Raw genomic sequence first — 115,343 nt, forward strand, 5'->3', positions numbered from 1 at the left:
CTTGGCCTGATTCGCCATGAACGGGCTTGGCACGAGCAGTGGCCAGGCATTGCCCAGGTTGAGCAGTGCCTTCAGCGCACGACCGGTTGCCGGTGTTCCGTGCTCCAGCGGATGCAGCGCCTTCTCTACCGCTTTGATGTCGCTCAGGAACGCGTTACGGAAGCGCTTTTCCAGTCCGTTTTGAGGGTTCGAGATGGCCCCGCGTAGATCCGCGATGGCTGCGCTCAAACGCGCCAGGCTATGCGGTGCGGCCTGCTCTTGATCGAGATGACGCACCATTTGCAAAAAGGCGGGGTCGCTCGCGTGTACTTGCAGCATGGTGCGCAGATCCGATTTCGACCAGAGAGTGGACGCCCCGTTCGAGACCGCAGCGTAGGCCTGCTGAAGGCCGCTTGCCAATGCAGCATTTGCGCGCGCGGCAAGTGTCGCGCCAGTGGACGGGCCGGAGGCGTGTGCGGGCGAATGCGCCTGCATGTCAGGGTCGTGCAAGGCCATCGGCGAAGCGCCTTGCTCGAAGTCGGCGCTGGATGCGCGCGACCGGCTGCGCGGAGTGAGCGCCGACAAGCTGGGGTGGAGTGGCGTTTGCCTCGGCGGTGCGGCGTCGGCGACGGGGGCGTTGTCCGCGTTGACGTCTTGCAGTGGCGCGCGAGAAGAAGAGCTTGCGGCTTGTGTTTTGTTGATCTCCATGGAGAGTTTCCTTGGTGAGGGGAATGGCCAGCTCGCACTGGCTGGCGTACATGAATCATTCGTACAAACGTGCCCGGCCGATGTAGCGCGGTGCGAAGTGCTGCACTGCAGGAAGAATCGACGAAATAACACAATGGCAACTTGTGATCGCGTAACGCCTCGCCACCTGTGCCGTGCTGCAGTGGCTGCAGCGCGTCTTCCACGGCCTTGATGTCGCCGAGCAATTGCTGACGCAAGCGTGCTTCCAGATCGGGTGCCGCTTCGCTGGCATCGCGCAGCTGCGTGATCTGCTGGCGGCACGCGGCCAGACTGTGCGGCACGTGCTGTTCCGGGTCGGTGTGACGCGCCATCTGCAGAATGCAGGATCGTCCGCATGGATCTGCAGCATGGTGCGCAGGTCTGCCAGCGACCAGAGCTTGGAAGCGGCGTTTCTGAGCGTGCCGGAGAGTTGCAGCTCCCCCTCGGTCAAGCCGGCGGTTGCTTTGCGAAACACGGAACTGTGTGCATCCACCGTAGGCGGCCTAGGCTGCAGCATGGTGTGCTGGGGCGGTGCCGCATCTGTGCCAACGCTGGCGGTGTCTGCTTCGATGATCTCGGTGTCGGAGCTTCCGGCCGGCGACGAGGGCCTGCGTGTGCGCTGGCTGAGCCCGCTCAATTTCGGATCGCGTTGGGGTTGGGGGGGCCGCACCCTCAGGTGTCGGCTGCGATGCCGCCGGTGCGGCTTCCTGGGGGAATTGCGTGTGCGGCTGGATGGCTGCCTCCGCTTGATTCGGTTGCTTGATGTGCATGGGATATTCCTTGGCGTGATGTGAGACGGCAGGATTCGGGCACTAGCAAAGTCATCGGAACGGCGCATTCATTGCGCAGCGGTTGAGTCCTGTGGCGGCCGAGGTGGATGTCATGGCATCGCGGGCCGTGGACGTCACTGGACTCGCTGCGAATGCACCGTTGGCGCGGCGGCGCTTAATCTGAGCGCGGCCTGTCAGCGCCCCCCGGCGCACGTTCGGGCGCAGCGGCTTGGTTGTCATCGATCTCGGTAAGGGTGACGCTGCTGCTGGGGCGGGCTTGCGCCGCTTCGCCGGCTTCCTGGATGGCTTGCAGGATCGAATCTCCCACGTTCTCCGCGTACTCCTCTAGCTGTTCATCTCTCAGGCTCAGCAGATACCCCAACGTGCGGTGCGATGTTTGCTGCAGTTCTTCGGCAGAGGAGGGAACACGGGTTTCCAGCGGTGTGCCATCCGGTCCGGTGAACCTGCGGCCAAGCTGGCGTTCGCCCCAGTTCATCGCCAACTCCGCACCGCGTGCGATCGGGCCTGGCATCGTCACCGCCATCAGCGACATGATGACCCCGGCATAAAACTGAGCGTTCGGTGAGGATTCGATCAAGCTTTTGTCGGTGAGCACCTTGGACAACTTCTCTGCGCCCAGCGCAAGGGCGATGACCATGCTGCCGCCACACATGGCCTTGAAGCGTTCCATTGCGTCTTGCCGCGTGGCCTGCTTATTCCATGTCGACTGCGCCATCACCGCTGTGACGATGCAGGTGTCGCTGATCAGGTTGATCGTGCCCAACCGATCAGGTTGGATAAGGTAGACGGTCGAGCCGGTCACCGCAGTTGCCAGTATCATCAATGCCACCTTGGAGGACACATCGTGGTTGGGCATTTGGCGCCCAAGACTTGGCGTCTGTTCGCTATCTAGATGCAATACGCTTGCGAGCCGTTTGCTACACCTGTCTAGCGTTTCCAACAGATGCGTGCATTGCGCATTTACCGTCCTGGTGAGTTCGCGCCCTCCATCCTGATTGATAAAGTCGCGGCGCGCCTGCTGAAACGCCTCGCAGGAGGCGTCCAGCTGTTCGCGGATTAGCTGCAGCTGCGCGCGGACCTCTTCGTTAATGCGTTCAGGCGGCAGGCGGGCGCGCAGTTGCTGCGCCTGGTTGTTCAGACCCGTTGCCTGCGCTGCGGCGGCGCCCAGGCGTGTCGTTGTATCCAGCAGTCTGTTGCCGAGCTTACTGAGGCTGTTCCAAAGGAACGGGGTCAGCATCATGGCCGTGAAGCTCACCGAAACGCCCGCGGCGTAGCCGATGTTTTTGCTGACGTCCTCGGCGTTTCTGCGCGTATCCGGATCGCCGAATTTCTTTGGAAGTTCGGTAGTGAGGAACAACGTGTTGATCAGCAGGTTGTAGAGATGCATTTCGTTCGCTTCGCGGCCTAGCTGACCACCCCCGATGATCGGAAAGGGAAAGCCGTCAGCAGTGGGGCGTAACGCCGAGGCCGACAGACTAAGTACCCCCTTGGTGGCGGTGGACATAGTGAAGGCGAAGGTTTTGGCCTGATTGCCCATCAGCGGGCTGGGAATCAAGATCGGCCAGAAATTGATGAGGTTGCCAATCGATTTCAGTACGCGTGAGTCGCCCGGTTCGGTGTGATCGAGCGACTGCAGGGCGTCCAGTACCTGCTTAACGTCGCCCAGCAGCTGCTTGCGTTGATGCGTTCCGAGTCCGCATGGTCCCTCGATGATCCCGGCTAGCTCCTTTATCTGCTCGCGGCAGGAGGCCAACGTATGCGGCGTCACGTGTTCCGGATCGGCGCCCCGTAGGATTGCCAGAAACGCAGGATCGTCCGCATGGATCTGCAGCATGGTGCGCAGATCCGCGAGCGACCAGAGATTGGACGCACCCTTCGATACTGCAGCGCGAGCCTGCTGAAAGCCGCTTGCCAACGCAGCATTTGCGCGCGCGGCAAGTGTCCCGCCAGTGGACGGACCGGAGGCGTGTGCGGGCGAATGCGCCTGCATGTCAGGATCGTGCAAGGCCATCGGCGAAGCGCCGTGCTCGGAGTCGGCGCTGGCAGCGCGCGACCGGCTGCGCGGAGTGAGCGCCGACAAGCTGGGGTGGAGCGACGGTTGCCTCGGCGGTGCGGCGTCGGCGACGGGGGCGTTGTCCGCAAGGGCGTCGTGCGGTGGCGCGAGAGAAGAAGAGCTTGCGGTTTGTGTTTTGATCTCCATAGAGAGTTTCCTTGGTGAGGGGAATGGCCAGCTCGCACTGGCTGGCTCATGAATCATTCGTACAAACGTGCCCGGCCGATGTAGCGCGGTGCGAAGTGCTGCACTGCAAGAAGAATCGACGAAACAACACGGTGGCAACTTGTGAGCGCGTGACGCCCCGCCACCTGTGCTGGTCGAGTGCGCTCGGAGCACGTGGGCCGTACTGAAGACGGCGCCAGCCCGCCGCAGTGCCAATCGCCGGCACACTCTGCAATCACGTGTTGACACCGATGTCATTGCAGCCTTAGCGTCACATGGCAGGCGCTTGCGCCGAGCGGTCGGGGGGCCATCGGACAAGGGGGCAGCGGTGCATGCATCGCTGGCAGGCGTCGTTGCAGCGCATTGCACGCCGGCCACGGCCGGCCTCTCCCGGGGATCTTATGAACTGCCGCAGTCATCGCCTTGCCTTGTCGATTTCCGTCTCCCTCGCCGTGACTGTCGGGTGCGCGCCGCCGCTCATGGCCCAGCAAACCGAACCCGATGCCACGCGCGCCACCTCCACGCTGGACGCGGTCAGCGTCACCGGCTCGCGCATCAAACGCGCGCAGGTCGAAGGCGCGCAGCCGGTGGTCACCATCAGCGCGCAGCAGATACAGCAGGAAGGCTTTGCCACCGTCTACGACGTGCTCAACAGCATGAATCAGCAGGGCTCGGTGGAAGCCGATACGCAGTGGGGCTCGCATACGCCCAACGCCTCGCCGATCAATCTGCGCGACCTGGGGCCGGGCCGCACGCTGCTGCTGGTCAACGGCCATCGCGTGGCCGATTACCCGCTGCCCTACGGCGGCGAGAGCAACTTCTCCAACTACAGCAATATTCCGTCTGCTGCGGTGGAGCGCATCGACATCCTCACCGGCGGCGCGTCGGCGATTTACGGCTCCGATGCAGTGGCCGGCGTGATCAACGTGATCCTCAAGCGCAACTACCAGGGCGACCAGATACGGTTGCGCGGTGGCACTGCCACCGAAGGTGGACGCGATAGTTTCGACGTGTCGTGGGCCGGCGGGCGCACCGGCGAGAACTGGAGCCTGACCTACGCGCTGCAAACCACCAAGCGCGACCCGCTGAGTGGACGCAATCGCCCCAAAATGGACGATTCGGACGACATGTCCTATTCCAACTGGACCGGGCAGAACCGCCTGTACGGCTTCAACCCGTTCACTGGCTTGAGCCTGATCGATGCCAACACCAACGAGCGCCTGGCGCCGCCTGCCGGCACCTGCGCGCGCTTCGGCGGTGAGTTCATCGACGGGCAGCGGCTGAGCTACAACCAGAACACCGGCGCACTCACCAATGCCGGCGATTACTGCGGCGTTGCGCGCGATTACGGCGACTGGGGCCTGGTTACCGGCAGCGAGGATTATTCGGCGTATCTCTACGGCACCTGGAAGTTCGGCGAACACACCGAGGCCTGGGCCACGGTGTCGGCCAACCGCAGCATCGGCCGCTGGACCTACGACCCACCGTACGCGTATCTGGGCCCGTTCCAGGACGCAGCCACCGGCCGTTCGTTGAATTTGATCCGCCAGCTCACCCGGCGCGAAGCCGGCGGTTGGGACCGGCTTGCCAACGACAACAAGGAACAATCCTGGGATCTGAGCGCTGGCTTGCGCGGCGTGTGGGCCGACCGTTTCGATTGGGAGTTGAGCGTGGGCCGCTCGCGCTACACCGTCGACGAATACATCCGCACCGTGGACACCGCGCGCGCCACCGACTACTTCCTCGGCAGCTCCCTCGGCACAGCCGCCGATGGCACGTCGATCTATGCGATCAACCAAGCGCGCTTGTATACGCCACTGTCGATGGACCAATACGACGCGCTGGTCGCCAAATCGCACAACGCGGCGTATTCGTGGGTCAATCAAGCAAGTTTCAGCGTGAGCGGCGATGTGGTGCAGAGCTGGGCCGGGCCGATCCGTTTCGCCACCGTGGCCGAAGTGGCAAAGCAGGGCTATCAGCTCTCCCCCGACCTGTGCGCCAACGCGTGCTACCCGGTGGATGTGGTGGACAGCGGCGGCGGCGAACGCCTGCGCAATTCGGCCGGTCTGGAATTCCAGATTCCGTTGCTCTCCACATTAAGCGCGAATGTGGCAGGCCGCTACGACCGCTACGGCAACTACCGTTCTTCGGCCGCCATCCCCACCGATGTGGGCACGCAGAGCGACACCACCTGGAGCGCCGGCCTGGAATGGCGGCCGGTGGAGAGCCTGCTGGTGCGCAGCACGGTGGCCACCAGCTTCCGCGCGCCGGACATGCATTACGTGCTGGGCGAACCCAGTTCCACCAATCAGACGGTGATCGATCAATACCGCTGCATTTCCTCGGGCGCGTACCTGACCGGCGGCTGCAACGACGAGAACAACAACATTTTCTACACCGTGGATGTCAATCGTCGCGGCACCCCGGATCTACGCTCGGAAACCGGCCGCTCGTTCACCGGTGGCATCGTGTGGGACATCGCACAAGGCTTGTCGTTGAGCGTGGATTACTACCGCATCCAGCTGGAGGAAATGATCAAGGATCTGGACCGTGACGACATCCTGTCGGCCGAAGCCGGCTGCCGCACCGGCACCACCATCAGCGGCGGCACCTGGAATAATCCGGGCGGCGCGGGCTATTGCGACACCATCACCTCACGCGTGATGCGCAATGCCGACGGCACTATCGCCAGCATCGAGCGCGGCCCGATCAACCTGGCGCAGATGGAAACCTCCGGTATCGATGCCGCGCTGACGTATCGCCTGGCCACCGCAGGCTGGGGCAACTTCCAGTTGTCGCTGGACTACAACAACCTGATCGCCTACCGCGAGCAGATCTACCGTACCGATAGCGACGAAAACCGTCGCCACGAACGCGTGCGCAGCCGCGTCCGTGGCAGCGTGCATTGGGACAACGGCGGCGCCTGGGACTGGACCGTGTACTTCCGCCGTATCGGCTCGATGCGCGCCGTCAACTGGGGCACCTGCGAACGCTTTGATGACGGCTTTCAACCCAGCGCCTCCGATGCGTGTCTGGTGACCGATACCGCCAACGTGCACCTGGGCGAAACCAGCAAGCGTTACTTCGGCCGCGTAGGGCCGGCGATCTACTGGAACCTGAGCACCGGTTACAAGATCACCGACCACGCCAAGGTCAATTTCTACGTCAACAACGTGTTCAACGAAGTGGGCTATGACCACAAGGAGCGCTTCTACGGTTACGGCTTCTACAACACCACACTGTTCAACCCGATTGGCCGCGAAGTGGCGGCGGAGTATGTGTTTACGTTCTGAGTGATTGCGGCACCTCTGCACGTCACGGTTGGTGCCGTGGCGTGCGAGTGTCTGATGTCTGTGTTGCGATGGCGCGGATGAAGCTGCCATCGCGACGGCGATCGTATCTATCAGCGAAGTCAGCACAGGGCGTTCGACCACCTTTGCGTTGGCGACGTACGACGCCGCGGTCGGCACTGGGAGGTGGCGTGTTGGTGATGTGGTCGCAACGCACTCGATAGATCGCTGGGGCCATGCCGAACATGCGCAGCCGTTGAGTTGGCGATGCTTGGGGCGGACTGCGAGATTTATTGAGGCGACCCGTTAGATCACTGTTTCATTGATTGTTCGCATCGAGCCGATTGGCTGCAGCGATGTCGCCAATCGCCAGGTTGGCCATCGGCCCCGCAAGCTGTGCCGAAATCACTGCTTCAGGAGTCACTGCGCTCCTGTGGGCGTGTCTTTCAGCGGCGGCAAAGGCCGTTTGCCTCAACCCGCGCCCGGTTCCGTTGCCGATGAAACAGTAGCAACGGGCAAATGTGCGTGGTATCAATGCAATCCATGAACGCATCCCGCAGCCAGTTTTATTTTTGGTACTACGGTTTTCCAATGCCGCTGGCGGAGGAAGGATTGCGCTCACCCTGAAGGAAACTTCAGCAGCATTCCCGAAAAGCCGCCAGCGCACACTGGCGGCTTTTTTGTTGCCGCCTCGCCTGGCTCCCCGATGCAACACCGCCCACCGAGACACTGTTATGCCGCCTGTGACCGATGACCTGCGTATCCGCAAGATCGAAGCCCTCGCACCGCCTTCGCAGCTGCTGTCGCTGCTGCCCTGCGATGAGCGCTCCTCCGAAACCGTGACCAACTCGCGCGTCGCGCTACACGAAATCCTGCATGGGCGCGACGACCGCCTGGCGGTGGTGATCGGGCCCTGCTCGATCCATGACCCGGTCGCGGCGATGGAGTACGCGCGGCGCCTGCGTCCGTTGCGCGACCAGTTTGGCGACGCGCTGGAAATCGTGATGCGGGTGTACTTCGAAAAACCGCGCACCACCATCGGCTGGAAAGGCTTGATCAACGACCCGGATCTGGACGGCAGCTTCCAGATCAATAAAGGCCTGCGCGTAGCGCGCGGCTTGCTACGCGATATCAACAATCTCGGCTTGCCGGCCGGCGTGGAGTTTCTCGACATCATCTCGCCGCAATACATCGCCGACCTGGTGGCGTGGGGTGCGATTGGCGCACGCACCACCGAGAGCCAGGTGCATCGCGAATTGGCGTCCGGCCTGTCATGCCCGGTGGGCTTCAAGAACGGCACCGGCGGCGACGTCAAGATTGCGGTGGACGCAGTGGGCGCGGCCTCGCATCCGCATCATTTCCTGGCCGTCACCAAGGACGGCCATACCGCCGTGGCAGCAACCGCGGGCAACCCGGATTGCCATGTGATCCTGCGCGGCGGCAAGCAGCCCAACTACGATGCGGCCAATGTGGAAGCGGCCAGCCAGGTGCTCAACAAATCTGGCTTGCCGGCGCGCCTGATGATCGATGCCAGCCATGCCAACAGCAGCAAAAACCCCGAGAATCAGCCGAAGGTCATCGACGACATCAGCAATCAGCTGGAAGCAGGCGAAACACGCATCGTCGGCGTGATGGTGGAAAGCCACCTGGTCGGCGGGCGCCAGGAATTGCTGCCGGGCCGCGCGCTGACCTACGGCCAGAGCATCACCGACGGTTGTATCGGTTGGGATGCCTCGGTGCAGGTGTTGGAACGTCTTGCGACAGCGGTGCGCGCGCGGCGTGCGCGACGGGTTGCCGAGGCTGCGTGAGCTGCGGGACCGCATTATTAGCGGCGGCAATCGCGCCTGCAATGATGCTTATGCGCCGAATGCTCAAGCCCTCTCCCCCGGGAGAGGGGGTGAGGGTACGGCGCAAGACAGCCATCCCAAACCACCTGCTTGCAAATGGCCTGGCGCAGCCTAACGGAAAACAGCAGCTTTGAAGGTCAGCAAATTCCACTAGCAGCACATCACGCGCAACGCTAGGAACTTTCACAGTCCAGCATCCGAAGCACGATATGCGATGTGCAAATATCCACGTGCAGCACCTCCAACGCAGCACACACTTCTGCCATCAGTGACTCACGATAAAAAGTATCGATCAGCATGGCAGCGAGCGCATCAGCGTCAATGGCCGCCACAGACGAAGAACGTCGGGCCGGCGCAGCGAGCCGGCCCGACGGATTGGACATCACCAAGTGACGGCCCGTTTTGCTCAGTGGAAGGAGGGGGAGAGAGCCTTCCTGTCACTTCACGCTAGCGGGCAGTCACGTTATCCGCCCGGTACGTGACCCTGCGATGTCGCTGCATGTCGCAGGCAGCAATGAAGTTTTAGAAGCGTTAAACCCAGGGAGTGTTGATGCCAAACGTTCAGCGCGACACCAGTGTATACGCTGCCAGGGATACGATCTTGCTGCAGTGATCACGGCCGCTTGCCAATCTGTAAGCTCCACCGCGCATCCCCAATCCCTCATCTCCATAGCGGCAACGGCCGCATTCACGCCTCGCGGTCAGCACAACCGCGATAGTGGCGGCAGACTCTTTCCTGCCTGTGCCCATGCCCTCACTTCGCGACCGCTTTCAGCGCTGGCCACGGCCGTGGCGTCGTGCGGTGGTCGTGGTGTTGGCGCTGTACGCGCTGTACCTGCTGGCGGGCAACATTTATCTCAATACCCCGCTGTTCGACGCCAGCACCAACCGGCAGCCGCATAAGTTCACCATGCAGACCGGCCCGGCGCTGACGCTGTTCCCGGGCGAGGTCCTCGCCTGGAACGTGCGCATGCGCGGGCAGGCCAACCGCACCGTGTACGTCTTCCATGCCGACCGCGCACACGCACGCGTGGCGCTGCTGCCGTTGTTCCGGCGCCAGGTGCGTCTGCCGTGGCTGCACGCCACCGGCCTGAGCGCGGAAGTGGAAACCTCCGACACGCCGATCCCACCGCCGCCGCGTGGCGACCAGGGCTGGACGTTGCGCTTCGATGCGATCACCAGCAACAGCATCCGCAGTGCGCGTCTGGGCAAGTTGCTGATTGCCGGTAACGGGCACGGCAGGGTCGGTTTCCTGAAGCAACTCAAGGGCGGGCCGTCGGAGCTGTTTCCGTCCGAAGCGGGCTTTACCGATGCGGTGGTCAGCTACGACGGGGTGCGAGTGTTCAACGGCGCGCAGCTCGACACGCAATTCCAGTTTCCGCGCCATTACCGCGATGAAGCGCCTGGCTTGCGCAAACTCGGCATCACCCGCGCGCGGCTGCAGTTGAAGGCCAATACCGCGGCGCTGAAGATCGATACCGGCGCGCCGCATGTGGACGTCAGCAGCGGACCATCGGCGGCGCGTGTGGAGGCCGATATCCGCCTGGACGGCGGCGCGCTACAGCCGGGCAGCCGTGCGGTATGGCGACTGCCGTTGCTGGCCGGTGTGGGTGCCACCGACCGCGGCATGCTGGCGCTGCAGCTGGACGTGGCGCAGGACATCCGTGTGCAGGCACGGCTGCCGCGTGATGAGAAGACCGGCAGCGAACTGCACGCCGATCTGCGTGTCGCCGGCCGCAGCATTCCGTTTGAACAACCGGCGCAGGTGCTGCCGCGCTTGTCGGGCCAGGTGCGCGGGCGCTGGAAGTTTGAATCCTTGAACTGGATCGCCGAACTATTTGTGCGCAAGCCCTGGTTTCAGCTGCAAGGCGGCGGCCTGGTCGAGGCGGATCTGCGTCTTGCTCAGGGCCGGCTCACCAGCGGCAGCACCCTGGATATTCCACGGGTCGAGGCGGTGGCGCAGGTGTTCGACACGCGGCTGGCCGGTATCGCCAAGGCGCACGGGCGCATCGACGATGCCGCCACGCCGCAGGCGCATCTGGATGTGAGCATTCCCACCTTCAAGGCGGCGCCGCGCGATGCACCCAAAGAACTCTTGCTGGATGGCCGTGATCTGCACCTGGCCATGCATGGCGATGCCGAGCTGGCCCGCTTGAGCGACACGCTCAAGGCGCAGCTGCGTTTCAGCGATGCGCGTGTGCCCGATCTCACCGTCTATAACCGCTATTTGCCGGGCAATAACGTGCGCCTGCTCGGTGGCAGCGGCAGCCTGACCGGCGATGTGGCGCTCAATGCGTCCGGCGATGTCGGCAGCGGGCATGCGAATCTGCGCGGGCAGGGCGCGCATCTGGCATTGGCCGGCGTGCAGATGCGCGGCGATGCCGAGTTGCAGGCAAGGCTGCAACGCGCAGACTTCAAGAACAAGTTCTTCGACCTCAGTGGCACCCGCATCCGCCTGCGCAATATGCGCGTGGGCGATGAAGGCAAAGGCGCCAACTGGTGGGGCGAGCTGCAGGTGGGTGCCGGCACCATCCAGGCCGATGCACCGTTCCAGGTGGATGCCGATGCGGCCATTCGCATGCGCGATATCGCACCGCTGCTCTCGGTGTTCGCGCAACGCGCCGACTATCCGCGCTGGGTGCTGGGCTTGCTGGATTCGGGCGAACTGGATGCCACCGGCCGGGTCCGCTGGCGCAAGCAGCAGTTGGTCGTCGATGACCTGCATGCGGAAAACGCGCTTTTGTCGCTGCGCGCGCGGCTGGCCTTGAACGATGCGCAGCGGCGCGGCGATCTGTATCTGCGCTGGGGCGTGCTTGGTGCCGGCATCGAGCTCGATGGCAAGCAGCAACAATGGCATCTGGCTGGCGCACGTGAGTGGTATGACGCACAGCCCGGACTGTTGCCGGCGGTCTCCAAAACCAAGTGATGCGGTTGCCGTCGCGATAGCGCCGCGCCCTGCTCACGGCAGACTTGGCACACTGCGCATGCCGCGTGCGCGGTTTTCAGGAGCCTACCGTCATGACGATGCCTGTGCGCGCCCGCTGGCGTGCCTTGCCGCGCGCACTGCGCTGGCCGCTGCTGGCGCTGATCGCGCTGTACGCAAGCTATGTGCTGCTGGGCAATCTGTTGCTCAATACGCCACTCGGCCCGGCAGCGCTGAACCGCTCGCCCGATAAGTTCACCATGCAATGGGGCCCGGGACTGACCTGGTGGCCCGGACGTGTGGTGCTATGGGACGTCGATCTGCAAGGCCATTCGACGCGCACGAACTGGAACGCGAATGCGCAGCGGATGAGCGGGCAGATTCGGCTGCTGCCATTGCTGCACCGGCAACTGCTGGTGCCGGAGTTGCACGCGCACGGCGTGCGTGGCGGCATGCAGGCTGCTGTCGTAGCGCCGGGGGCGTCAGCGGCGCAATCGTCTGCGGCAACGCAAGCGACGCGTGCTGCTGTTGCTCCGGTGAAGGGGGGCGCCGATACGCCGGCCGCTCCAGCACACGAGGGGATGCCCACAGCAACGCCCAATGTCGAAAACACGGCGGCGACGCAGCCGCCCGCGCAGAATCTAGGCGTAACGACTGCAACCACCACAACCAACGCAACGCCCACAACCGGTGTGACGCAATCAGCCCAGCGCGTTGACGCTCAAGCCAGCACACCAACATCACCAACCGCCTGGACCCTGCAATTGGACCGCATCGTTGCCGATCACGTGCAGGACTTGGCGCTGCGTCAGCTCCACATCGAAGGCGACGGCCAACTGCAACTGGGTCTGTTCAAGCAACTGCGTGGCGGGCCGATGGAAATCTTTCCTTCGCGTGCAGTGTTCGAATCAGCGCGTGTGCGCTGGGGCGAACACGAAGTGCTGCGCAATGGACAGCTGCGTATCGAAGCCAGCATCGCGCGGCATTCACCGGATCAGGCAAGTGGACGAGCAGTGCTGCAGCTCACTGATGCGCTGATCGCCTTGCATGGCGACACCGCAGCGTTGGATGTCACCCGCAATGCGCAGGGCCGGCACACGGTCGCAACGCGTGCCGGCAAGGGGCGTGCGGATGGTGAACTGCGCTGGATACGCGGTGCGTTGCAGTCTGGTAGCCAACTGCGCTGGCGCGCACCGCTGCACGACAGCACGCGCGCACCGGCTGCTTTGCTGGGCGAACTGACCGCGCAGTTGCAGGTCGATCAAAATATGCGGGTGCAGGTACGCATGCCCGAGCCGGCCGATGCCGGGCTGACGCTGGATGCCGACCTGCGCGTGCAAGGCCGGCAGTTGCCGTTGCAATCCATGCGCAGCCTGTTGCCGCGCACTTCCGGGCATGCGCGGCTGCATTGGCAACTGTCGTCGCTGCGCTGGATTCCCGCGCTGTTTCCGGATGTGGACTGGCTCACGCTGGAAGGCGACGGTCTGGTTGATGCCGACCTGCAGATCGATCGCGGCCAGCTTGCTGCCGGCAGCCGCCTGCAGGTGCCGCATGTGCAAGCGCAGGTGGGCGTGATGGGGCACGCGATTACAGGGCAGGCCAGTGCCGATCTGCGCGTTGATGCCGATGCCAACGGACAATTGCTGCCTGTGCTTGCATTGAAAATGCAGCAGTTTTCAATCGCACATAGCGACGCAACAACGCGCCCGTTCGTGCAAGGCAGTGATTTGCGCCTGGATCTGCAAACACGCGCCGATGCACGCAACCTGAGCAGCCTGCGCGATGCCACGCGCGCGCACTTGGTGTTTACCAATGCGCGCGTGCCGGATCTACGTGCCTACAACCGCTATCTGCCGCAGCAGCAACTGCGTTTTGACGGCGGCAACGGCGTGCTCAGTGGCGATCTGCAGATCGAGCCGGGTGGGCGCATCGGCAAAGGCGGTTTGCGCATCGGTGCGCGTGCAGCGCGGCTGCAGTTTGCCGGCTTGGCACTGCGCGGCGATGTGGATGCGGACCTGCGTCTGCAGCGCGGCGACCTGCGCGCCGAAAATTTCAGTCTGGACGCCAGCAGCATCCAGCTGCGCAATGTTGGGTTCACCGGCCCGGATGGACAGCGTCGTGATGGCTGGTGGGCGCGCATCGTGCTGGACGATACGCGCATGCAATGGCGTCAGCCGGTTGGTGTCGATGGAGGTGTGCGTATCCAGGTGCGCGACCTGGCGTTTTTGGTGGCGTTGTATACACGCGACCGCTCGATTCCGAACTGGATGCTGCAATTGGTGGACGCCGGCCAGGCGCAGCTGACCGCGCGCGTGCACTGGCAAGGCGAAACGGTCATCGTCGACCGGTTGCAGGCACGCAACGAGCGCTTTCAGGTCGATGCGCGTCTGCGGTTGCGGGGCAACCAACGCAGCGGCAGCCTGCTGGCACGTTGGGGACTGCTCAGTGCGGCCGTGGGCCTGCGCGGCGATATGCCCGAGTGGCATCTGCTGCGTGCACAGCAGTGGTATCGCGCACAGCCGGACCTGCTGCGCTGAGGGCTGCAGCGCGTGCACCGGTGTGAGGGAAAGCGCCAGTTCTGTACTACTTAGTATTGTTTTGCAGTGCAGCGTGCAAGTCGGATTCGGGGGGCGCACTATGATCCTGCATCCCGACGTGGGGGAGGGAGCAAAGCCCGCTGGCAGTTCGCTGCAAGCGGGCTTTTTTAATGCCTGAACGTTACCGGGTCAAGCGCCAGCCGGTGCCAGCGGCCAAACCTTGCACGCCCGCGGCACGCCACAGCAAATGCTGTCCTGACGCGCCGTGGCGCCCCGGCTCGCGGGGCTTATTGCTCCAGCTCCAGCAGCCACAACGTGCTGCCGCCGGTGATGAATAACCGCCGTTGCGCCAGATCGAATGTGCAATTGGAGGCCGTGTGCGGTGTCGGCACCAGGCCGAGCAATTGGCCGTCGCTGTCGAAGATGCACACGCCTGCGCCGGAGCTGCTCCACAGCCAGCCCTGGCGGTCCACGCAGAAGCCGTCTGCCAGGCCGTCCGGCACCACCGCGAAGCGGCGCTGGTTGTGCAGTGCGCCATCGTGCCAGTCGAAGGCGGTGATCTCCGGCTCGCCGGGGCCGCCTTCGGGCGTCTGCGACACGTACAGCACGTCTTCGTCGGGCGAGAACGCCAGCCCGTTGGGATGATCCAGGCTGACCATGCACTGCAGGGCGCAGCCGTCGGGCGGTAGCCGGTAGACGCCGTGATGGTCCAGTTCCCGCGGGCCCGGGCAGCCCTGGCTGGGCTTGAGCAGCCCGAAGGGCGGGTCGGTGAACCAGATCGCGCCATCGCGCGCGACGATCAGATCGTTCGGCGAATTGAGCCGTCTGCCCTCGAACCGCCCGACCAGCAGATGTGCCCGGCCATCGACATCGCTGCGGGTGATCGCGCGGCGCCCGTGTTCGCAGTGCACCAGCCGCTGCTGCGCATCCACCGCATTGCCGTTGGTGAAGGCGGTGGCGTCCAACAACACATCCACTGCGCCGTCTTCGCGCCGGCCAAGCACGCGGCGGCCCACCACATCGCTCCATACCAGCGTGCGCTGCGCTTCCCACCAGGCCGGGCCCTCGCTCCAGGTGGCCTGGTCGTAGAGGGTCTGCAGGCGCGCGTTGCCCAGGCGCGCGGCCAGCGCCGCGTGTTGCGTGGTGGGTGGCGGGCAATCGGCCGGCTGGGCAGCGCCGGGTGCGCGAACGCGGCAGTGGCTGTCCATCAACGCGGCGTCGGATGGCCGAACGGATGCGCGGTGGCAGCCGCTGGCGATTGTGCAAACTGCACCATCATTTGCAAGCAGGGCTGGTCGCCCAGCTGGCCGGAACGGTGGCCGCGCTGATCGGTGGTGCCCTGATCCTGGCCGAAGTGGATGTCGCCAGGGCCCATTTCCACGCGTGTGCCGTCGCCGGTTTCGATGAACCAGCGGCCGCGCAACGGAATCACCCACTGCGGGTGCGGGCTCTCATGCCAGTCGCCGACCCAACCCACCGGTAGCACCGCGAACTGGATGCCGCGCACCTCGCCAGGAAACGGCCGCAACCACTGCGGTGCGGCGCCGCCGCCCACGCTCTTGCTGCCGAAGCCGGGCAGCTGCGAGGCGTTGAGGCAGCTCTTGCCATCCGGGCCCGTCCACAGATGCAGGAAGGGCAGGCTGGGCGGCAGCGCGGGATCGTTGCCGTCCGTATCGAGCGGAATCAGCGAGGGCAGCAACGCTGCAGGCAAGGTGGTGGACGACATGGCGAAGCCTCGTGCGAAAGCCGCAGTGCAGCATGGGTTTTGTCAGGGCTGCGTCAGCGAGATGTTCAAAGTGGCGAAATGCTGCACGCCGTGTTGCAGTCGCTGTGCGGGATGTCGCGCATGTGTGCACTCCCTGCGTGGCAGGGATGCCAAAATCCGGTCATGCCGATGCCTACCCCTTCCATGTCTCCTGCACTCACCGCCCTTATCGAGCGGGCCGTGGCGCGTGTCCGTCAATCAGTGCCTGTCGAACAGGCCTGGCCAGGCGGCGCGTTCGATCGGCAGCTTGCGCAGGTGGCACTGGCCAGCGAGTTCGCGCTCGATACGCTGGCGCGACAACCGGCATTGCTGCAGCACCTGGCACAACCCGATCCGCCGCCGCTGCCATTGCCGCAGCTCGATCCGGCCCAGCCACAGCTGTGGCCTGCGCAATTGCGACGCTATCGCAGCGCCGAGTCCACGCGCCTGGTGTGGCGCGATGTGCTCGGTCTGGACAGCGTCGAGGCCACCCTGGCCGGCGCAACCCAGCTGGCAGAGCACTGCTTGCAATGCGGCCTGCACGCGCTGGAGCAGCAATTCGCTACCCGCCATGGAAACGTCATTGCCGAAGACGGCAGCGTGCAACGCCTGGTGGTGTTCGGGCTGGGCAAGTTGGGCGGTGGCGAGCTGAATTTTTCCTCGGACGTGGATCTGGTGTACGCCTATCCGCAGCGCGGTCAATCCGATGGTGCGCGCCCATTGGCAGCAGAAGAGTATTTCGCGCGGTTAGGCCAGCAACTGGCCAGGTTGTTGGACGAAACCACGGCCGAGGGCTTCAGCCATCGCGTGGATCTGCGCCTGCGTCCGTTCGGCACCGCCGGCCGGGTGGCGCTGTCGTTCGCCGGCATGGATCAGTATTTCCAGCGCGAAGGCCGCGACTGGGAGCGCTATGCCTGGCTCAAGGCGCGCGCGGTGGCTGGCGATGTTGACGCCGGCGAAGCCTGGCTGGAAACGCTGCGGCCATTCGTCTACCGGCGGTATCTGGACTTCACCGCGCTGGATGGCTTGCGTGAGATGAAGGCGGCCATCACGGCCGAAGTGGCGCGGCACGATCGTCTGGACGACATCAAGCGTGGGCCCGGCGGGATTCGCGAAATCGAGTTTCTGGCGCAATCGCTGCAATTGATTCGCGGTGGGCGCGAGCCGCGTCTGCGCGAACGCCGGCTGCTGCCTGCGCTGCAGGCGCTGGTGACCGCAGGCCAGATCGACCAGGAGAACGGCCAGGCGCTGACCACCGCGTATCGTTTTCTACGCCGGCTGGAAAATCGCCTGCAGATGTTGTGCGATGCGCAGACCCACGCATTGCCGCAGGCGCCGCTGGATCGTGAGCGGATCGCGCTGGGCCTGGGCTACGCGGAGTGGGCGGCCCTGCTGGATGCGCTGGCGCCGCAGCGTGCACGCGTTGCGGCCGAATTTGCCGAGCTACTGGCCCCGCGCGTGCGCGCGACCGCACCGGACATGCTGGCCGATTACTGGCGCGCGCTGCCGGAGGGCGATGCAGCGCCGTTGGCGGGGATTGGCTTGAACGATCCCGCCGGCGCACATCAGGTATTGGCTGATTTTGCGCAGTCGTCCGGCGTGCGTGCACTGTCCGATAGCGCGCGTGCGCGGCTGGATCGGGTGATGCCGGCGCTGCTGCACGCGGCCACCCGTGCCAGTCAGCCGGATGCGGCGGTGCGCCGCATGCTGGGCCTGCTGCAGGCCACCTTGCGCCGCACCAGCTATCTCGCTCTGCTGGACGAACAGCCCAGCGCGCTGGCACGCCTGGTCGATGTGCTCTCGCGCAGTGCGCTGCTGGCCGAGCGCCTGGCGGCGTATCCGTTGCTGCTGGACGAATTGCTCGACACCCGCATCAGCGGGCCGCTGCCGGATCGCGCAGCGCTGCACGCGGCCTGCGCCGACACCTTGCATATCGACGACACCGAAGCGGCGTTGCGTGAACTCAACGAGCGCCGGCTTGCATTGAGCTTCCGGATTGCACTGGCAACGCTGGATGGCCGCCAGCAGGCGGTGGAGAGCACCCGGCAACTGGCCTGGCTTGCCGAAGCGGTGGTGCAGACCGTGCTGCAGCTGGCGCGCAGCGAAATGGTGGCAGCGCACGGGCACGTGCCCGGTGGCAGCTTCGCCATCATCGGTTACGGCAGTTTGGGCGGGCTGGAACTGGGATTCGGATCGGATCTGGATCTGGTGTTTCTCTACGATCATCCGCCCGAGGTGGACGCCTCCGACGGCAAGCGTCCGCTGGAAGCCGGGCGCTGGTTTGCGCGGCTTGCGCAGAAGGTGATGGCATTGCTGGCTGCCGAGACCGGCGCCGGCCGCCTGTACGACATCGATGTGCGACTGCGCCCGGATGGCGGCAAGGGTGCGCTGGTGTCGTCGCTGGCCAGCTACCGCGAATACCAGCGCGAGCGCGCCTGGACCTGGGAGCATCAGGCCCTGGTGCGTGCACGCGCGGTGGCCGGCGATGCTGCCCTGTGCGATGCGTTCGCACAGGTGCGGCGCTATACGCTGATGCGCGTGCGCGACACTGCGCAGTTACATGAGGACGTGCGCAAGATGCGCGCGCGCATGCGCGCCGAACTGGATCGCAGCGATGCCGGCCGGCTGGACCTCAAACAAGGCGCTGGCGGCCTGGTGGATCTGGAATTCGTGCTGCAGGCCGGTGTGCTCGGCCTGGCAGCACAGCAGCCGCAGCTCCTCGATGTTTGCGATACGCCGGCGTTGATCGACGCGCTGGTGCAGGTGCACTGGCTGCCGGATGACAGCGCCGCACCGCTGCATCAGGCGCATGCAGCACTGGTGGATGCCGGCCTGAGCTGCACGCTGGACCGCCGCCCGCGCCTGATCGCACCGACGCCGGCCATCCAGCAGGCGCGCGGCATTATCTTCAATGCCGCGCGGGTGCAGGGCCTGACGTTTCCGCTGGGCAAGGACGAAACAGCGCTGTGAGTGCGGTGCATGCGATGCGTGCGTAGCAACCGACAACAACGATGCGTTGCCGTCCTCGCGGTAGCAAGGCATGCGCTAGCGTTATGCGTTCTGCCGACGCGGCGCGCTAGGCCACAGCAACGCGCGAAATGGGCCGAGTAGAAATATGCCGATGCCCAGTTTCACTGCCAGATCGCCGGCCGCCCAGCTGATCCACGGCAGGCCCACGCCCGCAAACGCAATGCTCCAGAAGATGGTGGTATCCAGGGTGGCGCTGCAGGTGGTGGCCACGATGGGCGCGCGCCACCAGCTGCCGTTGCGCAGGCGGTCGAACACGCTGATGTCCAGCAATTGCGCCGCGATAAAGGCGCTGCAGGAGGCCACCGTAATGCGTGGCGTCGCCAGCCAGAACGAGAGCAGCACCGCCAACGCAAACCCGCACCAGGCCAGCGTGCGTGCCGCACGCGGCCCGAAGCGGCGGTGGATCAGGTTGCTGACCTGGGTCAGGGCGTGAAGCTTAGGTCGAGCTCCGCCTGGGCGAAATACGCACTGACCTTGCGCAGAATCTCGCTGGCTTGCCCCAGCGCGCGCACTTCGCGTTCCAGCGCTTTTATCCGCGTCCGCTCGTCCGTCGTCGGCCTCCTGACGCTGCCGGCATCACGCTCGGCCTGACGCACCCAGTTGCACAGCGTCTGCGACCAACAGCCAATTTTCGCGGGAATTGATTTGATTGCCCATCGCGGGCTGACTTTCTTTGGTGCTCCCGCACTAGCCGAACCGCTCTTACGCTTCCAAGGAATACTTCGTCTTACTCATGGCCCCATCTTCTCAGGAGTTTGAGCCTCCCAACTTCCCGGAGCGATTCACCCCGCAATGCTTCGCCGTCCCAACCATGACTTCGGGCAAAAAACGACATTCAGAAAGCTCTGCGTCAAACTTTATTCACCACTCACTGCAGGAGATCAACATGGGAATATGTAGCTCAAAGCCGTGCCTGCAGGCTCACCTGGACATTATGTGACCCCTGTCACAGGGAAGATTGATCAGAACATCCTGAGAAATAAATTCTCAAATTGATTTCGAGGTTTCACCAATACCAAATGCGGCTAATACAACGTAGCCAGCGATCGTCAGATGGGTGCGGGCGGCGCGCAGAACCGGATTTTACGCGTGGTACATGCCGATTCCGATCACCAGACCCGCTTGCCTAACGGCCGTGCACAGTTTTGTTAGCCACTCTAAAGGTCCTGGCTTTTCAACTAATTTATGAAGAAGGATAGAAAGACATGAAGGCAGAGCACGCACGATCACATTCCATGCCGTCACTTGATCACATGCGCGGCCCCGAATTTGGTATGGGCAACGACAGTGATCTAGAAGCTGGTGCACAGCCCAGCCATAGCGGCTTCTGTCAGTCCGAAGATAGCAGATTGCTCACCACCAGGCCCCCCCGGCGCGGCACAAGCAGCGGGTCGACTAGCCCCAGGTCCACTGGGCAAAGCTCCGGTCACACTGATAACAGTGGATTAGAAACTTTGCTACCGGCCTCGTTAACAGGTGTCCAAAAGCCCAGGCATATGGGATTGGTGCGCAGGGAAGCGGGCCGACTTGTTTCTGCCGACCCGGTGGTGCACGCGTTGCTATCTTTCGCGCAGGTTGACCAGCCAGTTCCATCGCAGGTCGCGAGCACTGACGGGGTCCGACTAGAGTTGGTGTCGCGTCGAGACCCGGAGAAAGCGCTTGAAGAGTTCAAGGACGCATTCACGGTTAAGAAGGCGCAATTGATGCCTGCCGCCAACTCGTTAGAGCGGAAAGCTGAGCAAATCAATGCTGACATTCACCTCCCCTTATTGCTTAAAGCGATTGAACGGGGCTCCGCAGCATTTGGCCCAAGCGCTTTGATCAAGATGGCAGATGGCAGCGAGATCAGCGCGAAAGCCTTCCTCGCCTCGTGTGCCCCAGATGTCACGTCCAATGACGATGGCCTGTCGCACTTCATCAGCCAGAAACTCAAAGGGGACGAAGACCTCCAGGTCCGTCTGGGTGCACAGGAATTGCTATGTGTGGCGACCAAGAAAGAGTTCCAGCTCGGTGGCTTGGCTGGTAGTATTGGCGCCAGCAGCATACTCGGCTCCGCATGGGAGCTCGGCGCTTCGGAACTGTTGAAAAAAGCCATCTTCGGCAAAAATTTCTCGCCCAGTCAGTATGCTCTGCAATTGGCCGGAATCGATTCAGTGCCGCCTTTGCTAATCGAGACCATGGACACCATGTGTGTGCTTGCAATCATCAAGGGTATGAAGGGGGAGGAATGGTCCATGCGCAACCTGTTCCCCAAGGCAATGAAAGCCGGCGCCATCTCTTCAATTGCGTCATTCCCCAATAACGTATTGGAGTACACAGGCTTTAAATCAAGATTAGGTAATCTTGCGGCCAATATGACGACAACCGAAGCGGCCATCTTTGGCGCCGCCTCTGGCATTCCACCCGAAGTCAAGGAAGGCGAAGATTTGATGCGTGCTGGATTGTTCCAGAGTATTAAGAACGGTGTCATGGCGCGCCCCAGCGAGAACATGGGCCCGGAAGAGGCGATTGAGCAGATGGCGCGTCATGCGCTCGATGTTGCCCCCGGCGAGAGCACCGCCGTCAAGTCTATGGGGCTGGCATCCATTGTCGGGATGATCCCGCTGATCGCCGGCAACAAAGCCACAGGATTACTCTCGGAAAGAGTGCTGCGTATCTTCCGGAGCACCGTCTTTAATCCGATCGAATCCATCGCTCTGAATGCACTGGCGCTTGGAGGGCGCATTCATGTTCCTGGGCTATTTGACTCAGACAACGCTAAGCACGCGCGGGTTGTGCAAACCATTCTGGCGCGAGCAAGCGAGCAAATGGAAAGCGGGGCACGGGAAATTACTGCAGAAGAATTGCATCAGATTTTGGCTCCCAAAAGCGAGTTCCTTCGTCATGTAGGTACCGCAATTGTCAAAGGCATGAATGCAAGCTTCGAGGCCCTTCCCGCGCTGGCCCGTAAACTTGGATATGGCGAAACTCCCTTGAACCAACGTATTCCATATCAGGACCTGGCTGTGTCTAATACTTCGCACCAACCCGCACCGGAGCCGTAACCGACGTAATAGCCCGGGTAGCGATCAGTGGTCGGGGACACAGGATACATTTCTCCTGTCGACTCCCCACGATTCGATGCCAGCTGGAATTTGGGGTCTGCGGTCGATATGAGGGTCGGCAGGGATTCGTATTAATACCCTCTCTGACAGAGAGCTAGCTCGCTTTTGGCTGTTTTTCAGACGAATCCCTGCCGACCCTCAGGAACGCCAGGGGGTTAATAGAACACGCCCCAGGTCAGCCAGTCGTTGATCGGGTATTGCACCAGGCTGTTGGACAGCAGGACCGCCGCGCCCATTGCCAGCACCGCCCAGAGCAATGCACGGGCGGTGAGCGGGGCGAATACAGGTTGCGAGGCAAGACGCATGGCGACACGGCGTTGTCTGGGCGCGCAATGATCGCTTCGACGGCAGGGCTGGACCCGCGCAGCGATGCGCTCGCCGGACACAGCGCCGGTAGGCAACGCCGCCCCTTTAGTGCGCAGGCGCCTGCCGCCGGACCGTGCCCGTCGCGCCGGCGGCGACCGACTGGGCGCGTGCGCATATCGCGGCCGCAATCCAAGAGGTGCGTTCGCTGGCGCTCGTGGCCACGCTGACGCTCGGCGGCAGTGTCGGCATGCGATGTGAGGGGGCAAGCCTGCGCCACGACATCGGGTCGTCATCGGTGACGTGTGCACGAGACGCCTGACCGACGGCATCAGCAGCACATGGTGATTGCAAAGCGGGCGGCAGGCCTCGACCGGGGAAAGGGGCGGCGTGAGCGGGCGCATGGGCGCGCATGGTCGCTTGCAGGTGCTCGCCACAACGGCGCGCACTTTGCGACATCCACGCGCGGCGGACTGGCATGCAGCGGCACCTACAGCCGCAGGCACGCGCGCCTCGCTGTTGGGGACACAATCTCGCCCGCTGGCATTTCGGCCGCGGACATCGCACGTATCGTCCAGGCTCATGACCCCCGTCGTCTGATTCTCGTGCACGCCCCGCGATGCCATTCGGCCTCGCTCACTGCTCTGCCCCCCGGAGAGATGCATGCTTACTCGCACCCGCTGTCTGCCGCTGCTGGCTGCCGTGTTGTTCGCTCTCAGTAGCGCCAACGCTGCCACGACCGTCCCCGATGCCCAGATTGACGCGATGACCGCAAGCTTGCGCGCAGCGCCAGTGTCATTCGACGTGCATCTGCCATCACGCGACCAGGCGGCCCTGGACGCGCTGCTGGCAGACATCCAGGATCCGCTGTCGCCGCAGTAGCACAAGTGGCTGTCGGCGGCCGAATTCCAGCGGCGTTTTGGTCCAGCGCCTGCGCAGCTCGCGCAGGTGCGCGCCGCCCTGCAGGCCGCACACATGACCGTGGTGCAGCAGGGGCCAACCCTGCATGTCAGCGCGACTGCAGACAGTGTGGAGCGGCTGTTCGCCGCGCCATTGGTCGCTGATCTGAAGGCCGGCCAGCAGGTACGCCTGGCGGCTGCCGCTCCGCTGCAGCTGCCGGCCGCGCTACGTGCCAACGGTGTCACCGTCACCGGCCTGAGCCGGGGCCTGCCGGCGGCGCACATGAACTCGCGCGTGCTGGCTGGCGACCCCAGCAACCGCTATGGCGAGGGCAGCACGAGTTATTGGTACAACGATCTCAAACAGGCCTACGGCTATCCGTCCTACCAGACGATGATTGGCGCGCCAGGCAAGCAGCAGCGGCTTGACGGTAGCGGCAGCACCATCGCCATCTTGATCGGCAGCGACGTGTTGGATACGGACATCGCCGCGATGTTCGACCATGAGCACTTCAGTCGGTATGCCGGCAACCATGCCAATCCGACGCTTTACGCGCGCCGCTATGTGGCCGGTGCCAAGCCCGGCGTGCAGGATGGCAATCTCGCTGCCGAGCGCGAGGCGACGCTCGATGTGGACATGGCGCTCGGCGGCGCGCCGGGCGCACATGTGCTGCTGTACGTGCTGCCCGATCTCACCATCGATTCCCTGCTGGCCGGCTACCGACAGATCGTGCAGGACAATCAGGCAGACGTGGTCAGCTCCTCGTTTGGGCTCTGCGAGCAGTACTTCACCCCAGCCTATAACAGCGGCAGAGATGCTACCTTCATTGCTGGCCTGTTCGATGCCGTCTTCAAGCAAGGCAACGCGCAAGGCATCAGCTTCGTCACCTCCAGCGGCGACAACGCCGGCCTGGAATGCCCGGACACGCAGTACCTGGTAGATGGCAAGAACGGCCGTTACATCCCCAGCGTAGAGTGGCCTGCCGCCGATGCTCACGTGACCGCGGTTGGTGGTGGCAACCTGTTCACCGCCTACAAGAAGGGCAGCCTGGGTTCGGGCTACGTCAGCGAAAGCGCCTATGCCGACCCATTGCAGGCGGATGACCCCTATGGCGTGGGCGCGCTTCTCACTGGCGGTTACTGGGGTGCCGGTGGCGGCGTCAGCACGCTGTTCCAACGCCCGGGGTATCAGTTGCGCGCGCTGGGCGGCACGCGCACTTCCATGCGCGCTTTGCCCGATGTCGGCATGCTGGTCGGTGGTTGCCCGTCGATCGCCGTGCAGCCCTGTCAGCAGGAGGGCAGCGCGGTGTCCATCTACGTTGCCGGTGCCATCACCAAGGTGATCGGCACCAGCGTGGCGGCGCCGGAGTTCGCCAGCGTGGCCGCGCTGCTGGTGCAGAAGCAGGGCCGGCAGGGCAATCTCAACGACTACCTGTATCGCCTGGCTGCCAATGGACCGGAGGCCTACCACCGCGGCATCCCCGGCAATAACGGGGTGGTCAGTAACGATGTGCCGATCGCGGGCAAGTACAACTACACCACCGGCCTGGGAACCCCGATCGTGCGGTTGATGATCGGTGCGCTGGACGCAGCGCCGGCCGGCATTCCGCGGTCTCCCAGCAATCCGTAAACGCGGCGCGCCTGGCGGCATTGGCGTCGTGGCAACGACGCCAATGCCACGACACTTACGCTGTGGTCGATCTGATGTGTCCTCCGCCTGCAGCGCAGGGCGTGCGTGTCACCACGTTTGGTTGCTGCTGTACGCGGCAGCGGCTTCGGTCGGTACGAACGCCAATGCGTTCCCTTGTTCGGCTTGCACGGTCCAGCCACTGCCAGCGGCCGGGTTGGAACGTCACTATTTCGCCGACATGGAAGCCTGCGGCGGGGTCGTCCTGGCGCACCTGCCATTGCAGCACTGCGGTGTTCTCGGCCTGTTGCGGGTCCTGCAGGCGCACCTGGCGTGCGCCGGCGGGCAGGGTGTCGACTGCCTCCACGCGCGTTGGCGGCAGCTTGCCCGCGCGTGCCTCACGGCGTGACTCGGCCACTGCATTAGATGCAGCGAGTGGTCCGCCAACGACGGAGGCGACCACGCCGGACGCGATCAGCACTGGTGTGGCTAGAGACAGCGCCGAATAGAACTCGGATTTTTCGCCGGGTGTGGTCGCTTGACCGGCGTGCGCGCAGGGCAAGGTCAATGCGGCGAACAGGCATGCGCTGGCAGCGAGAAAAGAACCGGCGTTGGGCTATGGCAGCAGGCGCGCGCGTACCTGCGTGGCGATGCGCTCGGTTTCGCGCACAGGAACGATATTGACAGCGCCGGCGAGAACTTCATTGACGGGGTGCAAGCGCTGACGTTGCCGCAACGCCTGCAAGTAGGTGCCAACGCGCCCGCTTGCCTGCTCGGCAAACGCGGCAGCCACCGCTACACGGGTGGCGCAGGCTTCGGAGAGCAGGTTGACCGAGTCGGCAGTGGCCACGATGGCATCGGCCCAGCCGAGCAGGCCGGCGTAGGGGTTGGGCCCATCGCGCTCGTCGCACCACAGCAGGTGCGGCAGGCCGGTGCAGGCCACGCGCAGCGCAGCGATCGCATCGCCCGGTGTGCGGCGGGAGGTGGTGATCAGCAGGCTGCCGCCCAGCGTGCGCAGGTGGGCACTCATGCGTGCGCACAGCGCCGCCAGCACCTCGGATGTCCACGGGACCTGGTCGGTGGGTCCGCCGATCAGCAGGGCTAGCCGCGGGCCCGGCAAGCCGCCCATGGCAGGGAAGGCCGCCCGCCCGGCCGCCAGCCACGCATCGTCCACCGGGTGCAGGCTGCCGAGCAGGGTGAGCACGTTGCTGCCGCGTAGTGCGTCATGTTCGGGCACCACCAGCAGGTCCCAGTGCCGCGGGTCCAGCCGCGGGTCCAGGATCTGTACGCTGCGGCTGCCACGGGCACGCAGCAGCCGGGTGGCCAGCGCCGCCTGCCGGCCGCAGCCGATGGCCAGCGCCGCGGGCTGCTGCAGGTGCCGGGCAAATGCCGCGCCAAACGCCTGTTGGGCGCCGGGTAGCCGCAGCGGCGCCGCCCAGCGCCATGGCGCCTTTGGCTGCAGGTGGATGGGCTGAAAGGTATCGGGTTGCAGGGCACGCGCCAGCGCCTCGGCCTGACGCGCATTGCCGGCGCGGCCGTCGCTCAGCGCCCAGGTCAGCCCCATCGTTTCAGATCCGACATAGATTTGTTTCAGATTGAACGCGTGTGGCGGCAATCGCGTCACTCTACACTGCGGGTCTTAACACCGGCGCCGACGCCGCAGCCTACCGTCGCACCACCCTTCTTCTGGAGTGCTCATGTCCGACTCGCTCAACGCCGCCGCACTGGATCAGCTGTTCCGCACCGCCCGCACGCAAAACGCGTTTGCCGACAAGCCGGTCAGCCAGGAGGTGCTGCGCGAGCTGTATGAGTTGGTGAAGTGGGGCCCCACCGCGGCCAATAGCTGTCCGGCGCGCTTCGTGTTCGTGACCAGCGCCGAAGGCAAGGCCAAGCTCAAGCCGGCGCTGTCCGAGGGCAATGCCGCCAAGACCCTGGCCGCGCCAGTGACGGTGATCGTGGCGCACGATGAAGACTTCCACGAAAAGCTGCCGTACCTGTTCCCGCATATTGACGCCAAGAGCTGGTTCGACGGCCCGCGCGAAGGGCGCACCGAATCGGCGTTCCGCAATGGCTCGCTGCAGGGCGCCTACCTGATCCTGGCTGCGCGTGCGCTGGGACTGGATGCCGGCCCGATGTCCGGCTTCGATAACGCCAAGGTGGATGCGGCGTTTTTCGCCGGCACGCCGATCAAGTCCAATTTCCTGATCAATCTCGGCTACGGCGACCAAGCCGGGCTGTTCCCGCGTTCGCCACGCCTGAGCTTCGACGAAGCCGCGCGCTTCGAGTAAGGCGATGCCTGCATGCGTGCGGGGTGCGCCCCGGCACACCGCGCATGCGTGCCGCTTTCAAGCGACGCAGTTGGCCGTTCGCCGGCAGACCGCTTGATCTCGCTTACCGTCTCGACGTACATGGTCTTTCGGTTTCCTGCAGTCCTCGTCCGTCTGCACCTGTCCCACCTGCGTTGATCCAACGCGTCTCTCATCAGATGGAGTTTCAATGAAGACCACCCACAAGCTGTTGCTGCCGCTCGCCCTGACCCTGGCCATTGCCGCCTGCTCCAAGCCGGCCGACAACACCGCCGCCCCGGCCGCCGAAACCACGCCTGCTGCCACCGCCCCGGCGGACGCTGCTGCTGCGCCGGCACCGGCACCGGCACCGGCGCCTGCCGCCTCGACCGCCCCGGCCGTTGAAGTGGCTTCGGGCACCTACACCCTGGACCCGGCGCACACCGACGTGCTGGCGCAATGGAGCCACTTCGGCTTCTCCAACCCTAGCGCGCACTTCGGCAATGTCGATGGCACCCTGGTGTACGACGCCGCCGACGTGACCAAGTCCACCGTGCAGGTCACCCTGCCGCTGTCCGGCTTAAACAGCTTCACCGCCAAGCTCGACGAACACCTGAAGAGCGGTGATTTCTTCGACGCGGCCAAGTTCCCGACCGCCACCTTCAAGAGCACCAAGGTGGAAGCTGCCGGCACCAACAAGCTGACCGTCACTGGCGATCTGACCATCAAGGGCCAGACCAAGCCGGTCGTGCTGGACGTCACCGTCAACGGTGCCGGCGAGCACCCGATGAAGAAGGTGCCGGCGGCTGGTTTCGATGCCACCACCACCATCAAGCGCAGCGATTTCGGCGTGAGCCAGTACGCCCCGAACGTCAGCGACGAAGTGAAGATCCGCATCACCACCGAAGCCCTGCAGGCCAAGGCCGGCGACGCGGCTGCGAAGGATGCCGCGGCCAAGTAATCGGTCTGGCTGCTGTCCAGGCAAAGGCCCGCTTCGGCGGGCCTTTGTCGGTGTAGGCGGCAGCCAGGTGCTACCCAGGCGGGTGTGACCGCGTTGCGGTGTGCATCGATGGTGCAGCCGGCACCGCATCGTCTGGGCAACCATGCAGGGTTGCGCTGTTCTCTCCCGGCTTCGCCAATCCCCATCCCAAGCGCATCGCGTTCGCCAATGTGCAGCTGGACGCCTACGTTTTTAGGGATCTGCCGCAGCGTCGATGTCTTAATCGTTGGACCGCCCGCACAAACGCCGTCGCCGGCAACGGCGCACGAAGTGCAACGCGCCCGACCGCTGTCATCTAGGTGTCATGCAGTTCACGCAGCCTGAGCGGCGTCTTTCTGGTCGGTTGTCTTTCGTCTTGCGCTCCGATGCATCGCCGCTGTTGTCTCGGCTGTTCCTGCAGTGGCGGCCCTCGCTCAACCGCTATTTCCTGCGTCGTCGTGCGCCTGCCTGGGATGCCGAAGATCTGGTGCAGGAGGTCTATCTGCGTCTGCAACGCCGTCAGGTGCAGGCCGGCGAAATCGCCAACCCTGAAGTCTATTTGTTTACCATCGCGGCCAATCTGCTCAAGGAGCAGGGGATGCGTCAGCAGCGTCACGGGAGCGCTGACGCCACGCTCGACGCCTGCGTGGACGAGGCCTTGTCGGTGCCGTTCCAGGCCGACAGCGAACTGCATGCCGAGCAGCGTCGCGCGCGCTTGGCGCTGTTGATGCAGCGGCTGCCGCCGCGCTGCCGGGCGGCGATGGTGCTGCGCTACCGCGAAGGGCTGGACCACCGGCAGATCGCCGACCGGCTGCAGATCTCCGTGCCGATGGTGAAGAAACACATCGCGCGCGGCGTGGTGCTGTGTCGGGAGGGAATGGCGGGCTATGGCTGAGCCACGTCCATCCAGCCCGCGTGCCACCACGCAAGCCGCCACCGACTGGTATCTGCTGCTACACGAGGGCCAGCCCAGTGCGTCCCAACAGACTGCGTTCCTGGCCTGGCTGCGTGCCTCGCCGACGCATGTGGCCGAGTATCTGGCGGTGGTGCGGCTGTTTGCCGATTTACCCTTGGCAGCGCAGCAGCAAGCCATCGAGGTTGACGACTTGTGCCGGCGCGCGCTGCACGACGAAGGGGTAGTGGTGCCGCTGCGGCGCACGGCGGCGTTCGACCCGGTGCCGCGGCAGGGCAATGCACGTGCCGCGCGCAAACGCAACGTTCCTGCGCGCCGGTGGGCGCTGGCGGCCAGCGTGGTGATTGCCATGCTCAGTGCCGGCTGGTTGCTGACGCCGCCGGCCGTACCGGATGGCGTGGTCTACCGTGCCTCGGCAGCAGGACGCATCGTCGACCTGCCTGATGGCAGCCGCGTGCAACTGGACCGCGATAGCGCCATTGCGGTGCGCTATACGCCCGAGCGACGCCGCATCGACCTGCTGCAAGGCGCGGCACTGTTCGATGTCGGGCGCGATCCGCACCGACCACTGCAGGTGTGGACCGGCGGCGTGCTGCTGCGCGATATCGGGACGGTGTTCGGCGTGCAGCACGAAGGCGCGGCGGCCCGCGTCACCGTGCTCAGCGGGCAAGTGCAGGTGCAGGCACCGCCGGCGCGGTGGCTGGCACGCTGGCGCGACACCGGTGCGGTGCTGGCCGATCTGCGTGCCGGCCAGCAGGCGCAGCTGGATGCGGGCGGGCAGGTGCTGGCGCTGGAGCCGCACGCCGATCTGGCCGCCGCCACGGCCTGGTTGCCCGACCGCGTCAGCCTGCATGACCAACCGTTGGCCGAGGTCGCGCGCCGCTTCAATGCCTTCGCCTCGGTGCCGCTGGAGATCGATGACCGGTTGCTGGCCCAGCGCCGCGTCAGCGGCGTCTTCCATCTGCGCGACAACGCCGCCTTCCTTGCCTATCTGGCTGCCATGCAGGGCATGCGCGTCGAGTGCGGGCAGGCGCGCGTGATGGTTCGCGCTGTGCGCTGACCTGCTGGCGGCTGCGACGGCGCAACGCTTTCGCGCTGCGGCATCGCCCCAGCCTTGTAGTGCCAAGCCAACTCGCCACGTCTGCGTGCTGCGGTCATTGCTGACTGCGTTGTTCCGGCCAGATGCGCCCCACCGGCGCCTGTCAAAAAAATTCACGAAAGCCGAGGTGTCCGCCGCGCCCGCAGGGCCACTCATGTACGAGGTCGGTCGCGCTACCTGCGTGATCTCTCTCCCACTCCCGTTGGAATGACGTCCCCATGCGCCACCCGCTCGCCCTTCAGATTGCCTTGCTGCTCACCGCCCTGCCGCCGACCCTGACCGCCGTCGCCGCCACACCGTCGGCGCAGGCGGCGACGGCCATCGCTCCGGCCAGCCTGGACACGGCACTGGATCAATTCGCCCAGGCCAGCGGGTTGCAACTGATCTACGACCCGGCGCTGACGGCGCACCTGCGCAGCCCCGGTGCGCCGGCCGGGCTGGCACCGCTAGTGCAACTGCAACGCCTGCTCGGCGGCACCGGCTTGGCCGCGCGCCAGCTCACTGCGACCTCGCTCAGCATTGCCCCGGCCGCGCCGGCCCGCGCGCCCGCTCCGCCATCGGCTGCCAAGGCGGCACCGGCGGACGTCAGCGCCGACCGCAGCACCGCACGCGATCTGGCACCGGTCACCGTGGTGGCGAACCAGGTCGATACGCTGGCGCCCAGCGCGCCGCCGCTGGACGCGATCCAGCCCACCTCGGTCATCGACGAGCGTTTCATCCGCGATGGCCTGCGCTTCAATGCCAATTACGACGACATCATCAAGTACGCACCCAGCGTCAGCGTCACCTCGCCGGAAGGGCCAGGCATGGGCAAGAACGAAGGCATTTCGATTCGCGGCTTCCAGGACGGCCAGTTCAACATCACCTTCGACGGCATTCCCTTCGGCGATGCCAGCGATCTGCACCACACCACCTCGGCCTACTTCAACAACCACATCCTCGGCCAGGCGGAAATCGATCGTGGCCCGGGCGGCGGCGCAACCATCGGCAATGCCACCTTTGGCGGCACCGTCGGTCTGCGCTCGCGTGATCCCGGCGCGGTCGATGGCATCACCGCCTACGGCACGGTCGGCAGCTGGGACACGGTCGCCGGCGGGGTCAGCGTGGAGCAGCATCTCGGCAGCGGCACGCGCCTGCTGGTGGATCTGTCCAAAGAACACAGCGACACCTATCTCGACGGCACCGACGACCGCCGCGAACACGCTTTCATCAAGACCATCAGCGACGTGGGCGAGGCCAGCACGCTGGCCTTCGTCACCAGCTACAACCAGGAACACCAGAACACCGTGCAGGGCGCCACCAAGGCGCAGATCGGCGCCAACGGCTGGCGCACCGGCCTAGGTGAGGATCCTGCCTTGCAGAGTTACACCGGCTACAACGACGCGGCGTATTACTCCAGTTTCAGTTACCTGGCCTTGCTCACCCAGTGGGGCGGCTGGGACGTGGATAACCGCGTTTACGCCAACACCTTCGACCACCGCGCCGACAAGACCACCGAGCCGACCAGCGACAGCCTCAAGGACAATGGCGTCACCTTCTACAACGCCGCCGGCAAGAAGATCGGCAAGGCCGCCATCGATGTGCCGGGCAAGCTGGCCGACAACGACAATCTCGCCTTCGGCGATGTATTGCGGCTAGCACGCGACGTCGGCCCGGGTGAGCTGAAAACCGGCGTGTGGCTGGAACGTGCGCTGGATCATCGCTATCAAACGCCGTTGGACATGAGCACCGGCATGCCGACCGATACCAAGTACGGCAACGCGGATAACTACCGGCTCAAGGACCGCACCGATACTGCGCAGCCTTATGCCGAATATGCGTGGCGGCTGAGCGATGCGCTCACGCTGTCGCCCGGTGTGCGCTATGCCGATGTAGCGCGCCGACTCAGCGCGGAGGTCAACAAGTCCACGCCGCCGCTGCCTTCATACACGCGCGCCAGCTATGACGCCTGGTTGCCCTCGTTAAGCCTGCACGATGCCATCAACGACCACTGGAGCGCGTATGCGCAGGTTGCGCGTGGTTTCCTGGCGCCGCCGATCGATGTGATCGAACTCAATGGCGCGCGCGGACTGGATCCGGAACTGACCACCAACGTGCAGTTGGGCACCAGCTACGCCGATCGGGGATTGACCTTCGGTATGGACGTCTACCACATCGACTTCAGCAACTTCATCAGCCAGACCCGCGTGGCGACCGCCAGCGGCACCGAGCAGGCCTTCGTCAATGGTGGTGGCGCGGTGTATCGCGGCATCGAGAGCGAAGCTACTGTCGCGCTGAGTCCGACCGTCAGCGTGTACGGCAACGTCAGCTACAACGAGGCCACCTACAAGGGCAGCAGCGTGCAGGTGGCGGCCGCGCCGCACGTCACTGGAACACTGGGCATGCTCTACAACAGCGGCAGCGGTTGGTACGGCTCGTTGATGGACAAGTTTATCGGCGCTCGCTACGGCGTGGATAACCGCACCGATGCCACTGGCGCGACGGTGTTCGGCAACGACGAGCGGCTGTCGTCCTACACCAGTCTGGATGCAGCCGGCGGTTATCGCAGCACGCATGGTCCCTGGAATCTCAAGGGCTATTCGCTCAGCCTGGCGGTCAACAACCTGCTCGATACGCACCGGCTGATCGGTTACGCCGGCACGCGTTCTACCGACAATGCGCCGCTGTACTTCGGCTTGGCTGGCCGCGGTGTATTCCTCGATCTGTCGGCGACGTTCTGATGCAGACCATGCGCACGCATCGTATTTCCCGCGCGTTGCGGCGAGCACTGCTCGCTCTGGCGCTGTGTCTGCCGGCAGCGGCAGCCGTGGCCGCGAAAGAGTCCGTTGCAGCAACCACGCAGGTGCGCCTGACCATCGTGCTGGTGCGGCATGGTATTCGTGCACCGACGCAATCCAGCAGCGAGTTGGATCGCTACAGTGCGCAGCCATGGCCGCGGTGGCCGGTGGCACCGGGCCGACTCACTCCGCACGGACGGGCAGTCATGCAAGCGCTGGGCGCACGTTATCGCGCGCTGCTGGCCCCGCCGCTCGGGTTGCCCGCCAGTGGCTGCGATGGCACTGAGCAGATCGTCACCATCGCCGACAGCACTGCCCGCAACCACGCCAGTGCGCAGGCGCTGCTGCATGGCATGGCGCCGGACTGCGCAGCGCATTACCAGGCCTTGCCCGAGGGCAAACACAACGCCTTGTTCGATGGCGGCAAGGCGCCGGCACCGCCGGTGCGGCTGGAGGCCGACACGCGCGTGCGAATGGCGCAGTTGCAGGCAGTGTTGAGCGCTTGCCAGCACGGACCCTGCGCCGATTCGGCACCGGCCAGCCGGCTCTACGATCCGGCCATGCGCGATGGATCGCCGGACGCGGCCAGCACCCTCAAGCTGGCCGGTGGACTGGCCGAGAACCTGATGTTGGAAGACGTCGAAGGTTTCGATGCACAGCAGCGGGGCTGGGGCCGTGTAGATCGCGCCGCGGTGGCGCAATTGATTGCCTTGCACAATGCCTCGTTCGCCCAAAGCAAGCATCCGTTGCCGGTTGCCACAGCGGCGGCATCCAACCTGCTGGCGCATCTGCTGGCTACCGTGCAGGCGGCGGTCGGGCAAGGCCCGTCGGTGGCGGCATTGACGCCGCCCTCTACACGATTGCTGGTACTGGTGGGTCACGACACGAACTTGGCCACGCTCGGTGGATTGCTGGGCGTGCAGTGGCATCGCAGCGACCGCCCCGACGACTACCCGCCCGGCGGCGCGCTGGTGCTGGATGTGCTTGAGCGCAACGACGCGCCTTTGCTGCGCGTGCGAACTCTGATGCCGAGCCTGTCGGCGTTGCGCAGTGGGCACTTGGACGGCGATGCGCTGGCCTCGTCCACGCTGGTGTTGCCCGGTTGCCACGGTCAAAGCTTATGCCCGTTGCCGGTCGCACTGGCCTGGCTGCGCACGCGCATCGATCCGGCCCATGTGCAAATGGCACTGCCGGCCATGCAGCCCTGGCCGGCGCAGCCGTAGCGTGCGTCATGCAACGTGCGTGTGGACGCAGCGGCTAGTGACGCCTCGAGCGCCGACGCGCGCTGCGTGCACTTACGCCTCGCCATGCTCGGTACGCGCCTTCCAATAACCCTTGGCGCGCACCCACGCCTTGTCCACGCCCAGGTGTTCTTCGAGAAACTTGCGCATGGCGCGTGCGCGCATCGATTCGGCGCCGATCCAGTAAAACGTGTCGCCGTCCTCAGGCTCGTAGTCGCGCAAGCTGTCTTCCAGCAAGGTGCTGCTGGCGGCATCGAAACCATTACGCTCCAGCCAGTTCACCCGCACCTGGGCAGCGCTGAGCAGTTCCTGCCGCTCGGCGGCATCGGCAATCTCGATAAACACCTCCGCGTGCATGTCGGCGGGCATCGCTTCGAGCCAGCGGCCGATCGCCGGCAGTGCGGTCTCGTCGCCGATCAGCACGTAGTGGTCGTAGTCGTCGGCGACCAAAAATGAGCCGCGCGAGCCGCCGATATTCAGTGGGTCACCGGGTTGTGCCTGCGCGGCCCAACTGGATGCCACACCATCGCCGTGTAGCACGAAGTCGATGCTCAACTCGCCGTTTTGCGGGTCGAAGAGGCGTGGCGTGTAGTCGCGTGCTGGCGAAGGCAGTGAGCCTTCTTCGTGTCGCGGGCCTTCTGGCGTCATGGTCGGCAGCACAAAAGCACCATCGGCATTGGGAAAAAAAAGTTTGACGTGATCGTCAGGCGCAGTGCTTTCGAAGCCTGCGAGTTCGCTGCCGCCGAACACAATACGGCGCATCTGCGGGGTGATCGCTTCGCAACGCACCACCTGGACGGAGCGTAGGCGTGTGTCGTGACGGACTTGGGTGTTGGTGTGTGCAGCCATGGTGTGCGAGTCCTGGAGTGCGCGCAAAGGTGCGCGGCGTTGGGCGGAAGATGACGCGGTTACAAAATCGATTACGTGGTGCGTAAATAAAGCAGTGGGTGTCTGACCTGACACGTGGAGGTGCGATGTCATCCAGCGCAGTGGCAGTTCCTTCTCCCATCGGGAGAAGGTGCCCCGCAGGGGCGGATGAAGGTACGGGCAAAATCTCATGCAGTTGAACCGCATGGACTGCAGCGCATGCAAATCACGTCCACCCGCAACACAAACACTGCGATGACGTGCAGCTGTCGCAAATCGCCATCAAGCCAGCAGCGATTGGCGTCGGAGTACAGCGCTACGCGCACTCAGTCGTCATCGCGCTCCATGCCGTCGGCGGCGGCGTTGAGTAATGCAGCAATACGTTTGGTTTCTTCCTCTGTCCACTGCCCATGCCGCGCAAACAGGCCATGTTTGATGCGATGAATCGCATCGCGAATCGGTGCCGGCGTCTGCGCCTTGATCAGCTCACGCGCGCGTCGGTGGGTGCGCGCCAGCGCGGCGTCGAGCGCATCGCGTTGCTGGGCAACGTGCTCGCTGCCAGCGGCGGTGACTTGATAGCGCTTACGGCCGGCGTCCAGATCGGTGTGCACCCAGCCGGCGGCTTCCAACTGCGCAAGCGCCGGATAAATCGCACCGGCGCTGGGTGTGTACAGCCCTTTGAAGAGTGCAGTGATCTGTCGCATCAACTCATAGCCATGGCGCGGGCGCTCGGCGATCAGCGCGAGCAGCAGCAGGGGCAGATCGCCGTGCTCCAGCGGACGTGCGCGCGCGCCGCCGCGGCGCGTGGCGCTGGGCGCTGGGCGCAACGAACGGATCGGGCTCGCTGAGTACGTCATCTTTGCGGGAGCGCATCGTCATTCGATATATCGAAGCATGAAAAAACGATATATCGAACCCAGCTCGCTGGCAAGCCATTGTCTGTTGCGTAGCTGACCAGCTATCTGGCGACAGACGCAGATGCTGCAACGCGACTAGACAGCGCTACTTTCCATAATTACGATGTAATTACTTTGACATTACGGGCCCGGCCCGCCGGGGTGCAGGCATGAGTCGACAATGGGACACCCAGGCCGAAAGCCGGCGGCAGCGCCTGCAGCGCGCTGCCGCGCTGGCACCGCAAGGGCGCGTGGTGGCGGCTGACGATGTGGTGGCGCTGCTGGAAGCGGTGATCGAGCCCGGCGACCGCGTGTGCCTGGAAGGCAACAACCAGAAGCAGGCCGATTTCCTGGCGCGTTGCCTTACCGAAGTGGATCCGGCGCGCGTGCATGACCTGCACATGGTGCAATCGGTGTTGTCGCTGGCCGCGCATCTGGATGTGTTCGAACGCGGCATCGCCAAGCGTCTGGATTTTTCGTTCTCCGGCCCGCAGGCCGCGCGACTGGCTGGCCTGGTCAGCGATGGCCGTATCCAAATCGGCGCCATCCACACCTATCTGGAATTGTTCGGCCGCTACTTCATCGACCTGACCCCGCGTATCGCCCTGGTCACCGCACAGGCCGCCGACCGCCACGGCAATCTCTACACCGGCCCCAATACCGAAGACACACCGGTAATTGTGGAAGCCACTGCGTTCAAGGGTGGCATCGTGATCGCACAGGTCAACGAAATCGTCGACACGCTGCCGCGCGTGGATATTCCTGCCGATTGGGTGGACTTCGTCACCCAGGCGCCCAAGCCCAATTACATCGAACCGCTTTTCACCCGCGACCCTGCGCAGATTTCCGAGATCCAGGTGTTGATGGCGATGATGGCCATCAAGGGCATCTATGCCGAGTACGGTGTGGACCGGCTCAATCACGGCATCGGTTTCGATACCGCCGCAATCGAGTTGCTGCTGCCCACCTATGCCGAATCGCTGGGGTTGAAGGGCAAGATCTGCCGGCATTGGGCGCTCAATCCGCATCCGGCGCTGATCCCGGCGATCGAATCGGGCTTCGTGCACTCGGTGCATTCGTTCGGCTCCGAGCTGGGCATGGAAAAGTACATCGCCGCACGCCCGGACATCTTTTTTACCGGTGCCGACGGCAGCATGCGCTCTAACCGTACGCTGTCGCAGACCGCCGGGTTGTATGCCTGCGACATGTTCATCGGCTCTACCTTGCAGATCGATCTGCAGGGCAACAGCTCCACCGCCACGCGCGACCGCATCGCCGGATTCGGCGGTGCGCCCAATATGGGTTCGGATGCACGCGGCCGCCGGCATGCCAGCACCGCCTGGCTCAAGGCCGGGCGCGAAGCGGCAACGCCCGGCGAAATGCCGCGCGGGCGCAAGCTGGTGGTGCAGATGGTGGAAACCTTCCGCGAGCACATGGCACCGGCATTCGTCGACAAGCTCGACGCCTGGGAACTGGCCGAGCGCGCCAACATGCCGCTGCCGCCGGTGATGATCTACGGCGACGACGTCAGCCATGTGTTGACCGAAGAAGGCATCGCCAACCTGCTGTTGTGCCGCACACCGGAAGAGCGCGAACAGGCGATCCGTGGCGTGTCTGGCTATACCGCGGTCGGTTTGGGGCCCGACAGGCGCATGGTCGAAAACCTGCGCGACCGCGGGGTCATCAAGCGGCCGGACGATCTGGGCATTCGCCCGCGCGATGCAACGCGCGACTTGCTCGCTGCGCGCACGGTCAAGGACCTGGTGCGCTGGTCCGGCGGGTTGTACGACCCGCCGAAACGCTTTCGCAATTGGTAAGGGCACAGCATGGAAACCCTGCGATATCGCTTTGATGGTCAGCGCGGCGCACGCGCCGGGCTGGAACACGCGCTGGTCGGTGTGGTCGCCTCCGGCAATCTGGAGGTGCTGGTCGAGCGCGTGCCGCTCGGGGGCGCCATGGACATCGAAATCCTCACCGCCGCACGTGGCTTTGGCACGATCTGGCAGGCCGTGCTGGACGACTTCGCCGCGCGTCACCCACTGCGCGATGTGCGCATCAGCATCAACGATGTTGGCGCCACGCCGGCGGTGGTGAGCTTGCGCCTGGAACAAGCGCTGGATGTGCTGCAGGGAGCCGACGCATGAGCCGCTTCATCCATTCCGTAGGAGCGCACCCGGGCGCGACGCACGTTCCCGGTAACGCTGCGGTCGCGCCCGGGTGCGCTCCCACGCAAGCGATCGGGAGGTTTGCATGAGCACCACCGTTCCCATGGCCGAGCGCAGCTATTACGAAGCCGATGCCCGCGAACGCATCGATGGCATGCTGGATGCCGGTAGCTTCCGCGAGTTCGTCGGCCCGCGTCGCCGTCTGATCAGTCCGCATCTGGCACAACTCGATACACCCGGCGCTTTCGATGACGGCATCGTCGTCGGCGAGGGCAACTTGCACGGCCGCAGCGTGTTGATCGCTGCGCAGCAAGGTGCCTTCATGGGCGGCGGCGTCGGCGAAGTGCATGGCGCCAAACTCACTGGCTTGCTGGAACGCGCTGCGGCCACGCAACCGGATGCCGTGTTGTTGTTACTCGACACCGGCGGCGTGCGCCTGCATGAAGCCAACGCTGGGCTGATCGCCATCTCCGAAATCATGCGTGCCACCTTGAACGCGCGTGCCGCCGGCGTGCCGGTGCTGGCCTTGATCGGCAGCGGCAACGGTGCGTTCGGTGGCATGGGCATCGTGGCGCGCTGCTGTAGTGCGGTGATCATGTCCGAAGAAGGCCGTTTGTCGTTGTCCGGCCCGGACGTGATCGAAACCGTGCGCGGCGTGGAAGAGTTTGATGCGCGCGACCGTGCCTTGGTGTGGCGCGTCACCGGCGGCAAGCATCGCTACCTGCTTGGCGAGGCGCAAGCACTGGTGGCTGACCGCATCAGCGCCTTCGCCGCTGCCGCGCTGACCACGCTCGATGCACTCCAAGAGGCGATAGACGAAGCCGCATTGCAGGCGCTGGAACACGCGCAGCAGCAATTATCCGCACGCATCGATGCCTATGGCGATTGTCGCGACGGGCTGGAGATCTGGAAGCGTCAAGGCATCGTCGATGCGCAGCGCCTGCCGCTGCTGGACACCGAGGCCTTTCTTGCCGCGACCGCAGACCGGAGCCTTCCATGGAACTGAGTCACTTGCTCGATCAGCTGTTTCCACTCGGTCACGCCATCGCGCGCAACGACGATGTGCTCACCGGCAGTGCGACCACTGCAGCTGGCGAAGTCACCGTGATCGGCACCGCCAACAAGCTCGAAGTGGGTGTTGATCACGCCTTGGCATTGGCTGCCACCGTCTTGGAAAGCACGCGTGCGCACCCGCAGCGCCCGATCGTGATGCTGGCCGATACCGCCGGGCAGCGGTTGGCGCGGCGCGACGAATTGCTCGGCATCAATGGCTATTTCGCGCATCTGGCCCGGTCACTGGATCTGGCACGCAAGCGCGGCGCGCGGCTGGTCACGCTGGTGTATGGCGAATCGGTCAGTGGTGGATTTCTGTCGTTCGGCTTGATGGCCGACCATATCCACGCACTGCCCGATGCGCAGATTCGCGTCATGGATCTGCGTGCGATGGCACGCGTGACCAAACAATCGGTCGATACCTTGCAGGCATTGAGCAAGAGCTCGCCGGTGTTCGCACCGGGCGTGGAAAATTACGTGCGCATGGGCGCGGTGGAATCGCTGTGGGAGGGCGACCTGGCCCAGGCACTGCTCGATGCACTTGCCGCACATGCCGATGGCGACCAGCGCCGCGCACTCGGCGCGCAACGCGGCGGGCGCACGCTGGCGCGCGATGTTGCCACGGCTGTGACAGCAGGCGAGGCCTGAGCATGGCTGGCCGCCACGCCCTGGTGTGGTTGCGCGGCGAAGCACAGTGGCAAGCCATTACGCCGGGCGCCCAGTTGCGGCTGCAGCAGTGGTTCGCTGCTGGCTTGCCAGCGGTAGTGGCGCGTTGCGATGACAGCCAGGCAGCAGGCACCCTGCGGCTTGGTGTGCCGCTGCCGCCCAGCAAGGGCAAGCAGCGTTTGGCGCTCCAGGCGCACGTGGCCGATATCGCACGCTGCACGGCGCCGCTGACATTGGACGCGGTGTTGCCACATGCGCCTGTCGCGGTGCTGCCGGCATTGCAGGCCTTGCTCGCTCAAACACACGCGCAAGCATTGCACCCGCGTGTCTTCGGCAGCTTTGCCTGGCAAGCCCTGACCGGCCAGATGTACGTGCACGCGCAATCGGATCTCGACCTGCTCTGGTCCATCGAAACGCCCGAGCACGCACACGCAGTGGTGGCACTGCTGCAGCGCTGGGAGCAACGTTATCGGCTACGTGCCGATGGCGAACTGCTGCTGCCCGACGACAACGCAGTGAACTGGCGCGAATACGCCGGCAACGCGCAGCAGGTGTTGGTGAAATCTAACCAAGGCTGCCGGCTGCTGCCGCGTGCCGCGCTGTTTCCAGTATGGAGTGCGGCATGAGTGCGCAACTGCAAGCGATGTGTGTTGCCGATACGCCTATGCCGTCGCGCGAGGCTGCATATCGGCTCGGCCGCCTGGCGGTTAGCGCCCTGCATGCAGAACTGGCTTGCGCGCCCAAGCCGGGGTTGGTGACGCCGTTCGACAGCGGCAGTCATACCGACATGGATGCATCCACCTTTGTGCGTAGCCTGTTCGCCCTGCGTGGCTATTTTGTCGCTCTTGCCCAAGCCGGCATCGACCATGCGTCGTTCGAGCGGCTGCGTCAGTTGGGGATCGAGGCCGAGGCCGCGATGCTGCGCGCCACGTGTGGCATCAACACACATCGTGGTGCGATCTTCAGCCTGGGCTTGCTGACGGCGCAGGCGGCACGCCTGCGTGTTGCGCACGGCCGGCGACCCACTGCAGAAGAGATCTGCGATGGCGTACGCATGTGGCGCGATGCATTGCAGGCTGCACCGGTGAATCCGCAGAGCAATGGCCAGCGCGTACGTGCGCAGTACCGCATCAGCGGGGTGCGCGAACAGGCCGCCGCGGGATACCCATTGCTGCGCGAGATCGCACTTCCTGCGTTGCGCAGCGCGCTTGACGGTGGCGCCACGCGTGAAGCGGCGTTGGCACAAACCCTGATGCAGCTCATTGCCGCGGTGGATGATCTCAATCTATTGCATCGTGGTGGGCCCGACGGGCTGGCGTTTGCCAAAGCGCAGGCAGCAGCCTTCCTTGCCGACGGCGGCATCGCACAACCACAGTGGCGCGTGCGCTTGCATGCGATCGGCCGGCAGTTCGTCGCGCGTCGCCTGAGTCCCGGTGGCAGCGCAGATCTATTGGCCTGCGCATGGTTCCTGCATCGGCAGGGGATGGTATGAGCCGCGTTTGCCTTATATCAGTCGATCAAACACCGCATGCGCGCATGCAGTGCAGCAGCGTTTTGCTGGCGGATGCGGTTAGCCCTGTACTGCGGCCAGTCGCAGCAGATGTTGCACGTTGCTCATCAATGCGAGTCCGCATCCAAGTGTCCAGGCACATCTGCCGCAACATGGAACGTGGCAACGCGCGCGCACAGCATTCCAACCGAATCAGGCAGGCCACCGCATGAGCCTGGCCGTGCTCTGCCCAGGCCAAGGCGGCCAACACGCCGAGATGTTCGCGCGCGTCGCCGATGCAGCTGCGGCAGCCGCCGTCATCGCAAGCGCACACGGTGTGCTTGGCGCCGCGCCGCAGACCGTCGCTGCAGATCCAGGCCGCTACGCCAATGCCATCGCCCAACCATTGGTATGCGCCGGCACGCTGGCCCATTGGCAGGCACTACACGCGCAACTTCCAACGCCGCTGCTGGTGCTCGGTTACAGCGTCGGCGAGCTGGCAGCGCATGCGGTTGCCGGCAGCATGTCTGTCGACACCTGCCTGCAGTTGGCCGTGACGCGCGCAAGGTTGATGGATGCCGCCAGCCCGCAACAGGCAGGGCTGATGGCAGTGGTCGGTCTGCCGTTGCGCGTGCTCGAAACGCTCTGCCAAACGCACGGTGCAGCACTTGCCATCATCAACGGTGATGACCGCGCCGTGCTTGGCGGCCCACGCGATGCATTGAAGGTGCTTGGTGACGCTGCAACCGCACAAGGCGCACGCGTCACGCTGCTGCCGGTGAGCGTGCCGGCACACACGCCTTGGTTAAGCGCGGCTGCCGAAGGCTTCACCCTTGAATTGGCAGCGGCACAGCTCAACGCGCCCACGCTGCGCGTGCTGGCAGGCATCAACGCGCGTGCAGTCAACACGCAAGCCTTGGTGATCGACACACTCTCCGCGCAAATCGCACAGACCGTGCGTTGGTATGAAGTGCTGGTGCAAGCGGCGGAACGCGGCGCGCGCGTGTTTCTCGAACTCGGGCCTGGCAGCGCATTGGCGCGCATGGCGCGCGAAGTATTACCGGAATGCCAGGTGCGTTCGGTAGATGAATTCCACAGCACAGACGGTGTTGTCGAGTGGGTCACTGCTGCGTGCGAGCGCGCGGCATGACGATCAGGTAGGTCCTGCACATGGTGTAACCCTGGGATGGCGGGTGGCCATCTGTGCTGTACGCGTATCAGGTGTCTGGGAGGGCGCATGACCCCGCAAATTGCAGCGATTCTTGGCTTGGTACTCATGTTCATCGTTGCCACCGCATTGCCCATCAACATGGGTGCGGTGGCCTTCGCGCTGGCGTTCATCATTGGCGGCGTGTGGGTGGGGCTGGAGGGCAAGGAGGTACTTGCCGGCTTTCCCGGCGACCTGTTCCTTACCCTGGTCGGTATTACCTATCTGTTCGCCATCGCGCAGAAGAACGGCACCATCGATTTGCTCGTGCACTGGGCGGTACGCGCGGTACGTGGACGCATCGTCGCCATCCCGTGGGTGATGTTCGTCATCACCGGGCTGCTGACCGCCTTCGGTGCGCTGGGGCCGGCAGCGGTGGCCATCATCGGGCCGGTGGCGCTGCGCTTTGCCAAGCAGTACCGCATCAATCCGTTGATGATGGGCTTGCTGGTGATTCACGGCGCGCAGGGCGGCGGGTTTTCGCCGATCAGCGTGTACGGCGGCATCACCAACAAGGTGGTCGAAAAAGCCGGGCTGGACGTCAGCGAGATGGCGGTATTTCTTACCAGCCTGGGCTTCAATCTGATGATGGCGATCATCTGCTTCTGTGCCTTCGGTGGATTGAAGTTGATGCGTCGGCAGGAGCTGTCGCTGGCCGATGCGCAATACGTGCCCATTGCCGGCGACCAGGCATCGCACCGCGGCTTCGCGATCGAAGGGCATGGCGCGCTGGTGACGCCGGGCGGCGGCACGTTGTCCACCGACCCGCTGGCATTGGAGGCGGTGTCCATCACCCGCGACCGCGTGATTACCTTGATCGGCCTGCTGGGCCTGGGCGTTGCCGCGCTGATCTACAACCTCAACGTCGGCCTGGTCTCGATCACGGTGGCGGTGGCATTGGCGCTGATCTCGCCCAACGCACAGAAAGGCGCGGTGGACGGCATCAGTTGGTCTACTGTGCTGCTGATCAGCGGCGTGGTGACCTACATCGCCGTGCTGGAAAAATCTGGCGCAGTGGACTACATCGGCGCCGGCGTGTCGCATATCGGCATGCCGCTGTTGGGCGCTCTGCTAGTCTGCTATGTGGGCGGGATTGTGTCTGCATTCGCCTCGTCGGCAGCAGTGTTAGGCGCCACCATTCCGCTGGCGGTGCCGTTCCTGATGCAGGGCCACCGGGGCGCGGCCGGGGTGATCTGCGCGCTGGCCGTGTCGTCCACCATCGTCGACGTCAGCCCGTTTTCCACCAACGGCGCGTTGGTGGTGGCCTCGGCCGCCAAGGAAGAACGCGATGGCCTGTTCCGCCGCTTCCTGATCTATAGCGGCCTGGTGGTGTTGCTGGGGCCGCTGGCGGCGTGGCTGGTGTTCGTGGTGCCGGGCTGGCTGTGATTCGGCCCGTCCGCCACAGCGTCGCGGGCGCCCACGTAGAATGGGCGCCCCGACCTCATGCCGATGACCTGCCCACCATGACCCTCGCTCCTGATTCGCGCGCCTCCAAAAAGCGCGTGCCGCTGTACGAGGAAGTGGCCGAGCGCCTGCGTCAGAAGATCTACGACTACGCACTGCCGCCGGGCGAATGGATCGACGAGCCGGCCCTGGCCGAGGAACTCGGCATCAGCCGCACGCCATTGCGGGAAAGTCTCAAACTGCTTGCTGCCGAAGGTCTGGTGCAACTGGATGCCGGCCGCGGCAGCCGGGTCACGCGGCTGACGCTGGAAGATCTCAATCAATTGTTCCCGGTGATGGCGATGCTGGAAGGCCGTTGCGCGCACGATGCGGTCAAGCGCATCGATGCGGCCGGCGTGCAACGGCTGGAAGAACTGCACGCGGCCATGGAAGCCGCATCGGCAGCCGGCGATGTGGCCGAGTACTACCGCAACAATTATCTGATCCACGAAACCGTGCAGCAGTACGCCGGCAATCCGTGGTTGATCCGAGTGACGCACGATTTGCACCGCATCTTGAAGATGCACCGCGGCCGTCAGTTGCTCACGCCCGGGCGCATGGCGCAATCGCTGGCGGAACATCGCCAACTGATGGACTGCGTGCGACGTGGCGATGCCGAAGGCGCCGAGCGCACCATGCACGGGCACCTGTTGAGCCAGGGTCAGGCCCTGGCAGCGTATGTCGCGGCCGGTGGCATGCTGAACGTACCGGCGCCGTTGCCGCGGGTAGGTGGGGTGTAGAGATTGGCACTGTCCGGGCGCAGCGCCACGCGCCCCGACATCGCGCCTTCCTCCCATCGCAAGAAGGTGCCCGAAGGGCGGATGAGGGTATCTCGACACGCATCACCGGCAATGCCCAGCGCTTGCCAATGCGCGGTCCCGCCGCCTAATCACCGCTCAACGCAAGCAAGTCTTCCACGCGTTCGATCAACTGCGTTCCGGCCAACCCGGCGAACACGTCCGGATGCGCATAGCCCCAGGCCACTGCGGCAAACGGCAGGCCCACGACCTGTGCGGCTTCCCAGTCGGCGACCTGGTCGCCCACGTAGACCGCTTGCGACGCAGTGTGCCCGGTGGCACGCAGCACACGACGCAAGGCGCGTTGTTTGCCCAGCAGATGCGCGCCGCCTTCGATGACGGCAAATGTGGCGCTCAGCTCTGCGCCTAGCGCGCGTTGCACGTTCTCCACGGAGTTGGACGACACCACGGCCAGCCGGCTGCCCCCGGCATGCAACGCGCCCACGGTGTGGGCAATGCCGGGAAACAGCGCCACCGGTGGCGCTGCGCGCATGAGCCGGATGAAGTCGGCCGCCACCCATGGCACGCGCCACGCGCTCAGGCCCGATGCCTTGAGCAATGCGCGCGTGCTGAGTCGACGTGCATCGTCGACTTCATGCGCCTGCACGGCGCGAAAGCCATGCCGCTCGGCCAGCAGCCGCTGCGTGCTCAGGAAAAAACCAAACGAATCGGCAAGCGTGCCGTCGAAATCGAAGATGATCAGTGCGGGCATGGCAACGCGCAGGGCAGGGCGTCATAGCCTAACCAAGATGGTGCCGGCACCCGCGCACACAGGTCCCCTCATGTGCGCGCAGGCGACGTCGGCGGCGCTGGCAATGCGGCGCGCAGGCGTCCGCTCCGAAGGCCCGCAGCGACCGCACGGCGCGCGTACAAGCCGCAACGCGCCTTGCCGCGCCCGCCGGCGGTGAGCGCCGTCGGTAGTACAGCTGCGCTCAGGCTTCGGCGAAGTGCGGCACGATCGGCGTATCGCTTTGCGCGCTCTGCTCGATGACCTTGCGCTGCATCGCCTCCAGGTACGCGTCCAGCTCTTCGGTGGAGGCGAACACGTCGCTCAGCGGCACCGCCTTGACCATGTCGAAGACCTTGCGGATCTGCGGTTGCGGGTTGCTCACCAGCACCTTGCCCTGGCGCGTGGCCAGCGCCTTGCGCGCCTTGAAGATGCAGCGGATGCCGGCGCTGGAAATGTATTCCAGTGCGCTCAGGTCGAGCACCAGCGTGGTGATGCGGGTGCCCAGCAACGGCGACAATGCCGCGTCCAGGTCCTGGTAGGTGTGGGTGTCCAGCCGCCCGGTCAGAATGACGCGTTGACGGGTGTCTTGCGGCGGGTCGATCTGAATGGCGAGCGTGGTCATGACAGGGCCTCGGGGACAGGGGCGTACGGGTGCAGCAGGGTGACGCGCACGACGTTATATGCACCATCGCGGCGGTAGTCGATGTGATCGGCGAACTGATGCACCAGAAACAACCCCAGCCCGCCGACGGCGCGGTCGTCGAGCGGGCTGGTCACGTCCGGCATGGGCGCGGTGCAGGGGTCGAAGGCGTTGCCCGGGTCGTGCATCTCCAGCACCAGGGCCTGCGGGTCCAGCTGCAACTGCAGGCGCAATGGCTGTGCAGCGCACTGGCCGTGGGTCAGCGCATTGCAACCGAGCTCTTCCACGATCAGCCGCACCTGGCCGATCCGCTCGGCGTGCAGGCCCTCGCGCGTGAGCGAATGTTCCAGTGCATCGTTGGCGCCGGCCAGCTGGGCCAACGATGGCGCAATCGCCAAATCGAGCTTCATGAAGTCGTTGCCTTTCCGGGCGCGTCCCGGCCAGCGGTTGCGACCCGCCCAGCATGCTCCTGGCGCAGCCGGATCGCCAGCAGCGTGATGTCGTCGTAGGGTTCGGCTTCGCCGGTGAAGCGGGCGATGTTGGCGATCACCGCCTTGCATTGCGCCGCCGCGCTGCGGCGCGGGTCCAGCGCGGCCAGTAACCGCTGCAACCCGTAGCTGGCGCCGTGCTCATCCATCGCCTCGGTCACCCCATCGGTGTAGCCAAGCAAGGTCTGCCCAGCGCTCATGCGGCCATGCAGCACCGGGTAGGACACCTGCGGCTCGATCCCCAGCGGCGCACCGGTTTCCAGCGGCAAGGGGTGCGCCTTGCCGTCGATATCGATCAACAGCGGCGGCTCGTGCCCGGCGCTGGCCAGCCAGTAGTCGCCGCTCACCACGTTGATCAAACCACAGAGCACCGTGGCGAACATGCAGGTCTCGTTGTTTTCGGCCAATCGGGTGGAAGCGGCAATCAGGATGGCGTCCGGGCGCGTGTATCGGCGCGCGGCAATTTCCAGCACGCTCACCGCGCGCGCCATGAACAGTGCCGCCGGCACGCCCTTGTCGGAGACATCGCCCACCACGAACCACAGCAAGCCCGGTTCGGTTTCGACGAAGTGGTAGAAGTCTCCGCCTACCGCCTTGGCCGGTTCCAGCCACGCGCACGTTTCCAGATGCGAACTGGCGCGGTCGAAGGTGCGCCCGGAAGGCAGCATCGCCTGCTGGATTTCGCGCGCAATCTGCAGCTCGCTGTGCATGCGCTCGCGTGCGGCGGTCATCTCGCCGATCTCGGCGATATGGTGGCGGATCGCATCGCGTGCGCTATCGAAGGCGCGTGCCATCACGCCTACTTCGTCGTCGCGTTCGATGTGCTGCAACGGATATTCGAATTCGCCGCGACGGAAATGCTCGGCGGTATCGGTCAGTTCTTCGATCGGCCGCGTCAACTTGCGTGTGATCCGCCGCATCAACCACCACCACACCACGGCACCCAGTAGCGCCGCCAGCGCCACCCACGCGGCCAGCCAGTTCAGACCCGCCAGCACATAGCCTTCCGAGGCCGACAACACGAAGGTCCAGCCGCTGCGCCCCACTGCTGCGCTATGGGTCAAAAAGCGCTCGCCATCGGGCGACGTATGTGTAAACGAAATCGGCTGGCCGGCCGCGACGGCACGTTGCAACGGCCGCAGATCCGGCCGCGACCGGGTCACGTACGCATTCAACGAATGGTGAAGATTGAGCGCGGGGTCGGGGCTGAAAACCAGCATGCCTTCCGGCGACAACAGCATCGGCTGGATACCTATATCGCGTGGCAGCTGGTCGATGATCTCGCGCAGGTGCTGCAGCGGCAGGTCCACGCTCACCATTCCCACCGGCGCCGCATCCGGCGCATCGCCAGGTCGGCGCAGCGGCAGGTTGTAGCTGGTGTACAGGCCGCCGCCATTGGCATCCAGGGACGGCTCGGACCACCACGCGCGGCCTTCGCGCTGGGTGCGCAGATACCAGGGCATCACGCGATAGTCGTAACCCAATTCCAGTGCGGATTTCTCCGCCACACGCGTGCCGCTGCGATGCACGTACCAGACAAACCCGCTGTCGCCGGCCTTTTGCGTGCGCGGTTCGATGATCAGGCGCGCCGCACCGATCTCCGGGTCGCCAGTCAGCGTGGCCAGTAGCAACGCACGCAGATTGAACGGCTGCAGCCCCACGCCGCTGCTGCTGGCCGCCAATGTGCGCCCGCTTACCTGCACCGAATCCAGCAGCGCCGCCAGGCTGCGCGCGGTCTGTTCGGTCAGGCCGTCCACCTCGGTGCGCGCCGCTTCCACCAGCTCGGCGCGTGCGCCCAGGTAGAACACCGTTCCCAGCACCGTCAGCAACACCACCAGCACGGCGGTGGCCGCCAGCAGCACGCGCATGCGCAGGCTATTGCGCCAAGGCATGCGCGCGGTGACCGACGTCTGTTGCGGCAGTGATCGCGGACGGTTGCTCATGGCACGCTCTCCCTAGCAGCAGCTGCGGTCGATAATGGCAGCTTTGCTGCCATGCACAACTCTCTAGCAACCTCATCCTCACGTGTCTCGATTGACCGGCCGAACGCGAGCGGACTAGATTGACCGCCCACCTGCCACGGAGGCCGGCCTTGCGCCAGATGTTGACCCCAAGCCTGCTGGCCCTTTTGCTTACGGCCTGTAACTCCCCGGAGACCAGCATGACCCAGACCCATTCCCCCGCCGCCGAGGCCACAGCAGCAGCCGACGTTCAGGCCGGCGGCCGCGGCCTTGCCAAGTTGAATCCTAGCCCGCGTAAGGCCTACGCACTGACGGTGAAGTTAGACAAGGCGCCAGGCACATTTGCGGCAGTGAATGGGTATGCACAGTACGACGTCAGCAATGACAGCGAATGTGGCCAGATTCATCCGCAAACAGGTGTGGGGCAGCGCATCACAAGCAGTGAGCCGGTGGTGCTGAAAAAAGTCTCCGAGCAGGAATATCAGGGCGTCATCCACCTCGATCTCATGCTGGATGAGGATTATTACGGACGAGGGCAATGTCATTGGGAAATGACCGGAGCACGGGTTTCTCTGAAGGCCAGTGGCAAAAAAGAGGAAACCGCATTTATGCCCTTCATTGAGACCAAGGACGTCATCGCAGGCAAGCCGGTGACTCTGTACTTCTGGAAGGGCGGTTATCCCAAGGAAGATATCGAAGACTACGCCGACAACGGTTTGCCCTCAGCGTCGGATTTCAAGCCGGAACTGCGCGATCAATTGTTCTCGGTAACGCTCGTTGCTAAAGAGGTTTCACCGTGAAGCCGACTTCGCAGCAATACGCCATTCTTTCCAACGAGGGCTATGTCGATCACAAGGTCGGTAAGCGTGGCCCCGGTGACCGTGAACGAGTGGATGTTGGCGGCGAGAGCTACGAAATTCTGGAACACTTCAACAATCGAAAGACGGGCTATCAGGGAACGATCTATCAACGCGTTGGCGGCGGAGATATCGTCGTCGCTCATCGGGGTACCGAGGAAATACTGCGTGACGCGGTACAGGCAGATGGCTCCATGGTGCTTCAGCGCATCAACCCGCAGGCCGATGATGCGATCGCCCTGACAAAAAATGCACTTGGCTATGCAGCCAAGCAGGAACAGCGCACCGGACATGCTCCCGAGGTCACCGTGACCGGTCACTCGCTAGGCGGAGCGCTTGCGCAAATCAGTGCGCACCACTTCGACCTCAAAGGGGAAACCTTCAACGCCTACGGCGCAGCGAGCTTGGCGTATCGCATTCCCGAAGGTGGCACCAGCGTGGTCAACCATGTCATGGCGGTCGACCCTGTGAGTGCAGCATCTCCGCATTACGGGGAAGTGCGCGTTTATGCCAGGCCCAATGAGATCGCAACGCTCAGCGCCATGGGCTATAGCAACAGCAGGGTGAATTTCCTGATTCCCGATGCACCTGTGGCCTCTGCTGTCAGTTCGTTGGGTTCGCACGCTATCAAAAACTTTTTGGATGAGCGTTCTCCGCTCAATGATCCGCAGGCGCGCCAACTTGCGGATCAAAACAAGAGGATGATCAACGAGTATCGCTCTGATCTGGACGAGATCCGGGCCGGCATTAGCTTATTGAGTCGGGGCCCGAAGGGCCTCGGCCAAGACGCCATCGACGCCATCCGTGGCCCACTCGCCCCGGGCGAGCCGGCCAAGCGCGACGCGCGCGAGCACAGCAACGACCACACCTCCTTGCGGATCGATCAGCCGGGTCACGTGGGCAATGCATTGTTCCAGGATGCCCAGCGCGGCGTGCATGCGCAGGATGCACGTGCCGGGCGCAGGCCCGATCACCACAGCGCGCAGTTATCCGGTTCGCTCGCATCGGAAATGCATGCCGCCGGTGGCCAGCGTATCGATGCAGTGATGATGAGCCCAGATGCCGCGCGGACGTTCGCCGTGCAGGGCCGCGTCGACGACCCGGCACAGCTACGTGTGAGCGTCGAGACCATGACTGCAATGAATACCCCGCTGGAGCAGAGCAGCCAACGCGTTGCTGAAAACGCAGCGCGTCAGTCGGTCGCATTGGAACAGCAACAGTCGCAGACCCAGCAGCAGGGCGCACGCGCCATGGGGTAAGTGGGGCGTGCAACCGCGGCTTGTGGGTGGGTGCGCAATGACGCATCACCTGGCGCAGCCTTGCTGCATGCGCAGAGCGGCTTATCATCACCATCGAACGTTGCAGTAAAACGCCGGGCTTGCCCGGCGTTTTTGCGTTCAATCGCGCAATCACGCGCACGGTTACTGCTGCACCCGCACAACAACGCGCCTGCACAACTCACGCGTGCTCAAGGTTTTCCTGCACTGAGATATGCCGCAACGACCTTGCACCTATAGCAGCCTCAACCGATCTGTACTGCCGTGTTTGAATCGCGTTCGTTTTGTAGCGTCGCAAAGCGAGGCAAAAATGCGTGCTCGCAGGTCCGTCGCGCGCACGAAGCAATGCAGGGGAATCAAGCAAGGCGCCACTCGGCGCTTTATCCATCAACCAGGGGAGCGTTCCATGATGATTTTTCGTATGCACTACCACCGCGTCTTGCTCGTATTGCTGCTGTGTCTGTGCAGCGCTGGCGTTAGCGCGCAAGGTATTGCCAAGGGCGCGGACGTCAGCTGGCTCAACCAGCAGGCGGCGAATAATCCGCCGCAGGTGTTTCGCGATGCAGCCGGCAACACCACCGACTTCATCAAGTTGTTCAAGGATGTCGGCGGCAACGCCATTCGCCTGCGCGTGTGGGTCAACCCTGCGGGCGGTTGGAACGATGGCCGCGACACCCTGGACAAGTGGAACGATGGCCGCGACACCCTGGACAAGGCCAAGCGTGCCGCCGCGCAAGGCATGCGCATCATGATCGACTTCCATTACAGCGACAGCTGGGCCGACCCCGGCAAGCAGACCAAACCCGCGGCATGGGGCGGCCACTCCGTCGCCCAGCTCAACACCGATGTCTACAGTCACACCCAGGGCATCCTCCAATATCTCAAGGACAACGGCATTACCGTGACCTGGTTGCAGGTGGGCAACGAGATCAACAGCGGCATGTTGTGGAACGAGGGCAAGACGCCCAACTTCGCCAACCTGGGCCAGTTCATCAACAGCGGCTACAACGCCACCAAGGCGGTGTATCCCAATGCCAAGGTGGTCGTGCATTTGGCCAACGGCTATGACAATGCCAACTTCCGCTGGTTCTTCGACAACCTGCGTTCGGCCGGCGGCAAGTGGGATGTCATCGGCATGTCGCATTACCCCCCCGTCGGCAGCTGGCAGGATTACAACAGCCGCCTGGACACCAACATGCGCGACATGATCTCTCGCTACGGCAGCGACGTGGTGATTTCCGAGGTCGGCATGGACTGGCAGCAAGCAGCCACAACCCGCGCCATGCTCAGCAACCTGCTCAGCCGCAGCAACAGCATCGGCGCGCGCGTGCTTGGCGTGTTCTATTGGGAACCCAACGCCTACCCGGGCTGGCAGGGCTACACCCTGGGCGCCGTCACCAGCGACGGCCAACTGACCGAAGCGCTGCAGGCGTTTTGACTGGCCTCGTTTGCTTGCCCACTCGCCGCCCCGTCCGCCGCCTCGCACACCAACGGCGCGGGTGATAAAGCCCCTCTCCCCCTCGGGGCGAGAAGGCACGGCTTGCGCGCCAATGGCGCGCGTGCCTTAGAGCGCCCGCGCCGCAAGCGCGGGCCGGGGCGCGGAGCGGGAGTTGGGGTGAGGGTACGGGGCGAAGCCCTCGTAGACCCAACCTCCACCAGGCTTCGCCCGTCCCCTCATCCGCCCCTACGTGCCTCCTTCTCCCGATGGGAGAAGGGGGGCATGCGGCGGCTCCGCCGCGTGCTGGCCCTCATCCTTTGGTCGTACGGCGGCCGCGGCCGCTGCGCCGGATCGGCGCCCCAGCCGGCATCGATACCGCACCCAGCGCACGACAGCGTCCCATTCCATACGCACCCGTAGCGAGCAATGCCAAGATGTGCGTGCGGTACACTTGGGGGTTCACGAATTCATGATGTCGACACACCCGCGGGTGTGTCCCCCGGGAGCGCTAATGAACTGGTTGAACGAAGTGCTGCACAACGATCCGAACCCGCTCGAGACCCAGGAGTGGCTCGAATCGATCAAGGCCGTCATCGACGTCGAAGGCCCGGAGCGCGCCCATCAGCTGCTGGAAGGCATGGTCGAACAGACCCGCCGCGCCGGCGCTTACCTGCCGTTCTCGCCGACCACCGAGTACGTCAACACCATCTCCCCGGCCAACGAGGTCAAGCACCCCGGCGACTCCGCGCTGGAGTGGAAGATCCGCTCGATCATCCGCTGGAACGCCATGGCCACGGTCGTGCGCGCAAACCGCAAGCCGGGCGACCTGGGCGGCCACATCGCCTCGTTCGCTTCCAGTGCCACGCTGTACGACGTGGGCTTCAACCACTTCTGGCGCGCGCCTTCGGACAACCATCCAGGCGATCTGCTGTTCATCCAGGGCCACAGCGCCCCGGGTATCTACGCCCGCGCCTTCCTCGAAGGCCGCATCAGCCAGACCCAGCTGGACAACTTCCGCATGGAAGTGGACGGCCAGGGCATCTCGTCCTACCCGCACCCGTGGCTGATGCCCGAGTTCTGGCAGACCCCCACCGTGTCGATGGGCCTGGGCCCGCTGGCCGCCATCTACCAGGCGCAGTTCATGCGCTACCTGGAAAACCGCGGCCTGATCGAGAAGTCCGACCGCAAGGTGTGGTGCTTCATCGGCGACGGCGAATCGGACGAACCCGAAACCCTCGGCGCCATCGCGCTGGCCGGCCGCGAAGGCCTGGATAACCTCATCTTCGTGGTCAACTGCAACCTGCAGCGCCTGGACGGCCCGGTGCGCGGCAACGGCAAGATCATCCAGGAGCTGGAAGGCGTGTTCCGTGGCGGCGGCTGGAACGTCATCAAGCTGCTCTGGGGCGGCTACTGGGACGCCCTGCTGGCCAAGGACACCGACGGTGTGCTGCGCAAGCTGATGATGGAAACCGTCGACGGCGAATACCAGAACTGCAAGGCCTTCGGCGGCGCCTACACCCGCGCCAATTTCTTCGGCAAGTACCCGGAGACCGCGGCCATGGTGGCCGGCCTGTCCGACGACGACATCTGGCGCCTCAACCGTGGCGGCCACGACCCTCACAAGGTGTACGCCGCCTACCACCAGGCCGTGAACACCACCGGCATGCCCACCGTGATCCTGGCCAAGACGGTCAAGGGCTACGGCATGGGCTCGGCTGGTGAGGCGCTCAACCCCACCCACCAGACCAAGAAGCTGGACGACGCGGCTGTCAGGCACTTCCGCGACCGCTTCAACATTCCGGTCACCGACGCCCAGCTGGAAGACGGCCAGGTGCCGTTCTATCACCCCGGCGAAGATTCCCCGGAAGTGCAGTACCTCAAAGAGCGCCGCAGCGTGCTCGGCGGCTTCCTGCCCTCGCGCCGTCCCAAGGCCAGCAAGTCGTTCGTGGCGCCTACGCTGGACAAGTTCGAGCGCCTGCTCAAGGACAGCGGCGAGCGCAGCTATTCCACCACCATGTCCTTCGTACAGAGCCTCAACATCGCCCTGCGCGACAAGGAACTGGGCCCACGCATCGTGCCGATCGTGGCCGATGAAGCGCGCACCTTCGGTATGGAAGGCATGTTCCGCCAGATCGGCATCTATGCCCCGTTCGGCCAGAAGTACAAGCCGGTCGATGCCGACCAGCTGATGTACTACCGCGAAGACCAGACCGGCCAGGTGCTGCAGCAGGGCATCAGCGAGCCGGGCGCGATCGCCTCGTGGATGGCCGCCGGCACCAGCTACTCGGTGTCCGACGTCCCGATGCTGCCGTTCTACATCTACTACTCCATGTTCGGCTTCCAGCGCGTGGGCGACATCGCCTGGCAGGCAGCGGACATGCGCACGCGCGGCTTCCTGCTCGGCGGCACCGCCGGCCGCACCACGCTCAACGGCGAAGGCCTGCAGCACGAAGACGGCTTCAGCCAAGTCATCGCCGGCTCGATTCCGAACGTGCGTAGCTACGACCCGACCTTCGGTTTCGAAGTCACCGTCATCATGCAGCACGGCATGAAGGCGATGATGGAAGACCAGATCGACGAGTACTACTACATCACCCTGATGAACGAGAACTACGCCCACCCCGGCATGCCGGAAGGCGCAGCCGAGGGCATCATCAAGGGCATGTACCTGCTCAAGGACGCCGGCAAACCCAAGAAGGGCGAGCTGCGCGTGCAGCTGCTGGGCAGCGGCACCATCCTGCGCGAAGCCATCGCCGCCGCCGAGCTGCTGGACAAGGACTTCGGCGTCACCGCCGACATCTGGTCCTGCCCCAGCCTCAATGAAGTGCGCCGCGACGGCTACGCCGTCGAACGCTGGAACCGCCTGCACCCGGAAGCCGAACAGCGCAAGCCGTACGTCACCCAGCTGCTGGAAGGCCGCCAGGGCCCGGCCGTCGCCGCAACCGACTATGTTCGCGCCTTCGCCGACCAGATCCGCGCCTTCGTCCCGATGACCTACACCGTCCTCGGCACCGATGGCTTCGGCCGCTCGGACACGCGTGCGAACCTGCGCCGCTTCTTTGAGGTGGATCGGTACTACATCGCGCATGCGGCGATTGCCGCGCTGGCGAAGGATGGAAAGATGACGGGCAAGGATGTGGCCCGGGCGATCAAGCAGTACAAGATTGATCCTGAGAAGGCGAATCCGGTTGGGGTTTGAGGTTCGCATTTCTTGGCTAATTTCGCTAGGATCGGGAAAAAGGCGCTCACTTGGGTTTGCTCAAGTGGGCGCCTTACGTTTAGATTTTGCCATTCGCAGGATATGAGACGAGCCGTCGCTGAAATTGCGCTTTAATTTCCACGTCGAATCGGTAGCAGATGTTGATTCCCGAGATTCAAAGCGATGATTAGTAGAAAAGTTAAGGTTGTTGACCTATTTGCAGGAGCCGGTGGATTAGGCATTGGTGCATACCAGGCAGGAGCCGAGGTTGCGGCTAGTGTTGAATTGGATTCTGTCGCATGCGATACGTTACGCGCCAACGCAGATATTCATGGGCAGGTTTTAGAAGGCGATGTCTCCATATTGTCCGGGAAGGATGTTCTTAAACTGGCTCGACTTTCGAAAGGTGATGTGCTGGTTGTGGTCGGTGGACCACCATGTCAGCCGTTTTCGAAAGCCGCATATTGGACTGACGACGGCTCTGAAGCCGCCTATAGACGTGCTCGGGCCAATGGCTTATTGGCAGAAAAGCCAATGGCAAAGAAGGTAGCAAAGAAAGATGCGCGTAGAGATCTAGTAAAGGAGTATTGGCGGATTGTCAGAGAATCCGATGCTGATGGATTTGTCTTTGAGAATGTGCCTAGCATTAAGCATCCAAGAAACAAAGCTGTATATGATGCTCTTGTGCGTAGCGCAAAAAAGCAAGGTTATTTCATCACCGAATTGACGGTCAAAGCCGTCGAATATGGTGTTGCGCAGGCTCGCGAACGCGTCGTAATCCTTGGCTCTAAGGCCAGCAGGCCGATTGCACCTCCGATTACGCATTCGGCGGATTCCACGCTGGGTTTGTTGCCTTTGGTGACTGCCGGAGAAGCTCTGGAGCCGTTCAGTGGATCTGAATTTTTCGAGCCAGAGGAAATTGTTGAAGGACGTTGGGCGCAACATCTGCACGAAGTCCCTCCGGGATGGAACTATAAGGCTCATACTTCATGGGCAGGACATCCTAATCCTACGTTCGTCACTGAGACAAGGTTCTGGAATTTCTTACTTAAGCTTTCACCAAATCGCCCTTCATGGACGATCGCTGCAAACCCAGGTCCGTGGATAGGCCCATTCCACTGGGACTCTCGGAGACTTAGGACTGTGGAATTGGCTGCATTGCAAGGATTTCCGCCGGATTATGTTATTGCGGGAAAGCGAAGAGATAGGGTGAAGCAGATGGGTAATGCGGTCCCTGTTCCTGTTGCTAAAGCAATGGTTGCGAGCGTTTTGGAAACTTTCGGTAAGAATCAATGAAGAATGGATATTTGCGGCCGACTTGTATAAGTCTTTTTTCCGGTGGCGGAGGTATGGATATTGGTATCAAGGCTGCTGGTTTTGATATCAAAGCTGCGACTGATGCAGAACGCCTCTGTCAGGAAACTTTTGCAGAAAACTTCCCTGGCATCCCTTTTATTGTCCGTCGTATCGGGGAGCTTTCTACAGCAGAGCTTTTAGATGCCGCAGGTTTGGCTCCTGGTGAAGTGGATCTGCTCGTTGGGGGGCCTCCCTGTCCTTCTTTCTCAAAAAGTAGATTTTATCGCACTGAAAAGCCTAGGGCACTCGACGATCCCGTCGCTAAGGAGACCGTTGGTGGCTACCTTCGAATCTTAAAAGAATCACGGCCAAAGGCGTTTCTGCTTGAGAATGTTAAGGGTTTAGCCTATGGTGTTCATAAAGAAGCACTTGATCATATAATTAATACGGCGAATAAGCTCGGATACAGAACTTCAGTTTGCTTAATCAATGCCGCTGATTACGGAGTTCCGCAAATTCGGGAACGGTGCATTGTCATGGGGATTAAAGGGCGCGACCCATGCCCTCCCCTTCCCACCCACAGCAAGAATCCTGATGGTTTTATGCTTCCATGGGTTACTGCTGGGCAGGTGCTTAATGACCTGGATTCAGAGGAAAATGCGAGCTTTGAAGGGCATTTTGCGGGTGGGAAACATCATGATCTGCTCTTGCAGATTCCACCTGGGGAGAACTATTTGTTTTTTACAGAGGAGCGAGGTCATGTTGAGCCACAATTCAAGTGGCGATCAAGATATTGGTCGTTTTTACTGAAGCTAAGTAAAGATCTCCCTTCTTGGACGATTCAGGCGAGACGTTCAAACAATATGGGGCCATTTCACTGGCGGAGTCGAATTCTTAGAATTTCTGAAATTAAACGGCTTCAGACATTTCCGGATAATTATATTTTATCGGGGAATGTAGAGAAGCAATGGCGTCAAATTGGAAATGCAGTGCCGCCGCTGGTCGCGGAAGCATTTGGAAAGGCGATATTTAATTCAATTGAATAATCCCGGTTGAGAAGGGTGGTGTGGCTATGCTAAATGCAAAAGGATTGCTAAGTCTTTTAGTTGCGTCGCTGAGTCAAGCTGGGTGCGGCGTGTCTGTATATGATGAATCTAAACCATTTGGAATCCGTATCAGTCGCCCGTCCGGAGAGATAAGCGACATCCGTGTTTATATCTGGAATTGCACACATGGAGGTGGACGGGCTCGGCCAGAAAACGAATACCGGATTCAGTTTACTAGAGTAGTTCCTGCTCGGCATGAAGACGCTACTACTCTCCTTCTAGGTTGGCATGAGATGGGGGTATTTGCAGCCTGGGATATTCGCAAGCACGAAAATCAAGATTCTGGTTCGCCCTCCGCTCAAATTCGTGAAGATGTTCTTCGGAACGCTTACCGGAATGGATTTGCGGTGGGAGCGCGAGGAAACGGGGAAGTCGTTGCCGCATTTCGGCCCGAGTTGATTGCCGAGTACGCAGAACATATCGAAGGCATCCACGATGGGAATGTAGCAGAGCTTGAGGCTCTCAATAATTTGCCTAATATTGGGATAAAGGAGGCTGAGCTAACTTACGGGCGCAAAAAGATAGTAACGGAGATAGTTAGGGCTTATCGTGCGCATGATTTTAGTAAGCGCGTCCTTTCTGCGTATGGCAATGTTTGCGCGGTCTGTGGGCTGCAGTTAAGGCTCGTTGAAGCGGCTCATATTGTGCCAGTGACATTTGATGAAAGCACCGACAGTACAGAGAACGGCATTGCGCTCTGCGTTCTGCATCATAGGGCCTATGATAAAAATATAATATCTATCAACGAAGGGTATGGGATTGAAGTTAGCGAGGCTGTACTGAGAGGGTTGGGCGAACACAATCTCTTGGGTGGACTTGAGCACTTTCGTGGGAATCTAAGGGAGATAATGCTGCTTCCGGCAGATAGAAGAGATTACCCATCTCCAAGCAACCTAGCGCTATCACGGCGAGTGCGGGATTGGCGAGCTTAGGAAGAATCTGGAATAACGGGGTCAGGTTGGACCATCCCCGATTTCTGGGCTACCCCTGATATCTCGGACACCCAAAAAGCGAGAACAATCGTCGCACGGAGGTGTTCGATGCAGAAGCGTCAGCAATTCACTGCCGAGTTCAAGCGCGAAGCCGTTCGACTGAAATAACGGGGTCAGGTTAACTTATCAGTCGGCGATGTTAGGTTTGCGTGGCCGATGAGCTGGCCTGACGCCTGCAAAGCGGTTGGTCTTGGCTTCGACCATTGCGCGGAAGGTGTTGTGGCCCAGGGCTCTCTGCTGCTGTAGATGAAGACGAATGCTGGCGAGCAGTTCGTCGGAGAGGGCTTCATTGAGCAGAGCACGGTACGCGTTGGATCGCTGGATCGGGTCGCTGCCAAGCGCAAGCCAACAGGGATGTGGTGTTAGCGCGGAGTGCTTGCGCTGGCCTAGGTTGGCTGGGCAACTGGGCGGATAACGGGGTCAGGTTCTTAGGTATCCCCACGTTTTACAGCACCAGCGTCATCTGCTCGCGCACTGCGTCGGGCAATGTGCGCAAGCGTTCTAGCCAGCGTGAGACAGGTTCCATCGGCCAGCACCTGACCAACGCCTCGCGGCCGACACGCAGTGTCGAGTAGAGCTTACGTGCACTGCTGCGTGGCGATAGCCACTGGGCGATACCGGTGGCTTCGCAGCCCAGTCCTGCCAGCCAACTGGCGAAGGTGGCCAGCGTGTTGAGCAACAACAGGATCTGCAACCGCTCGCCGCGACGGGTCAGGCTGTCTTCCATCCCCTGACCGTAGCGATGTGACTTCAGATCACGAAATGCCAGCTCGATCTGCATCCTTCGTGCGTACAGATTGACCAAGTGTTTCGCGCTGGGTGCTTGTAACTGTGGGGATGCAACGATCAACCACGGCTCGCGCTCACGCGCTGCGGCTTTCAAGCTGGAGGATGCACGCGAGACCTTCGCTGGCGAGCGTCGATTGCATTGCTGACGTCCCCGCGGTGTCTTGGCATAGAGCACCAGACGGCAATCGAGTGGATCGCTGCGATTGGCCTGCATCGGTGGCAATTCGCGTGCACGGTTGGACGCCAATGCATGCAGACGACGGCTATCGACCCATTGCGCTGCATCATCGGGCACGTCTTGCGGTTTGACCTGCGTGCGCCCGCGCAGACGTCCGACCCAGTCCCAGCCCATCGCCGACACCGCGCGAAACCATGGCGTGCGGAATCCGGCGTCAGTGACCAGGATCGGACGCACATCGTCTGGAATCAGTGCCCTGAGCTGCTGCAAGAAGCGTTTTTCTGCGCCGGGCGATCCCTGCTGTTTCCCGGCAACCACCATGTCCAGCAAGGTGAGTGTGCGTCCACCGATCGGCACGGCGGCGCGCAGCAGGCACCATGACTTGTCCGGCTTCAAATCGCTCCAGTCGATGACGATCACCGGCTGGTCGCCGCGCAGTAGCCAATGCGCCATGTCCCGCTCGATCATGGATCGCTCGGCCTGCAACCTGCGATTGCACAGCAGGCGGTCGCATGCCTTGAGGGGCGCACGTACCCGCGTCGCGCCAGGCCACGCGCGTGCAATGTCGATCAGGGGCAGCCGACCTCCGTGCAACAGCCCTTCAACCGCGCGCAGCAAGGCGCGTTGGCGTAACGCATGCATGCCGGAGAGTGAGTTAGACAGGCACTTCTGCAATACTTCGCTGGCGCGCATGGTCGGCACTCTTCTCTGGCTTAGTCACCTTGAAGAGTGCCCCATGCGCGCACCTTCTTCCACCGCCTGGCCCACCAAGTGCTTGATCTCGAAGGAAGAAATGTGGGGAAATCTCAGGGTCAGGTTAACTTATCAGTCGGCGGTGTTCGGCTTGCGTGGCCGATGCGCGGGCCTGACGCCCGCAAAGCGGCGGGTCTTGGCTTCGACCATTGCGCGGAAGGCGTCGTGGCCCAGGGCTCGCTGCTGCTGTAGATGAAGACGAATGCTGGTGAGCAGTTCGTCGGAGAGGGCTTCATCGAGCAGGGTACGGTAGGCGTTGGATCGTTCGATCAGGTCCGCTGCCAAGCGCAAGCCAACAGGGATGTGGTGTCAGTGCGGGCAAAAGGGGACGGAGGTAATTAAGCGAACCGGACGTACAGCCCCGCGCGGCGATGTCTGATAGTGGGCCTGTGTCGCTGCCGTCAGGCTAAGGTTTCCTTCTTGAGCGGGAGGCCCGGCCATGCCGCGTCAGCCACCTCTAGAACTGCCAGGCGTTCCGATGCATGTTGTCCAGAGAGGCGTGAACCGGTGCGCGATTTTCTTGGACGATGAGGATCGGCATTACTACTGCCTGCTGTTACGGATGGCTTGCGAGCGCTTTGCTGTGCGGGTGCATGCGTTTGTGCTGATGGACAACCATGTGCACCTGCTGGTCTCGGCCGATAAGGCTGGAGCGGTGTCTTCGGCGATGCGGCTCAGCGGCCAATCGTATGTGCAGGCCTTCAACGTCAGGCACCGGCGCAGCGGAACCCTGTGGCAGGGGCGGTTCAAGTCCTGCTTGGTGCAGACAGAACGGTATGTGCTCACGGTCTTGGGCCACATCGAACTCAATCCGGTGCGCGCCCGCATGGTGGCATTGCCAACCGAGTACCGCTGGTCGAGCGTGCACACGCATTTGGGGCGTGCAAAGAGCCAGTTCATCACGCCGCACGAGGTCTATCTGCATCTTGGCTGCGATGCAGCCGAGCGGGTGTCTTTCTATGCAACATGGCTGCATGCGGGTCTAGCCCGAGAGGACGAACATTCAATCCGCCTCCACCTCCTGCAGGAGCGCGCCTTGGGCGACCCGCGCTTCCAGGCAATGGTGAAACTTGCATTAGGCAGACCAACGAAGTGCATCCCGCGCGGCCGGCCTGCCGGGAAGATCTAGGTGGGTTAATTGCCTCCGTTCCTCCAAATTCAAGGGCCCCAGCAGATATGCCAGGGCCCCCTCTAATCACTTACCCAGTGCCTGCATTCGGGTGCGCTCCAATTCCTGCTTGAGCACGAAATTTTCGTCCCGCTCTGTTGGACTTGTTGAACTGGCAATGCTTGCGCTCTTGGCACTGGCGCCTGCAGACATTCCAGCCTGTTTTTCAAGCATATCTAGGCGCTTCAAGTAGTAGTCGCGATGCTGTTTGCTTACATCTTGCAAACCAATCGAATTGAGTTCGAGCAATCGCTGCTCCTTTGGACTGGGTAACGAGCCCTCGTACCGATCAATGAAGCGGTCTACGACCAAGAGCTTCTTTGGTGAGCCTGGCTTAGAAATGATCCGCTGATCCAGATCATGCATGTTTGTCCCGTTGCTTCGATAGATCGTAACGACCGGACTGCCTGTTCGCGCTGTAATGATGGCGAGATTGTTGAAGAACAGACGGCCGGAGTAGTCAACCAGTGCAACAAGCTCCAAGGTCCCATCACCATCCAGGTCAATGAACTTGGCTTCGCCAACTGTGGGTTGCACGGTGTCGCCATCAAGGTCGTATTGGACGATAAGCCTCTCAGCGACCCTAGCAAGGTCCGGTGTTTGATTGAGCTTTGCGGCCTGGGATGCTTGCCAAGTCAAGGGTTGGCCAAGATCGGCGCTCCAAGCGACGAGTGGGGCGGAAGAAGCTATAACGAGTGCGAGTAGCAAGACGTTCATCTTCATTGAATTTTCGACCTCACTTCATTTGTGTAATTCACACCCGTCGGGTTATTCTGGGTGTTGACCACCCAATTCCAGGAACCACCAGTGTTCACGGCTCGATAATACTGATTCTCCAGGCCCGACGCGGCACCAGGGCCGTAGAGCGTGACAGCCATACTCTCAAGTTCCACTCCGGTTAGCTCGCGAATGCCCGGGGCTGCGGTGCGCATGCGAAGGTAAAGACGCGCTGCTATACGCATTTTCTCTCGAGAGAGCTTGTCTGCAGAGGCTGTATTTTCGATCCAACTCCATGCGTTAAAGACGCCTTGTGAGCCAGTAATTGTGCTGCCTGAGGTTGCAACTTGCATCAGCCCTACATGGCTTCCGCCATCGTAGCTTTCTGTCGGCCATAGACCTGCGTGACCATACTTCGTGATTTGTGTGAACTGATGGTAGTTGCTTTCCTGGGTTGCAATGCCTGTGTAAAGACGCGGAGTGGATCCACCGGTGTAAAGCGAAACCAGGCGCGTGGTGATCGTGTCATTCGGGATCTGACTGCCCAAAATGTAGACATACTCAACCGGGCATGCTTGCGCTGCGCTGGTCGAAGCTGCGACCTTCAAGCGTCCGCCCCGCGACTGATAGTAGAGCTTGTGCGTAGCAGTGCCATTCGTGGTGAAAGTGCTGGTGAGGCCTGGCATTGACCGAGGTGTGGATGTGTCGTATTCCAGCTCGGCGGTCCAGTTCACAGTGCCGGTTGCCGCGCTACCTGCTGCAGTGAAGCTAATATCCTCAGACCGTGTCTGGTTCTGCTGGTCAAGCTGGAACTCTGCATCTTTGGTTGGAATTGAAATGCGCAATGCACTGCCGCTTTGAGCGCTGAATTGCAGATTGTCGATGGCAAAGCCATTTTGATCACCGCCCGCGTCCGCAATTTGGAAGGAGTGCGTGCCTGCGGGCGCAGTAAAGGTCACAATCCCGGTGGACTGGTTGCGTGCTGTGCTAAGAACTGCACCATTGATGTCGCGAAACTCGACCACGGTGGAGGCTACTTGATCGAAGTATCCAGCTTGGAAGCTTAGTGAGGTTGCAGTCAGCTTCGTAGCAGGATTGCTGGGATCAACCAGTTCGGCAACGATCGGGCCCTGGAACTTGGGCGTGCCAGACAATACAGGTGAGGTTGGATTAGAGCTATCGGACACAATTTGCACTGCCGGACTTGCAGGAAAATCGAAGCCTTTGCCTTGATACTGCGTGGTAATGGTAGTTCCAACCGGAAATTCACTGAATGCCAGTTGTGCGCTCGTTGATGCGCACTGTTGTGCGAAACCTGGCCCAGCCACGCTTATTGTCATAGCGAGAAGCGAGATACGGCTACGATTGATTGCAGTCATTTTTATCCATTTCCTTTGGTTGATCGGTCCTGATCTTGATCTTAAGCGGCGAGACGGTATCGACCTCCTTTGAATGGGCAGAAAGATGACATGCAAGGACAGCCCTTCCGTGTGCGACGAAAGTTAGAGCGTCGGGTCTGTGGGCGCGTTATGTGCGTCATACAGTCCTTATGAACAGGCCGCATTGCTGCGTCCTGGAGGCACTTCCTGTGTATGGCGTTCCGCCTCGTGCGGCGCCATCGGTGCGGTATACGCCATCGCTGCGATCAGAGCAATACCCTACTCTGGCAACTGATACGCCCAGGGTTCCGTAGACAGTCAAGACCCTCGTTGCGCGTAGCGCCGTTCAAACTCTACAGGGGACAGGTTGCCGGTTAAACCGTGACGGCGTTGCGGGTTGTAGAACATCTCGATGTAGTCGAACACCTTCGCGCGCGCGGCGTCCTTGGTGGGGTAGACCCGCCGCCTGATCCGCTCGCGTTTGAGCAGGCCCAAGAAGCTCTCCACCGGGGCGTTGTCATGGCAGTTACCGCGCCGACTCATGCTGCACACCAAGCCATGGGATGCCAGGAAACTCTGCCAGTCATCGCTGGTGTAGACCGATCCTTGGTCCGAGTGGATCAGGCAACCCGATCTGGGTTTGCGCCGCCATACCGCCGATAGCAGGGCCTGCACGACCAACTCGGTATCGGCCCGATCGCGCATCGCCCAGCCGACGACCTGCCTGGAGAACAGATCGATCACCACAGCCAGATACATCCAGCCTTCATGCGTGCGGATGAAGGTGAAATCGCTCGCCCAGGCCGTGTCCGGCTCAGCGACATCGAACTGCCGATCAAGCAGGTTGGCTGCGGCGACGTACTCGGTCCCGCAATGGAAGCGGGGTTTGCGCCCATAGTCCACCTGCGCACCTAACCCTTCCGCACGCATCAACCGATGCACCCGATGGCGACTGCAGCGCTCCGCCAGATCGCGCAGATCCTTGGTGATCTTGCGATGCCCATAGACACTGCCGCTGGCCAGCCACTGGTGCTTGATTAACCCCAGCAGGCGTTCGTCTTCCTTGGCGCGCTCACTCTTGGGCGACTTTAGCCAAGCGTAGTCACCGGCCCGGTTCACCCGCAACACCCGGCACATCGCGCACAGCCTAAATTCCCCGCGATGGGTCTGCATGAAGGCGTACTTTGCCTTTACCCCTTGGCAAAGTACGCGGCGGCCTTTTTTAGGATGTCGCGCTCCTCGGTCACTCGGCGCAACTCGGCCTTCAGGCGCCGAACCTCGGCGCTCTGGTCCACCTCGGCGCGCTGCACGATGCCGCGCTTGCCGAACTTGCGCATCCAGGCGTACAGGCTGTGCGTGGTGACAACCAGGAGCTCGGCGACTTCTGCCGCCTTGAACCTGTGATCGGTCACTTGCCGGACCGCTTCGATCTTGAACTCATCCGTATACCGCTTGCTGCTCATGGACACCTCCGAATTAGCCATTTTCCATGGCCTTGAGATGTCTAGAAAAGCCTGGGCGTATCAGCTATGCAGGGGAGCTTACGCCACGGCGGGAGAAATCCAGCTCCACACCGTTTTCGTACGCCCAGCGATCCATGACCTTACCGGCAAACTGACTCCCGTTATTCACCTCGATGAGGGTCGGCAGGGGTTCGTATGAAAAACAGCCAAAAATGAACTAAATCGCTGTTAGTAAAGATTTCTTGCACGAATCCCTACCGACCCTCCCGCTCAGGAATCCCCGCCCGACCCATACGCGTGCAGGGCTGTTTATTCCGACTGAGGCGCTGGCTGCATGGGCAGCTCCGCCGGTGCGTCGACCCAGGGGTCGTCCCTACCCGCCGTCCCCTCCGATTCGCCATCCCATTCGTCGCGCGCGTCGCACCACTCGTCACCGATCTGCTCAAGCGTGCCGACCAGGGTGCGTTCGGCGGACGCCCGCTGTGAGGGGCTGAAGCAAAGCGGCTCATGCGGCACACCCGCTATCTCGACCCCGACTACGTCGTGCACATCCGCTGCAGCCGGCGAACCGTGCCCGGCGACCAGTTCGAAACCCAAGGCCATTGCGCTCCGGCCGACTCGGATCGCCTGCTGTTGGCCCCAGCCGAGCGCTCCGCTCGTAGCCATGAGGCCCTTGGACAGGACGTCGCCGGCCACCCGGCCGAAGAGCAGGTAGGCCGCCGTGTAGCTGACGGTCCCGGCGATGAAGCCTGCAGGGTTGGCCCTGGGGTCGTCCATGTAGCCGCTCATCACAGCGGCTACGGAGAAGGGCAGTCCGATCGTCATACCGCCGACCGTGTCGCTCACGCTGTCGTTCATCCCCGCGTGCGTGACATGCGGGCTTAGCGCTTCGCGGAGCAGGAACGTCGACGAGACGACCGCATCGGCGATGAAGTCAGGTAGGGCCAGCCCGTTGTTGCGCATCAGGGCGATGTTTGCCCCGAGGACGGCGAAGGCTACGGTCGCCAGCGCGAGCTTTCCCTTCAGGTCGGGGTTGTTTGCGAACGATGCTTCCAGGGTGCGGCGCACGGCCTCTAGGGGTCCTGGTGGGTCATCGCTTGCGGCGAGCGGGCTCTTCTGCTGCGTCCCAGTCGCTACGAGCCGCTCAAGGCCCGTCACGATTCTGGACAGGTCCTGTTTGAAGAAGGTGAGCTGCCGATCCATGTGCGGCGTGATCCGCCGGTCCTGCTGAAATTCGCCGACGGAGCGATTGACGTTGCTCAGACCCGCGCGCAGATCGCCCACTACTCCCTCAATGGCTTCCCTGAAGCCGTCGGGAAGATCACGCCTGCGGTTGAATGCGCCGTTGAAGCGCAGCCGCACCGAGTCCATGAGGTCCTGCCCCAGCCGCACGCCGAACATCATTGCACCTTGCGCCACCGCCGCGCCGGCGACGAATCCGGCGTTACGCTGCAACGGCACGGCCTTGGCGTAGAAGGTGGGTACGGCATAGATCAGCGAGATGAAGAAAACGAGGCTGTGTCGATTGATGGCGTGCTTCATGAACAGCTTGGCGTCCGTTGTCGGGCGTCGCATAAGCGAGACCAGCTGTATCGCCGTATAGGTGTAGGAAGCAATGTTGAACGCAGCGTAGGTACCGGTCTTCTGGGTGAACAGCGTGGCGAGCGGTAAGGGGTAGAGCAGAAGCGTCAGCGCTCCCTGGTATATCCGCTTCGCGGCACTCGCGTCGTGCTGCAAGGTGTGGATGTCGGTCTCGAAGCTGGCCATGACCGGCTCGAGATAGCGCCGGGCCTCGGCCAGGAACTCCGTCTCCTCTGGCGTCGACGCCTGCTTGCCCAGGTGCGACCGCAGTTCATTGACCTTCTCGCCCATTGCGGCCAGCAGCGTCTTTGGCTCTCGACATCCGGGCTCTGTGACCAGCTCGTTACGCAGCTTGTCCACGAACTCGCTGTCATCGAACTGCCGAAGCTCCTGGACGACCGACAGGTTGCCCAGGAAGGCGGCGATCCGCGACGAGCAATCGCGCATGAGCAAACCGCTCTCGACGTCCCTCGCTTCGCCGGGATTGGCCACGCGCGGCTTGCTCGCCCCGGAACGGGTCGGTTGCGGACGCAAATCCGGGACGCCTTCATCGTCCCCGGCTGGCACAACGGCCGGTATGACTTCGGGCCTCGAAGGCCGCTGGCTGGAGATCGACAACAGGTCCCCCAGGCGCACCGTGGTTTCCGAAGCCGGTTGCGGGCACGCGCGTGCTTGCGTGCCGTCCCTGGGCCCCAGAGTGCCGCTGCCGTGTCCCGCATCGATCTCGATGCTGCGGTCGGCGGGTGACGATCCGTCGCCCGCAACCGGGTCTTGCGGATGCGCGTTAGGGCCAGGGCTTACTGTGTTGATTTTCATGATGGAGTCCTTGCGAGGAAGAAGGCGTCGAGCACGCTCGCGTGCGAATCGGCGTCGCGCGCGGACGATCGCGACGCGCCCGTAGCTGATCCGCGATTGGAAGGCCGCATTGAACCGCTTTACGATCCAGCTGGAGGGACGGATCCCTCCGCTGTAACCAAAATCCGGTTACACCAAAAATCTGCTTACGCTCGTCTAGAGGCGACCACGTCTCGACTGGAGCGGCCGCGGATTCACAAATCAGCGCGCCATGCCAATCAGGGACCAAGCCATGACAGTTGCCCTGGTATTCTTGTTCGATCTCCTGCATTGATTGTAGAAGCAAGTTTGCAGGGGAGCGCTTCGCTTCACCGAAGTCCTGGCTGGGAAGACGAAGGCATTGACGCGGAGGATGACCCATACCTTCCCCAACAGGCTGAGCATGAGGGTCTTTCGATGGAAGCTTTACCTTGAATCCTGACATCTAGGATGCTAATCCTGATAAGCGACCGCTCCCTCAGGAAGGGCTTACCACCTTTCTGCAGGGTCTTGATGCCGCTATTGGGGCAACAAGCTATCGAATCCTCTTCGAGGGTGAGCAAACAGTTCATTATCAAGGTCTTCGTCCGTGAAGGTATTGGGATTATTATTCCTAACTCTACCGTTCTCCCTATCGTCATGCGATTCGGCACAGGAATGTTCAGCAGCCAGTTTTGATTCCCATAAGAAGGCTGTAATTGCGTATGTCGAGCACTCAAGCTATCCGAGGTTGGAAAGCTGCTACAGCAGCTGATGTCGTATTCGAAGAAGAATCCCGAAAGTATGGAAAAGAAATTCGATTTTGGACCCTCAACTTTAAAGCTAGGACAGAGCGATATATTTCCATGATCGACTGTAATGGCAGTGTGGAGCTTTCAAAGCCCGATTAATGTCTGGGTATGTCAATTGGCTGACTACTTGAGTAGTCGGTTAATTGTCCTGTGCGAAAAAAAAAGGGGGGCGGAAAATGGAGTAGGTAAACTTATCAGTCGGCGGTGTTCGGTTTGCGTGGCCGATGAGCGGGCCTGACGCCTGCAAAGCGGTGGGTCTTGGCTTGGACCATTGCGCGGAATGCGTCGTGGCCCAGGGCTCGCTGCTGCTGTAGATGAAGACGAATGTTGGCGAGCAGTTCGTCGGAGAGGCCTTCATCGAGCAGGGCACGGTAGGCGTTGGATCGCTCGATCAGGTCGCTGCCAAGCGCAAACCAACAGGGATGCGGTGCCAGCGCGGAGTGCTTGCGCTGGCCTAGGTTGGCTGGGCAACTGGGCCAGCGATACGCCGCCGGGTTGTCGGCCAGGCGAGCACGCACCGGATTGAGCTCAATGTAGCGATAGCAGCGAAGGACGTCGTCCGCACTGTCCACAAGACATGCTTTGTACCGTCCTTCCCATAGCGTACCCGTGTGTCGACTCCCCGCAATTCAGTGCCAGCCAAAATTAGAGGTCTGCGGTTGATGTTGATCACGGAACTCGGCGGGCGTTAGCCCGCCCAGGCTGTCGTGCGGGATCTGCTGGTTATAGTCGGCCAGCCAGTGTTCGGTCTGTTGGCGGACCTCGCTGAGCGTGCGGAACAGATGCATGTCCAGCACGCCACGCCGGTAGCTGCCGTTGAAGCGCTCGATAAAACCGTTTTGCATTGGACGCCCCGGCTCGATGAAGTCCAAGGCGATGCCCTTGCGCTCGGCCCACTCGGCCAAGGCCAATGCGACAAACTCCGGGCCATTGTCCAAGCGAAGTTTGGCGGGGTAGCCGCGCCAGGCTGCGATGGGTTCCAAGGTGCGCATGACGCGGGCGGCCGGAAGATTCAAGTCCACTTCGATCGCCAACGCTTCCCGGCTGAAGTCGTCGATGACATTGAACGTACGGAAGCGCCGACCATCCCACAGCGCATCGGACATAAAGTCGATTGACCATCCAGCATTGGGTCGCTCTCCGCATGCCAGCGGCTGTGGATGACGGGTCGGGACCCGGCGCCTGCTGCGGCGACGTTGATTGAGCTTCATCAGGCAGTACACGCGCCACACCCTTTTATGATTCCACACATGTCCGCGACGGCGGATGATCTGAAAAAGCTTTCCAAAACCACGCTCGGGAAAGCGCTCGGCCAATTCGGACAACAGCGCAATGACCTCCTCGTCGCGATCGGGACGACGCCGATAGCGCGCTGTCGAGCGCGCTACGCCAACGACCGCACAGGCCCGGCGCTCGCTCCAGCCATGCTGCTCGACGAGCCAGGCAAGAAGCGGGCGCTTGTGCGCCGGGTCTACAGCTTTTTTGCGATGACATCCTTCAGTGCATGGTTTTCCATCGCGAGCTCGGCATACATGCGCTTGAGCTTGCTGTGCTCGGTCTCCAGGTCGCGAAGGCGCTGCACATCAGCGGCCTCCATGCCACCGTACTTGGACTTCCAGACGTAATACGTCGCATCGGAAATACCCAGCTCTCGGCACACATCCTTGACCTGGCGGCCGCCCTCCACCTGCTTCCGACGTCCCCCCAATTTTGAGTAGCACCTCAGTTTGGAGTCCAATTCCCTACCCCAAGGAGATTGGACGTGAAGAAGCGTTTTTCCGAAGAGCAGATCATCGGCTTCCTGCGCGAAGCCGAAGCGGGCATAGCGATCAAGGACTTATGCCGGCGGCATGGCTTCAGTGAGGCCTCGTACTATCTGTGGCGCAGCAAGTTCGGCGGCATGAGCGTGCCCGACGCCAAGCGGCTCAAGGACCTTGAGGCCGAGAACGCGCGGCTAAAGAGGTTGCTGGCCGAGCAGTTGTTCGAGAATGACCTGATCAAGGATGCGTTGCGAAAAAAGTGGTGAGCGCACCGGCGCGTCGTGCGCTGGTGCGCGAGTGGATCGGGCGTGGTGCTAGCGAGCGTCGTGCCTTGGCGGCGATTGGCATGAGCGCCAGCGCGCTGCGCTATTGCCCACGCCAAGACCGCAATGGCGAACTGCGCGAGCGCATTCTTGCGTTGGCGCATCGCCATCGCCGCTACGGCGTGGGGATGATCTATCTCAAGCTGCGACAGGAAGGACGCCTGGTGAACTACAAGCGCGTGGAGCGGTTGTATCGCGAGCAGCAGCTACAAGTGCGGCACCGCAAGCGCAAGAAGGTACCGGTTGGCGAGCGTCAGCCGCTGCTGCGGCCAGCGCAGGCCAACCAGGTGTGGTCGATGGACTTCGTGTTCGACCGCTCCGCCGACGGCCGAGTGATCAAGTGTCTGGTGATCGTGGACGACGCAACGCACGAAGCGGTCGCCATCGAGGTGGAACGCGCGATCTCCGGGCACGGCGTTGCGCGCGTGCTGGATCGGTTGGCACACAGTCGCGGCCTGCCGCAGGTGATCCGCACCGACAACGGCAAGGAGTTTTGCGGCAAAGCGATGGTTGCCTGGGCGCATGACCGGGGTGTGCAGCTACGGCTCATCCAGCCGGGCAAACCAAACCAGAACGCCTACGTCGAATCGTTCAACGGCCGGCTGCGCGACGAATGCCTCAACGAACACTGGTTCCCAACGCTGCTGCATGCACGCAATGAGATCGAACGCTGGCGACGCGAATACAACGAGGACCGACCCAAGAACGCAATTGGCGGCATGACGCCGTCCGCTTATGCCCAACATCTGGCAAACACCGATATCATCAACCCCGGACTCTAAACGCGGCCGCTACTCAGGGCGGGGGGACGTCGGCGACGGCCTACCCGCGATTATTGCCAACATGAATATCGGGAATCAGATTACGGCACGCACCGTGACCGTCACCTCGGGCGAAACCGGGCGAGCGAGCAGCAAGGTCGTTGTGGAGCTGTCCGGTCGCCCCGATCCGCGGTGGCAATCGTGCTTCCACTTCGTCGTGCAGGGCCGCGATGGCTTTTACATGGAAGACCGCCCGATCTTCGACCAGTCAAACGTCGAAGGTGTGGTGCCAGCCGGGCAGCTAGATGCCTTTCGGCACGAATTGCCGGAGGTTTTGGTCTTGACCAACACGCTTGCGCGCGCGCAAGCCATCAAGGATGCGGATCGGCGCTAGCACAGAGCCTGCGACGCCTGCCAGGATGATTGCAGCGTGAGTCGGCCATGCACCGCGCGGCAAAAACTGCACAAGGCGCGGGTTCATCTGCTCTGCCGCTGGAAGGAAGCTTTCTTCCATCTTGCGTAGATGCGACTGCAGGCGCGCCCGGCTGTTTGGAACACATCTATCCACGCTTTACATCGTCAGATGCCGCTCAACATCGAGGGCTGTCTGGAGACGGTGCGAACATGGCCGGTTTATGTGTCGAAGTATGCAGAGCGTTGCGGCCACATCGCGGGCAAAAGCGTATCGCTCGGCCAGGCAGATGCGATGCCTTCGGTGATATGTGCCTCACTTTGGGCGTGGCACTTGCACCGGAGTTTAAGAATTCACGCAACCTGCCGCTAGTACACGCCAACCAAAAGGTTCGATGGAACTGTGGAGGCTGTGTTGAACGTGATGATTTGCTTGCTCGTTGTGTCCTTGGCGGCTGCGTGTGTCGCCCCCGTACTGGCTGCCGAACAAGCGCCTGCGCAGATCGATGGCACGGGTGCGCGCATCCGGATGTTTGGTCAGAACGGCGTGGGAATCGTGTTGTACAAGGACGCTGTGTGTACCGCCATGTATGGCGAGAAGGTGCGTGCGTCCGGTTCGTTGGGGAGTGCGTTCGGCTCGCTGATGGGGTCGGTGAAGAACCAGGCGATCGGCATTCCGGAGACCCAGAACACGCGCAACCTGCACGAGCGCAAGATGATCGGTTCCAAGCCGTTCTACAAGGAATATGCGGTCGAAGCTGGCAAGCCGGTGGTGGTGGAAGCCGGTGCCAGTTCGCCGGCGCATTGGACCAGCACGCCGGGCTTCAAAAGCGGTTGGACATGCGGGCCGTTGCTGGCGTCCACCTTTGTTCCGGAGGCTGGTGCCGATTACGAGGTTGCGTTGGATCTGGACTTTCGCAACTCGGTCTGCACCTTGGCGGTCAAGCGGGTTGCTGCTGATGGGCAGGTGACGCCTGTCGATGTGGCGCCCGTCTCCAAAGACTGCAAATAGTCTGCAGGGTTGCATCCGCTCAGGATGTGGCTAGTGAACGATGTGCGGGCCAACGACTAGACATTGGCTGCACGGTTGCAGCACGCGGGAAAAAAAGCAGGAATGGCATCCCTGCCGACAGGCGTGGCACTACATGCACGACGAGTCGTTGATGCCGTTTCCCACCTCTGCACTGGATGTGTTGACGATGTGGTCGACGCGTTTCGTGCACGCACGTGCAGTCTGTGTCACTGCGCATCGCGCCAACAGCGCCGGATGCCCGACAGCGTCAACCGAACACTGTTTTTGCTGGTGGTGAGGAATACGCGTGCCGGTAAGGATCGCCAGGCACCCGCCTTCGCGCCTCACCAATCGGTCGGCGCGTAATCCTTCAAGAACTGCCCCCACACATGCTCGCCGGTGTTGAAACCGTGGATGATCGGGTCGACGATGCGCGCGGCGCCGTCGACGATATCCAGCGGTGGGTGGAAGCGTTCCTGCTGCACCTTCAGTGCGGCAATCTCTGCCGGATCTTCGTCGGTGACCCAACCGGTGTCCACGCTGTTCATATGGATGCCGTCGTTTTGGTAATCGGCCGCCGAGGTGCGCGTCATCATGTTCAACGCAGCCTTGGCCATGTTGGTGTGCGGGTGACGCGTGGTCTTGAAATTGCGATAGAACTGGCCTTCCATCGCCGAGACGTTGACGATGTGCTTGTCGCGCTCGGGCGTGCGCAGCATCAGCGGCTTAAGCCGCGCGTTGATGATGAAGGGTGCGATGGCGTTGATCAACTGCGTTTCCAACAGCTCCACCGACGGCACTTCTGCCATCAACAGGCGCCAGGAATTACGACCGCGCAAATCGACCTGTTGCAGGTCCTGATCCAGGCGGCCGTCGGGGAACAGATGCTGCTGGCCCACCAGTTCGTCATCCAGCAGCGCGATCTGCGACAGCTCCGCGGCGCGGGTGAGGCCGTCGGCACTGTCAATGCCACGTCCGTGCACTGCCGGCAACGCAGTGGCCGAAGCATCGCGGAGCAACTCCGGAGTGCGCAGGCCTTCGTAATGACCGACAAGGTTCCGCACGGTCTCCGGCAATTCGTGCAATGCGGCGGTTTCGCCGGCCATCATGTGCGTGTAGAACTGCGGCGGGCGGCGCACGGTCTGGCAGGCGTTGTTGATGATGAAATCCAGGCGCTCGCGCGTGGCCAGCAGTTCATTGCAGAAGGCTTCTACGCTGGGGGTGTGGCGCAGGTCCAGGCCGAACACCTGCAAACGATGGCCCCATTGCGCGAAGTCCGGTTCCTGCGCATAGCGCGCAGCCGAATCGCGCGGGAAGCGCGTGGTGACAATCAACTCTGCGCCGGCACGCAGCAACTTCAAGCCCGCTTGGTACCCGATCTTGACGCGCCCGCCGGTCAGCAAGGCAATGCGCCCGCGCAGGTCGGCGGTCTCGGTGCGCTTAAAGAAATTCAGCTCCGCACAGGCCGGGCACATCTGGTCGTAGAAATGATGCAGCTCGGTGAACTTCTGCTTGCACACATAGCAATGACGCAACTCGGGCGAATGCGTGGGCTCGGGCGCGGCAGCGGCACTCTCGCCGTTATGCGCGTCGTGCAGGCCGGCAGTATGCGGCGGGAAATAGTTCGGCGTGCTGAATACCGGCTTGCGTCGCAGTGCGCGGATGCCGCGTTGTTCCAGCAGTGCTTCGGCCTTGCGCACCTTTTCCTGGTGGCGCTCGCGCTCGCGCTGCTTGAGCAACTGCCGCCGTGCTTTCGGCTCGGGGTGATAGACCTTGGCGACCACCTGGTGCAGCCGCACGCGGTCGGCTTCGGGCAGTGTGTCCAGCACGCTGCGGTCGGCTTCGATGGCCTCCAGCAGATCCAGCGCCGCGCGCAGGCGGTCGGTCAGGGGCAGGTCGTCGTCGGGCAAGGGCGGGGCGTTGGTGTTCAAGGTCGATCCGGAATGAGCGGCTGGCGGCGGAGGCAATGATGGCCGGTGGCCAGCGGGGGAAAACGCTGACGGCTGCGCGGGCGGGGAGTGCGCCACTGCGTGTTGCCGCTGGCCGACGTCGGCAGGCTGGCATTTTCGCCGATTGTGGGTGGTTGGCGCCAATGCGGGTGTCTGAGCGGGTCAGCCAGGGCGCTGCCGCGCCATTGTGCCAGCGGTACCAAACTACATGTGGAAGGTTCGCGTTGCTTGCCTGCTGTCAGGCACGTGCACTGAGGTGCTGCGTATGCCTGCGCCCCATCACTGATGATGGCCTCTCACACGCGCGCAATCCAGGCGAGCTGCTCACGCAGCCTGCAACGTCGGTGGACTACGGTCGTCTTTGATTGGAATGGCGGGAGAAAGCGCGATGGGTTTGTTGGTCGATGGCAAGTGGCAAGACAGTTGGTATGACACCAGCAAGAGTGAGGGGCGGTTCGAGCGCTCGCAGTCCAAGTTTCGTAACTGGGTCACGTGCGATGGCAGTGCCGGCCCGCACGGCGAGGGCGGCTTTCAGGCCGCTTCAGGACGTTACCACCTGTATGTGTCGCTTGCCTGCCCGTGGGCGCATCGCACGCTGCTCTTTCGTCGTTTGAAAGGCCTGGAGTCGATGATCGATGTATCTGTCGTGCATTGGTTGATGGGCAAAAATGGCTGGACTTTCGCCGACGGGCCGGGTGTGGTTGGCGACATCGAGCATCATGCGCAGTATCTGTACGAGGTGTACCTCAAGGCCGACCCGCATTATTCCGGGCGGGTGACCGTGCCGGTGTTGTGGGACCGCGAGCGCAAGACAGTGGTGAGCAACGAGTCGGCCGATATCATCCGCATGTTCAATAGCGCCTTCGATGAGGTTGGGGCGACGGAAGGCGATTTTTATCCGCAGCCGCTGCGTGAGCAGATCGATGCGGTCAACGCACGTGTCTATGACACCGTCAACAATGGCGTGTACAAGGCAGGCTTTGCGACTACCCAGGCAGCCTATGAAGAAGCGGTGGTGCCGCTGTTCGAAAGCCTGGATTGGTTGGAAGCACGCCTGAGCGCGCAGCGCTATCTTTGCGGCGATCGCCTCACCGAAGCGGACTGGCGCCTGTTCACCACGCTGGTGCGCTTCGATGCGGTGTACGTGGGGCACTTCAAGTGCAATCTGCGGCGCATCGCCGATTACCCGCACTTGTCGGGATTCCTGCGCGAGCTTTATCAGATGCCGGGGATTGCCGAGACGGTGAACTTCCAGCACATCAAGGGTCATTACTACCAGAGTCACGAGACCATCAACCCGACCGGTATCGTGCCGATGGGGCCACTGCTGGATCTGGATGCGCCCCATGGGCGTGGTGGCTGACTTGCATGTTCGACATGGCGTGTTCGCTGCGGTCGCGTATGCTGCGCACCCATACGATTAGCAGGATGACGTCATGCTCAATCATGTGATAGTGGGCTCGAACGATCGCGCGTACGTGTGCGTTTTACGACGCGGTGTTAGAGGGCGTCTTCGGGGCACCTGCGCCGTTCGTCAATCAGGCGGCCTCGGGGCATACACGCCTGTTCTATCGGCATGCGGGCAGCACCTTTTGTGTGAGCGAGCCGATTGACGATGCACCAGCACGCCCTGGCAACGGTGCAACGGTTGGCTTGCATGCTCAGGCCTGGTGGCGTGACTGCAGAACAAGCGCCGGCACTACCGTGGCCTGCACGTCCACCGGCAGGTCTTCCATCACCAGGCCGAAGTAAGTAGCGGTAGGTTATCGCTTCGCCGCATCACGCATGATCAGCGTCGCCGCACCTACCGAAATCGCATCTTCGACAACGCCGGTGCTGGTCTGGCCGTAGCGCTCGATCGCACGCATCCGTGCGTTGAAGGTGAGATAGGCAGCTGCAATTGCGGTCGTTGCACCGAGCAGCGCGGCAATGCCGCGTTGCTCGCGCGGTGCCAAGGCGGTGCCGACGATGACGCCTGTGGCGATGCGGGCGATCATTCCCGGCAGCACGATGCGGTCTGGCGCGGTCTTCATCTTGTCGCCGGCTAATTCGCCGCCAGCCAGTGCCAGCATGCCGGCCGATGCCAGGGGATTGGCGAGCAATGCGGGCGCGCCATTGTCGGCAGGCAGCTTGCCGGTGCGTGCAGCATTGGCGACGGCGGCCAGCGGCGTCATCGAGCGCATGCCGGCAACAGCGCCCATCAAAATGGAGTGGATCAAAGCCATGTGCACCTCTGCATGTGCGCGATCATCGCAGGCGGAATGCGCTGCGTGTGGCACGTGGTTATCACTCTGCGCAGACTAGGGCGTGACATGTGTGGGAGTTGGCAAGACCTTGTGCACGCCGCGCATCGGTTGCGCCCGCATGCCGATGGTTTGCCGGATGCAATGCGCCGCCAGACTATCTGGCGGCATTGTTGCTCCTGTGGCATGGGTGCACAGCTCTGCCGCGTGTGCCTAATCGCAGCCGAGGCCTTCGCCTTGGGGTGTGATCAACATCCTGCAATGCGATCTTGCAGAATCATTGCTCGGCGAACTGACCCCGGCGCCATGCCAGCCAGACAACCGCCAAACCCACGGAGGCAAACAGGCATTGCCGGAAGCGATGCCTCAGGGCCGAACGCATGCCTGTACCGCGCAAGTTACGGCGGCTATGCCGCGTTGATGGGTGTGGCCAAGGAGCCAACCCTGTACCGCTGCGCCGCTGGCTATGTGGGCGTCTACGATCTGGACATGATGGCGCGCGATACGGGCGCTACGCGCGTTGGGCAAAGAACTTGACCGGCGACTGGCTCGGCGCGCGCGACACCCTGGCCGCACGTTCGCCGGTCCATCTAGCCAATCAGATCAAGGTGCCGGTGTTTCTTGCCGCCGGCGGCAAGGAAGAGCGTGCGCCGATTGAACACACCAAACGTGTGGAACGTGCACTCAAGGGAGCTGGTGTACCGGTGGAGTCGCTGTACTTCCCTAACGAGGGCCACGGGTTCTACACCGAGCCACATCGTCGCGAGTACTACACGCGCTTGCTGGCGTTTTTGAGCAAGCAGCTCGGTGGCAGCACGGCGAAATAAGAGCGGCTGATAACGACTGCGCAGCCGCCAGGCGAGTGCAGTCGGTGCTCGGAATCGGCATGTGTCACTCTTGCACGCCGGTTCCTCCGCGCCCCCCTGACGACCGCTCGCTACGTTGCGTTAGCCCTTCTCAGTGGCCACACGTGTCATCGGGGTTTGCCCGCATGATACGTGTGGCTTAGCGACGTGAGGTTGCTCACTGTTAGCCGTGCACCTAGCGCAGCATCGGCCACCGCACAGTCTCCACGCCGCTCAATTCGCCGGCATCGGCTTCATCTGGTACTGCGCCGGCGGGGTGGCGCCAAGCAGGTACTGCACGAAATAGTCCCAGCGGCGGCGGGTGACGTACGGGGTGAGATCGCCATAGCCGTGCTTGGCGTTGGGCAGCATCAGCATGTCGAAGTTCTTGTTGGCCTTGATCAAGGCATCGGCCACCAGCAAGGTGAGGTACGGCGGCACGTTGTCGTCCAGGGTGCCATGCACCAACATCAACCGGCCTTTGAGCTTGCTGGCGTGGTTGGCGTTGGCCTGGTCGTCGTAATTGGACGTGCCATCTTTGTTGACAATGTGCTCGCCGTGATACTTCTCGGCCCAGTCGTCTTCGTAGCCGCGGTTGTCGTGATTGCCGCTTTCCGACCAGGCCACCTTGAAGAAATCCGGATAGAGCAGCATCGCACCGGTTGAAGCATTGCCGCCGCCGGAATGGCCCCAGATGCCGACGCGATCCAGGTCGATCCAGGGATAACGCTGACCAAGCTCCTTCAAGCCGGCGACCTGGTCGGGCAAGGTGTTATCGCCCATGTTGGCGTACCAGGTGTCGTGGAAACTCTTGGAGCGCCACGGCGTGCCCATGCCATCGATGGCCACCACGATAAAGCCCAGTTCGGCCAGCGACTGGTTGTCGCGATGGCCGGCGAGGAAACTACGCCCACCCACCGAGCCGGTCTGCGGGCCCGGGTAGACGTAATCGATGACCGGATACTTGCGCGTCGGGTCGAAGTGGGTGGGCTTGAACATCAACCCATACAACGTGGTCTTGCCATCGCGTGCCTTCACCGTAATGGGCTCCGGCGGCACCCAGCCGGCAGCCTTGAGGCGGGTGATATCAGCCGTGACAATGGTGCTGACGGTGCGGCCGTCGCCGGCCTCGCGCAGCAGCGTGACCGGCGGCGTCACCGAAGTGGAATAGGTATCGACAAAACGTGCGCCATCGGGCGACAGCGCGATGCTGTGGTTGGCGGGTTCGGGCGTGAGCAAGACCGGCTCGCCGCCATCCAGGCTCACTTTCCACAGCTGTTGGTAGTACGGGTCCACGCCCGCGCTGCGGCCAACGCCGACAAACCATGCGGTGCGCGTGGCCGGGTCCACGCGTAGCAGCTCGGTGACGTTGCCTTCGCCGGTGGTGATGGCGCGCTTGGGTTTGCCGGTGGCCAGATCGTAGAGATACAGCTGGCCCCAATCGCTGCGTTCGGAGAACCACACCGCCTCATTGCTGGCCGGCAGATACGCCCAGTTGGCGGCGACCTGGCCGCTTTCGTAATAGGTTTTGACGGTTTCGTTGAAGGCGGTACGCACCGCGCCCGTGCTGGCATCGGCGATGCGCAACCAGGTTTGCTTGTGGAAGCGCGAGGTGGAGGCGAACGCCAGGGTCTTGCTGTCCGGTGCCCACTTCACATCGTCCCACAGGCCCGGCGAGCAGCTCACGTCGTCGCACAACGTGGAACGGTGTTGATCCGGCGGTGTTTTCAGGCGCAGCACGCTGCAGGTGGGCACGTCGATGATGACGCGCTCGATCAATGTCACGTCCTTGTCGCCGGCCAGCGGATATTTCCACGACTGCAGTTCCGGGTGCCCCAGCTTGGTGCTGACCAGATACATGTCGCCGGTCTTGCGCTGGTCCTGCTGGAAGGTGGCGATCTTGCTGGAGTCCGGCGACCACGCCACGATGGCATTGTCGGTGTGCTGCCAGCCGGCGTTGTCGGTGGCATAGCCGAAGTTTTCCACACCATCGCGGGTGAGCTGGGTTTCCTGCCCGCTGGCGAGATCGCGCACCCACAGGTTCCAGTCGCGAATGAAGGCCTCGCTGCGCTTGTCCGGCGACAACACGCCCGGTTCCGGTTGGTCCTTGGCGTACAGCTTGCTGCAACGCGCACGCGCATCGCAGACCACGGCGGTATAGCGCACATTGAGGCGGTAGCGACCATCGGCGGTGACCTTGACCACCGGCGCGAAGGTGTCGGCCTTGAGCGGTCTGTCGCCGGTCTTCAGCAGTGTGTTGAGCGAAGCGACCAGCGCAGACTGTTTGAAGAGCGGTGCGGTCTTGCCGGTGCTGGTATCCAGCTGCAGCAGCCGGTTGCCCTTGGCATCGTGATCGACATAAGCCACATGCGTGGCGTCCAGCCAGTCGATGCGGCTGGCGGCGTGGTCCACCAGCGGCTGTGCAGCGTAGTTGATCAGCCGCTCGGCGCGCGCGTAGTCGGCCTCGGTAACGGCAGGGGTCTGGGCGCTGGCGAGTGCCGGTAGGGTGGCCAGGGCGATGGCGACGAACAGGTGCCGCAACGGCAACGGGGTAGGCATGAAAGACTCTCCGGGACGAAAGGAGCGCGCACTGCGGTCGGCGCGACCGTCCTATGCTACCCGCAGTGAGGGCTGGCTGCCTCTGCCAGAAGTCGTGCTTGCGCGGTTGGTGACTGCGGCGGGCCGCATGCGTTTCGGCGACCGAGTGGGCGTGGCCGAAGCGGGGTGGACATGCGATCCACCGGTTGCCGTGCGGATCGCTTGGTCTGGCACCGTTACAGCATGACCCTGTGATGCGTCGAGCTCGATGCCCATCGAGGGAGAGACACCCGTGGACCGCACGTGGGCCGGTGACCGGTCAGCGGCTAATTACGAGAGCGTCCCCGCCATGAACTACGCTTCTTTGCGTCCATGGATGACCATGTTGGCCCGATCTTGGGTTTACTGAACGCACGCACATGGACTGGAGGCCGTCTGATGTCCCGGTTCCGCCGCTTGGCACTGTCCCCCTTTTATCAAGGCGCAGCCGCCGCACAAGACGCAGCCTGCCCCGGCGGATCTGATTGCCGCATATGCGCCGGTGCTGCCTGCGAGGTCTACGAGATCGATCAGATGGTGTTATCGATGCAGATGCTGCGGGTCAGCAAGGTCGATGCATTGGCGCTGCACAGCCGGCTTCGCGATGCGGTCGACGGGTCTGCAACCGTTGCCACTGCACCCACGACCAATGGTGATGCAGTGCCCGCAGAGCAGCGCGCAATGTTCGAGGGCCTCTTCAACGAGCCACAGTCCAGCAACGACCTGCACGGCGTGTACTGGTCGTCGTATATCGATTGGCATCGCATGGTGGCGCTCGAGCCAGACGGCCAGTATCGCCTGCTGTTCTGGAAAATCGATCATCGCAGTCGTGCACGCACCAATGTGCGCGCGTATGCGGGCAGCTATGAGCTGACGTACACCGAGATGGGCGACCGACAGGTGACGCTGGATATTCGGTTGCGCAGCGATTCCAGTGGTAGCGATGCCAACGATACGCAACTGGTGGTTATGCGCTCGGGGACCGACATGTTTCTGCTGCGCGCCGACGAACTGGCAGACATGGCAACGGCCATGGATGGCTCGAAAACGTTGGGCCGCAGCGAGTACTACTTTCGCAAAGTGACGTTGAGCGATGCATTTGTCGAGGAACCATCCGGTGGACGCGCCGCGCCGCCGCTTGCCGATCTTCCACGTGCGTTACAGCAGCGGGTGAATGCCGAAGCGATCATCGCCACCATCACCCATGTGGACGACATCGCCCCCGACGTTTAAGACAACCGTGCCGGCGCCGTCATGTGTACATTGGACCGAGGCGAGGACGATGGGCTGCGCATGAACATGCCGCTGCGCTCGCCGCCAAACACGGGGCGTGACCTGTATGGCTGGGTCTGGGAGATGCACTCTGCCGCGTGTCGGGTCGCCATCAAATACCAACGCGGTGGCGATGGCAAGGTGGACCATGGTCCTGTTGTCGGCGATGTGCTGACCAGTCGCCTGAGCGGGGCATGAGATGCCGGTGCGCAGCGCAGGCAGTGCTCGCAGCGCGGCAAGCCAGTCGCTTACTTGCTCATGCAGCGCTTCCAACGCTCGTTCACCCGCTGCGCAAACCAGGCGGTGGTGAGCGTGCGGGTGATCTTGGGGCTTTCCAGGGTGATGCCTGGCAGCACCGCGCGCGGTAGCGGCATACCGGCGCTGCGCTCGGCCAGCGCGAACACCTGGCGATACAGCGCGGTGTCTGCGAAATCAGCGGTGTTGCCTGCCTCCAGTGCGCGGCGGATCTCGCGGTCGCTCATCGCCAGCTGGCTGCCCAGGCTGCGTGCGGCGCGCTCGGTACTGCCGGGTGCATCCAGGCTGGCGCCCGGCGTGAGCAGATCGCCGTCCAGAGCCAGTGCAATCCCGCTGGCCTTGCTTAGCGCGGCCTGGAAGGCGGCGTTGCGGCTGGCGTACCAACCGGCATTGAAATCGGCGAAGCGATACAGTAGCGCGTCGTAGTTGGCTGGGTACCCCAGCAGATGCAGCGTGCCGAACCACAGCCCGCCACGGCGGCTGAAGACTTCATGGCGGATCGAATCACCGGGCGGGTAGGGATAGCGCTGCGCGTGCTGTTCTGCAAACGCGATGCTCACCTGCATCGGCCCGGCGGTATGCACCGGGTTGAACCCGTCGAACAACCGCGCGCCCAACGGCACGCTGCCGGTGAAGTCTTCGAAGATGCGGCTCAATGCCTGCTCGGTGCGTGCGGCAGCGATGCGCGTGGCATAGCTGCGGCCATCCGGCGAATTCAGACGCAAGGCGGCATCGACCATGAAAGCTGGGATGTGGTGCGCACTGGCGCGGCGGTCGATCTCCGCACGCGCGATCTTGCCCAGGTTGGGCACCACCGGATTGGCCTGGTAGGTCGACTCCTGCTCGGTCACTGCCAGCACTGCGCAAATGTGCTCGGCGCTGGTGTCCAACGCCTGCGAAGACAGCGCCACATACACATCGCTGGCCCAGCCGGCGCGGTCGGGCAAGGTTGCCGGTAGGCGCCGCGCGATATCGGCCTTGACCGCATCCGGCGAACGTTGCGGTGCGCGCGGCGCCTGGGTAGCGCAGGCCGATAGCAAGGCGATGACGAGCAGCGTGAGCAGGCGGGGCAGGGGCAAGGTCACGGCGTCTCCGGAAGATCGAGGGGCGGCAGCTGCCGTACGCCAGTTTACGCGGCGCGCCTGCGGGAGCCTTCATCTTGCTTATGCGTGAGGCTGCATTGCCCTTGCATACCAACGGCAGCAGGATTGGGAAAAGATATATTGGAGTGCTAGTTGCATTGCTTCAGGTGCATTGCTTCAGTTGCATCGCGAAGTCAGGCGATTGAGTCGTTCTGGATGCCGTTTCAAGCATTGCGGTGTGCTGCGTTATCCAACCAAGCATGTCCGGCGAGATGTCGGGAGACGGACGGCATTCATTGATAGCACTCAATGCTCGGCTGCAGACCTAGGCAGCGAGTGCCTGTACGGCAGCCCTGAAAGCGCCCAGCAATTCCCGCCCCAACGCCGTCCCCAGCGGGTCTGCGCCGATGCAAGCACCATTTGACTCATTTCGTCATCGAGACTCAAGACTGGCCCACTCGGGCCGACAACGAACGCGTCCGCTTCCGCGTCGATCACGGGATCTGTCACGTGCGTCGGTCATCATTGCAGTTGTATGACATTGGGAATATTGCGATTTCGCCGCAGATTCGGCTGGATTCCATCGCTGTCCAAACGTGGGAGTGCTTGAAATGCCGCAGCAACCAGCAAGTCGCCACGCGCGTGGAGGTGGAACGACCTCGGCGTGCGCGCGCTGCGGCCCGTCATCGACGTGATGGCGCGATGAGCCTGCTTGTCGCCCGGTGGCGCGTGCTCCCTGCGTTTGTGTTGCTGCTAGGCAGCGCCGTGGCGTTGGCGCAGCCGCAGCCGTGGAAGACGATCGAGGCGGCAGCCATCGACGACCCTGTGGCCGCATTGCAGATCGCGCAAGGCGCACTGCAGCGGGCTAGTCGCGATCATGAAGTGGATGCCGAATTCTGGGCTTTGCTGGCGCAGGCACGCGTGCTCATTTCGTTGGAAGACAGCGAACGCCGCCAGGTCGTGCTTGTGCAAGCGCGCGGGAAGCTCGACCAGTTGCACGGCAACGCCACGCAAGCGCAGCTGTGGTTGGACATCGTGCAGGCGCTCAGCGATGTGCGCGAAAATCCCAATCGCATCATGGTGGCGCGCTTGGAAGCACTACGTCAACGCACGCGCGCGCTGGGCCGCAACGACCTGCTGTGCGAAGTGGAGGCGATCGACATGTGGAGCATGCTTGCTTCAGGCAGCAGCGATGAATCCTGGAGCGCGGGGCAGGCCAGTTACCAATGTGCGGCGCGCGAGAGATCCTGGTGCTGGAGCTCGATGCGTTGACGCAACTCGGGTCATTGGCCAGCCGCGTCGGTGGCGGCGCCGCCGGAGACAATGAAACCGAGGACTACCTGCAACACGCGCTCTCGCGCCTACATGATCAGCCGGCACGCTTCCAGCGCAGCCTGATCGAATACGAGTTCGGCACTGTGCTGGCGGCACGCCAACCCGAAGCGGCGTTGCTGCATTTCAGGCGCGCGTTGGCACTCAGCCGCGAGCTGCGCGACCAGGCCGGCGTGGCTGCAGCGCTGACCAGCGCCAGCGAGGCCCTGATCGAAACCGGCGATGCCGCCTCTGCAGTGACGATGGCGCGTGAGGCGCTGCCATTGATGCAGAAACAAGACAACATCGGTCGCGTGGCGGCGTGCCACGCCGTCTTGCTGCAGGCCTTGACCGCGTTGAAGGCCGACGATCTTGGTGCCCAAATCATCGCCGCCAAGGCCGCAGACGACCCTAACCTAACCTTGAGTCGACGCGCGCAATTGATCGACGCGATCGCAGAGGCGCTGGCATCGCAAGGTCGTCATGCCGAGGCCTAGCAAGAACTGCAACGCGCCAACACACTGCGCGCGCAGAGTCTGGACCGGCAGCGCGATACCGTGATGTTGCGGCTGCAGGCACGCTACGAAGATGCACGTCGTGGCGCTGAAACGGCCGAGCTGCGCCGTCGCAGCGAAACCTCGCGACTGGCATTGCAGGCGCGCGAAGCGGGTCAGCGCGCCTTGTGGATCGCGTTGTGCGCGGCCTGCCTGTTGCTGATCGGTGCACTGGTGGTACTGGCATTCGGCGCACGTCACCGCCGCCAGCTGTCGCGACTGGCGATGCACGACGAACTCACCGGCCTGCCCAACCGGCGCGCCATTCGCGCCAAGGCGCAGCAGCAAATCGAGCAGGCCTTGCGCTCGCACACGCCGTGCATGCTGGCGTTGATCGATCTGGACCACTTCAAGCAGATCAACGACGTATATGGACATGCCGTCGGCGATGCGGTGCTCAAGGCGCTGGCGAGTGCGTCGCGGCTGGCGTTGCGCATGCAAGACCGCCTGGGCCGACTGGGCGGCGAAGAATTCCTGCTGGTGCTGCCAAGCTGCAGTGAAGAAGAGATTCCTGCGGTCTTTTCGCGCCTGCGCAGTGCGGTGGCGGCAATCGAGATCGCCGGCCTGCCGACCGATCAACCGGTGCGTTTTTGCATGGGCGCGGTGCGCGTCGTCGCCGATACCGGGCTGGATGTATTGCTGAGCCAGGCCGATCTGGCCCTGTATGCCGCTAAGACCGCAGGGCGCGATCAATGGGCGGTATGTTGATCGCTTGATGCGCGCTGCGTTCATGGCGCAGGATGGGTGCATCAGCGTTGTCGCACCACAGCGTTTGAATGCTCTTATGTGTTGCGCATCGATTGCCAGCACGCGCACGTGCGTCGGCACGATGCAACCGGCAACAGGCTTGCGCCCTGCATGTCGCATGCAGGTGAGCTAAACCCCTGCAGGCCTAAACTGCACCGCTATCACGTAAGACATTTGCGCTTGAAAAAACCTCGTCCATCCCCGTTGCCGCCATCTAGAGGTGCCGCCTCGCGTATAACTGACTGGATCGTCGCTTGATTGGCTGTGCTCGTGGCGGTCGCATGCTGCGCACGCGTGTGGTTGTTGCGCGACGCGATCCTCCAGGGCCGCTATGTCAGCGTCATCCGGGGTCGGCCAGCTAGGATCTTTCTCGCCGAAAGCGACCCGCATCGCTTCTGGGCATCCATCGGGTGGGATGCACTACTAAGCTGCATGCTATTGGCGATCATCGTCGGGTTTGCGTATGCGAACTGGACGTTACGCCGTCGCCGACGGTGAGCGTGCCGCTCAAATACACTCAGGGCGTTTTCTGCTTGCGTGCACGCAGCTGCGCAGCGCGCATGGGCCAGGTGTTGTAGCTGTAAACGAACTGCTTCTGGTCGGTGCCTGCGGTGGGATCGCAATGCCAGGAGCCGGCGACGCTGCCGGGTTCCAGCACGCCGCCGACTTCGCGAACCGCTTGTGCTTCGAAGGCACAGATGGGCCCATACACAGCCACGTCCCAGTCCCGTCGTGAGGTGGGATGCGCATGCTGTACCAGCACGATGTCGCTGCCATGGAAGTGATGGACCTGTGCGGCGTGCTGACGGTCGATGCTGAAGTAGCAAGGTGCGCCGATGCCCAGTACCAGGACGTCGCCGTCGCGCACCACGGTGCATTTGCCTTCGTGTTCGCCCAGCCGGATCTCACGCCCTGCCAGCGTTGCAGTGGTAACCGGATAGCGCGTGGTCACTGCAGACATCGGCTGTGGTGATGCGCTTGGCGATGCCGATGGCGTCTGCGCACGCGTGGGTGAGCGGTGACCAGCAGCGAGGCCAACGAGCTAGCGATCAAAAGGGTGCGCATGCAACGTCCGTGTCGAGGGCGGGGCAGTATCGCAGATCCCTCCGGCGGCCTGCCGCAATCGATGCAACCGCTGCGGTGACCGCAATGCTGGTGTGGGTGTTGTGCCTCGACATGCAGTGCGCATACGTGCTGTTGGCGAGCGCTGCATTGCAGCTGCCAGACGATAATTAACTACGTCTTGTTGCCAGCTTCACAGCGCGAAGACAAGCACTCAGCGCCGTGCAGGCAAGGTCGCCAGCACGCCATCGAGCGCAAGTTGCGTGGTGAAGCCGGCCTTGGCCAGACGCTTGCTTACTTCATTGGGCACATCGCGCCCGCTGGTAAGTCTGTTGGGCGCGCCGGTGTAGTGAAACAGCCGCCCGCCACGGCGGAGCACGCGTGCCAGTTGATCGTAGAACACCTGCGAATACAGCTCGCCAGCAATGCCAAACCGCGGTGGATCATGCAGGACGGCATCGACCGAATCGTCGGCCAGCGTGGCAATCTGCTGCGCGACATCAGCATGTGTCAGCTGCAGGCGTCCGTCGGCAGCAGCTGCGTCTGGATCCGGCGACCATGGGTTGAGTGTGCGCAGCCACAGCACATCGGCATTCTTTTCGAACGAGAGCAACTGGGCGACGCCGGCCTCCAGGCAGCAGGCGGCGAAGTAGCCCAGGCCGCCGCAGGTATCCAGCACGGTCTTGCCGCGCGGATTCACCAAGGCCACTTTGCGCCGCGCATCTTCGAACGGCGACAGCTGCGCCGAGGGCAGCATCTTGATGCCGTCGACCTCGAACGTTGGCGCGCCCCATTCGGTGGGTACCAGCTTGATCAGCGCGCCGCTGTAGCGCGAGATCGGCGCGAAATCATCGCCGTCCCAGAAGTACAGCGTGCGGTCCTTGAGCTTGCCCGGATACGGATAACCGCGGCCGCGCCACTGCCAGCTGTGCGCATCGAGTTGGGCGGTGTCGGTGCTGCGGCCCAGGTCGAGCGACCCGGTCCAATGAGTCAGACCACTTCCGCGCGCGGCAAGCAGCGCTTGGACATCGGCGAGAACGAGTAAGGGGCCGGAGTAGTGGGGCACGGCTGACAACTCTGTGTGCGACGCGCGGACGATACCGCACGGATGCAAGGATGGGAGCGGCATCGTAACCGACCCGTCGTGGCCGAGCATGCTGTGAGTGGCCGTCGCGGTGCCCACGCGCATCACCGAGGTCGACTGTGCACGCCGTTTCGCTGACACACTCCGCGCCGCATACTGCATGCAATCCGTATCGACATCTGGTTCGATCGGCGTCAACTGTGGAGTGTGGGCAATGCTGAAGGGTGTGTTGTTGGGGTTCGCCTGCTATGCGGCCTATTCGATCAGCGATGCGTTCGTGAAGCTGCTCGAAGGCACGCTGCCGGTCTATGAAGTGCTGTTTCTCGGCGCATTGCTGATGCTGCTGGCGGTGCCATTCCTGAAAAAACCGGACGACCAGCTGCGCGAGCTGGTGATGGCCAAGCAGCCCGCACTGTGGCTGCTGCGTGCGCTCACCGGTGCCATCGGCAATCTCACCTCGGTGATTGCCTTCACTACCTTGCCGATGGCCGAAGCGTTCGCGCTGATCTTCCTGATGCCGATCTTCGTCACCGTGTTGTCGGTGATCTTCCTCAAGGAAGAAGTGCACTGGCGGCGCTGGTCGGCCGTGATCGTCGGCTTCATCGGCGTGTTGATCGTGCTGCGTCCCGGCTTTCGGCATCTCACCCACGGGCATGTGGCGGCGATCGTGTGTGGCCTGGTCGGCGCCATCTCGGTGATCGCCTTGCGCATGGCCGGGCATAGCGAAAAGCGCCTGACCCTCTATGGCGCCGGCGTGATCGGCCCGTTGGTGATGGGTGGGATCATGATGCTGCCGACCTTCGTCTGGCCCACGCTGTACCAATGGGGCCTGTTGGCGGGTTACGGCCTGCTCGCTGGCTTGGCCGCCATCTGCATGATGTACGCCACGCGCATGGCGCCGGTCAGCGTGGTGGCGCCTACGCAATACAGCCAGATGCTATGGGCGATCGCTTTCGGCTACCTGCTGTTTCACGATCATCTGGACTGGCCGATGGCTGTGGGCATCGCGCTGATTCTGGGCGCTGGTTTGTTTACCCTGGTTCGCGAGGAGCAGGTGTCGCGCTGGTGGCGGCGGACCAAGATTGTTTGACGGCGGGCATTGGGGAGTCGGGATTGTGGAGCCGTAAAAGCGTGGTCGACACAACGCGTGCTTTGGTGCTTGCGAATCCCCAATCATCAATCCCTAATCCCGCCCCAATTAGCGCGGCTTACGCCAGCCCTCAACGATGCGCCGATACTCGCCGCTGGCCTTGCTCAGGTGCAGCCATTGGTCGACATAGGCTTTCCAGGCCTGGTCGTCGCGCGGGAGCAGGAAGGCTTTTTCGCTGTATTGCAGCGGGTGTTCGGGTGCAATGGCGCACAGGCCTGGCAGCCGTGCCTGTTGGTACAGCGCTTCGGAGGCGTCGGTGATCATGACGTCTGCGCGCTGCTCCAGCAGTTCCTCAAAGATGGTGGTGTTGTCGGCAAACAGCCGCACGTTTGCGCGTGGTAATTCGCACCGTGCGAAGGCTTCGTTGGTGCCGCCCGGTGGTTCAATGACACGCACCTGGGGCCGGTTGAGCTGTTCCATACTGCGGTAGCGCGCCTGGTCGGCGCAGCGCACCAGCGGAATCTTGCCGTCCACATCCAGTACCGCGCTGAAGCTGGCCTGGCGTTGCCGCTGCAAGGTCACCGAAATGCCGCCGACGGCGATGTCGCACCGCTCGGCAAGCAGGTCGGGCATCAGTTGCGGCCAGCTGGTGCGCACGAAGCGCACGCGTGCGCCCAGGCTGGTGGCCAGTGACTGCGCCAGATCGATGTCGCTGCCTTCGAACTGCCCGTCCTCACGCAGCAACGAATAAGGACGGTAGTCGCCAGTAGTGCACACGCGCAGCACGCCGGATTGCAGTACCACATCCAGGCGCGACGCCGGTGCGGCTGCGTGCGCCATGCCGCAGCTCAATACCAATGCAAGGCAGATGCGATAGCGCATGGCGTAGTCTCAGGGGGGAGCGTGCATCATAGCGGCGGCTGGAGCCGCCTGCGTTGCAAGAAGACGTGGGATGCAGGCCAGTTTCGGCTTGCCTGCCGGCTTGGAAGTGGCATCCATCACCGTGGACGTAGTTGCGCGGTAGTGTGTTGTGCACGCTGGATGCGTTGAGAGTCCGCGCCCGCGGTCGCCTATCTCGACTGCACTTTGTCAACAGCACTACGTCAACAGCACGACGTCAACAGCACGACGTCAACAGCACGACGTCAACAGCACGACGTCAACAGCACATCACGGTATCTGCCCGCAGGCTCACGTTGCTGTAGCGCGCTGCTACCTAGCGTCAATGCTCCTGTTGAATTCCACCGGAGTCACACATGCATCTCAACCCACGCACTGCGCGGCCCATGACCAGCATCAAGGAAGGCGTCCTGGCGCATGGCACGCCCGATCCCGATACCAACGAAGAAGACACGCCGCTGGAAGAACAGCCGCCACGGCGCGGTGGTCTGAATGATGAAGTGGGCGATCTGGAGCAGGAGGACGATGCTGCATTGCCCGGGCGGGCAGGTGGCGGGCTTGCTGGTGGTTGAGAGTTGAGTCTGCCACTGCTGGTAGTGAAACTTTGTTCGCTCCCTAAGCGGACCTCCCTGCAGAGTCTCGCGCCTTTGGTACGGGCGGCCCAATTCAGGCGCGCCCGTACCGCGAATGCCACGCTTTCTCGCCCATTGGGAAAGAGTCGAAAGCGGTGATCAAACCTGCCGTGCCGTCGCCATGGGGTAGCGGCCGGCGCTTGGAATCTGCATGCCCCACGCGGAAACATCGCTTCCTATGCGCCGTCCATGCCGCTCAACGACTGCTCGATATGTTTGCTGACTTCTCTGAAGATGCCTAGCAGAAGTTCGCGGAGCGATACGACACTCAAGCAACTCTCCGCCAGTCATGGAAACTGCACATTCCCAGGTGCGAAGTATGCCTTCTGACTGGAGTCCTCCGGTAGTGCGGGAAGTGTGTCGGCGATGACCTTGCCGCGGATATCGGTGATGCGGATGGACAGCGGTTGGTTGCCCAGTTGTTCGCCGATGAAGTGGTTGTAATCCGTCTTCTGCAGGCTCTTCCACGTGCGGCCCTGTTTTACCTCGAACTTGATTACCGGATAGGCATGATTGCGCACCTGGAGTGCGGCCCACCAGCGTGAACTGCCTTCCTTGATGCGGTATTGCACATTGCCGGTGATCGGCGCGCGCACCACCTTCCAACTGATCGGAATGTGCCCGTCCACCATGTTGCCGATCGCGGCGAAGGCATTGTGCGAAAGATCCAGGTTGCCGGATGCGGCTTTGGGGTAGAGGTCGGTGACGTAGACGGTGGTCTTGCCCTTGGGGCCGGTCACTTCGAGATAGGCGCCGGCCAGTGCAGCCTTGACCCCGCCGAAATTCAGCTGGGTTGGATTGAGTGCGGTGATGAATGCCGTGCTTGGAATCGGATCCAGCAACAGCGCGCCGCCGGAATAGCCAGAACCCGTATAGGTTGCAGTGCCGCTGAACGTGCCGTTCCAACGGTTAGCCTTGGTGGAAGCGGCCGTGCCTGATGTTTCTGCCGCTGACGCAGTGGTGGTTGCGGTGAGGCCCCACGCCTGCTGCAGCACTTGCAGTTTGTCGGCACGCGGTGTGCCATCGTGGGCGAGCAGGCCACCATTGTTGGCGTTGCCGATTTCCCAGCTGCCGAGAAACGCGCTGCGCATGCCGGTAGCGGCCAGATAGGTGCTCAATGCGTGCTGCCACGCCGGGTCGCGCGGGTCGCCATCGCCCAAGCCGCCGCCGATGCTGACCGGCAGCACCGCGTGATCGGCTGCGAATTGACCGAAGTCGCGTTGCCAGCCGGCAGGCAATGCGGCAGCAAAATCATTCGCTGCAAATACATCCGCCGCATCGCGATCCGGCCCAGCCAGCTTGGGCATCAATACCAGGCGCGCAGCGGGAATGCGCAGCGGCACGCAGGCAAGTGGCTGCAGATTGCTGCCGGCCGCCTTGCGCGCCGCATCGCTGCACACCGCATTGCTGCCCACGCCTTCCACGCCGATGACCCAGCCCGGCGCATGCTTCAATACCGCCGATGCTGCATGCGCGGCAACGCGATTCCAATCCGCCTCGGCCACGGTGCCTGCCCAGGTGGCATTGCGATAGCCGCTGCTACCCAGATCGATGCCGATGACGCCGGTTGTGTTTGCATAGCGGCGTGCAAGAGTGGCGAGGCCATCGATCCAGGCCTGTTGCTGCGGGCCCAACTGCGGCGCGCTGTCATCGCAACCGGCATCGGCGAAGGCCAACATCAGCTGCATGCCGCGTTGGGTGCTGGCACGCACGACGGCATCGAGCACCTGTAAGGAATTCAAGCCAAGCAGTGCTGGGTCGCCGGCGACATCGGTGGGGGCCACCGCAGCGGCCCGGAGTGTCGCTGCACAGACCGGTAGGCGCAGCGCGTTGATGTCGGCGGCCTGTAGTTGATCCAGTACCTGCTGCAGCGTCGTGCTGTGCAAGCCGGCGGCCACGTGCGTTGCGCGATCGAAGCCGGGCCAGGTGACGCCGCGGAGCTGCATTGCCTGGCCATGTGTGTCGACGATACGTCCCTGTGCATCGACCTGTACGGCCAGCGCGGTGACGGGTGTCAGCAGTGCCAGCATGAGCAGCAGACGAGAGAGTGAGTTCATGGGGGCTCCTGAGGGTTGGGACTGCGCAGGAAACCAGCAAACCTGCTGCGCGGTCCGTGCGCGCAGTCAAGGAAGCGGGCAGAAGCGTAGCCGTTGGCTGCTGCGTGCGACCGCACTGGAATGGGCATCGCTGTTTTTTAGCGGCGGCGTGCTTGATCGCTAAGGTGCAGGTTGCATCGATGGCCCAACCGCACGCGGTAGCTGTCGTGGGCAACGCGTCGCGCTGCGCTTTGCCGTGGTGGGCGATCACGCACACACGATCTTGCATCGCATCAACCGGTCACGTGCGGAAATGTCGATCAGCACGTCCTGCCGATAGCTGGATGACACGCAGGCCAGCGGTCGCCGTGCATGGGCGACGGGCACGCCGGCTGTATCCAGCGAGCGCGGCGTCGAAGCGCTTATCGCCTTCTCAAAAGCGGGAAGCAGCATGCCATGACCGACGCACCATGATGGGGCAACCAGCCAACATGCGCAGCCGCATCCGTGACTTCGCGGCCGTGACAGCGCAACCCCTGGTGTGCGTTGCCGCGATCTCGTATTTTTGACGACTTGTTCACTTTCCGGTGCCGTGCCCATGTCTGACCCGTCCGCGCCCGATCATCTGCAACGCAGCCTGTCCAATCGCCACTTGCAGTTGATCGCCATCGGCGGGGCGATCGGTACCGGCCTGTTCATGGGCTCTGGCAAGACCATCAGTCTGGCCGGGCCGTCGATCCTGTTCGTCTATCTCATCATCGGCGCGATGTTGTTTTTCGTGATGCGCGCGATGGGCGAGCTGCTGCTCTCCAATCTGGACTACAAGTCGTTCATCTACTTCTCCACCGACTTGCTCGGGCCCTGGGCCGGATTCTTCTGCGGATGGACGTACTGGTTTTGCTGGATCATCACCGCCATCGCCGATGTCATCGCCATTGCGGCCTATGCGCAGTTCTGGTTTCCAGGATTGGCGCCGTGGATTCCCGCGGTCTTGTGCGTGTTGTTGCTGCTGAGCCTGAATCTGGTCACGGTGAAGTTGTTTGGCGAGATGGAATTCTGGTTTGCGCTGATCAAGATCATCGCCATTGCCGCGTTGATCATTACCGGTGCCGGCCTGGTGGTGTGGGGTTTCCGTTCGCCGTCGGGCAACGTGGCCTCGCTGTCGAATCTGTGGAACGACGGCGGCATGTTCCCGATGGGCATCGGCGGGTTCTTTGCCGGCTTCCAGATTGCGGTGTTCGCTTTCGTCGGTATCGAGTTGGTCGGCACCACGGCTGCAGAAACCGCCGACCCGCGCCGCAATCTGCCCAAGGCGATCAACTCGATCCCGGTGCGCATTTTGATCTTCTACGTGCTCGCCCTGATCGCCATCATGGCGGTGACGCCGTGGCGGCAGGTCGTGGCTGACAAGAGCCCGTTCGTGGAGTTGTTCGTGCTGGCCGGCGTGCCCGCGGCAGCGAGCCTGATCAACTTCGTGGTGCTGACCTCGGCCACCTCGTCGGCCAATAGCGGCATCTTCTCCACCAGCCGCATGCTTTACGGCCTGGCCGAAGAACAGCATGCGCCGAAGGGCTTCGCCAAGCTGTCGCGTGCGGCGGTGCCGGCGCGCGGCCTGCTGTTTTCCTGCCTGTGCCTGCTGCTGGGCGCGATGTTGGTGTATCTGATTCCTAACCTGGTCACCGCGTTTACGCTGGTCACCACGTTGTCGGCGGTGCTTTTCATGTTCGTGTGGTCGTTGATTCTGTGCGCCTACATTGCCTACCGCCGCAAGCGCCCGGAACAACACGCAGCCTCGGCATTCAAGATGCCCGGCGGCGTGCTGATGTGCTACGTGTGCCTGGCGTTCTTCGCCTTCGTCATCGTGCTGCTGACCTTGCAGGACGACACGCGTCAGGCCTTGCTGGCCAGTCCGGTGTGGCTCTTGGTCCTGGCGGCCATTGGCTATGCAATCAAACGCCGCGAGAACCGGCAGCGCTGAGCGATCCGTACGTAACGCATCGCGTGTGCAGCGTGCGGATGTGACCGCACGCTGCGAGCCGTCATGGCGATGCGCGTGTACGGTGGATCATTTACCGTTTGGATCAGGATGCGCCGCTTCGCCTTCCTCTGCCGGCCTCGGCGGCGCTATGGCCGCGCCGGCGGGCAGACGCTGCAACGGGATCTGTTTCTTTGCTTTCCATTGCGGCTTTACCGGTAGACCGTAGTTCTGAAAGAGCTTGGCGACGTTTTCCAGATGCTGTGATGTTCGGTCGGCATATTCGCTGAACCGCCCCGAATCGTTATCGATACAGAGCTCGCCGTCCGGGTTGTAGTACAGGGTGCCGCTGATGCGCGCTTGGGGTATCAGGCGATTTTCCTGCCAGGGGGTCTTGTTCCACGGTTGGCCGCCCACGAGGGTGACATGGCCTTGCGCGTATGGCTGCTTCTTCTTTCGCGCCTCCTTGCTTGTCATCGGCTCGTCCAAGACTACGCCAGGATGCCCTTCGCCGATGACCAAGCTGCCATTACTAGCGATGTTCCATTTGTACTCCACTTTCTTGTCGCGCAGATCGTCCAGGCGCAGCCGCTGAGCGAGTGGCGTAACGGACGGAGCGCCGGTTTCAGCCTGTTCGTGGAACGTCGGGGTGCTCCTGATGCGATCGATGGCATCCTCGCCCAGCCCGAGATCTTTGGATAGTTTGCTTGGATCGAGACGAGGCGGCATCTCCAGTGCCGGAGCGGTCGAGACGAACAGGCGTGTTGGATTGATCTTGACGCGCGCATGGCCGCCAGCAGGCGCTTCTATTTCCTGAGCCTGGATCGGCGTCCGGTGGGTACCGTCTTTCAGATGCTTTCCGCGCGCGGGCTGGGTGCTGCCGAACAGCGCATCGAGATGGCTGCTGTCTGCGACGAACGCCCGCGATTGCTCCTTGGCTGATGCGCTTCGGCGCATGCGAGGCAGCCCGCGGAGCTGGGGGTGGGCGCCGATTTGGATGTCGTCGCAAACCGATGGGGCATGTCGCGGATCAACATGACCGATATGCTCGTGTAGTGCGCGAGACGCCGAGCCGGAGACTTTCATGTGCGTACTCCTTGGATGCGTGAGCGGAAAATGTAAGGCAGCCAGAACGTGCATACCGCTCACAGCAGAATCGATGTGCGATTTGGCGAACGCTTTCGCTGACTTGCACAAACCGCACGGCGATCGCATGCGTGGGCAGGCGCGGCCATCGCCTCCGTCGGCTCCATCGCCGACGGGCATGTGCCGGCGTTGACGCCATGGTGGACGCGGAGGATGCTTGGGCTCTTTCATCTCACAGCCGATGCATGATCACGATCCACCCGATTGCCGGAACCCAGCACTGTTGGGTCGACTTGTGCCAGCCGAGTCCGCAAGAGTTGGCGCAGGCCGCTGAAAAGGTGGAGTTTGCCTTGCCCGATCGTGCGGCGATTGGCGAGATTGAATTCAGCAGCCGGGTACGCCGCCAGGGCGATGTGCTGTTTCTCAATGTGCCGCGTTTTCAGGACGATGACGGCCCCACCGCGCCGCTGGGGTTTGCGCTGTCGCCGACCATGCTGGTGACCTTGCGCGAGCAGCGCATCGGCTCGTTGGAGGACTTGACCGCGCGGCTGGAACACGAGCCCTGCCATAGCTCGGACGATTTGCTGTTACGCATGTTCGATCAACTGGTCGGGCGGCTGGCAGACCGGCTTGAGGCACTCGAAGCAGCGGTGACCGAGACCACGCGGCAGGTGTTCGACAGCCCACACAAAACCAAGGATCTGGAGCGCATGTTGCACCAGGTCGGCGACATGGGCCGCCAGCTCGGCGGGCTGCATAGCGCCGGGCAGGGCATGCTGCGTCTGGTGACGTATCTGGATGGTACCGCGCCGGACTGGTTCGGCGCCGATGCGGCCAAACGCATCACCTCGCTGCACAAGGACCTGACCACCCTGAGCGAATTCCATCAACACATGGACGACCGCATCGAGTTCCTGCTCGACAGCGTGCTGGGCATGATCAACATCGACCAGAACAACGTGATGAAGGTGATGGCAGTGGCATCGGTGGTCGGCATCCCACCCACCGTGCTGGTCGGCATCTGGGGCATGAACTTCGCCTACATGCCCGAACTCAAGGGGCACGACAACTATTTCTGGGCGCTGGGGATCATCGCGCTAAGCGTGGTGGTGCCGCTGGCGTGGTTTCGCAAGCGTGGATGGGTGTGATGCATCAGAGCCGAAAAACCGTAGGAGCGCCGCTGGGCGCGATGCGGCGTTACCGGGAAGGCCCTCGCGCCCTAGGGGGGCTACGGCGTGTCGTCTCAGTGCAATCATCTGTTGCGTGCGGTTGCGTGACTAGGCAATGCCGAGCTGGTGCAGCTCGGTAGCCGTGCAGCTCGCGGCAGAATGCAGGAAGCCCGTAGGAGCGCCCCTGGGCGCGATGGCGTTACCGGGAAGCCCTCGCGCCAGGCGCTCCTACAGGGTGGGTGGAAGACTGCCCGACTGCGTAGCGTGCAACCAGGCGATGCGCATTGTTGACTGCTGCCTGGCGGCTTGGATCAGCCCTTTGCCTGGAAGCTGGCTTCTTCGTAGGGCTGGACCACCACCCAGCCTTCGCCGGCAAAGCGCATCTGCAGGCTTTCGCCGGAGCCGCGGCCGAACAGCGTGCCGATCGACACATCAGTGACCAGTTCAGGGGTCAGCGTGCCCGACCAGGCGACGGTGGCGTTGGGGTCGGCGAACACCGGGCCGCTGGCGGCGGTGACTGGCAGGGTCAACGGCTCGTAGTGCGAGGTGATCGCCACGATGCCGTGGCCGCTCAGGCGCACATTGAACAACCCGCCCGAGAGCATGCCGGCCACTTTGCGCATCATGGTGATCTTGTGTTCAACGCCGGATTCGAACGCCAGCACATCGTTGCCGTTGACGAAGATGGCCTCGCCATTCAAGCGCAGCAGCGTCACCAGTTTGCCCAGGTCGGCCAGATACACGCGGCCCTGGCCTTCGGCCTTCATCAGCTGCATGCCTTCGCCACTGACGGCTTTTTTCAGCAGATTGCCCAGGCCTTGTTCCAACAGTCCTTCGCGGGTGAACTTGACGCTGCCGGTGCGCGCCACCATGGCGCCGGCCTTGGACCACACCATGCCGTTGAGGCGCACTTCCAGCAGATGCGGATTTTCCAATTCGAACGGATCGGGGCTGACGTCCTTTTCCTTGGAATGGGCGAGAAATTCGTTGAGCGTGCGTACGGCCATGGATCCGTCCTGGAGTGAAAGAGTGCGCATGATACGCGGCCGCCTAAGAGCAGCTAACAAAACGACTGCGCAGCCGCCAGGCGGGCGCGGCCGGTGCTCGGAATCGGCATGTACCACTTGTATACTCCGGTTCCTGTGCGCCGCCCGCACCCACCTGACGACTGCTCGCTACGTTTTGTTAGCCGCTCTAAATCGCAGTCGCGCCGGTACGCGGGCAGCACGCGCGCCGCACCACAGCCCGCTTCCCCGCGCAGCCGTGTAAGCCGCTGACAGCGCGAATCCCCTCGACAGGTACACGCAACCGGTATGGCACGACGACATGCACGATGGATCGGCCTGCTGCTCGCAATTACTGCGGTCACAGCATTGACGTTCTGGTGGTACGCGCGCACGCCTTCGCCTGCTCCCGCACCACGGCCAGATGCGCCAGTTGCAACGCCGTTAGGATGGAAAGCGCAACTGCAGTGGGTCGCCAGCAATGGCGTGCGTGGCGTAGCAGATGGCCGCGCGGCCGACGCGCAGTTTGACGATCCGTATGGGTTAGCGACCGATGCGCACGGCACGCTGTACATCGCCGATGGCGGCGACGATAACCGCATCCACGGCCTGGGTGCTGATGGCCATGTGCACACGCTGGCCGGTGGCCGCGAAGGCTTTGCCGATGGCATCGGCGTGGCGGCAGCGTTCAATACACCTTCGGGAATCATGCTCGATACGGCCGGCAATCTGTACATCGCCGATACCGGTAACCATGCCATCCGCAAGCTGACGCCGCAGGGCAAAGTGACCACGCTTGCCGGCGATGGTGTGGCGGGCGATCGCAACGGCGCAGCGGCACAGGTGCGCTTCAATGGGCCGGTTGGCGTGGCGGTGGATGCGCAGGGGCGCGTGTATGTCGCCGACACCTACAACGATCGTATTGGCGTGATCGAAACCGATGGGCAGGTACGCACGCTGGCCGGTGGCGGGTTGCCGGGCATGGCCGATGGCATCGGCACGCAAGCGTGGTTCGATGCGCCCTCAGCCGCTCTAAACGCGCGCAGTACTGTCGTGAAGCTGTCTTGCGCATCGGCGACTTTTACCGTCAGACAGCTAAACGCCAATACTCCGACCCTGCCGCCGTCACCCACTGCGCAGCAGCGGCACAGTCCTCAGCGCGCGGCAGCTTCGGGCTTGCGCATGCGCTTGGCGGGTGCTGTCTTGGTGTCCTTGCCCGGATACAGATTCAACAGCATCAAGGTGACGCCGTTGGTCCAGCCGAAGCCGTCCTGCAAGGCGTATTCGCCGCCGCCGCCGCCGGCTGCATCGGTTTGCAGGCCGTATTTTTCGACCAGCTTGTGTTCGCGTGCGAATAGCGCCTGCACCTGGGCGAGGAAGCGTTCGCCGATGGTGCGTGCCAGCGCTTCCTCGCCGTAGCGACGCAGGCCGTCCACGGCCACCCATTGCAGCGGCGCCCAGCCATTGGGTTCGTCCCATTGCTGGCCGGTCTTGACTGCGGTGGTGGCCAGGCCGCCCGGGCGCAGCAGCGTTTTGCGCACGGTGCTGGCGGTGCGCTTGGCGTGATCGTCCGAGGCCAGGCCGGCGAACAGCGGATACAGCGCTGCGGCGGTGACCTGGTTGCTCAGCGTGCGCGTCTGCCAGTCGTAGTCGGCGTAATAGCCGGCCTTGTTCCACAAATGCGCATCGATGGCCTGCTTGCGCTGCTGTGCGAGTGCGGCGTAATCGCGCGTGCACTCCGCGCCCGGTTGCGCGCAGGCCTGAGCCAGGGTGCGTTCCAGGTGGTAGAGCAGGCTATTGAGGTCGATCGGGATGATGGCGGTGGTGCGGATGGTGCGCAGGTTCTGGCCGTCGGCCAGCCAGCGGCTGGTGTAGTCCCAACCGCTCTCGGCGCCGGCACGCAGGTCGCGGTAGACCTCGGCAGCCGGGCGGTCTTTCACCTCGGCGGCGGTGCGGGTGTCGTGCAACCAGGCTTCCGGGCGCGGGGTGTCGCGCTCGTCCCAATAGCGGTTGAGCACGCTGCCATCAGCCAGGCGCACCACGTGGCGCGCGGCCTGGCCAGGCTGCAAGTCGTCGCTGCCCTGCATCCAGTAGGCGTATTCCTTTTGCAGCTGCGGCAGATAGCGCTGATACACCGCCTCGCCTTCCACGCCGGCCTGTAGCTCCACCATGTAGGAGAAGAACGGCGGCTGCGAGCGGCTGAGGTAGTAGGTGCGGTTGCCGTTGGGAATATGTCCGTAGGTGTCGATCAAGTAGGCGAAGTTGTCCAGCATCTGGCGGCTGAGCGTGGTCTCGCCGCTCTTCACCAAGCCCAGCATGGTGAAGTAGGAATCCCAGTAATACACCTCGCGGAAGCGCCCGCCCGGCACCACGTACGGGTGTGGCAGCGCCAGCAGGCTGCTGTGCGGTGGCACGTGGTTCTGGCTGCGCACCAGCTTGGGCCACAGCAGATCGATGTGCTCGCGCAGCGCGGTGTCCTGACGGATCGCGTCGGTCTGCACCGGCGGCGATTCTTCGAAATTGGCGTCCACAAACTTGCGCAGGTCGAAACCAGGGTGATCGTGCTGGGCCAGATAGTCGGCATTGATCAGTGCCGGGTCGCGCAATGGCAGAAAGTCGACAAAATGCTTCTGGTCGTCGAACAGCTCACCGCTCTGCACAGCCTGGAACAGTTCTGGGTAGGCCATGTCCGGCGTCGGCGGCGTGGGCGCCGGCGCATTGACGACCGGAGTGTCCAGCGGCGCGGCCGTCAGCGTGCCCGGCGCAACAAACATGCTCAGCGACAGGCCAAGCAGCGACGTGCAGCATGGGGGCGCGGCAGAACTCATGACATCTCCAGAACGGGCAGTGGCGTAGGGCATGGTAAACGACCGAAGTGGCGGGCGGGACCGAGTGAAGTGCCGGCACGCCGACAGGCTTCGCACGGGGACGACTGGGTTCAGCAAGCTGATCCGGCGTGATGCCGGAACGCATGTTGATTCAGGCGTATCGGCGCGGATGCAGGCAGCTTGAATGGCGGCGCGCCCGCGTCCGTGCGACTTAGCCGCTGCAAGATGCGCGCTATAGCGCTGCGTCGGAATGCCGCCGCCTGCTCGCGCTAGCGCTTGCGATCGGTGCCCAGCAAGCGCTGCAATTCCAGCGCATTGGAGGTCGCGCACCCGGCCGCGGTGTTGTCGAAGATCACCCAGCGTTCGGTCAGCGGCTGCGCGGTGTCGGGTGGGCCGGCGCGCACCGCAGCGGCCAATGCCTGCAACGCGGTGTCGTCGTAGCTGCTGTAGTAGATGCGCGGCGCGCCATGCCAGCGCCAATACAATGGCGCGTCAGCCGGGCTCGGGATCGCTGCCGCGGGCACCGGGGCAGGGTCGGCGGCGCAGCGTGCAATGCGGTGGCGTGCGAGCAACGCCTGCGCGGGTGCAGTAAACCAGCTCGCGTGGCGCGGCTCGCAGACCACGCCGCCGTCCCAGCGCCGGCGCAGCATCGCAAAGAATCTGGCCGCCACCGCTGCATCGAACGCCGCGCCAGGCGGCAGTTGCAGCAGCAGGCAGCCCAGCCGTGTCCCCAGCGCACCGGCCTGCGCCAGGAAGGCGTCCAGCAGCGGCCCGGTGCCGTGCAGGCGCGCGTCGTGGCTGATACTGCGCGGCAGCTTGACCGAAAAACGAAAATCCTCCTGCACGCTGTCGGCCCAGCGCGCGTAGGTACTGGCGCGGTGCGGGCGATAAAACGAGGAGTTGATTTCCACTGCATCGAAGCGCGTGGCGTAGCGCTGCAACACGCTGGCGCCTTCGCCGAACTGCGCGCGGTCGGCGGCGGGAATCGACCAGCCTGCGCAACCGCAACGCACGCGTACAACTGCAGTGGGTGGGCGAGCTGGCATGGCAGGCGAGGTGAGGGCGGCAGCACTCTATGCAGGTGCGCGCGTCAGGATGTTGTGTGCATCGCGATCACGGTCGAATCACGAGCCGCTTCGATACTGGGCGCATGCCAGAAGGTCCCTCACTTGTCATCCTGCGCGAAGACACCGAAGCGTTTGTCGGCCGCAAAATCCTGCGCGTGTCCGGCAACAGCAAGCAGGACATCGCACGTCTGGATCAGCAGAAAGTGCTGGCGCTGCGCAGCTGGGGCAAACACTTCTTAATCGAATGCGCAAACTTCAGCGTGCGCATCCACTTTCTGTTGTTCGGCAGCTATCGCATTAACGAAGACAAACCCAACGCGGTGCCGCGCTTGTGCCTGGAATTTTCCAAAGGCCAGCGGTTGAATTTCTATGCGTGCTCGGTGCAGTTCATCGAGTGCCCGCTCGACGAGGTGTACGACTGGACGGCGGACGTGATGAATCCGCTGTGGGATGCTGCGCAGGCACGTCGCAAGCTACGCGCTATGCCCGGCATGCTGGCCGCCGATGCATTGCTCGACCAGACCATCTTTGCCGGCGTGGGTAACATCATCAAGAACGAGGTGCTGCACCGCATCCGTGTGCATCCGGAGAGCACGGTGGGCGCGTTGCCGGCGCGCAAACTGGGCGAACTGGTCACCCAGGCACGTGACTACAGTTTCGATTTCTACACCTGGAAAAAAGCCTTCGTGCTGAAGAAGCATTACCAGGTGCACACCAAGACCAGCTGCCCGCGCGATGGCGCACCGTTGCAGTACCGCAAGCACTTGGGCAAGGCCGGGCGCCGCGCATTTTTCTGCGAGGTGTGCCAGCGCCTGTACCACGCCAAAGAGGCGTGATGTATGCGTAGGCGCCTTGGAAAACGGGGCGGGCGGTTGGGTTGGTGACTGCTTGCTGATCGGTTTGTGGTCGGTCGGCGTCAGCCCGCACGGGCGCAGGTATGGGTTCGCTTGCGGTGGGCCTGCGCATCAGAGCCAACGATCTGTTTCCCTGGTTTCTTGACGGCGTTATGCCGGATGCAGTCAGTGTTTGCGGCATCTCCTGCGCGCGCCGGATGCGCCAATCCACTCGCGCCTGCCTGCGGCTCAATGTGAATGGCGGCTGGCCCTTTCCGGCCAAACAACGAATTTCAAACGCGCGCCCGCGCCGCGCCCGCTAGATTTGCGCCTCGCACACCGGGGTTCACCGGGTGGCACCCGCACTCTCATCTCACCGGTCTCCCGCATTGTGACTACCAGCAGGAAGGAAGCGCTTGTCCCGCATGTCGCCGCTGTCGCATGCACGGGCGCCATCCTGTTCTTTCTTGCCTGCCTGTTGCTGTACATGCCGCCGCCGCGCGAAACCCCGCAACACGACGACACGTTGCAGGTGTATTTCGTGCCGCGGCCGCAAGAAACGCCTCCGGCTCCGCCGGAACCGCCGCAGGAACCAGCGCGTAAACCGCGCGCTGCTTCCGCATCGGCTGCACACACGGCGCCGCCACCCACGCGCACGCCACCGCCGCCGCGGCAGGTGGCTGCCGCTAATGCGCCGGCCAACGACTCCATGGCGGCTCAGCTGTATACACGCGACGGGCGTCTGCGCATGGCGCAGGCCGACCCGATGGCGCAAACCGGCAGCGCGGTGCCGCCGGGCATGACCGACGAGCGCGCGCAGGCCAAGGCGCGCAACGTGATGGAACGGGGCACCCCGGTGCAGTACCAGGAAACCCGTTTCGCCAAGGACTGGAAGAGCGACGGCACGCTGGGCGATGTGGCGATGCAGGAAATGAATCGCGGCATGAAGAAGTTCAACGACATGCTCAATGGGCCGCAGACCCAGGTCGCCAAGGCGCGTCCGCCGCCGGGCGTGCGCTTCAATCCCGCACTGGCCGGCAACCAGGCTGAGATGGGTAGCGAGGCGACCGGCGATGCGTATAAATCGGCGCCGATCGCGCACGAAACCCTGCCCGACCTCAAGGGCGAAGCCAGCCGTCGCATTCGCGAGGCGTTGGCAGCGCTGGAACAACGCAGCGCGCGCTGCGATGCGTCCAAGCGCAAATCGCTGTTATCGCCTGTGCGCACACACCTGTCGGATCTGGAGCGTGCCGAGCACGCCTTGAACAACGGCGCCGACCCGGTGATGGCCGCGCAGATGCTGCCGCGTCAAGCCGACAGCGCCTACGACCTGGCCCGCCGCGCGCTGTGGTACGCCGATCGCCAGTTGAAGCAGTGCGCGCTGGGGTGAGGGGTGGGTGTGTGCGTTACTGTGTAGACGCAGCGCGCAAGGCCGCAGTGTCATCGCGAAGGTGAGCAATGCAGTGCCGCCGTATCCTCACCCCAACCGCCGTTCCACGCCCCGGCTGGCACTTGTGGCACTTGCGGCGCGTGCGCTCCAAGGCACGCACGCCGGTGGCGTGCAAGCGCTGCTTTTCGTCCCGCAGGAGAGGGGCTTCAATCGCTTCCGTTTTGCCTTTCAATTCACACCAAGCGACTAGGGCAAATCCATCGCGGTACAGCGCAGTGCTGACGCCTTGCTTTACGCCCCTCTCCTGGCGGGAGAGGGGCTGGGGTGAGGGGACGTCTGCGAAGCAGAGCAGTTCGCAGCCTCAGGCCAGGCTCTGCCGGTAACGATCCTTTTCGATACTCAGCGCAACTTCGGCGCGTAGAAACACCTGCCCGACCGGCTCGTCCGGACGAGTGGATTGCGCTTCGCCCAACAAGACCGTCAGGCCTAACGCATGTTGTTGCTGGGCGATCTCACGCAAGCCGTGCAGCGTGCGCTCGGCGTCGGGGCCTCGCAGCACGGCGATGAATTCCGCACTGTCGGTCACACGGTCGATGCTGTTGCCGGGCCCCTGCACCAACGCCGCGAAGGCCTGGTCGAGCTGCTGCAAATTGCGCCCGAGCAGACGCTCGCTCTGGCGTTCGGCGAGTGCGGCCAGTTCCTGCACTTCCAGAATCACCAGGTGGTAGCCGGTGTCGGCAACCGCCTGGCTGGCGACCGGGACTACCGGCTGCAGGATGGCATCGCGCTCCAGTTGCAGTTCGCGCTTGCGCTCGTCGAGCAGGCGCATGGCCACCCGCGCGAGTGCCTGCAGGCCAGTGCGTTGAATGTCGGTGAGGGTGCGTGGCTCGGTGTCGAGCACGCAGACCGTGCCTAATGCCACGCCGTCTGAGGTGACCAGCGGCATGCCGGCATAGAAGCGCGCGCCGGTGTCGCCAGTGACCACCGAGATATTGGCGAACCGGCTGTCCTGGCGCAGGTCGGGCACTTCCATCAGCTGCTCGGGGCTGCGGATTGCGTGGTCGCACAAGGCCTGGCTGCGGTCGGTCTGCTGCAGGCCCAAACCCAGCTGGGCCTTAAACCATTGGCGGTCGCGGTCCACCAGCGACATCAGCGCGATCGGTGTGCCGCACAGGGAAGCCGCGACCTGCACGACGTCCTGATAGGTGTCCTCCGGCAGGCTGTCGACGATGCGATAGCCGTCCAGGACTTGTTGGCGAGAGGCTTCGTCAGCCATGGGCATGTCCTTCATCGAATAAGCCAGGCGGGCGCGAACGAGGAAGCCACAAGGATACTGGCAGCGCCGGTAATGCGGCGTGGATGTTGCTACGCGGAGGGGGCGGGCTGGTAGGCCAGCGCGGCGTGACGAGTGCAACGGATAAATTGGTGTTGCGTGCCGATTGGGCAGGTCTTTGTCCTGACAAACACAGGCCGCCTAGTCAACGGGGGCTATGGACACAGCACGCCTTGCGCGTCTGCCATGGCGTTGCGGCAGGGATGACATCGCGTCGGCTGTGCAAGCCTGACGGCGGCTCGCCAGTGTCGGCGCTGCTTCAAACCACGCAGCACGCTGGAAGCCCGCTGCGCCCTTGCTGCTGTCGAACACGGTTGCGACCATCAATCGGCGGGGAGCGCGCCGTGCGGCTCAGTGTCTTGGCATTGCAGCAACTTGGAGATGTAACACCAAGCTGCACGACTACCTGGCGAATCGGTGACAAGTACCGCGCCTGGCACACCCACACGCCGCATCAACCTGGCCCCCGCCAGCACCGGCCACGCTGCGTGCAGTAGCGCAGCCGGTGCAACAGGTGCGATCAGCGCCTGACCGGCTTGCCGTCCACGTCCAGCACCTGCACCTCGCCCAGTTTGAGCGCACGCACCGGGGCTTCGATCTTCTTCAGGTCGCCGACGATCACCCAGGTCATCGCCTCGGGCTTGATGATCTGCTTGATGGCCTTTTGCGCAGCCGGCTGGTCGATCGCTTCCAGGCGCGGCTTGAGCGTCTGCACGTAGTCGTCGGGTCGGTCGAACTGCACGATGCCTTCGATCGCACCCAGCACCGCGTCGGTGGTTTCGAAGCTGCCGGGCAGGGCACGGATGCGCTGGTTCTTGATCTTCTCGATCTCATCCGTGGTCAGCGGCTTGTCGCCGATGATGGCGGTCGCCTCCTTGAAGATCTCGTTGGCCGATTCGCGGCGGTCTTGTCGGTCTGCACCGGTGCCGAGAACAGATACGGCCGCTGGCCCTGCGCATCCATCATGCGGGTGCCGGCGCCATAGGCCCAGCGCTTGTTCTCGCGCAGATTCATGTTCAAGCGCGAGGTGAAGGTGCCACCGAAGGCGCCGTTGGCCACACCAATCGCCAGGTTATCCGGCGCCTTGGTGGACGGGGCCAGCAAGCCGGCCAGAATCACCGACTGCGGTGCGTCTGGGCGGTTGATCAGGTACACGCGCGGCTTGGGCTGAGCGGCGACATTGGCCAGGTTCTTCTTCGGCAACGCGGTGGTCGGTGCCTTCCAGTCGCCGAAGACGGCGTCGAGCTGCGGAATGATCTGCGCCAGGGTGGTGTCGCCGGCCACCAGGATGCGCAGGTTGTCCGGACGCAGCCATTGGCTGTGGAAGTTCTTCAGATCCTGCGCGTTGAGGCTCTTGATTGCGGCCTCGGTGCCGCTGCCGGTGAGTGGGACGCCGTACGGGTGCTTGTCGCCGAACAGCAACGGCGGCAACGCGCGCAGCGCCAGGCTGTTGGGCTGGGTCTTTTCCTGGGCAATGCCGGACAGCCACTGGCCGCGGATGCGTTCGATGTCGGCGGCCTTGAATGCCGGGTTGCGCACGATGTCGGAGAACAACTGCAGCGACGGCTGCAGCTGGTCGTTGAGCGCATCCAGCGAAGCGCTGCAGCTGTCCAGATCGCAGCCGACTGCGGTAATCGCACCCAAGCGCTGGCGGCGCTGCGCCACCTCCACCGAATCCAGCGCGGTGGTGCTCTCGTTCATCAGTGCGGCGCTGAAGCTGGCGGTGCCGAGCTTGCCGCCCTGGTCGGCAGCGTAGCCGGCGTCGAACAGCAACTCCACCTGGGTGACCGGAATGGTGTGGCGTTCGGCCAGGATCACTTCGATGCCGTTGTTCAACTTGCCGCGCTGCAGTTTCGGGAAGCTCAGGCCCGGGAACTGATCGGTCTGCGGCACGCCCTTGCTGCGATCCAGCGTGGAGGCGGTGACCTTGAACGTGCCTGCAGCCGGCAGCTTCGGCGCCGGCTTGCCGGCTTCTTCGCCACGCGCGACCACCGCCTTGTCTTCGGCGGCCGGATCGAAGTCCTTGCCGGCCGGCAGCACGGTCAACAGGTAATCGCCCTTGCCGAACCACGTGGCCGACGCCTGTTTGACGCTGTCCACGGTCGCGGCCTGGACGCGCTGCAGATCTTTCTTATAGGCACCAGGGTCGCCGCGATAGACCTGGCCCTCGGCCAGGATTACTGCTTTGCCGCTGAAGCCGCCGACCTTTTCCAGCCCGCGCACGAAGCCGGCACGGTAGGCCACCTGTGCGCGCTGCAGTTCGTCGGCGGTCGGGCCCTGGGCGGTGAACTTCTTGAGTTCTTCGTCGATGACCTTCTCGACCTTGGCCGGGTCCACCCCGTCCTTCACGTCGGCCATGATCTGCACCTGGCTGGACAGCGCAAACGGCTGCACCGAGGCGGAAACGTCGTCCACCAGGTTGTCCTGATAGACCAGGCGCTGATACAGCCGCGAGGTCTTGCCGCCGCCAAGCACGGTGGTGGCCAGATCCAGCTGGATCATGTCGTCGCTGCCCAGCTGCGGTGCGGCCCAGGTGCGGTAGATGCGCGGCTGCGAAACATGGTCGTGCTGCACGCCGCGCTTCTGCGCCGCCAGCGGGGTTACCCACGGCTGCTGGCGCGCCACCGGCTTGCCGGACGGAATATCGCCGAAGTACTGCAAGGCCTTGGCGCGCGCCTGTGCCACGGTGATGTCGCCGGCCAGCACCAGGGTGGTGTTGGCGGCGCCGTAGTTGTCGTTGAACCACTGTTTGACGTCGGCCAGCGAGGCCGCGTCCAGGTCTTCCATCGAGCCGATGGTGTTGTGCTGGTAGGGGTGGTTGGCCGGGAACAGGTTGGACAGGATGTTCTGGTCCACGCGGCCATATGGGCGGTTCTCGCCCTGGCGCTTTTCGTTCTGCACCACGCCGCGCTGGGTGTCGAGTTCCTGCTGGCCGATGGCGCCGAGCAGGTGGCCCATGCGGTCCGATTCCAGCCACAGCGCGGTATCCAGCGCGGTGGTCGGCACGGTTTCGAAATAGTTGGTGCGGTCGAACCAGGTGGTGCCGTTCATGTCGGTGGTGCCGACCTTTTCCAGCGGCGCAAAGAAGCTGCCCTTGTTGTTTTCCGAGCCGGAGAACATCAGGTGCTCGAACAGGTGCGCAAAGCCGGTCTTGCCGGCCGGCTCGTCGCCGGAGCCGATGTGGTACCAGATGCTGACCGCCACCACCGGCGCCTTGTGGTCTTCGTGCACCACCACGGTCAGACCGTTGGGCAGGGTGAAGCGGGTATAGGCGATGTCGGGAATGGCGCTGCTGGCCGTGCTCTTGGACAGGCTGGCCGGGGCGGCGGCAACGGCGGGGGCAACGGAACCGGCGGCGACGCCGAGCACACCGGCGATCAACAAGGACAGCGGACGCAGCATGTGACACTCCAGAACAGGACAATCGGCCGAGGGTAGTGGCTGCTTGGCAGCGCCGCAAATGCTGATGGACAGGGGGGGGGCTGCGGATGCAACGGTCAAGCCGGCAGCAATGCCGGCCGGCTTCGTCAGCTTCTAGATTTAGCTTGGCTGAGCGAGCTCGACCTGCCGCCGCTCAAGTTGCTCGTCGCCTCGCCGTTACTTGGGGCGACCTATCCTGACCAGACGCTACCTGTCGATCACGCCATGACCGTCCTGTTGCCGCCCGTGCCGATCCCTGCCGACGACGCCTTGCGCGTGGACGCGGTGCGCCGGCTGGAGGCACTGAACACTGAAGCCGAGGCCGAATTCGACGACATCGCCTGGCTGGCCGCGCACGTCACCGGCGCGCCGATGGCGTTGGTGTCGTTGCTGGATGCCGACCGCCAGTGGTTCAAGGCGCGCTGCGGCACCGATCTGGAAGGCACGCCGCGTAGTGCTTCGTTTTGCTCCTACGCGATCATGGGCACCGAGTTGATGGAAGTGCCCGATGCCGAAGCCGACCCGCGCTTCGTCAACAACCCGTTGGTGATTGCCGCCCCCGGCGTGCGCTCGTACGCAGGGGTGCCGTTGATCGGGCGCGAAGGCTACGCCTACGGCACTTTGTGCACGCTCAGCACCAAGCCGCGCGTGCTCGACGAGAACCAGAAGCAGGCCTTGATCCGCCTTGCGCGGCAGGCATCCAACCAGTTGGAAGCGCGTCGCGACCGCTTGGAAGCGCAGGCGCAGCGGCAGACCTTGAGCATGTTGCTGGAAGCCATGCCCGACGGCGTGGTGGCCTGCGGCACCGACGGATTGCTGCGCGAGTTCAATCACGCCGCCCGGCAATGGCATGGCACCGACCCGCGCCTGTTGCCACCGGCGCAATGGGCGCTGCATTTCGATCTATACACCGCCGACGGCAACAGCCTGCTGCCCACTGACGCCATCCCGCTGCTGCGTGCGTGGCGCGGCGAGCATGTACGCAATGCCGAGCTGGTGATCCGCGCCACCGGCCAGCCGCCGCGCAGCGTGCTGTGTAACGCAGACCCGGTGGTCAGCGAGAAGGGCACGGCATTGGGCGCGGTGTGCGTGATGCACGACATCACCCAGCTCAAGGATGCCTCGGCTGCACTGGCCGGCGAACGCGCGCGGCTGCAGGCACTGGTGGACGCGTCGCAAGACGTGGCCATCATGGCGTTCGACCCGCAGTGCCGTCTGGAACTGTTCAATCCCGGTGCCGAGCGCTTGCTCGGTTACCGCGCCGGCGAGGTGCTGGGCACGTGCCCGGCACGGTTCCATCTGCCGGCCGAACTCGAGCGGCATATGGCGACGCTGGCGTTGTCGCCACCGTCGTACCTGGAATTGGCCGCCGCCGCCGCTGGCGATGTGCTGGCCGAGGAACTGTGGACATTGGTACGCAAGGACGGCGACCTACGTCGCGTGCGCCTGTGTTTCAACGTCATCCATGACGCGCAGCAAGGCCTGGCCGGGTATCTGGCAATGGCCATCGACGTCACCGCCGAATTGCAGGCGCAAGCCGCCGCGCAGTTGGCCGCCGAGCGCTTCACCGGTGCATTCGAAACCGCGCCACAAGGCATGGCAATCGTCTCGCTGGAAGGGCAATGGCGCGACGTCAATCCGGCGTTGTGCGGCATCCTGGGCTATTCGCGCGAGCAGCTGTTGCGCACGAACTTCCAGCAGATCACCCATCCCGATGATGTGGAAATGGATCTGCAACTGGTGCAGGACCTGATCGACGGCAAACGCGACAGTTACAGCCTGGGCAAGCGCTACATCAGCCAGCAGGGCGCGGTGATCTGGGCGCAGCTGTCGCTGTCGCTGGTGCGCGACAGCAGCGGTGCGCCAGTGCATTTCGTCTCGCAGATCCAGGATGTGACCGAGCGCCACGTAGCGGCCGAACGGCTGGCCGAAAGCGAAGCGCGCCTGCGCGCGATCAGCGACGCCACGCCCACCTTGGTGGCCCAGTTCGATGCCGGGCAGCGCTACCTGTTCGCCAATCAAGCGCATCGCGCCTGGCTCGGTATGGAACCTGCCAGTCTGGTCGGTCGCCATATCACCCAGGTGTTGGGCGAAAACCTCAGCACCGCCGCGCGCGCTGCATTGGCACAGGCGGTGGCCGGGCAACGCGCCAGCTTCGAACATGTCTTGCGTGGCGGCACCAGCCTGCGCGATGTAGAAGTGACCCTGGTGCCGGAAACGCATGGCGCTGCGACGCCAAAAACGCAGGGCTTCTTCCTGATGGCGCACGATGTCACTGCGCACAAGACACTGCACCGTTTGATGCACGAACGCGCCACCCGCGATGCATTAACCGGCCTGCCGAATCGGCATGCCTGGTCCGAAGCGTTGCAGGTGGCGGTTGCGCAGGCGCAACAGCACCAGCTAGCAGTGGCGGTGATGTTCCTGGATCTGGACGGCTTCAAACGCATCAACGACACCTACAGCCACCGCGCCGGCGATGCGGTATTGGTGGCGTTCGGCAATTGCCTGCAACGCGCGGTTGGCGAGCGCTATCTGGTGGCACGCCTGGCCGGCGACGAATTCGTGGTGTTGCTCGATGCGCTGCAGGATCCGCAGGCCGAATGCGCCGCGGTGGCCGACCGTATCCGCACGCTGGCGGCGGAAGGCGCCCTATTTGGCGACCAGCATCTACCGATCCAGCCCAGCATCGGTGTGGCCTGGCAACACGGCGCACAGGCCGAGGCGGCCAGCCTGATGCATGCCGCTGATGAGGCGATGTATGCAGCCAAGCGCGCGCGGCGGCCAGCTGGGCAGACATCGCGGCAGTAAGCGCTGTGTGTTGCTGGCGCAAGCCAATGCGTTGCTGCTGCTGACGCGTGCGCATGCCTGGCGCGAATCGCTGACTTCCAACTCTCGGCTCTCAACGCCCAGCAGCGTTCGCGTTGTTACAACTCAACGATGCCCGCGTTCTTGCCAAGGAAAGAGTGATAGCGCTGGCTGACGCCGACTCCGGCATCTTGCGCGATGCGGTTGGTGCACAGGCGCGCTGTCCCGTGGTTTTCCAGTGCACCCGCCATTGCTTCTAGCAGGACAGCAATGCTGTCTTTGGACCGCCAGTGCCGCGCAACCTTGCATGGACGCACGAATGCAAGGCAGATGGTTCTTTCGTCACAAGCCAGGGTCATCAGTCACGGCGACCGCCGTGCATCCTACCGAGATCGCCTGCCGCGCAGGGGCCAGAGCCCGCGTGCGCGGCAGGCAATTGCGCTTACGCGCGCAGCCTTTCGTCATGCGCTGTTTGTGCAGCGGTCGCTGTCTTCGCAGTGGCGAGTGCGTGCGCTGCGCTGCGTGCCTGCGGCCGCGCGGTGTCCGATACCAACCGGAACACTGCCACGGCGCGGGTCAGGTCCGCTGCTTGGTCTTCCATGCTGCGCGCCGCCGCGGTGGCTTCTTCCACCAGTGCGGCGTTTTGCTGGGTCATTTCGTCCAGCTGCATCACCGTGGTCCGTGGTGCTGACCTGTTCGATGCCGGCACTTTGTTCGGTGCTGGCGGCGGTGATCTCGGCCATGATGTCGGTCACGCGTTTCACCGAGCTGACCACGTCGGTCATGGTGCTGCCGGCCTGTTGCACCAACTCCGAGCCTTGCGCCACTTTCTCAACCGAATCGGAAATCAGCTGTTTGATCTCCTTGGCGGCACCGGCCGAGCGCTGCGCCAGGGCGCGCACTTCGGTGGCGACCACGGCAAAACCACGTCCTTGTTCGCCGGCGCGTGCCGCTTCCACGGCTGCATTCAAGGCCAGGATATTGGTCTGGAAGGCGATGCCGTCGATGACCCCGATGATGTCGGAAATGCGCGCCGACGATTGCGTGATCGCCTGCATGGTGCTGACCACTTCCTGCACCACGCGGCCGCCGCTTTCGGCCACTTCGCCGGTGCCCTTGACCAGTTGGTTGGCCTGGCGTGCGTTGTCGGCGTTCTGGCGTACGGTGGAGGTGAGTTCTTCCATCGAAGCGGCGGTTTCTTCCAGATTCGCCGCCTGGTGTTCGGTGCGCGTGGACAGATCGGCATTGCCGCTGGCAATCTCACCTGCCGCGGTGTTGATCATCTCGGCCGATTGCTGGATGCCCTGCACGATGCTGGTCAATTGAATCGCCGTGCGGTTAGCCGCATCGGCCAACCGGCCAAACGCGCCTTCGTAATGCGACTCGACGCGCTGCGACAGATCGCCGTCCGCGATCGCGGCCATGATGCGGCCCACATCGTCCAGCCCCGCATCGGCCTGCTGCATCAGGCCGTTCAAGGCCTGCACCATTTCCGCAAACGCGAATTGATAGCGCGATTGATCGCCACGTGCAGAGAAATCGCCGTGCGCGGCGGCATCGGCCAGACGTGCGATATCGCTGTTGATCGCCGACAGATTCTCTTTGACCGTATCCAGCGCCTGATGCAAGGCTGCGCGCTGGCCGGGCAGGCGGCGCATGTCGCGGCGTAGATCGCCACGGCCGTAGTCGCTCATCACGTCCATGGCTTCATTGATGGCGTCCAGGTGTTCGAACACCACCGTGTTGACGCCGTGCGCCAGCGTGCCGTAATCGCCGGGGAAATCTTCCGGAATGCGATGCGCGATGTTTTCGCCCTGCTGCAGGCCGATCATGGTCTGCATTTCGCCATTGAAGCGCTGCAGCTGGTTCTGCATCTGCTGCATGCTGTGCATCAGCTGACCGGTTTCATCGCGCGATTCCACGCGGATGTCGTTGTCGAAGCGGCCCGAAGCGATTGCCTCTGCAGTGCGCGAGGCGGCGCGTAGCGGTGCCGCCATGGCCGAGGCGATCAACCAGCACAGCCCGATCACCAGTGCCACCAGGGCACCGCCAATCAAGGTCAAGGTGCGCGTGAATCCCCATGCCTGCACTTGAATGTCTTCGGCATACACGCCCATCACCAGCACCCAGTTCCAGGCCGGGAATTTCTCGGCGTAGCTGATTTTCGGTAACTGCTCCTTCTTGCCCGGCTTGGGCGCGTCGTAATAGCTGAAGCCATCGCCGCTGTCGATGGCGGTCTTGATGTCGCGATACACGTATTGCCCGGCATCGCTCTTGTAGTCGGTCATGTCGCTGCCGACCGGGCGCTTGGGATGCATCAGGATGCGCATCTGCGGGTCGACGATGAAAAAGTAATCCACGCCATCGTTGGTGCGCATGTCGGCCAACGTGGTGCGTGCGGCTTCCTTGGCTTGCTCAAGGCTCAGTTCGCCGGCTTTGACCTTGTCGGCGTAGTGCTGCATCACGGTCAGGCCCATCTCGACCTCGGTCTTGACGCTGAGCTTGCGCGCTTCAACCAGATCCAGATATTGCAACCGTGCGGCGGCCACCGCCAGCAGAATCACACCCACGGTCAATAGCGTGCACAACAGGACGAATTTACGGGTGAGCGGGAGATTGGCAACGTAACGACGCAACATGGAAACGACGGGCATGACAACGACATCCAAAACGCGCACAAGCGCCATGGGTTGGATAGCGGCTGATGTACGCTGGTGTTGAACGTTATCTGCGGCCGCGCCTGCTTATTTAAGGCATTTATTGCATAACGACGCGATGGCGATGTAAGTACGCAGCGCCATTGGGTGCGATGCGCATGATCGAACACAACGCATCTCACGCAATGGCGCGCTTGTCCTATCTACTCTGTCCTGTGACTGCTGCGGTGTCCCGAAGACATCTGCTGTGTTCGGCCTGCTTGCAAGACGGTGCAGCGATCAGCCGCCCTGCAGGACAGCTCAGATCGTGCAACGCAGACTGCGAAAGTCTGCGCTGCACTAGCCGGCGCGCTGCATGCTTTTACTGCATGTTGATCAACCTGCCGCGCAGAAGCCGAACTCGGCCGTTGCACCGGCAGCCAGGGTGCGATTGAAGTCCACACCGCTGGCCTGCAGTGCGCTGCCGCTCTGCGACCAGGTTACATTCCAGGCGTTGTTGACGGTGCCGGTGACCGTCAGCGAGATCGACCACGTGCCGCTGGCGGTACCGGTATTGGTGACCTGCACGCGATTGCAGTAGCCGCCGTTCCACTTGCTGTCGGGGATCACCTTGGTGCTGAAGCCAGCGCTCGGCGTTGGCGTTGGCGTGGGGGTCGGGGTTGGCGTCGGAGTTGGCGTCGGTTTGGTGTTGCTTGCCGTGCCCCATAGCGTCCGCAACAAGGTCATCTTGTCTTCGCGCACCGTGGTCCAGTCGTCGCGCAGGATGCCGCCGGTATCGCCGCTATTGGGGTTCCACGCCCAATAGAACCCTCCGTTGATGCCCTTGCTACGCAGGTACTTCACCAGCGCGTCCTGCCAGACTTTGTCGCGCGCATCGCCTTCACCGTACTTGCCGCCGAATTCGCCCAGCACCAGCGCGTGATTGCTGGCAAACTGGCCGAAATGGCGGGTCCAGATCAAGGGCATGTTGTTGGGGAAGTTGCTGTCGTTGAAGTACGACTGCACGAACACGTCCGGGCCGTACACATGCGGTGCCAGCAACAGGCGGTTGGCCGGAATGTTCAATGGTGTGCAGGCCAGCGGCTGCAGGCTGCCACCCCAGAAGATGCCGCCATTGGTCGAACACACCGGGTTGTCGGTGATGCCTTCCACCGCAATGATCCACTTCGGCGCCACCGCAAGCACAGCGGCAGAACCGCGCTCGGCGGCCTTGTTCCAGTCGGTGGCGGCGTTGCCCGTGGCCCAGGTCGCCGCGCCGTGCGGCTCGTTCTTCAGATCCACGCCGAGCATGCTCGGCACGTTCTTGTAGCGGTTGGCGACAAAGCGCAGATCGTT

The 115,343-nt window shown here is 63.1% G+C and carries 79 protein-coding genes, 4 other RNA genes and 12 pseudogenes (2 of these 95 running past the window's edge); 51 read left to right on the forward strand and 44 right to left on the reverse strand.

Features of this window, described 5'->3' with window-relative positions; all coding sequences use genetic code 11:
- The 3 genes and pseudogenes from xopX (KWO_RS02685) to xopX (KWO_RS02695) all read right to left on the reverse strand — a co-directional run.
- Window positions 1-687 carry the 5' portion of a XopX family type III secretion system effector gene (gene xopX, locus KWO_RS02685; protein ID WP_227479775.1) on the reverse strand. The gene continues 1,497 nt to the left of window position 1, outside the view, so 687 of the gene's 2,184 nt are visible here — the first part of the coding sequence; it begins with the start codon at window positions 685-687; its stop codon lies beyond the left edge, outside the window.
- Window positions 688-836: 149 nt separating this feature from the next.
- Window positions 837-1,475: pseudogene (locus KWO_RS23355) on the reverse strand (XopX family type III secretion system effector); the annotation flags it as partial.
- Between the two features lie 175 nt (window positions 1,476-1,650).
- On the reverse strand, window positions 1,651-3,696 hold the full coding sequence (gene xopX, locus KWO_RS02695; protein WP_227479774.1) for a XopX family type III secretion system effector: 2,046 nt from the start codon (window positions 3,694-3,696) through the stop codon (window positions 1,651-1,653).
- 497 nt (window positions 3,697-4,193) lie between these two features.
- Between xopX (KWO_RS02695) and KWO_RS02700 the strand changes: the two genes are divergently transcribed.
- On the forward strand, window positions 4,194-7,007 hold the full coding sequence (locus KWO_RS02700) for a TonB-dependent receptor plug domain-containing protein (RefSeq protein WP_010379509.1): 2,814 nt from the start codon (window positions 4,194-4,196) through the stop codon (window positions 7,005-7,007).
- A 316-nt stretch (window positions 7,008-7,323) separates the two neighbouring features.
- Here KWO_RS02700 and KWO_RS22845 read toward each other — a convergent pair whose 3' ends face one another.
- The gene (locus tag KWO_RS22845) at window positions 7,324-7,626 is read right to left on the reverse strand and encodes a hypothetical protein (protein ID WP_126936545.1); all 303 of its coding nucleotides are present in this window, start codon (window positions 7,624-7,626) and stop codon (window positions 7,324-7,326) included.
- Between the two features lie 112 nt (window positions 7,627-7,738).
- Between KWO_RS22845 and KWO_RS02705 the strand changes: the two genes are divergently transcribed.
- The 3 genes from KWO_RS02705 to KWO_RS02720 all read left to right on the forward strand — a co-directional run bounded on the left by KWO_RS02705 (window position 7,739) and on the right by KWO_RS02720 (window position 14,311).
- Window positions 7,739-8,812 carry a 3-deoxy-7-phosphoheptulonate synthase gene (locus KWO_RS02705; protein WP_010371818.1) on the forward strand — a complete coding sequence of 358 codons (1,074 nt, stop codon included), beginning with the start codon at window positions 7,739-7,741 and terminating at the stop codon, window positions 8,810-8,812.
- Window positions 8,813-9,599: 787 nt separating this feature from the next.
- A complete protein-coding gene (locus tag KWO_RS02715; protein WP_017113778.1) occupies window positions 9,600-11,777 on the forward strand; it encodes a translocation/assembly module TamB domain-containing protein in 2,178 nt (725 codons plus the stop codon).
- A 92-nt stretch (window positions 11,778-11,869) separates the two neighbouring features.
- The gene (locus KWO_RS02720) at window positions 11,870-14,311 is read left to right on the forward strand and encodes a hypothetical protein (protein WP_010379512.1); all 2,442 of its coding nucleotides are present in this window, start codon (window positions 11,870-11,872) and stop codon (window positions 14,309-14,311) included.
- A gap of 287 nt (window positions 14,312-14,598) precedes the next feature.
- Here the strand turns inward: KWO_RS02720 and KWO_RS02725 are convergent, their stop codons facing one another.
- A complete protein-coding gene (locus KWO_RS02725; RefSeq protein ID WP_010379514.1) occupies window positions 14,599-15,519 on the reverse strand; it encodes an SMP-30/gluconolactonase/LRE family protein in 921 nt (306 codons plus the stop codon).
- On the reverse strand, window positions 15,519-16,037 hold the full coding sequence (locus tag KWO_RS02730; protein ID WP_010371802.1) for a cupin domain-containing protein: 519 nt from the start codon (window positions 16,035-16,037) through the stop codon (window positions 15,519-15,521). The genes KWO_RS02725 and KWO_RS02730 overlap by 1 nt, the downstream gene beginning before the upstream one ends.
- Window positions 16,038-16,199: 162 nt before the next feature.
- Between KWO_RS02730 and glnE the strand changes: the two genes are divergently transcribed.
- On the forward strand, window positions 16,200-19,025 hold the full coding sequence (glnE, locus tag KWO_RS02735) for a bifunctional [glutamate--ammonia ligase]-adenylyl-L-tyrosine phosphorylase/[glutamate--ammonia-ligase] adenylyltransferase (RefSeq protein ID WP_026113384.1): 2,826 nt from the start codon (window positions 16,200-16,202) through the stop codon (window positions 19,023-19,025).
- Between the two features lie 81 nt (window positions 19,026-19,106).
- Here glnE and KWO_RS02740 read toward each other — a convergent pair.
- The 3 genes and pseudogenes from KWO_RS02740 to KWO_RS02750 all read right to left on the reverse strand — a co-directional run.
- Window positions 19,107-19,502: pseudogene (locus KWO_RS02740) on the reverse strand (VUT family protein); the annotation flags it as partial.
- Window positions 19,503-19,523: 21 nt separating this feature from the next.
- Window positions 19,524-19,773 (reverse strand): annotated as a pseudogene (locus KWO_RS02745) (transposase); the annotation flags it as partial.
- Between the two features lie 335 nt (window positions 19,774-20,108).
- Window positions 20,109-20,183: non-coding RNA, sX9 sRNA (locus KWO_RS02750), on the reverse strand.
- A 398-nt stretch (window positions 20,184-20,581) separates the two neighbouring features.
- Between KWO_RS02750 and xopB the strand changes: the two genes are divergently transcribed.
- Entirely contained in the window at window positions 20,582-22,129 is a 1,548-nt protein-coding gene (gene xopB, locus KWO_RS02755) for a XopB/HopD1 family type III secretion system effector (RefSeq protein WP_010379521.1), read from the forward strand.
- A 215-nt stretch (window positions 22,130-22,344) separates the two neighbouring features.
- Here xopB and KWO_RS02760 read toward each other — a convergent pair whose 3' ends face one another.
- Entirely contained in the window at window positions 22,345-22,494 is a 150-nt protein-coding gene (locus KWO_RS02760) for a hypothetical protein (protein ID WP_010379522.1), read from the reverse strand.
- Between the two features lie 661 nt (window positions 22,495-23,155).
- On the opposite strand from KWO_RS02760, the pseudogene KWO_RS02770 reads away from it, so the two are divergent.
- Window positions 23,156-25,021: pseudogene (locus KWO_RS02770) on the forward strand (S53 family peptidase).
- Window positions 25,022-25,129: 108 nt separating this feature from the next.
- Here KWO_RS02770 and KWO_RS02775 read toward each other — a convergent pair.
- Together KWO_RS02775 and KWO_RS02780 are read right to left on the reverse strand one after the other, a co-directional pair.
- Window positions 25,130-25,598, reverse strand: a pseudogene (locus KWO_RS02775) (hypothetical protein).
- A 36-nt stretch (window positions 25,599-25,634) separates the two neighbouring features.
- Window positions 25,635-26,582 carry a mitochondrial fission ELM1 family protein gene (locus KWO_RS02780; protein ID WP_010379528.1) on the reverse strand — a complete coding sequence of 316 codons (948 nt, stop codon included), beginning with the start codon at window positions 26,580-26,582 and terminating at the stop codon, window positions 25,635-25,637.
- Between the two features lie 133 nt (window positions 26,583-26,715).
- Between KWO_RS02780 and KWO_RS02785 the strand changes: the two genes are divergently transcribed.
- The 6 genes from KWO_RS02785 (at window position 26,716) to KWO_RS02810 (ending at window position 34,294) form a co-directional block, all read left to right on the forward strand.
- The gene (locus KWO_RS02785) at window positions 26,716-27,306 is read left to right on the forward strand and encodes a malonic semialdehyde reductase (RefSeq protein ID WP_010379530.1); all 591 of its coding nucleotides are present in this window, start codon (window positions 26,716-26,718) and stop codon (window positions 27,304-27,306) included.
- Between the two features lie 208 nt (window positions 27,307-27,514).
- Window positions 27,515-28,264, forward strand: a complete 750-nt coding sequence (locus KWO_RS02790; protein WP_010379531.1) for a YceI family protein — start codon at window positions 27,515-27,517, stop codon at window positions 28,262-28,264.
- 394 nt (window positions 28,265-28,658) lie between these two features.
- Window positions 28,659-29,177 (forward strand): RNA polymerase sigma factor, encoded by a 519-nt coding sequence (locus tag KWO_RS02795; protein WP_017113782.1) that lies wholly within the window; start codon window positions 28,659-28,661, stop codon window positions 29,175-29,177.
- Window positions 29,170-30,255, forward strand: coding sequence for a FecR family protein (locus KWO_RS02800; protein ID WP_010379533.1), 1,086 nt, complete (start codon window positions 29,170-29,172; stop codon window positions 30,253-30,255). The genes KWO_RS02795 and KWO_RS02800 overlap by 8 nt, the downstream gene beginning before the upstream one ends.
- Window positions 30,256-30,512: 257 nt before the next feature.
- Window positions 30,513-33,014 carry a TonB-dependent receptor gene (locus KWO_RS02805; protein WP_017113960.1) on the forward strand — a complete coding sequence of 834 codons (2,502 nt, stop codon included), beginning with the start codon at window positions 30,513-30,515 and terminating at the stop codon, window positions 33,012-33,014.
- Window positions 33,014-34,294 (forward strand): histidine-type phosphatase, encoded by a 1,281-nt coding sequence (locus KWO_RS02810; RefSeq protein ID WP_010371742.1) that lies wholly within the window; start codon window positions 33,014-33,016, stop codon window positions 34,292-34,294. Before KWO_RS02805 ends, KWO_RS02810 begins: the two co-directional genes overlap by 1 nt.
- Window positions 34,295-34,366: 72 nt before the next feature.
- Here the strand turns inward: KWO_RS02810 and KWO_RS02815 are convergent, their stop codons facing one another.
- Window positions 34,367-35,161, reverse strand: a complete 795-nt coding sequence (locus tag KWO_RS02815; protein WP_010379538.1) for a siderophore-interacting protein — start codon at window positions 35,159-35,161, stop codon at window positions 34,367-34,369.
- 344 nt (window positions 35,162-35,505) lie between these two features.
- Entirely contained in the window at window positions 35,506-36,036 is a 531-nt protein-coding gene (locus KWO_RS02820; protein WP_010379539.1) for a PadR family transcriptional regulator, read from the reverse strand.
- A gap of 209 nt (window positions 36,037-36,245) precedes the next feature.
- Here KWO_RS02820 and mdcA point away from each other — a divergent pair, with 209 nt between their 5' ends.
- From mdcA to KWO_RS02865, 9 genes are all read left to right on the forward strand, one after another.
- Entirely contained in the window at window positions 36,246-37,892 is a 1,647-nt protein-coding gene (gene mdcA / locus KWO_RS02825; protein ID WP_010379540.1) for a malonate decarboxylase subunit alpha, read from the forward strand.
- Between the two features lie 9 nt (window positions 37,893-37,901).
- Window positions 37,902-38,219 (forward strand): malonate decarboxylase acyl carrier protein, encoded by a 318-nt coding sequence (gene mdcC, locus KWO_RS02830; protein ID WP_010379541.1) that lies wholly within the window; start codon window positions 37,902-37,904, stop codon window positions 38,217-38,219.
- 124 nt (window positions 38,220-38,343) lie between these two features.
- The gene (locus tag KWO_RS02835) at window positions 38,344-39,246 is read left to right on the forward strand and encodes a biotin-independent malonate decarboxylase subunit beta (RefSeq protein ID WP_010379542.1); all 903 of its coding nucleotides are present in this window, start codon (window positions 38,344-38,346) and stop codon (window positions 39,244-39,246) included.
- The gene (mdcE, locus tag KWO_RS02840; protein WP_010379543.1) at window positions 39,237-39,941 is read left to right on the forward strand and encodes a biotin-independent malonate decarboxylase subunit gamma; all 705 of its coding nucleotides are present in this window, start codon (window positions 39,237-39,239) and stop codon (window positions 39,939-39,941) included. Before KWO_RS02835 ends, mdcE begins: the two co-directional genes overlap by 10 nt.
- A 2-nt stretch (window positions 39,942-39,943) precedes the next feature.
- Window positions 39,944-40,585: a malonate decarboxylase holo-[acyl-carrier-protein] synthase gene (gene mdcG, locus KWO_RS02845; RefSeq protein ID WP_010379544.1), complete on the forward strand. Its 642-nt coding sequence runs from the start codon at window positions 39,944-39,946 to the stop codon at window positions 40,583-40,585.
- A complete protein-coding gene (mdcB, locus tag KWO_RS02850) occupies window positions 40,582-41,451 on the forward strand; it encodes a triphosphoribosyl-dephospho-CoA synthase MdcB (protein WP_010379546.1) in 870 nt (289 codons plus the stop codon). Before mdcG ends, mdcB begins: the two co-directional genes overlap by 4 nt.
- A 226-nt stretch (window positions 41,452-41,677) precedes the next feature.
- A complete protein-coding gene (mdcH, locus tag KWO_RS02855; protein WP_017112656.1) occupies window positions 41,678-42,598 on the forward strand; it encodes a malonate decarboxylase subunit epsilon in 921 nt (306 codons plus the stop codon).
- 87 nt (window positions 42,599-42,685) lie between these two features.
- Window positions 42,686-44,041: an SLC13 family permease gene (locus KWO_RS02860; RefSeq protein ID WP_010379550.1), complete on the forward strand. Its 1,356-nt coding sequence runs from the start codon at window positions 42,686-42,688 to the stop codon at window positions 44,039-44,041.
- Window positions 44,042-44,118: 77 nt separating this feature from the next.
- On the forward strand, window positions 44,119-44,838 hold the full coding sequence (locus KWO_RS02865; RefSeq protein ID WP_008576608.1) for a GntR family transcriptional regulator: 720 nt from the start codon (window positions 44,119-44,121) through the stop codon (window positions 44,836-44,838).
- A 145-nt stretch (window positions 44,839-44,983) separates the two neighbouring features.
- Here KWO_RS02865 and KWO_RS02870 read toward each other — a convergent pair whose 3' ends face one another.
- The 4 genes from KWO_RS02870 to KWO_RS02885 form a co-directional block, all read right to left on the reverse strand.
- On the reverse strand, window positions 44,984-45,607 hold the full coding sequence (locus tag KWO_RS02870) for an HAD hydrolase-like protein (RefSeq protein ID WP_010371696.1): 624 nt from the start codon (window positions 45,605-45,607) through the stop codon (window positions 44,984-44,986).
- 220 nt (window positions 45,608-45,827) lie between these two features.
- A complete protein-coding gene (locus tag KWO_RS02875; protein ID WP_010379552.1) occupies window positions 45,828-46,247 on the reverse strand; it encodes an STAS domain-containing protein in 420 nt (139 codons plus the stop codon).
- Window positions 46,244-46,675 carry an ATP-binding protein gene (locus tag KWO_RS02880; protein ID WP_010379554.1) on the reverse strand — a complete coding sequence of 144 codons (432 nt, stop codon included), beginning with the start codon at window positions 46,673-46,675 and terminating at the stop codon, window positions 46,244-46,246. The genes KWO_RS02875 and KWO_RS02880 overlap by 4 nt, the downstream gene beginning before the upstream one ends.
- Window positions 46,672-48,696: a SpoIIE family protein phosphatase gene (locus tag KWO_RS02885; RefSeq protein ID WP_017112658.1), complete on the reverse strand. Its 2,025-nt coding sequence runs from the start codon at window positions 48,694-48,696 to the stop codon at window positions 46,672-46,674. Before KWO_RS02885 ends, KWO_RS02880 begins: the two co-directional genes overlap by 4 nt.
- 218 nt (window positions 48,697-48,914) lie before the next feature.
- Here KWO_RS02885 and KWO_RS02890 point away from each other — a divergent pair, with 218 nt between their 5' ends.
- The 7 genes from KWO_RS02890 to KWO_RS02925 all read left to right on the forward strand — a co-directional run bounded on the left by KWO_RS02890 (window position 48,915) and on the right by KWO_RS02925 (window position 58,819).
- Window positions 48,915-49,514 (forward strand): hypothetical protein, encoded by a 600-nt coding sequence (locus KWO_RS02890; protein WP_026112070.1) that lies wholly within the window; start codon window positions 48,915-48,917, stop codon window positions 49,512-49,514.
- Complete coding sequence (locus KWO_RS02895; RefSeq protein ID WP_010379558.1) at window positions 49,511-50,830, forward strand: XVIPCD domain-containing protein; 1,320 nt, start codon at window positions 49,511-49,513, stop codon at window positions 50,828-50,830. The genes KWO_RS02890 and KWO_RS02895 overlap by 4 nt, the downstream gene beginning before the upstream one ends.
- A gap of 424 nt (window positions 50,831-51,254) precedes the next feature.
- On the forward strand, window positions 51,255-52,286 hold the full coding sequence (locus KWO_RS02900; protein ID WP_010379559.1) for an arabinogalactan endo-1,4-beta-galactosidase: 1,032 nt from the start codon (window positions 51,255-51,257) through the stop codon (window positions 52,284-52,286).
- A 511-nt stretch (window positions 52,287-52,797) separates the two neighbouring features.
- Complete coding sequence (gene aceE, locus KWO_RS02910; RefSeq protein WP_010379561.1) at window positions 52,798-55,485, forward strand: pyruvate dehydrogenase (acetyl-transferring), homodimeric type; 2,688 nt, start codon at window positions 52,798-52,800, stop codon at window positions 55,483-55,485.
- A 183-nt stretch (window positions 55,486-55,668) separates the two neighbouring features.
- A complete protein-coding gene (locus KWO_RS02915; RefSeq protein ID WP_026113240.1) occupies window positions 55,669-56,781 on the forward strand; it encodes a DNA cytosine methyltransferase in 1,113 nt (370 codons plus the stop codon).
- Window positions 56,782-56,834: 53 nt separating this feature from the next.
- Window positions 56,835-57,827 carry a DNA cytosine methyltransferase gene (locus KWO_RS02920; protein ID WP_010379563.1) on the forward strand — a complete coding sequence of 331 codons (993 nt, stop codon included), beginning with the start codon at window positions 56,835-56,837 and terminating at the stop codon, window positions 57,825-57,827.
- 26 nt (window positions 57,828-57,853) lie between these two features.
- Complete coding sequence (locus KWO_RS02925; protein ID WP_082320305.1) at window positions 57,854-58,819, forward strand: HNH endonuclease; 966 nt, start codon at window positions 57,854-57,856, stop codon at window positions 58,817-58,819.
- A gap of 505 nt (window positions 58,820-59,324) precedes the next feature.
- Here KWO_RS02925 and KWO_RS02935 read toward each other — a convergent pair.
- Together KWO_RS02935 and KWO_RS22400 are read right to left on the reverse strand one after the other, a co-directional pair.
- Window positions 59,325-60,539 carry an IS4 family transposase gene (locus tag KWO_RS02935; RefSeq protein ID WP_010379565.1) on the reverse strand — a complete coding sequence of 405 codons (1,215 nt, stop codon included), beginning with the start codon at window positions 60,537-60,539 and terminating at the stop codon, window positions 59,325-59,327.
- Between the two features lie 132 nt (window positions 60,540-60,671).
- Window positions 60,672-60,884, reverse strand: coding sequence for a hypothetical protein (locus KWO_RS22400; RefSeq protein ID WP_159102202.1), 213 nt, complete (start codon window positions 60,882-60,884; stop codon window positions 60,672-60,674).
- A gap of 154 nt (window positions 60,885-61,038) precedes the next feature.
- Between KWO_RS22400 and KWO_RS02950 the strand changes: the two genes are divergently transcribed.
- The gene (locus tag KWO_RS02950) at window positions 61,039-61,728 is read left to right on the forward strand and encodes a transposase (protein WP_017112664.1); all 690 of its coding nucleotides are present in this window, start codon (window positions 61,039-61,041) and stop codon (window positions 61,726-61,728) included.
- Between the two features lie 66 nt (window positions 61,729-61,794).
- Here the strand turns inward: KWO_RS02950 and KWO_RS02955 are convergent, their stop codons facing one another.
- The 6 genes from KWO_RS02955 to KWO_RS02995 all read right to left on the reverse strand — a co-directional run bounded on the left by KWO_RS02955 (window position 61,795) and on the right by KWO_RS02995 (window position 70,270).
- Window positions 61,795-62,490 (reverse strand): hypothetical protein, encoded by a 696-nt coding sequence (locus KWO_RS02955; protein ID WP_010379569.1) that lies wholly within the window; start codon window positions 62,488-62,490, stop codon window positions 61,795-61,797.
- Entirely contained in the window at window positions 62,487-63,863 is a 1,377-nt protein-coding gene (locus KWO_RS02960; protein WP_227479772.1) for a hypothetical protein, read from the reverse strand. Before KWO_RS02960 ends, KWO_RS02955 begins: the two co-directional genes overlap by 4 nt.
- Window positions 63,864-64,181: 318 nt before the next feature.
- Window positions 64,182-65,326 (reverse strand): IS3 family transposase gene (locus KWO_RS02965; protein WP_113622264.1). Its coding sequence is split into 2 segments (ribosomal slippage): window positions 64,182-65,089 and window positions 65,089-65,326, totalling 1,146 coding nucleotides; the frame shifts between segments, so codons are not numbered across the junction.
- A 309-nt stretch (window positions 65,327-65,635) separates the two neighbouring features.
- Window positions 65,636-67,723 (reverse strand): type III secretion system effector XopAA, encoded by a 2,088-nt coding sequence (gene xopAA, locus KWO_RS02975; RefSeq protein WP_010379616.1) that lies wholly within the window; start codon window positions 67,721-67,723, stop codon window positions 65,636-65,638.
- 1,003 nt (window positions 67,724-68,726) lie between these two features.
- Window positions 68,727-69,050, reverse strand: a complete 324-nt coding sequence (locus tag KWO_RS02990; RefSeq protein WP_227479771.1) for a transposase — start codon at window positions 69,048-69,050, stop codon at window positions 68,727-68,729.
- 111 nt (window positions 69,051-69,161) lie between these two features.
- A protein-coding gene (locus tag KWO_RS02995) for an IS3 family transposase (RefSeq protein ID WP_126709078.1) occupies window positions 69,162-70,270 on the reverse strand; the annotation gives its coding sequence in 2 pieces (ribosomal slippage) (window positions 69,162-70,009 and window positions 70,009-70,270; 1,110 coding nt in all).
- A gap of 24 nt (window positions 70,271-70,294) precedes the next feature.
- Between KWO_RS02995 and KWO_RS03000 the strand changes: the two genes are divergently transcribed.
- The 3 genes from KWO_RS03000 (at window position 70,295) to KWO_RS03015 (ending at window position 72,799) form a co-directional block, all read left to right on the forward strand.
- A protein-coding gene (locus tag KWO_RS03000) for an IS3 family transposase (protein ID WP_100243780.1) occupies window positions 70,295-71,397 on the forward strand; the annotation gives its coding sequence in 2 pieces (ribosomal slippage) (window positions 70,295-70,553 and window positions 70,553-71,397; 1,104 coding nt in all).
- A gap of 61 nt (window positions 71,398-71,458) precedes the next feature.
- Entirely contained in the window at window positions 71,459-71,770 is a 312-nt protein-coding gene (locus KWO_RS03005) for a hypothetical protein (protein ID WP_017112932.1), read from the forward strand.
- A 441-nt stretch (window positions 71,771-72,211) separates the two neighbouring features.
- Complete coding sequence (locus KWO_RS03015; RefSeq protein WP_017114900.1) at window positions 72,212-72,799, forward strand: hypothetical protein; 588 nt, start codon at window positions 72,212-72,214, stop codon at window positions 72,797-72,799.
- Between the two features lie 344 nt (window positions 72,800-73,143).
- On the opposite strand, the gene KWO_RS03020 is transcribed toward KWO_RS03015, so the two are convergent.
- A complete protein-coding gene (locus KWO_RS03020) occupies window positions 73,144-74,730 on the reverse strand; it encodes an SDR family NAD(P)-dependent oxidoreductase (protein WP_010376131.1) in 1,587 nt (528 codons plus the stop codon).
- A gap of 406 nt (window positions 74,731-75,136) precedes the next feature.
- Here KWO_RS03020 and KWO_RS03025 point away from each other — a divergent pair, with 406 nt between their 5' ends.
- Both KWO_RS03025 and KWO_RS03030 read left to right on the forward strand, forming a co-directional pair.
- Window positions 75,137-76,111, forward strand: coding sequence for a glutathione S-transferase family protein (locus KWO_RS03025; RefSeq protein ID WP_010376126.1), 975 nt, complete (start codon window positions 75,137-75,139; stop codon window positions 76,109-76,111).
- A gap of 73 nt (window positions 76,112-76,184) precedes the next feature.
- Window positions 76,185-76,401, forward strand: a pseudogene (locus KWO_RS03030) (VOC family protein); the annotation flags it as partial.
- A gap of 110 nt (window positions 76,402-76,511) precedes the next feature.
- On the opposite strand, the gene KWO_RS03035 reads toward KWO_RS03030, so the two are convergent.
- Window positions 76,512-76,973 (reverse strand): DUF4126 family protein, encoded by a 462-nt coding sequence (locus tag KWO_RS03035; RefSeq protein ID WP_010376122.1) that lies wholly within the window; start codon window positions 76,971-76,973, stop codon window positions 76,512-76,514.
- Window positions 76,974-77,372: 399 nt separating this feature from the next.
- Between KWO_RS03035 and KWO_RS03045 the strand changes: the two are divergent.
- Window positions 77,373-77,818, forward strand: a pseudogene (locus tag KWO_RS03045) (alpha/beta hydrolase family protein); the annotation flags it as partial.
- A 59-nt stretch (window positions 77,819-77,877) separates the two neighbouring features.
- Window positions 77,878-77,944: non-coding RNA, sX9 sRNA (locus KWO_RS03050), on the forward strand.
- Between the two features lie 126 nt (window positions 77,945-78,070).
- Here the strand turns inward: KWO_RS03050 and KWO_RS03055 are convergent.
- A complete protein-coding gene (locus tag KWO_RS03055; RefSeq protein WP_017112930.1) occupies window positions 78,071-80,395 on the reverse strand; it encodes a S9 family peptidase in 2,325 nt (774 codons plus the stop codon).
- Window positions 80,396-80,917: 522 nt separating this feature from the next.
- On the opposite strand from KWO_RS03055, the pseudogene KWO_RS03060 reads away from it, so the two are divergent.
- Window positions 80,918-81,883, forward strand: a pseudogene (locus tag KWO_RS03060) (GAD-like domain-containing protein); the annotation flags it as partial.
- A gap of 50 nt (window positions 81,884-81,933) precedes the next feature.
- Here KWO_RS03060 and KWO_RS03065 read toward each other — a convergent pair.
- Window positions 81,934-83,025, reverse strand: coding sequence for a DUF1615 domain-containing protein (locus tag KWO_RS03065; RefSeq protein ID WP_010368353.1), 1,092 nt, complete (start codon window positions 83,023-83,025; stop codon window positions 81,934-81,936).
- A gap of 699 nt (window positions 83,026-83,724) precedes the next feature.
- Between KWO_RS03065 and KWO_RS03070 the strand changes: the two are divergent.
- A pseudogene (locus KWO_RS03070) lies at window positions 83,725-85,595 on the forward strand (GGDEF domain-containing protein).
- 342 nt (window positions 85,596-85,937) lie between these two features.
- Window positions 85,938-86,132 carry a hypothetical protein gene (locus tag KWO_RS03075; protein ID WP_026113144.1) on the forward strand — a complete coding sequence of 65 codons (195 nt, stop codon included), beginning with the start codon at window positions 85,938-85,940 and terminating at the stop codon, window positions 86,130-86,132.
- Window positions 86,133-86,151: 19 nt separating this feature from the next.
- On the opposite strand, the gene KWO_RS03080 is transcribed toward KWO_RS03075, so the two are convergent.
- Window positions 86,152-86,595, reverse strand: a complete 444-nt coding sequence (locus KWO_RS03080) for a hypothetical protein (protein WP_010368350.1) — start codon at window positions 86,593-86,595, stop codon at window positions 86,152-86,154.
- A gap of 315 nt (window positions 86,596-86,910) precedes the next feature.
- Window positions 86,911-87,825 carry a class I SAM-dependent methyltransferase gene (locus tag KWO_RS03090; protein WP_227479789.1) on the reverse strand — a complete coding sequence of 305 codons (915 nt, stop codon included), beginning with the start codon at window positions 87,823-87,825 and terminating at the stop codon, window positions 86,911-86,913.
- A gap of 169 nt (window positions 87,826-87,994) precedes the next feature.
- On the opposite strand from KWO_RS03090, the gene KWO_RS03095 reads away from it, so the two are divergent.
- Window positions 87,995-88,870, forward strand: coding sequence for a DMT family transporter (locus KWO_RS03095; RefSeq protein WP_010368347.1), 876 nt, complete (start codon window positions 87,995-87,997; stop codon window positions 88,868-88,870).
- 108 nt (window positions 88,871-88,978) lie between these two features.
- On the opposite strand, the gene KWO_RS03100 is transcribed toward KWO_RS03095, so the two are convergent.
- Window positions 88,979-89,752: a transporter substrate-binding domain-containing protein gene (locus KWO_RS03100; protein ID WP_010376106.1), complete on the reverse strand. Its 774-nt coding sequence runs from the start codon at window positions 89,750-89,752 to the stop codon at window positions 88,979-88,981.
- Window positions 89,753-90,126: 374 nt separating this feature from the next.
- Between KWO_RS03100 and KWO_RS03105 the strand changes: the two genes are divergently transcribed.
- Window positions 90,127-90,342: a hypothetical protein gene (locus KWO_RS03105; protein WP_010376103.1), complete on the forward strand. Its 216-nt coding sequence runs from the start codon at window positions 90,127-90,129 to the stop codon at window positions 90,340-90,342.
- Between the two features lie 211 nt (window positions 90,343-90,553).
- A non-coding RNA gene (locus tag KWO_RS03110) (sX9 sRNA) lies at window positions 90,554-90,627 on the forward strand.
- Window positions 90,628-90,689: 62 nt separating this feature from the next.
- Here KWO_RS03110 and KWO_RS03115 read toward each other — a convergent pair.
- A complete protein-coding gene (locus KWO_RS03115; RefSeq protein ID WP_010376099.1) occupies window positions 90,690-92,459 on the reverse strand; it encodes an expansin EXLX1 family cellulose-binding protein in 1,770 nt (589 codons plus the stop codon).
- 246 nt (window positions 92,460-92,705) lie between these two features.
- Window positions 92,706-92,891, reverse strand: coding sequence for a hypothetical protein (locus tag KWO_RS22415; RefSeq protein ID WP_140416057.1), 186 nt, complete (start codon window positions 92,889-92,891; stop codon window positions 92,706-92,708).
- A 145-nt stretch (window positions 92,892-93,036) separates the two neighbouring features.
- Here KWO_RS22415 and cycA point away from each other — a divergent pair, with 145 nt between their 5' ends.
- Window positions 93,037-94,416 carry a D-serine/D-alanine/glycine transporter gene (cycA, locus tag KWO_RS03125; RefSeq protein ID WP_010376097.1) on the forward strand — a complete coding sequence of 460 codons (1,380 nt, stop codon included), beginning with the start codon at window positions 93,037-93,039 and terminating at the stop codon, window positions 94,414-94,416.
- Between the two features lie 87 nt (window positions 94,417-94,503).
- Here cycA and xopV read toward each other — a convergent pair whose 3' ends face one another.
- Complete coding sequence (gene xopV, locus KWO_RS03130; RefSeq protein ID WP_026112391.1) at window positions 94,504-95,499, reverse strand: XopV/AopV family type III secretion system effector; 996 nt, start codon at window positions 95,497-95,499, stop codon at window positions 94,504-94,506.
- A gap of 245 nt (window positions 95,500-95,744) precedes the next feature.
- On the opposite strand from xopV, the gene KWO_RS03135 reads away from it, so the two are divergent.
- Complete coding sequence (locus KWO_RS03135) at window positions 95,745-96,647, forward strand: CorA family divalent cation transporter (RefSeq protein WP_010376093.1); 903 nt, start codon at window positions 95,745-95,747, stop codon at window positions 96,645-96,647.
- Between the two features lie 332 nt (window positions 96,648-96,979).
- Here the strand turns inward: KWO_RS03135 and KWO_RS03140 are convergent, their stop codons facing one another.
- Window positions 96,980-97,675 (reverse strand): AIM24 family protein, encoded by a 696-nt coding sequence (locus tag KWO_RS03140; protein ID WP_010368339.1) that lies wholly within the window; start codon window positions 97,673-97,675, stop codon window positions 96,980-96,982.
- Between the two features lie 108 nt (window positions 97,676-97,783).
- On the opposite strand from KWO_RS03140, the gene KWO_RS03145 reads away from it, so the two are divergent.
- Together KWO_RS03145 and KWO_RS22855 are read left to right on the forward strand one after the other, a co-directional pair.
- A non-coding RNA gene (locus KWO_RS03145) (sX9 sRNA) lies at window positions 97,784-97,859 on the forward strand.
- Between the two features lie 521 nt (window positions 97,860-98,380).
- Window positions 98,381-98,566 (forward strand): annotated as a pseudogene (locus KWO_RS22855) (hypothetical protein); the annotation flags it as partial.
- A 260-nt stretch (window positions 98,567-98,826) separates the two neighbouring features.
- Here the strand turns inward: KWO_RS22855 and treA are convergent.
- Together treA and KWO_RS03160 are read right to left on the reverse strand one after the other, a co-directional pair.
- Window positions 98,827-100,500: an alpha,alpha-trehalase TreA gene (treA, locus tag KWO_RS03155; RefSeq protein WP_010376087.1), complete on the reverse strand. Its 1,674-nt coding sequence runs from the start codon at window positions 100,498-100,500 to the stop codon at window positions 98,827-98,829.
- 269 nt (window positions 100,501-100,769) lie between these two features.
- Window positions 100,770-101,546, reverse strand: coding sequence for a DUF72 domain-containing protein (locus KWO_RS03160; RefSeq protein WP_017112923.1), 777 nt, complete (start codon window positions 101,544-101,546; stop codon window positions 100,770-100,772).
- A gap of 104 nt (window positions 101,547-101,650) precedes the next feature.
- Between KWO_RS03160 and KWO_RS03165 the strand changes: the two genes are divergently transcribed.
- The 3 genes from KWO_RS03165 (at window position 101,651) to KWO_RS03175 (ending at window position 103,790) form a co-directional block, all read left to right on the forward strand.
- Window positions 101,651-102,403 (forward strand): DNA-formamidopyrimidine glycosylase family protein, encoded by a 753-nt coding sequence (locus KWO_RS03165; RefSeq protein WP_010376085.1) that lies wholly within the window; start codon window positions 101,651-101,653, stop codon window positions 102,401-102,403.
- Between the two features lie 101 nt (window positions 102,404-102,504).
- Window positions 102,505-102,723, forward strand: coding sequence for a hypothetical protein (locus tag KWO_RS03170; RefSeq protein WP_010368332.1), 219 nt, complete (start codon window positions 102,505-102,507; stop codon window positions 102,721-102,723).
- Between the two features lie 155 nt (window positions 102,724-102,878).
- Window positions 102,879-103,790 (forward strand): hypothetical protein, encoded by a 912-nt coding sequence (locus tag KWO_RS03175; protein ID WP_026113142.1) that lies wholly within the window; start codon window positions 102,879-102,881, stop codon window positions 103,788-103,790.
- A gap of 361 nt (window positions 103,791-104,151) precedes the next feature.
- On the opposite strand, the gene KWO_RS03185 is transcribed toward KWO_RS03175, so the two are convergent.
- The gene (locus tag KWO_RS03185) at window positions 104,152-105,081 is read right to left on the reverse strand and encodes a GAF domain-containing protein (protein WP_017112922.1); all 930 of its coding nucleotides are present in this window, start codon (window positions 105,079-105,081) and stop codon (window positions 104,152-104,154) included.
- A gap of 562 nt (window positions 105,082-105,643) precedes the next feature.
- A pseudogene (locus KWO_RS03190) lies at window positions 105,644-108,525 on the reverse strand (M16 family metallopeptidase).
- A 243-nt stretch (window positions 108,526-108,768) separates the two neighbouring features.
- Between KWO_RS03190 and KWO_RS03195 the strand changes: the two are divergent.
- Window positions 108,769-111,354, forward strand: a complete 2,586-nt coding sequence (locus tag KWO_RS03195; protein ID WP_010376077.1) for a PAS domain S-box protein — start codon at window positions 108,769-108,771, stop codon at window positions 111,352-111,354.
- Between the two features lie 116 nt (window positions 111,355-111,470).
- On the opposite strand, the gene KWO_RS03200 is transcribed toward KWO_RS03195, so the two are convergent.
- From KWO_RS03200 to KWO_RS03210, 3 genes and pseudogenes are all read right to left on the reverse strand, one after another.
- Complete coding sequence (locus tag KWO_RS03200; protein WP_010368324.1) at window positions 111,471-111,710, reverse strand: hypothetical protein; 240 nt, start codon at window positions 111,708-111,710, stop codon at window positions 111,471-111,473.
- Between the two features lie 83 nt (window positions 111,711-111,793).
- Window positions 111,794-113,987 (reverse strand): annotated as a pseudogene (locus tag KWO_RS03205) (methyl-accepting chemotaxis protein).
- Window positions 113,988-114,383: 396 nt separating this feature from the next.
- A protein-coding gene (locus tag KWO_RS03210; RefSeq protein ID WP_010368322.1) for a cellulase family glycosylhydrolase crosses the window boundary here: on the reverse strand, window positions 114,384-115,343 show its 3' portion. It continues 471 nt past the right edge of the window; only the last 960 of its 1,431 coding nucleotides appear in the window; its start codon lies beyond the right edge, outside the window; the stop codon is at window positions 114,384-114,386.

This window comes from Xanthomonas vasicola pv. musacearum NCPPB 4379 (assembly GCF_000277895.2).
In the GTDB taxonomy this organism is placed as follows: domain Bacteria; phylum Pseudomonadota; class Gammaproteobacteria; order Xanthomonadales; family Xanthomonadaceae; genus Xanthomonas; species Xanthomonas vasicola.

Coding starts and splice junctions, on each gene's coding strand:
- aceE (WP_010379561.1), top strand. CDS start 52,798: ATGAACTGGTTGAACGAAGTGCTGCACAACGATCCGAACCCGCTCGAG.
- KWO_RS02835 (WP_010379542.1), top strand. CDS start 38,344: ATGGCCGAGCGCAGCTATTACGAAGCCGATGCCCGCGAACGCATCGAT.
- KWO_RS03115 (WP_010376099.1), bottom strand. CDS start 92,459: ATGAACTCACTCTCTCGTCTGCTGCTCATGCTGGCACTGCTGACACCC.
- KWO_RS02785 (WP_010379530.1), top strand. CDS start 26,716: ATGTCCGACTCGCTCAACGCCGCCGCACTGGATCAGCTGTTCCGCACC.
- cycA (WP_010376097.1), top strand. CDS start 93,037: ATGTCTGACCCGTCCGCGCCCGATCATCTGCAACGCAGCCTGTCCAAT.
- KWO_RS02955 (WP_010379569.1), bottom strand. CDS start 62,490: ATGAAGATGAACGTCTTGCTACTCGCACTCGTTATAGCTTCTTCCGCC.
- mdcA (WP_010379540.1), top strand. CDS start 36,246: ATGAGTCGACAATGGGACACCCAGGCCGAAAGCCGGCGGCAGCGCCTG.
- KWO_RS03165 (WP_010376085.1), top strand. CDS start 101,651: ATGCCAGAAGGTCCCTCACTTGTCATCCTGCGCGAAGACACCGAAGCG.
- KWO_RS02900 (WP_010379559.1), top strand. CDS start 51,255: ATGATGATTTTTCGTATGCACTACCACCGCGTCTTGCTCGTATTGCTG.
- mdcH (WP_017112656.1), top strand. CDS start 41,678: ATGAGCCTGGCCGTGCTCTGCCCAGGCCAAGGCGGCCAACACGCCGAG.
- KWO_RS02725 (WP_010379514.1), bottom strand. CDS start 15,519: ATGGACAGCCACTGCCGCGTTCGCGCACCCGGCGCTGCCCAGCCGGCC.
- KWO_RS02800 (WP_010379533.1), top strand. CDS start 29,170: ATGGCTGAGCCACGTCCATCCAGCCCGCGTGCCACCACGCAAGCCGCC.
- glnE (WP_026113384.1), top strand. CDS start 16,200: ATGCCGATGCCTACCCCTTCCATGTCTCCTGCACTCACCGCCCTTATC.
- KWO_RS03200 (WP_010368324.1), bottom strand. CDS start 111,710: ATGACCCTGGCTTGTGACGAAAGAACCATCTGCCTTGCATTCGTGCGT.
- KWO_RS02760 (WP_010379522.1), bottom strand. CDS start 22,494: ATGCGTCTTGCCTCGCAACCTGTATTCGCCCCGCTCACCGCCCGTGCA.
- KWO_RS02820 (WP_010379539.1), bottom strand. CDS start 36,036: ATGACGTACTCAGCGAGCCCGATCCGTTCGTTGCGCCCAGCGCCCAGC.
- KWO_RS02720 (WP_010379512.1), top strand. CDS start 11,870: ATGACGATGCCTGTGCGCGCCCGCTGGCGTGCCTTGCCGCGCGCACTG.
- xopV (WP_026112391.1), bottom strand. CDS start 95,499: ATGAAAGTCTCCGGCTCGGCGTCTCGCGCACTACACGAGCATATCGGT.
- KWO_RS02810 (WP_010371742.1), top strand. CDS start 33,014: ATGCAGACCATGCGCACGCATCGTATTTCCCGCGCGTTGCGGCGAGCA.
- KWO_RS03135 (WP_010376093.1), top strand. CDS start 95,745: ATGATCACGATCCACCCGATTGCCGGAACCCAGCACTGTTGGGTCGAC.
- KWO_RS02880 (WP_010379554.1), bottom strand. CDS start 46,675: ATGAAGCTCGATTTGGCGATTGCGCCATCGTTGGCCCAGCTGGCCGGC.
- KWO_RS02700 (WP_010379509.1), top strand. CDS start 4,194: ATGGCCCAGCAAACCGAACCCGATGCCACGCGCGCCACCTCCACGCTG.
- xopX (WP_227479774.1), bottom strand. CDS start 3,696: ATGGAGATCAAAACACAAACCGCAAGCTCTTCTTCTCTCGCGCCACCG.
- KWO_RS03055 (WP_017112930.1), bottom strand. CDS start 80,395: ATGCCTACCCCGTTGCCGTTGCGGCACCTGTTCGTCGCCATCGCCCTG.
- KWO_RS02870 (WP_010371696.1), bottom strand. CDS start 45,607: ATGCCCGCACTGATCATCTTCGATTTCGACGGCACGCTTGCCGATTCG.
- KWO_RS03090 (WP_227479789.1), bottom strand. CDS start 87,825: ATGCCGCTCCCATCCTTGCATCCGTGCGGTATCGTCCGCGCGTCGCAC.
- KWO_RS03105 (WP_010376103.1), top strand. CDS start 90,127: ATGCATCTCAACCCACGCACTGCGCGGCCCATGACCAGCATCAAGGAA.
- treA (WP_010376087.1), bottom strand. CDS start 100,500: ATGAGTTCTGCCGCGCCCCCATGCTGCACGTCGCTGCTTGGCCTGTCG.
- KWO_RS03100 (WP_010376106.1), bottom strand. CDS start 89,752: ATGCGCTATCGCATCTGCCTTGCATTGGTATTGAGCTGCGGCATGGCG.
- KWO_RS02715 (WP_017113778.1), top strand. CDS start 9,600: ATGCCCTCACTTCGCGACCGCTTTCAGCGCTGGCCACGGCCGTGGCGT.
- mdcB (WP_010379546.1), top strand. CDS start 40,582: ATGAGTGCGCAACTGCAAGCGATGTGTGTTGCCGATACGCCTATGCCG.
- KWO_RS03140 (WP_010368339.1), bottom strand. CDS start 97,675: ATGGCCGTACGCACGCTCAACGAATTTCTCGCCCATTCCAAGGAAAAG.
- KWO_RS02705 (WP_010371818.1), top strand. CDS start 7,739: ATGCCGCCTGTGACCGATGACCTGCGTATCCGCAAGATCGAAGCCCTC.
- KWO_RS03005 (WP_017112932.1), top strand. CDS start 71,459: ATGAATATCGGGAATCAGATTACGGCACGCACCGTGACCGTCACCTCG.
- KWO_RS03095 (WP_010368347.1), top strand. CDS start 87,995: ATGCTGAAGGGTGTGTTGTTGGGGTTCGCCTGCTATGCGGCCTATTCG.
- KWO_RS02865 (WP_008576608.1), top strand. CDS start 44,119: ATGACCCTCGCTCCTGATTCGCGCGCCTCCAAAAAGCGCGTGCCGCTG.
- xopB (WP_010379521.1), top strand. CDS start 20,582: ATGGGATTGGTGCGCAGGGAAGCGGGCCGACTTGTTTCTGCCGACCCG.
- KWO_RS03035 (WP_010376122.1), bottom strand. CDS start 76,973: ATGGCTTTGATCCACTCCATTTTGATGGGCGCTGTTGCCGGCATGCGC.
- KWO_RS02885 (WP_017112658.1), bottom strand. CDS start 48,696: ATGAGCAACCGTCCGCGATCACTGCCGCAACAGACGTCGGTCACCGCG.
- KWO_RS02960 (WP_227479772.1), bottom strand. CDS start 63,863: ATGACTGCAATCAATCGTAGCCGTATCTCGCTTCTCGCTATGACAATA.
- mdcE (WP_010379543.1), top strand. CDS start 39,237: ATGGAACTGAGTCACTTGCTCGATCAGCTGTTTCCACTCGGTCACGCC.
- KWO_RS02920 (WP_010379563.1), top strand. CDS start 56,835: ATGGATATTGGTATCAAGGCTGCTGGTTTTGATATCAAAGCTGCGACT.
- xopAA (WP_010379616.1), bottom strand. CDS start 67,723: ATGAAAATCAACACAGTAAGCCCTGGCCCTAACGCGCATCCGCAAGAC.
- KWO_RS02950 (WP_017112664.1), top strand. CDS start 61,039: ATGCCGCGTCAGCCACCTCTAGAACTGCCAGGCGTTCCGATGCATGTT.
- KWO_RS02780 (WP_010379528.1), bottom strand. CDS start 26,582: ATGGGGCTGACCTGGGCGCTGAGCGACGGCCGCGCCGGCAATGCGCGT.
- KWO_RS22415 (WP_140416057.1), bottom strand. CDS start 92,891: ATGCTGCTTCCCGCTTTTGAGAAGGCGATAAGCGCTTCGACGCCGCGC.
- KWO_RS02730 (WP_010371802.1), bottom strand. CDS start 16,037: ATGTCGTCCACCACCTTGCCTGCAGCGTTGCTGCCCTCGCTGATTCCG.
- KWO_RS02815 (WP_010379538.1), bottom strand. CDS start 35,161: ATGGCTGCACACACCAACACCCAAGTCCGTCACGACACACGCCTACGC.
- KWO_RS02860 (WP_010379550.1), top strand. CDS start 42,686: ATGACCCCGCAAATTGCAGCGATTCTTGGCTTGGTACTCATGTTCATC.
- KWO_RS03195 (WP_010376077.1), top strand. CDS start 108,769: ATGACCGTCCTGTTGCCGCCCGTGCCGATCCCTGCCGACGACGCCTTG.
- KWO_RS02875 (WP_010379552.1), bottom strand. CDS start 46,247: ATGACCACGCTCGCCATTCAGATCGACCCGCCGCAAGACACCCGTCAA.
- KWO_RS03185 (WP_017112922.1), bottom strand. CDS start 105,081: ATGAAGGACATGCCCATGGCTGACGAAGCCTCTCGCCAACAAGTCCTG.
- KWO_RS03015 (WP_017114900.1), top strand. CDS start 72,212: ATGATTTGCTTGCTCGTTGTGTCCTTGGCGGCTGCGTGTGTCGCCCCC.
- KWO_RS03025 (WP_010376126.1), top strand. CDS start 75,137: ATGGGTTTGTTGGTCGATGGCAAGTGGCAAGACAGTTGGTATGACACC.
- KWO_RS03170 (WP_010368332.1), top strand. CDS start 102,505: ATGGGTTCGCTTGCGGTGGGCCTGCGCATCAGAGCCAACGATCTGTTT.
- KWO_RS02890 (WP_026112070.1), top strand. CDS start 48,915: ATGACCCAGACCCATTCCCCCGCCGCCGAGGCCACAGCAGCAGCCGAC.
- KWO_RS03160 (WP_017112923.1), bottom strand. CDS start 101,546: ATGCCAGCTCGCCCACCCACTGCAGTTGTACGCGTGCGTTGCGGTTGC.
- KWO_RS03080 (WP_010368350.1), bottom strand. CDS start 86,595: ATGTCTGCAGTGACCACGCGCTATCCGGTTACCACTGCAACGCTGGCA.
- mdcG (WP_010379544.1), top strand. CDS start 39,944: ATGGCTGGCCGCCACGCCCTGGTGTGGTTGCGCGGCGAAGCACAGTGG.
- KWO_RS02790 (WP_010379531.1), top strand. CDS start 27,515: ATGAAGACCACCCACAAGCTGTTGCTGCCGCTCGCCCTGACCCTGGCC.
- KWO_RS02925 (WP_082320305.1), top strand. CDS start 57,854: ATGCTAAATGCAAAAGGATTGCTAAGTCTTTTAGTTGCGTCGCTGAGT.
- KWO_RS02805 (WP_017113960.1), top strand. CDS start 30,513: ATGCGCCACCCGCTCGCCCTTCAGATTGCCTTGCTGCTCACCGCCCTG.
- KWO_RS02915 (WP_026113240.1), top strand. CDS start 55,669: ATGATTAGTAGAAAAGTTAAGGTTGTTGACCTATTTGCAGGAGCCGGT.
- KWO_RS02935 (WP_010379565.1), bottom strand. CDS start 60,539: ATGCGCGCCAGCGAAGTATTGCAGAAGTGCCTGTCTAACTCACTCTCC.
- mdcC (WP_010379541.1), top strand. CDS start 37,902: ATGGAAACCCTGCGATATCGCTTTGATGGTCAGCGCGGCGCACGCGCC.